At 74.0% G+C, this 115343-nt stretch carries 99 protein-coding genes and 2 tRNA genes (1 of these 101 cut by a window edge); 56 read left to right on the plus strand and 45 right to left on the minus strand.

The window, feature by feature from the left end; translation table 11 throughout:
• From K7G61_RS09205 to K7G61_RS09245, 9 genes are all read right to left on the minus strand, one after another.
• A protein-coding gene (locus K7G61_RS09205) for a type I polyketide synthase (RefSeq protein WP_225846210.1) crosses the window boundary here: on the minus strand, positions 1 to 5196 show its 5' portion. It extends 1188 nt beyond the left edge of the window; 5196 of the gene's 6384 nt are visible here — the first part of the coding sequence; the start codon lies at positions 5194 to 5196; the stop codon falls past the left edge of the window.
• 214 nt (positions 5197 to 5410) lie between these two features.
• Entirely contained in the window at positions 5411 to 6307 is an 897-nt protein-coding gene (fabD, locus tag K7G61_RS09210; protein WP_225846211.1) for an ACP S-malonyltransferase, read from the minus strand.
• On the minus strand, positions 6304 to 7299 hold the full coding sequence (locus K7G61_RS09215) for an aldo/keto reductase (RefSeq protein WP_225846212.1): 996 nt from the start codon (positions 7297 to 7299) through the stop codon (positions 6304 to 6306). Before K7G61_RS09215 ends, fabD begins: the two co-directional genes overlap by 4 nt.
• Before the next feature lie 5 nt (positions 7300 to 7304).
• A complete protein-coding gene (locus K7G61_RS09220) occupies positions 7305 to 8966 on the minus strand; it encodes an FAD-dependent monooxygenase (RefSeq protein ID WP_225846213.1) in 1662 nt (553 codons plus the stop codon).
• Positions 8967 to 9137: 171 nt separating this feature from the next.
• Positions 9138 to 10373 carry a beta-ketoacyl synthase gene (locus K7G61_RS09225; protein WP_225846214.1) on the minus strand — a complete coding sequence of 412 codons (1236 nt, stop codon included), beginning with the start codon at positions 10371 to 10373 and terminating at the stop codon, positions 9138 to 9140.
• Positions 10370 to 10642: an acyl carrier protein gene (locus K7G61_RS09230; protein WP_225846215.1), complete on the minus strand. Its 273-nt coding sequence runs from the start codon at positions 10640 to 10642 to the stop codon at positions 10370 to 10372. The genes K7G61_RS09225 and K7G61_RS09230 overlap by 4 nt, the downstream gene beginning before the upstream one ends.
• A gap of 95 nt (positions 10643 to 10737) precedes the next feature.
• Positions 10738 to 11406 (minus strand): HAD family phosphatase, encoded by a 669-nt coding sequence (locus tag K7G61_RS09235; protein ID WP_225846216.1) that lies wholly within the window; start codon positions 11404 to 11406, stop codon positions 10738 to 10740.
• Positions 11403 to 12437 (minus strand): ScbA/BarX family gamma-butyrolactone biosynthesis protein, encoded by a 1035-nt coding sequence (locus K7G61_RS09240; protein WP_225846217.1) that lies wholly within the window; start codon positions 12435 to 12437, stop codon positions 11403 to 11405. Before K7G61_RS09240 ends, K7G61_RS09235 begins: the two co-directional genes overlap by 4 nt.
• A gap of 536 nt (positions 12438 to 12973) precedes the next feature.
• Complete coding sequence (locus K7G61_RS09245; RefSeq protein ID WP_225846218.1) at positions 12974 to 13504, minus strand: hypothetical protein; 531 nt, start codon at positions 13502 to 13504, stop codon at positions 12974 to 12976.
• A gap of 325 nt (positions 13505 to 13829) precedes the next feature.
• Here K7G61_RS09245 and K7G61_RS09250 point away from each other — a divergent pair, with 325 nt between their 5' ends.
• The gene (locus K7G61_RS09250) at positions 13830 to 13997 is read left to right on the plus strand and encodes a DUF3117 domain-containing protein (protein WP_069464762.1); all 168 of its coding nucleotides are present in this window, start codon (positions 13830 to 13832) and stop codon (positions 13995 to 13997) included.
• Positions 13998 to 14057: 60 nt separating this feature from the next.
• Here K7G61_RS09250 and K7G61_RS09255 read toward each other — a convergent pair whose 3' ends face one another.
• The gene (locus K7G61_RS09255) at positions 14058 to 14726 is read right to left on the minus strand and encodes an O-methyltransferase (RefSeq protein ID WP_225846219.1); all 669 of its coding nucleotides are present in this window, start codon (positions 14724 to 14726) and stop codon (positions 14058 to 14060) included.
• 192 nt (positions 14727 to 14918) lie between these two features.
• Here K7G61_RS09255 and sigE point away from each other — a divergent pair, with 192 nt between their 5' ends.
• The 4 genes from sigE (at position 14919) to K7G61_RS09275 (ending at position 17926) form a co-directional block, all read left to right on the plus strand.
• On the plus strand, positions 14919 to 15704 hold the full coding sequence (sigE, locus tag K7G61_RS09260; RefSeq protein WP_225846220.1) for an RNA polymerase sigma factor SigE: 786 nt from the start codon (positions 14919 to 14921) through the stop codon (positions 15702 to 15704).
• On the plus strand, positions 15701 to 16519 hold the full coding sequence (locus K7G61_RS09265) for an anti-sigma factor (protein WP_225846221.1): 819 nt from the start codon (positions 15701 to 15703) through the stop codon (positions 16517 to 16519). Before sigE ends, K7G61_RS09265 begins: the two co-directional genes overlap by 4 nt.
• A 155-nt stretch (positions 16520 to 16674) precedes the next feature.
• Positions 16675 to 17157 (plus strand): sec-independent translocase, encoded by a 483-nt coding sequence (locus K7G61_RS09270; RefSeq protein ID WP_225846222.1) that lies wholly within the window; start codon positions 16675 to 16677, stop codon positions 17155 to 17157.
• Between the two features lie 154 nt (positions 17158 to 17311).
• Positions 17312 to 17926: a hypothetical protein gene (locus K7G61_RS09275; protein ID WP_225846223.1), complete on the plus strand. Its 615-nt coding sequence runs from the start codon at positions 17312 to 17314 to the stop codon at positions 17924 to 17926.
• Between the two features lie 80 nt (positions 17927 to 18006).
• Here the strand turns inward: K7G61_RS09275 and K7G61_RS09280 are convergent, their stop codons facing one another.
• From K7G61_RS09280 to K7G61_RS09290, 3 genes are read right to left on the minus strand one after another with little or no spacing between them, the layout of a single operon-like run.
• Entirely contained in the window at positions 18007 to 19164 is a 1158-nt protein-coding gene (locus tag K7G61_RS09280) for an Mrp/NBP35 family ATP-binding protein (protein WP_225846224.1), read from the minus strand.
• Between the two features lie 32 nt (positions 19165 to 19196).
• The gene (locus K7G61_RS09285; protein WP_225846225.1) at positions 19197 to 19772 is read right to left on the minus strand and encodes a DUF1003 domain-containing protein; all 576 of its coding nucleotides are present in this window, start codon (positions 19770 to 19772) and stop codon (positions 19197 to 19199) included.
• Positions 19762 to 21105, minus strand: a complete 1344-nt coding sequence (locus tag K7G61_RS09290) for a magnesium transporter MgtE N-terminal domain-containing protein (protein ID WP_225846226.1) — start codon at positions 21103 to 21105, stop codon at positions 19762 to 19764. Before K7G61_RS09290 ends, K7G61_RS09285 begins: the two co-directional genes overlap by 11 nt.
• A 339-nt stretch (positions 21106 to 21444) precedes the next feature.
• Here K7G61_RS09290 and K7G61_RS09295 point away from each other — a divergent pair, with 339 nt between their 5' ends.
• A complete protein-coding gene (locus K7G61_RS09295) occupies positions 21445 to 22167 on the plus strand; it encodes a hypothetical protein (protein WP_225846227.1) in 723 nt (240 codons plus the stop codon).
• A 28-nt stretch (positions 22168 to 22195) separates the two neighbouring features.
• On the opposite strand, the gene K7G61_RS09300 is transcribed toward K7G61_RS09295, so the two are convergent.
• Positions 22196 to 22717, minus strand: coding sequence for a hypothetical protein (locus K7G61_RS09300; protein WP_225846228.1), 522 nt, complete (start codon positions 22715 to 22717; stop codon positions 22196 to 22198).
• 112 nt (positions 22718 to 22829) lie between these two features.
• On the opposite strand from K7G61_RS09300, the gene K7G61_RS09305 reads away from it, so the two are divergent.
• Complete coding sequence (locus tag K7G61_RS09305; RefSeq protein WP_225846229.1) at positions 22830 to 23840, plus strand: DMT family transporter; 1011 nt, start codon at positions 22830 to 22832, stop codon at positions 23838 to 23840.
• Positions 23841 to 23843: 3 nt separating this feature from the next.
• Here the strand turns inward: K7G61_RS09305 and K7G61_RS09310 are convergent, their stop codons facing one another.
• Positions 23844 to 24977, minus strand: a complete 1134-nt coding sequence (locus tag K7G61_RS09310) for a magnesium and cobalt transport protein CorA (protein ID WP_225846230.1) — start codon at positions 24975 to 24977, stop codon at positions 23844 to 23846.
• Between the two features lie 372 nt (positions 24978 to 25349).
• Between K7G61_RS09310 and K7G61_RS09315 the strand changes: the two genes are divergently transcribed.
• Positions 25350 to 25934, plus strand: coding sequence for a suppressor of fused domain protein (locus tag K7G61_RS09315; protein WP_225846231.1), 585 nt, complete (start codon positions 25350 to 25352; stop codon positions 25932 to 25934).
• A 70-nt stretch (positions 25935 to 26004) separates the two neighbouring features.
• On the opposite strand, the gene K7G61_RS09320 is transcribed toward K7G61_RS09315, so the two are convergent.
• The gene (locus K7G61_RS09320) at positions 26005 to 27366 is read right to left on the minus strand and encodes an MFS transporter (protein ID WP_225846232.1); all 1362 of its coding nucleotides are present in this window, start codon (positions 27364 to 27366) and stop codon (positions 26005 to 26007) included.
• Positions 27367 to 27543: 177 nt separating this feature from the next.
• On the opposite strand from K7G61_RS09320, the gene K7G61_RS09325 reads away from it, so the two are divergent.
• The 3 genes from K7G61_RS09325 (at position 27544) to K7G61_RS09335 (ending at position 30101) form a co-directional block, all read left to right on the plus strand.
• A complete protein-coding gene (locus K7G61_RS09325; protein ID WP_225846233.1) occupies positions 27544 to 28200 on the plus strand; it encodes a DUF6758 family protein in 657 nt (218 codons plus the stop codon).
• A gap of 105 nt (positions 28201 to 28305) precedes the next feature.
• A complete protein-coding gene (locus K7G61_RS09330) occupies positions 28306 to 29163 on the plus strand; it encodes a PHP domain-containing protein (protein WP_225846348.1) in 858 nt (285 codons plus the stop codon).
• Between the two features lie 329 nt (positions 29164 to 29492).
• Positions 29493 to 30101: a MarC family protein gene (locus tag K7G61_RS09335; protein ID WP_225846234.1), complete on the plus strand. Its 609-nt coding sequence runs from the start codon at positions 29493 to 29495 to the stop codon at positions 30099 to 30101.
• Between the two features lie 261 nt (positions 30102 to 30362).
• Here the strand turns inward: K7G61_RS09335 and K7G61_RS09340 are convergent, their stop codons facing one another.
• The 3 genes from K7G61_RS09340 to K7G61_RS09350 all read right to left on the minus strand — a co-directional run bounded on the left by K7G61_RS09340 (position 30363) and on the right by K7G61_RS09350 (position 33487).
• A complete protein-coding gene (locus K7G61_RS09340; protein ID WP_225846235.1) occupies positions 30363 to 30503 on the minus strand; it encodes a hypothetical protein in 141 nt (46 codons plus the stop codon).
• Positions 30504 to 30623: 120 nt separating this feature from the next.
• On the minus strand, positions 30624 to 31514 hold the full coding sequence (locus K7G61_RS09345; RefSeq protein ID WP_225846236.1) for an alpha/beta fold hydrolase: 891 nt from the start codon (positions 31512 to 31514) through the stop codon (positions 30624 to 30626).
• A 152-nt stretch (positions 31515 to 31666) separates the two neighbouring features.
• On the minus strand, positions 31667 to 33487 hold the full coding sequence (locus tag K7G61_RS09350) for a DEAD/DEAH box helicase (protein WP_225846237.1): 1821 nt from the start codon (positions 33485 to 33487) through the stop codon (positions 31667 to 31669).
• Positions 33488 to 34141: 654 nt separating this feature from the next.
• On the opposite strand from K7G61_RS09350, the gene K7G61_RS09355 reads away from it, so the two are divergent.
• Positions 34142 to 34912 (plus strand): ferritin-like fold-containing protein, encoded by a 771-nt coding sequence (locus tag K7G61_RS09355; protein WP_225846238.1) that lies wholly within the window; start codon positions 34142 to 34144, stop codon positions 34910 to 34912.
• Positions 34913 to 35020: 108 nt separating this feature from the next.
• Here K7G61_RS09355 and K7G61_RS09360 read toward each other — a convergent pair whose 3' ends face one another.
• From K7G61_RS09360 to K7G61_RS09375, 4 genes are all read right to left on the minus strand, one after another.
• The gene (locus K7G61_RS09360; protein ID WP_225846239.1) at positions 35021 to 35296 is read right to left on the minus strand and encodes a hypothetical protein; all 276 of its coding nucleotides are present in this window, start codon (positions 35294 to 35296) and stop codon (positions 35021 to 35023) included.
• Positions 35297 to 35427: 131 nt separating this feature from the next.
• Positions 35428 to 35658, minus strand: a complete 231-nt coding sequence (locus K7G61_RS09365; protein ID WP_225846240.1) for a DUF3107 domain-containing protein — start codon at positions 35656 to 35658, stop codon at positions 35428 to 35430.
• A 208-nt stretch (positions 35659 to 35866) separates the two neighbouring features.
• Complete coding sequence (locus K7G61_RS09370; RefSeq protein WP_225846241.1) at positions 35867 to 36511, minus strand: TetR/AcrR family transcriptional regulator; 645 nt, start codon at positions 36509 to 36511, stop codon at positions 35867 to 35869.
• Positions 36512 to 36795: 284 nt separating this feature from the next.
• Positions 36796 to 37047 (minus strand): hypothetical protein, encoded by a 252-nt coding sequence (locus K7G61_RS09375; RefSeq protein ID WP_225846242.1) that lies wholly within the window; start codon positions 37045 to 37047, stop codon positions 36796 to 36798.
• A gap of 393 nt (positions 37048 to 37440) precedes the next feature.
• On the opposite strand from K7G61_RS09375, the gene K7G61_RS09380 reads away from it, so the two are divergent.
• From K7G61_RS09380 to moeZ, 10 genes are all read left to right on the plus strand, one after another.
• A complete protein-coding gene (locus K7G61_RS09380; RefSeq protein WP_225846243.1) occupies positions 37441 to 38517 on the plus strand; it encodes an alpha/beta fold hydrolase in 1077 nt (358 codons plus the stop codon).
• Complete coding sequence (locus tag K7G61_RS09385; RefSeq protein ID WP_225846244.1) at positions 38517 to 39938, plus strand: DUF3152 domain-containing protein; 1422 nt, start codon at positions 38517 to 38519, stop codon at positions 39936 to 39938. The genes K7G61_RS09380 and K7G61_RS09385 overlap by 1 nt, the downstream gene beginning before the upstream one ends.
• A 167-nt stretch (positions 39939 to 40105) precedes the next feature.
• Positions 40106 to 40204, plus strand: a complete 99-nt coding sequence (locus tag K7G61_RS37270) for an Ms4533A family Cys-rich leader peptide (protein WP_374204093.1) — start codon at positions 40106 to 40108, stop codon at positions 40202 to 40204.
• Positions 40205 to 40433: 229 nt separating this feature from the next.
• Entirely contained in the window at positions 40434 to 42155 is a 1722-nt protein-coding gene (locus tag K7G61_RS09390) for an ABC transporter substrate-binding protein (RefSeq protein WP_225846245.1), read from the plus strand.
• Positions 42156 to 42159: 4 nt separating this feature from the next.
• Positions 42160 to 43254 carry an ABC transporter permease gene (locus K7G61_RS09395; protein WP_374204094.1) on the plus strand — a complete coding sequence of 365 codons (1095 nt, stop codon included), beginning with the start codon at positions 42160 to 42162 and terminating at the stop codon, positions 43252 to 43254.
• A complete protein-coding gene (locus K7G61_RS09400) occupies positions 43251 to 44240 on the plus strand; it encodes an ABC transporter permease (protein WP_225846246.1) in 990 nt (329 codons plus the stop codon). Before K7G61_RS09395 ends, K7G61_RS09400 begins: the two co-directional genes overlap by 4 nt.
• Positions 44237 to 46111, plus strand: coding sequence for an ABC transporter ATP-binding protein (locus K7G61_RS09405; protein WP_225846247.1), 1875 nt, complete (start codon positions 44237 to 44239; stop codon positions 46109 to 46111). The genes K7G61_RS09400 and K7G61_RS09405 overlap by 4 nt, the downstream gene beginning before the upstream one ends.
• A gap of 883 nt (positions 46112 to 46994) precedes the next feature.
• Positions 46995 to 47912 (plus strand): NAD(P)-dependent oxidoreductase, encoded by a 918-nt coding sequence (locus tag K7G61_RS09410; protein WP_225846248.1) that lies wholly within the window; start codon positions 46995 to 46997, stop codon positions 47910 to 47912.
• 254 nt (positions 47913 to 48166) lie between these two features.
• Positions 48167 to 48859, plus strand: coding sequence for a spherulation-specific family 4 protein (locus tag K7G61_RS09415; protein WP_225846249.1), 693 nt, complete (start codon positions 48167 to 48169; stop codon positions 48857 to 48859).
• A 144-nt stretch (positions 48860 to 49003) separates the two neighbouring features.
• On the plus strand, positions 49004 to 50182 hold the full coding sequence (moeZ, locus tag K7G61_RS09420) for an adenylyltransferase/sulfurtransferase MoeZ (RefSeq protein WP_225846350.1): 1179 nt from the start codon (positions 49004 to 49006) through the stop codon (positions 50180 to 50182).
• Between the two features lie 80 nt (positions 50183 to 50262).
• Here moeZ and K7G61_RS09425 read toward each other — a convergent pair whose 3' ends face one another.
• Complete coding sequence (locus tag K7G61_RS09425; RefSeq protein WP_225846250.1) at positions 50263 to 52863, minus strand: glycosyl hydrolase; 2601 nt, start codon at positions 52861 to 52863, stop codon at positions 50263 to 50265.
• A gap of 395 nt (positions 52864 to 53258) precedes the next feature.
• A complete protein-coding gene (locus tag K7G61_RS09430; RefSeq protein ID WP_374204095.1) occupies positions 53259 to 56276 on the minus strand; it encodes a flippase-like domain-containing protein in 3018 nt (1005 codons plus the stop codon).
• Positions 56277 to 56356: 80 nt separating this feature from the next.
• Between K7G61_RS09430 and K7G61_RS09435 the strand changes: the two genes are divergently transcribed.
• The 6 genes from K7G61_RS09435 to nudC all read left to right on the plus strand — a co-directional run bounded on the left by K7G61_RS09435 (position 56357) and on the right by nudC (position 67305).
• The gene (locus tag K7G61_RS09435) at positions 56357 to 56755 is read left to right on the plus strand and encodes an MGMT family protein (RefSeq protein WP_308190614.1); all 399 of its coding nucleotides are present in this window, start codon (positions 56357 to 56359) and stop codon (positions 56753 to 56755) included.
• 184 nt (positions 56756 to 56939) lie between these two features.
• On the plus strand, positions 56940 to 60260 hold the full coding sequence (locus tag K7G61_RS09440) for an ATP-dependent DNA helicase (protein WP_225846352.1): 3321 nt from the start codon (positions 56940 to 56942) through the stop codon (positions 60258 to 60260).
• Positions 60261 to 60473: 213 nt separating this feature from the next.
• The gene (locus K7G61_RS09445) at positions 60474 to 61232 is read left to right on the plus strand and encodes a hypothetical protein (RefSeq protein WP_225846252.1); all 759 of its coding nucleotides are present in this window, start codon (positions 60474 to 60476) and stop codon (positions 61230 to 61232) included.
• 105 nt (positions 61233 to 61337) lie between these two features.
• Positions 61338 to 64670 (plus strand): ATP-dependent DNA helicase, encoded by a 3333-nt coding sequence (locus tag K7G61_RS09450; RefSeq protein WP_225846253.1) that lies wholly within the window; start codon positions 61338 to 61340, stop codon positions 64668 to 64670.
• Positions 64671 to 64778: 108 nt separating this feature from the next.
• Positions 64779 to 66203, plus strand: coding sequence for a M20/M25/M40 family metallo-hydrolase (locus K7G61_RS09455; protein WP_225846254.1), 1425 nt, complete (start codon positions 64779 to 64781; stop codon positions 66201 to 66203).
• 151 nt (positions 66204 to 66354) lie between these two features.
• On the plus strand, positions 66355 to 67305 hold the full coding sequence (nudC, locus tag K7G61_RS09460; RefSeq protein WP_225846255.1) for an NAD(+) diphosphatase: 951 nt from the start codon (positions 66355 to 66357) through the stop codon (positions 67303 to 67305).
• Between the two features lie 40 nt (positions 67306 to 67345).
• On the opposite strand, the gene K7G61_RS09465 is transcribed toward nudC, so the two are convergent.
• Positions 67346 to 67588 (minus strand): mycoredoxin, encoded by a 243-nt coding sequence (locus K7G61_RS09465; protein WP_225846256.1) that lies wholly within the window; start codon positions 67586 to 67588, stop codon positions 67346 to 67348.
• Between the two features lie 273 nt (positions 67589 to 67861).
• Between K7G61_RS09465 and K7G61_RS09470 the strand changes: the two genes are divergently transcribed.
• From K7G61_RS09470 to K7G61_RS09490, 5 genes are all read left to right on the plus strand, one after another.
• Positions 67862 to 70282, plus strand: coding sequence for an ATP-dependent DNA helicase UvrD2 (locus tag K7G61_RS09470; protein ID WP_225846257.1), 2421 nt, complete (start codon positions 67862 to 67864; stop codon positions 70280 to 70282).
• Between the two features lie 137 nt (positions 70283 to 70419).
• Complete coding sequence (locus tag K7G61_RS09475) at positions 70420 to 70755, plus strand: hypothetical protein (RefSeq protein WP_225846258.1); 336 nt, start codon at positions 70420 to 70422, stop codon at positions 70753 to 70755.
• Between the two features lie 143 nt (positions 70756 to 70898).
• Positions 70899 to 71270, plus strand: a complete 372-nt coding sequence (locus tag K7G61_RS09480; RefSeq protein ID WP_374204096.1) for a WhiB family transcriptional regulator — start codon at positions 70899 to 70901, stop codon at positions 71268 to 71270.
• The gene (locus K7G61_RS09485; RefSeq protein ID WP_225846259.1) at positions 71267 to 71587 is read left to right on the plus strand and encodes a hypothetical protein; all 321 of its coding nucleotides are present in this window, start codon (positions 71267 to 71269) and stop codon (positions 71585 to 71587) included. The genes K7G61_RS09480 and K7G61_RS09485 overlap by 4 nt, the downstream gene beginning before the upstream one ends.
• Positions 71588 to 71720: 133 nt before the next feature.
• Positions 71721 to 71936 (plus strand): hypothetical protein, encoded by a 216-nt coding sequence (locus tag K7G61_RS09490; protein ID WP_225846260.1) that lies wholly within the window; start codon positions 71721 to 71723, stop codon positions 71934 to 71936.
• Positions 71937 to 72018: 82 nt separating this feature from the next.
• Here the strand turns inward: K7G61_RS09490 and K7G61_RS09495 are convergent, their stop codons facing one another.
• Together K7G61_RS09495 and K7G61_RS09500 are read right to left on the minus strand one after the other, a co-directional pair.
• The gene (locus K7G61_RS09495; protein ID WP_225846261.1) at positions 72019 to 73368 is read right to left on the minus strand and encodes an AarF/ABC1/UbiB kinase family protein; all 1350 of its coding nucleotides are present in this window, start codon (positions 73366 to 73368) and stop codon (positions 72019 to 72021) included.
• A gap of 21 nt (positions 73369 to 73389) precedes the next feature.
• On the minus strand, positions 73390 to 74673 hold the full coding sequence (locus tag K7G61_RS09500; RefSeq protein WP_225846262.1) for a TOMM precursor leader peptide-binding protein: 1284 nt from the start codon (positions 74671 to 74673) through the stop codon (positions 73390 to 73392).
• Positions 74674 to 74916: 243 nt separating this feature from the next.
• On the opposite strand from K7G61_RS09500, the gene K7G61_RS09505 reads away from it, so the two are divergent.
• From K7G61_RS09505 to K7G61_RS09520, 4 genes are all read left to right on the plus strand, one after another.
• The gene (locus K7G61_RS09505) at positions 74917 to 75510 is read left to right on the plus strand and encodes a M48 family metallopeptidase (RefSeq protein ID WP_225846263.1); all 594 of its coding nucleotides are present in this window, start codon (positions 74917 to 74919) and stop codon (positions 75508 to 75510) included.
• A gap of 71 nt (positions 75511 to 75581) precedes the next feature.
• Positions 75582 to 77291: a TerD family protein gene (locus K7G61_RS09510; RefSeq protein WP_225846264.1), complete on the plus strand. Its 1710-nt coding sequence runs from the start codon at positions 75582 to 75584 to the stop codon at positions 77289 to 77291.
• A gap of 6 nt (positions 77292 to 77297) precedes the next feature.
• On the plus strand, positions 77298 to 77981 hold the full coding sequence (locus tag K7G61_RS09515) for an AIM24 family protein (protein ID WP_225846265.1): 684 nt from the start codon (positions 77298 to 77300) through the stop codon (positions 77979 to 77981).
• Between the two features lie 16 nt (positions 77982 to 77997).
• On the plus strand, positions 77998 to 78759 hold the full coding sequence (locus K7G61_RS09520) for an AIM24 family protein (RefSeq protein ID WP_225846266.1): 762 nt from the start codon (positions 77998 to 78000) through the stop codon (positions 78757 to 78759).
• Positions 78760 to 78915: 156 nt separating this feature from the next.
• Here the strand turns inward: K7G61_RS09520 and K7G61_RS09525 are convergent, their stop codons facing one another.
• Positions 78916 to 79446 carry an NUDIX hydrolase gene (locus tag K7G61_RS09525; RefSeq protein ID WP_225846267.1) on the minus strand — a complete coding sequence of 177 codons (531 nt, stop codon included), beginning with the start codon at positions 79444 to 79446 and terminating at the stop codon, positions 78916 to 78918.
• Positions 79443 to 80963, minus strand: a complete 1521-nt coding sequence (locus tag K7G61_RS09530; RefSeq protein ID WP_225846268.1) for a zinc-dependent metalloprotease — start codon at positions 80961 to 80963, stop codon at positions 79443 to 79445. Before K7G61_RS09530 ends, K7G61_RS09525 begins: the two co-directional genes overlap by 4 nt.
• A 243-nt stretch (positions 80964 to 81206) precedes the next feature.
• Here K7G61_RS09530 and K7G61_RS09535 point away from each other — a divergent pair, with 243 nt between their 5' ends.
• From K7G61_RS09535 to K7G61_RS09550, 4 genes are all read left to right on the plus strand, one after another.
• A complete protein-coding gene (locus tag K7G61_RS09535; RefSeq protein ID WP_225846269.1) occupies positions 81207 to 82310 on the plus strand; it encodes an NAD-dependent epimerase/dehydratase family protein in 1104 nt (367 codons plus the stop codon).
• Between the two features lie 102 nt (positions 82311 to 82412).
• Entirely contained in the window at positions 82413 to 82859 is a 447-nt protein-coding gene (locus K7G61_RS09540; RefSeq protein WP_374204097.1) for a molybdenum cofactor biosynthesis protein MoaE, read from the plus strand.
• Positions 82860 to 83004: 145 nt separating this feature from the next.
• Positions 83005 to 83229: a hypothetical protein gene (locus K7G61_RS09545; RefSeq protein WP_225846270.1), complete on the plus strand. Its 225-nt coding sequence runs from the start codon at positions 83005 to 83007 to the stop codon at positions 83227 to 83229.
• A 9-nt stretch (positions 83230 to 83238) separates the two neighbouring features.
• Positions 83239 to 84312, plus strand: a complete 1074-nt coding sequence (locus K7G61_RS09550; RefSeq protein ID WP_225846271.1) for a PDZ domain-containing protein — start codon at positions 83239 to 83241, stop codon at positions 84310 to 84312.
• 56 nt (positions 84313 to 84368) lie between these two features.
• Here the strand turns inward: K7G61_RS09550 and K7G61_RS09555 are convergent, their stop codons facing one another.
• Positions 84369 to 84920, minus strand: coding sequence for a PPA1309 family protein (locus K7G61_RS09555; protein ID WP_225846272.1), 552 nt, complete (start codon positions 84918 to 84920; stop codon positions 84369 to 84371).
• 120 nt (positions 84921 to 85040) lie between these two features.
• Here K7G61_RS09555 and K7G61_RS09560 point away from each other — a divergent pair, with 120 nt between their 5' ends.
• From K7G61_RS09560 to K7G61_RS09580, 5 genes are all read left to right on the plus strand, one after another.
• Positions 85041 to 87977, plus strand: a complete 2937-nt coding sequence (locus tag K7G61_RS09560) for a UPF0182 family protein (RefSeq protein WP_225846273.1) — start codon at positions 85041 to 85043, stop codon at positions 87975 to 87977.
• Between the two features lie 60 nt (positions 87978 to 88037).
• A tRNA-Met gene (locus tag K7G61_RS09565) sits at positions 88038 to 88111 on the plus strand.
• A gap of 425 nt (positions 88112 to 88536) precedes the next feature.
• Positions 88537 to 90228 (plus strand): tetratricopeptide repeat protein, encoded by a 1692-nt coding sequence (locus K7G61_RS09570; protein WP_225846355.1) that lies wholly within the window; start codon positions 88537 to 88539, stop codon positions 90226 to 90228.
• Positions 90229 to 90862: 634 nt separating this feature from the next.
• Positions 90863 to 90936 (plus strand) — tRNA-Met (locus K7G61_RS09575).
• A 222-nt stretch (positions 90937 to 91158) separates the two neighbouring features.
• Positions 91159 to 92403 (plus strand): HEAT repeat domain-containing protein, encoded by a 1245-nt coding sequence (locus K7G61_RS09580; RefSeq protein ID WP_225846274.1) that lies wholly within the window; start codon positions 91159 to 91161, stop codon positions 92401 to 92403.
• Positions 92404 to 92466: 63 nt separating this feature from the next.
• On the opposite strand, the gene K7G61_RS09585 is transcribed toward K7G61_RS09580, so the two are convergent.
• The 3 genes from K7G61_RS09585 to hisN all read right to left on the minus strand — a co-directional run bounded on the left by K7G61_RS09585 (position 92467) and on the right by hisN (position 94520).
• Positions 92467 to 92889, minus strand: a complete 423-nt coding sequence (locus K7G61_RS09585) for a Fur family transcriptional regulator (protein ID WP_225846275.1) — start codon at positions 92887 to 92889, stop codon at positions 92467 to 92469.
• A 260-nt stretch (positions 92890 to 93149) separates the two neighbouring features.
• Complete coding sequence (locus K7G61_RS09590; RefSeq protein WP_225846276.1) at positions 93150 to 93542, minus strand: cyclic nucleotide-binding/CBS domain-containing protein; 393 nt, start codon at positions 93540 to 93542, stop codon at positions 93150 to 93152.
• A 180-nt stretch (positions 93543 to 93722) separates the two neighbouring features.
• Positions 93723 to 94520 (minus strand): histidinol-phosphatase, encoded by a 798-nt coding sequence (hisN, locus tag K7G61_RS09595; RefSeq protein ID WP_225846277.1) that lies wholly within the window; start codon positions 94518 to 94520, stop codon positions 93723 to 93725.
• Between the two features lie 201 nt (positions 94521 to 94721).
• Between hisN and K7G61_RS09600 the strand changes: the two genes are divergently transcribed.
• On the plus strand, positions 94722 to 95279 hold the full coding sequence (locus K7G61_RS09600; protein ID WP_225846278.1) for a TetR family transcriptional regulator: 558 nt from the start codon (positions 94722 to 94724) through the stop codon (positions 95277 to 95279).
• Positions 95280 to 95345: 66 nt separating this feature from the next.
• Here K7G61_RS09600 and K7G61_RS09605 read toward each other — a convergent pair whose 3' ends face one another.
• The 4 genes from K7G61_RS09605 to K7G61_RS09620 all read right to left on the minus strand — a co-directional run bounded on the left by K7G61_RS09605 (position 95346) and on the right by K7G61_RS09620 (position 99126).
• Positions 95346 to 95669, minus strand: a complete 324-nt coding sequence (locus tag K7G61_RS09605; RefSeq protein ID WP_225846279.1) for a multidrug efflux SMR transporter — start codon at positions 95667 to 95669, stop codon at positions 95346 to 95348.
• A 158-nt stretch (positions 95670 to 95827) separates the two neighbouring features.
• Positions 95828 to 96829 (minus strand): ribosome small subunit-dependent GTPase A, encoded by a 1002-nt coding sequence (rsgA, locus tag K7G61_RS09610; RefSeq protein WP_225846280.1) that lies wholly within the window; start codon positions 96827 to 96829, stop codon positions 95828 to 95830.
• Between the two features lie 9 nt (positions 96830 to 96838).
• Entirely contained in the window at positions 96839 to 98263 is a 1425-nt protein-coding gene (gene aroA / locus K7G61_RS09615; RefSeq protein WP_225846281.1) for a 3-phosphoshikimate 1-carboxyvinyltransferase, read from the minus strand.
• Between the two features lie 149 nt (positions 98264 to 98412).
• A complete protein-coding gene (locus tag K7G61_RS09620) occupies positions 98413 to 99126 on the minus strand; it encodes a M50 family metallopeptidase (protein WP_225846282.1) in 714 nt (237 codons plus the stop codon).
• Between the two features lie 93 nt (positions 99127 to 99219).
• Here K7G61_RS09620 and K7G61_RS09625 point away from each other — a divergent pair, with 93 nt between their 5' ends.
• Positions 99220 to 100044: an SOS response-associated peptidase gene (locus K7G61_RS09625; RefSeq protein ID WP_225846283.1), complete on the plus strand. Its 825-nt coding sequence runs from the start codon at positions 99220 to 99222 to the stop codon at positions 100042 to 100044.
• 101 nt (positions 100045 to 100145) lie between these two features.
• Positions 100146 to 100769 carry an alpha/beta family hydrolase gene (locus tag K7G61_RS09630; RefSeq protein WP_225846356.1) on the plus strand — a complete coding sequence of 208 codons (624 nt, stop codon included), beginning with the start codon at positions 100146 to 100148 and terminating at the stop codon, positions 100767 to 100769.
• Here K7G61_RS09630 and K7G61_RS09635 read toward each other — a convergent pair.
• Complete coding sequence (locus K7G61_RS09635) at positions 100708 to 101301, minus strand: helix-turn-helix domain-containing protein (RefSeq protein WP_225846284.1); 594 nt, start codon at positions 101299 to 101301, stop codon at positions 100708 to 100710. The genes K7G61_RS09630 and K7G61_RS09635 overlap by 62 nt on opposite strands.
• Positions 101302 to 101769: 468 nt before the next feature.
• Between K7G61_RS09635 and K7G61_RS09640 the strand changes: the two genes are divergently transcribed.
• From K7G61_RS09640 to def, 4 genes are all read left to right on the plus strand, one after another.
• A complete protein-coding gene (locus K7G61_RS09640; protein WP_374204099.1) occupies positions 101770 to 102435 on the plus strand; it encodes a sigma-70 family RNA polymerase sigma factor in 666 nt (221 codons plus the stop codon).
• On the plus strand, positions 102432 to 102740 hold the full coding sequence (gene rsrA / locus K7G61_RS09645) for a mycothiol system anti-sigma-R factor (protein ID WP_225846285.1): 309 nt from the start codon (positions 102432 to 102434) through the stop codon (positions 102738 to 102740). Before K7G61_RS09640 ends, rsrA begins: the two co-directional genes overlap by 4 nt.
• A gap of 330 nt (positions 102741 to 103070) precedes the next feature.
• Entirely contained in the window at positions 103071 to 104078 is a 1008-nt protein-coding gene (locus tag K7G61_RS09650) for a tetratricopeptide repeat protein (RefSeq protein ID WP_225846286.1), read from the plus strand.
• 139 nt (positions 104079 to 104217) lie between these two features.
• Entirely contained in the window at positions 104218 to 104841 is a 624-nt protein-coding gene (def, locus tag K7G61_RS09655) for a peptide deformylase (protein ID WP_225846287.1), read from the plus strand.
• Positions 104842 to 105008: 167 nt separating this feature from the next.
• Here def and K7G61_RS09660 read toward each other — a convergent pair whose 3' ends face one another.
• From K7G61_RS09660 to K7G61_RS09675, 4 genes are all read right to left on the minus strand, one after another.
• A complete protein-coding gene (locus K7G61_RS09660; protein WP_225846288.1) occupies positions 105009 to 106550 on the minus strand; it encodes a glycoside hydrolase family 3 protein in 1542 nt (513 codons plus the stop codon).
• Positions 106547 to 107350, minus strand: coding sequence for a carbohydrate ABC transporter permease (locus tag K7G61_RS09665; protein ID WP_374204100.1), 804 nt, complete (start codon positions 107348 to 107350; stop codon positions 106547 to 106549). Before K7G61_RS09665 ends, K7G61_RS09660 begins: the two co-directional genes overlap by 4 nt.
• Positions 107351 to 107433: 83 nt before the next feature.
• Entirely contained in the window at positions 107434 to 108429 is a 996-nt protein-coding gene (locus K7G61_RS09670) for a carbohydrate ABC transporter permease (protein ID WP_225846289.1), read from the minus strand.
• Between the two features lie 49 nt (positions 108430 to 108478).
• Entirely contained in the window at positions 108479 to 109783 is a 1305-nt protein-coding gene (locus K7G61_RS09675) for an extracellular solute-binding protein (protein WP_225846290.1), read from the minus strand.
• Positions 109784 to 110097: 314 nt separating this feature from the next.
• On the opposite strand from K7G61_RS09675, the gene K7G61_RS09680 reads away from it, so the two are divergent.
• From K7G61_RS09680 to mctP, 3 genes are all read left to right on the plus strand, one after another.
• The gene (locus K7G61_RS09680) at positions 110098 to 110868 is read left to right on the plus strand and encodes a GntR family transcriptional regulator (protein ID WP_225846359.1); all 771 of its coding nucleotides are present in this window, start codon (positions 110098 to 110100) and stop codon (positions 110866 to 110868) included.
• Positions 110869 to 111011: 143 nt separating this feature from the next.
• Positions 111012 to 111311 carry a DUF3311 domain-containing protein gene (locus tag K7G61_RS09685; protein ID WP_225846291.1) on the plus strand — a complete coding sequence of 100 codons (300 nt, stop codon included), beginning with the start codon at positions 111012 to 111014 and terminating at the stop codon, positions 111309 to 111311.
• Positions 111308 to 112960, plus strand: a complete 1653-nt coding sequence (gene mctP / locus K7G61_RS09690) for a monocarboxylate uptake permease MctP (RefSeq protein ID WP_225846292.1) — start codon at positions 111308 to 111310, stop codon at positions 112958 to 112960. Before K7G61_RS09685 ends, mctP begins: the two co-directional genes overlap by 4 nt.
• Before the next feature lie 60 nt (positions 112961 to 113020).
• Here the strand turns inward: mctP and K7G61_RS09695 are convergent, their stop codons facing one another.
• Both K7G61_RS09695 and nagB read right to left on the minus strand, forming a co-directional pair.
• Entirely contained in the window at positions 113021 to 113992 is a 972-nt protein-coding gene (locus tag K7G61_RS09695; RefSeq protein ID WP_225846360.1) for a helix-turn-helix domain-containing protein, read from the minus strand.
• Positions 113993 to 114295: 303 nt separating this feature from the next.
• Positions 114296 to 115081 (minus strand): glucosamine-6-phosphate deaminase, encoded by a 786-nt coding sequence (nagB, locus tag K7G61_RS09700; protein ID WP_225846293.1) that lies wholly within the window; start codon positions 115079 to 115081, stop codon positions 114296 to 114298.
• Positions 115082 to 115343 lie beyond the last annotated feature (262 nt).

Genomic DNA, 115343 nt, shown 5'->3' on the forward strand with positions numbered 1-115343 from the left:
GTGGTCGCCGTGCGACATCGCCCGCAGCGCCTCGGCCGCCTCCGCCACGGGGTACGCGGTGGCCGGCAGCGGAGTGAAGTCGCCGCTGTCCACGTGCCGCCACACGTCGGCCAGCAGCCGGGCGAACCGCTCGGGCCGGCGCACCATGATCGCGATGAGGTCCACCGAGGAGACGCTGATGCCCTTCTTGAAGGCGTCCAGGCCGATCGGGCGGCCCCCGTAGATGTCCTTCTTGCCGACCTCCACGAACCGGCCGCCGTCCGCCAGGACGTCCAGGCCGCGCGAGATGGCCGCGCCGGTCAGCGAGTTGAGGACCACGTCCACGCCCCGGCCGCCGGTGGCGCGCAGCACGTCGTCGGCCCAGTCCAGGCTTCGGGAGCCGAAGACGTCGGTGACGCCGAGACGGGCGAGGTACGCGCGCTTGGCCGGGCTGCCCGCGGTGGCGATCACCCGCGCGCCCACGAGCTGCGCGATCTGCACCGCGGCCAGGCCCAGGCCGCCCGCGGCGGAGTGGATCAGCACCGTCTCACCGGCCTCCAGGCGGGCCAGGTGGACCAGCGCGTGCCAGGCGGTGGCGAGCACCGTCGGCAGCGTGACGGCCTGCTCGTCGGCGAGGTGGGCCGGTATCGTCCGCGCGTGGTCGGCGCGGACCGTCAGGTGCGAGGCGATCGCGGGCATGCCGCACGCCACCACACGGTCGCCGACGGCCAGGCCCGCCACGTCCGGGCCGACGGCGGTGACCGTGCCCGCGCACTCGATGCCGAGCAGGTGGCCACCGTACGGGTCGGGGTAGGTGCCCATCGCCTTCATCACGTCGAGGAAGTTCAGGGCGGTCGCGCCGACCTCCACCTCGATCTCGCCGGCCCCGGGCGCCCGGCGGCGCAGGGCGCGGAAGGCCAGCCCCTCCCACAGGCCGGGCCGGTCGGGGGACAGCCGGTAGGCCCGCTCGGGGCGCCGCCACACCGGCCGCCCGGCGTCGTCGGGCACGGCGTCCGCGGCCGAGTCGGCGACCAGGCGGCCGACCAGGCGGCGGCCGGGCCGCACGGCGACCTGGTCCTCGTCGCCGCCGGCGGCGAGTTCGGCGGCGGCGAGCGCGGCCCAGTCCTCCCCGGACGCGTCACCGTCGGACCTGTCAGCAGCGGACCCGTGACCGGCGGATTCTGCGCCCCCGGCGCCCCCGGCCCCCTCGGCCCGGGCCCCCTCGACCTCCCGCGGCACGTCCAGCAGCAGCGGCCGGAACTCGGGGTGCTCGCGGCGAAGGACGCGGCCGAAGCCCCAGTACAGCGCGGCTCCCGGGTCGGGGACGCCGGTCGCGGTGGCGGCCTGGGCGTCCGTGGTGACCACCGCGATCCGCGGCGCCACCGTCAACGCGGCGCAGGCCCGTACGAGTTCGGCGAGCGCGACCAGACCGGCCCGCTGGGCGGACAGGCCGTCGGCGGCGGTGGGGGCGAGGAAGGCGACCGCGAGCGGCCGGTCGGACGGCGCCTGCGCCGCCCAGGTCCGCAGGGCGGCCGGGCCGGCGAGGGCGCCGGCCTCCGCGCCGGCCGCGGCGAGCGCGGCGGTCAGGCGGTCCGCGCCGGGCGTACGGCCGCCCGCGCCGAGCACCGCCCAGTGGGCGGCCGGGGCCGCGGCGGCGTCCGCCTCGCCGGCCGGCGTCTCCTCGCGCGGCTGCTCGGTGAAGCGCAGCCGGTAGCCGTCGTGGGCCGGGCGCGCCGCGGACCGCTCCGTCAGCGGCTCCAGCACCAGGCCGGCCATGGTGACCAGCGGGCGCCGCTCGGCGTCGTAGAGCAGCACGTCGAAGCGGGTCGCGTCATGGCGCACCGCGTGCGACCACACCCTGGTGACCGGCTCGGCGAGGTCCTGGTGCACCACGATCCGGGCCACCGAGCGCGGCACCACCGTACGGCCCTCGTCGGCCAGCGCCAGCGACACCTGCAAGGCGGCGTCCCACAGCGCCGGGTGCAGCCCCCGGGGACGGGCCCCGGCCAGGCAGCGCTCGGGCAGCTCGATCCCGCCCAGCGCCTCGCCCGCGGTCGTGTCGGTGAACAGGGACGTGACGCCCTGGAACGAGGGCCCGTAGTGCAGGCCGCGCGCGTCGCAGGCCGCGTAGAACTCCGCGCCGGGCAGTGGCTCGCCGGCCGCCAGGGACTCCGGGAACCGCGCTGCCGGCACCGTCCCGCTCACGTGCAGGACGCGGGCGGTGGCGTGGGCCGTCCAGGCCGTGGCGTCGGGCGCCAGCGAGGACAGCGTGAAGCTGCCGCCGCCGGCGATGTCCTCGCGCCAGCGCGTGGACAGCCGGACCGGCTCGTCGGAGAAGGTGAGGTTGGCGCTGAACCGCACGTCGCGCAGCTCGCCCGGCACCGCGCCGGTCCTGGCCACCGCGGTGGCCAGCGCCAGCGACAGCATGCCGGTGCCGGGCAGCACGACCGCCTCGTGCACCTTGTGGTCGCGCAGCCAGGGCGTGTCGTCCGGCCCGAGCTCCTGGACGTCCTCCCACAGGTCCTGCTCGCCGACCGCCGGGGTGAGGGTGACGGCGAGGTCGCCGCGCCGCTCCGAACGGCGCCTGGCCTCCACCCAGTACCGATCGCGCTGCCAGGGGTAGCCGGGCAGCGGCACGACGGCGTCGGGCAGCGTGCCGAACGGTTCGAGGCCGGCCACGTACGCGCGGGCGAAGGAGACCGCGACGTCCCTCGGGGTGGCCTCCTTGCGGCGCAGCGTGGGCAGCACCCGGGGCGGGTCGTCGTGACGCGCCGCCAGCTCCTCCACCGCGGGCACCAGGATCGGGTGCGGGCTGATCTCCACGACGTGGGTGACGCCCTCGTCGAACAGCCGGGAGACGGCGTCGGCGAACATCACCGGGCGGCGCAGGTTCTCCGCCCAGTACTCGGTGTCCATCTCCGGGCCGGCCAGCGTGGCCAGCCGGACCGTGGACATCAGCGGCACCCGGCCCTCGCGCGGCTCCACCGGCGCCAGCGCGGCCAGCAGGTCCTCGCGCAGGTCGTCCATCTGCGGGCTGTGCGAGGCGTAGTCCACGTTCACCAGCCGGCAGAAGGTGCCCTCGGCGTCGAGGAGTTCCTTCAGCACCAGCACCGCGTCCTCGTCGCCGGACAGCACGCACGAGCGCGGCCCGTTGTTGACCGCGAGCGAGACGGAGTCCTCGAAGCCCTCCAGCGCCGTCTTGACCCCGTCCAGGTCGAGGTCGACGGCGAGCATCCGGCCGCGCCCGGAGGCCCGGCGGACGATCTGGCTGCGCCGGGCCACCGTCAGGGCGGCGTCCTCGTACGACAGGATCCCGGCGACCGTCGCGGCGCTGACCTCGCCCTGGCTGTGGCCGACCACCACGTCCGGCTCGATCCCGGCCGCCCGCCACATCTCGGCGAGGGCCACGGTCACCGCCCACAGCGTGGGCTGCACCATGTCCACCCGCTCCAGCCAGCCGTCCCCGGCCGCGCCGGTGACGACGTCGACGAGGTCCCAGTCGGTGTACGGGGCCAGGGCGGCGGCGCAGCGGTCGACGACGCCGGCGAAGACCGGGTCGGCCGCGTACAGGTCACGGCCCATCAGGGCCCACTGCGAGCCCTGGCCGGGGAAGACGAAGGCGGTCCTGCCGGCCGGGCGGGCGCGGCCCGTGATCAGGCCGGGCAGTTCGCGGCCGGGGTCGGCGGCGAACGCGGCCAGCGCCTCGGCGGCGCCCGCCGGGTCGGCGGCGGCCAGCGCGACCCGGCTCGCGAAGTGGTCGCGGCGCCGGCCGAGGGCGCCGGCCAGCTCCGCGAGCGGGGCCGGCGGCTCGGCCAGTACGCCGGCGAGGGCCGCGGCCCGGCGGGACAGGGCCGCCTCGCTCTGCGCGGACAGCGCGAGCACGACCGGCCCGCCCTCGGCGGACGGCGGCGCGGCGGGCGCCCCGGCCGCGGGCCGGGGCGGGCTCATCACCACGACGTGCGCGTTGGTGCCGCCCCAGCCGAAGGAGTTGACGCCCATGTAGAGCGGCTCGTCACCGGGCAGCTCCAGCGGCTCGCGCACCACCCGCAGCCGCAGCTCGTCGAAGGGGATCTCCGGGTTGAGCTCCTCGGAGTGCAGCGACGGCGGCACCACGCGGTGGCGCAGCGCGAGCAGCACCTTGAACAGGCCGGCGAGTCCGGCGGCCGGCTCCAGGTGCCCGATGTTGGTCTTGACCGAGCCGATCGGCAGCGGCCCGAGCCCGGGGGAGCGCAGCGACGCCACGGCCGCGCCGATCGCGCCGGCCTCGATCGGGTCGCCGCGCCCGGTGCCGGTGCCGTGCGCCTCGACGTACGCGAGCTTGTCCACGGGTACGGCCGGGCCGCCGTACACCTGCCGCAGCAGGTCGAGCTGGCCGTCGGGGTTGGGGGTGACGAGGGACTCGCCGCCGCCGTCGTTGTTGACGGCGGTGTCCACGACCACGCCGTGGATCCGGTCGCCGTCGGCCAGGGCCCGGTCGAGCCGTTTGAGGTAGACCACGGCGACGCCCTCGCCGCGGACGAAGCCGTCGGCGGAGGCGGAGAAGGCGTGGCAGCGCCCGGTCGGGGACAGCCCGCCGAAGTGGGTCAGGCCGATCGACATGTCGGGCGCCATGATCAGGTTGACACCCCCGACCACCGCGCCGGAGATCTCCCCGGCCCGCAGCGCCCGCCCGGCCAGGTGCAGCGCGACCAGCGAGGACGAGCAGCCGGTCTCGACCGTCAGGCTGGGGCCGGTCAGGCCGAGGAAGTACGAGACGCGGGCGGCGATCACGTCCACCGCGTTGCCGAACGCGGTGTGCTGCGTGTGGCCGGCGCCGCGCTCCTTGCGCAGCGTCTCGTAGTCGTGCCAGGAGGTGCCGACGTAGACGCCGGTACGGGTGCCGCGCAGGTCGGACGCGCGGACCCCGGCGTCCTCCAGGGCCCGCCAGGTGCCCTCCAGCATCAGCCGCTGCTGCGGGTCCATGGCCTGCGCCTCGCGCGGCGAGATGCCGAAGAAGGTCGCGTCGAAGTCCTGGACGCCGTCGAGGAAGCCGCCCACCGCCTGGACCGTGAACTCGGGGTCGAGCTGCGCGGTGGCGTCCCAGCGGTCCGGCGGCACGGGGCCGATGGCGTCCGCCCTGTCCATCAGCAGGCGCCAGAACTGTTCGGTGTCGGGGGCCGAGGGGAAGCGTCCTGCCATCCCCACGATGGCGATGAGCTGGGCGGGATCGTGCGTCACGTAGGTCTCCCCAGAAGAGGTGCGGATGCGCGGGGCAGGGTGTGCCCGGGGCAGGGTCGTGGGCGGGGCCAGGTGATGAGCGGGGCCGGGCGGTACGTGGGGCCGGGCGGGGCGGTGCGCGGTGCGGTGCGCAGGGTCCGCGGCGGCGGCGGGGCCGAGGCACCGGCGTGCCCCCGGTCCTCACCGGCCGCCGCCGCGGGCCGGGCGTGCGGTGTCAGGCGCTGAGCGCCGGGGGCCTGGCGCGGCGGATCCGGTCGACCATGCCGGTGAGGGTCCTGCCGGGGCCGAGCTCGACGAACTCCGCCTCGCGGCCCGCCGCCTCGGCCTCGTCCAGCAGCAGGCCCACGGTGTCCTCCCACAGCACCGTCCGCTGGATCTGGTCGACCAGGGCGTCGGGGATGCGGCCGGGCTCGTGCGGGCGCGCGGTGACGTTGGCGATCACCGGCAGGCTGGGCGGCGCCAGGTCGAACAGCGGCAGGAAGCGGCTGAACCGGTCGGCGGCCCGGCGCATGTAGCGGGAGTGGAACGGCCCGCTGACGTTGAGCCGGACACAGCGGATCCCCTCGTCGAAGGCCGCCTCCACGAGCCGGTCGAGCGCGTCGGCCGGCCCGGCGACCGCGACCTGCCCGGGCGCGTTGCGCAGCGCGATGTCGAGCTCGGTCAGCTCCAGCCGGTCCAGCAACTGCCGTACCTGCTCCAGGTCCAGGCCCAGCAGCGCGGCCATCGAACCGGACGGGCCGCGGGCCATCACCCGGCCCCGCCGCTGGACCAGCCGCAGTCCCGTGGCGAAGTCGAAGACGCCCGCGGCGAACAGCGCCGGGTACTCGCCGAGGCTGTGCCCCGCGACCCGGTCCGGCTCGGGGCCGCCGTCGTCGCGGTAGGCCAGCAGCGACAGCGCCTCCACGACGTACAGCGCCGGTTGCGCGTACTCGGTGCGCAGCAGGATGTTGCCGGGGTTGTCGCGGCACACCTCGGCGACCGGCCAGCCGAGGACGTCGTCGGCCTCGGCGACAAGGGCGGGGTAGCGGTCGAACAGCTCCGCGCCCATCCCGGTGGCCTGCGCGCCCTGGCCGGGGAAGAGGAGGACGCGCAGGGGGGCCGGCGCGGTCACTTCTCCACCGCGTTCAGCATCGGCGCGTGGAAGCGCGGCCCCTCGAAGGCGCCCTCGGGCGCGACGGCGTCCACCGCGGCGAGCACGTCCGGGCTCAGCGCGAGCCGGGCCGCGCCGACGTTCTCCTCCAGCTGGGCGCGGTTCATGGCGCCCTGGATCGGCACGGCCCCCTTGGCCATGGTCCAGGCCAGGGCGAGCTGCGACAGCGAGCAGCCGGCGCCGTCCGCGACCTCGGCCAGCTTGTCGACCAGCGCCACGTTGGACTCCAGCACCTCGCCGGAGAAGCGCGGCAGGATGCTGCGCACGTCGTCGGAGCCGAAGTCGGCCTCGCGGACGGTGCCGGTGAGCAGCCCGCGGCTGAGCGGCCCCCAGGCGACGAAGCCGATGCCCAGCTCCTCGCAGACCGGCAGCAGCTTGTGCTCCGGCTCGCGGGTGGCCAGTGAGAACTCCGACTGCAGCGCGGTCATGGGATGGGTGGCGTGCGCCCTGCGCAGCGTGCCCTCGGCGGCCTCCGAGATGCCCAGGTACCGCACCTTGCCCGCGGCGACCAGCTCCGACATCGCGCCGATGGACTCCTCGACCGGCACGTCGGGGTCCACCCGGTGCAGGTAGTACAGGTCCACGTGGTCGGTGCCGAGCCGGGTCAGGCTCTCGTCGATGGCGTGCCGGATGTGCGCGGGGCTGCCGTCGATGCGGACGTTGTCGGGCGTGCGGATCAGACCGCACTTGGTGGCCAGCGTCACCGCGTCGCGGTCCGTCCCGGCCAGCGCCTTGCCGACGATCCGCTCGCTGCGCCCGCCGCCGTACATGTAGGCGGTGTCGATGAAGTCGATGCCCAGCTCCAGGGCCCGGTGGATGGTCGCCACCGACTCCTCCTCGTCGGAGGGGCCGTAGAACTCGGCCATGCCCATGGTGCCCAGGCCCAGCACCGGCACCTGGAGGTCCTTGCCGAGCCACACCCGGGGCGGGGCGGTGGTGTTGGTGTCCGTCATCGTGGTCAGGCCTCCAGTGCCGGGGTGGGTACGGGAGCGGGGACGGCCGCGGGCGCCGGTACGCGGGGCAGGGCGGGCGCGGTCAGGGCGGCCAGGCGGGAGCGCAGCCGGGAGGCGGCGACCGCGTCGGCCGGTTCCGCGGCGGCGGCGATGATCCCGTCCGGGCGGATCAGCACCAGGGCCCGCGGCGGGGCGCCCAGCGCCTTGCGCAGGTGGCCGGTGATGTCGTCCACCACGCCGCCGGAGGTGTCCGGGCGGGCCGGGCCGGTCGCGATCAGGACGGTCTCCAGCCGGGACAGCCCCTCGCCGAGGTCCAGGGCGGCCAGCTCGGCGCGCGGGTCGGGGCCGCTGACCAGCAGCACGTGGTGCCCGGCGCGGAACAGGTCGTGCAGGTGCCGGTCCCGGTCCAGCGGCACGTCGGGGATGCGCAGGCCGGGCCGCAGCCCGCGCGCGGACGGACCGGCGGCGGGCAGCGCCGTCCCGGCCCAGCGGGAGACGCCGGCCGACGGCCCCTCGACCGGGAGCACCAGGTCGAGCTGGGACAGCCGGCGCGGCAGGAAGCGCTCGATCAGGCCGCTGCGCAGCCCCAGGTCGATGGCCACGTCCCGGACCTGGCGCTGCCAGCCCTTGAGCATCCACACCTGCGTCTGCATGTCGGTCTCGGCGATCACGTGCTTGGCCACGAACAGCCGCTCCGCCTCCCAGTCGTCCAGCTCCGACTCGGGCAGGGTGCCCTGCAGCACCCCGGCCAGCCGCCAGGCCAGCGAATGGGCGTCCTCCACACCGGTGTTGAGGCCGAGGCCGCCGGCCGGGCTGTGGATGTGGGCGGCGTCGCCGGCCAGCAGCAGGCGGCCGGAGCGCATCCGCTGGGCCATCCGGCGGTGGATCTGGAAGGTGCCGCTGCCCGTGGCGCGGACCTGTTCCAGCTTGAGCGGCGAGTGCTCGGCGACGATCTTCCGCACGGTCGCCTCGACGTCGTCCACCGGCTGCCCCGGCGGCACGCTGCAGAACACCCGGTACAGCCCGTCGGGCAGGCCCAGGACGACGATGACGCCGGTGGGGCCCATCAGGTAGTACGACTCGTCGTGCTTGTAGTCGGTGTCGTACTCGCCGTCGACCAGGATGAACGTCTGCGGGTACGTGGCCCCTTCGAAGGGGACGCCGCTCTGCGCCCGCACCGTGCTGTGGGCGCCGTCCGCGCCGACCACGTAGGAGGCGCGGACCGCCTTGCCGTTGTCGAGGGTGGCGAGCACCCCGTCCTCGTCCTGCTCCAGCGTGGCGAGCCTGCTGCCGAACTCGATGCGGCCGCCGCGGCTCTCCACCGCCTCCCGCAGCAGCCTCTCGGTGGAGGTCTGCGGCAGCGAGACGGCGACCGGGAAGCGGGTGCCGGACAGCGGCCGCATGGCGAGCCGGCCCAGGAACTGGCCGCCGGTGTAGTAGCTGGAGGCCATCACCTTGACCCCGAGGTCGTACATCTTCTCGCCCACCCCGAGGGCGGCGAGCGCCTCCAGGGCCCGCGGCCACAGGATGACCGCCTTGGAGTGCGGGTTGGCCCGCTCGGCCTGGTCGATCACCCGGACCCGGACGCCCCGCTGAAGCAGTCCGGCGGCCAGGGTCAGCCCGGTCGGCCCGGCGCCGACGACCAGGACTTCTGCTTCGTCTGCCACAACTCACCTCATGGTTTCGTCTCGTCCCGTGCGCGTACGGCGGCGCCGTCCGCGCACGGCCTCGGTACGTGCCGCGCGTGCTGTGCTGTGCTGTGCGCGTTGTGCTGTGTGCGTGCTGCCGTGCTGTGCGGTCCGGCCGTGCCGGTCGTGCTGTCGCGTTCGGTACGCCGGTCAGGGGCGGGCGAAGGCGACCACCGCGTTCTGGCCGCCGAAGCCGAAGGAGTGGGTCATCACGGCGTCCAGCGGGACCTTGCGCGCCTCCCCGGTCACCACGTCGATGTCCAGTTCCGGGTCGAGGCGTTCGAGGTTGGCGGTCGGCGGCACCAGGCCCTCCTCCAGGGCGAGGACGGAGTACACCGCCTCCAGCGCCCCGGCCGCGCCCAGCGCGTGCCCGACCACGCCCTTGGTGGAGGTCACCACCGGGGTGCCGTAGATCCGGCTGATCGTCCTGCCCTCGGTGAGGTCGTTGAGCGGGGTGGACGAGCCGTGGGCGTTGACGTGGCCGATGTCGGACGGGCGCAGGTCGGCGTCGTCCAGCGCCATCGTGACGGCCCGTTCGATGCCCGTGCCGTCCGGGTCGGGGGCGGACAGGTGGTAGCCGTCGGCCGAGGCGCCGTAGCCGGCGACCAGGGCCCGGGCCCGCGCGCCGCGCGCCCTGCAGTCCGCGGCCCGCTCCAGGACCAGCACGGCGGCGCCCTCGGCGGGCACCATGCCGTCGCGGTCCGCGTCGAAGGGGCGGCTGGCGCCGGCCGGGTCGTGCAGCCGGGTGGACATCGCGCCCATCTGGTACAGGCTGCCGAGCGACATCTTGGTCAGCGGCGCCTCGGAGCCGCCGGCCAGCACCACGTCGCACAGCCCCGAGCGCAGGAGCTGGCGGCCGGTGCCGATGGCGGTGGGGCCGGCCGCGCAGGCCGTGGTGACCACCATGTTGGGCCCGTAGGCCCCCAGCACGATCGACAGGTACCCGGCGAGCAGGCCCATCGGCGCGGTGATGCCGAACAGCGGCGAGATCCACTCCGGGCCGTCCTCGGCGTACCGGAAGTACTCCGCCTCGTAGGAGGTGGCGCCGCCCGAGGAGGTGCCCATCACGATGCCCACCCGGGCGCCGTCCCACGCCGCCGGGTCGAGCCCGGCGTCGGCGACGGCCTCACGGGCCGCGACCACCGCGAGCTGCGTGGTCCGGTCGGTGCGCCGCACCTCGGGGGCGCCCAGCACGGCCACCGGGTCGAAGTCCGGGACCCGGCAGGACAGCGGCGCCGGCAGGTCCGGCATGCGCGGGTCGACGGCCGAGGTGGGCACCCCGGAGCAGACCCGCTCCCAGTTCACCGCGACACCCGAGCCGGCCGCCGAGATCGCGCCGATGCCGCTGACGACGACGTCGTCGCGTTCGTGGTGGTGGCGGATCACGCGTCCTGGCCTTCCGCCTCGGCCAGCTTCTTCTCGGTCAGGGCGGCGATGTCGGCGACGGTGAAGTCCACCCGCACCTCGCCGGCCACGAAGGCCACCCCGTACTTCTTCTTGATGGCCAGGCTCAGCTCGACGCCGCCGAGCGAGTCGATGCCCAGGGTCTTCAGGTCCACCGCCGGGGACAGGTCCTCGGCGGGCACGTGGAAGCGGGTGCGCAGGGTGTCGATGACGAACTGCTCCAGGTCGGTGGTGCCCTGGCCGTCGCTCATGGTCGGTCCTCTCGGTCGGATTCGCGGGGTCGTCGGGGTGGTGCGGTCGTGCGGTCGTCCGGTGGTGCGGTCGTTCGGTGGCGCGGGCCGGGGGATCAGACCCCCAGCGGGTCGAGGTCCAGCAGGGCGGCGACCTCGGCGATGGCCTGGGCGGGGTCGGTGAAGCGGACCGCGCGCCAGCCGGCCGCCACGGCCCCCTCGCAGTTGACCGGCATGTCGTCCACGAGCAGGCACTCCCCGGGCGTGGCACCGGCGGCTTCGGCGGCGATCTCGAAGATCCGGCGCATCGGCTTGCGGGCGCCGGCCCGGTGGGAGACGACCACCTGCTCGAACAGCCCCTCGGGCGGCACCATCCGCCGCCAGTACGGGTCCCAGCCCGGCGGCATGTTGGACAGCATCCCGACGAACAGGCCGTGCGCCTTGAGCCGGCGCAGCCAGTCCAGCCACTCCTGGACGACGGGCCGGTCGGCGAACCAGACGGCGCCGAAGTCGCGGAGGTCCGCGGTCACGCCGAAGTCCTCGGCGAGCACCCGCTCGACCTGCGCGGCCCACTCCTTCTCGGTGACCAGCGGGGTGTCCAGCGGCTCCATGGCGTCCTCGGTGCCGTAGCGGGCGGTCACCTTCATGACGGCCTTCCGCAGCATCTCGGGGGCGACCTGGACGTGCGCGCAGAACGCCCTGGTGGACTCGTCCCCCGAGGGGGTCAGCACACCGCCGAAGTCCGTCCACACCGCCCGCACCGGGCGCGGCTCGGCGGCGCTCACCGGGTCACCGCCGTGGCGGTGGCGGCGGCCGGTTCCTCGACCCGCAGCGCGAACCGGGCCACCGTCTCGCCGCCCTGGGTGAGCGTCACCTCGACACCGCGGGCCCCGCCGGAGCCGCCGGGCGCGTCCCGCCCGTCCGGGTTCGCGGTGATCTCGACGGGGGAGTCGAGTTCGGCGAACCGCGTGAACTCGGCGGTCATCCCCGTCACCGCGGCCGCCGGCGTACGGTCCGGCCGCCCCGCCCCGTCCGCCCCGTCCGCCCCGGCCGCCACCGCCAGCTTGGCGGCCTGAGCGGCGGCCTCGATCAGCGCCATGCCGGGGAAGTGGTCCAGGGGATGGTCGAAGATGGTGGGGTGCGTGCCGGCGACGCCGAGCCGGGCCGCGATGCCCTCGGGGGTGCGCCGGGCGTCGGTGAGCAGCACGTTGCGCGGATCGGTGCGGCCGACCATGGCGGGCGGGACCGGCAGGCCGCGCACCGGGCCGAGCCCTGAGGACAGCGGCACCGCGTCCGTACGGCCGCCCAGGCGCAGGAACTCGTACTCCTCGGCGGTCAGGTAGCGGCCCTCGCCGGTGATCCGCCCGATCGGCTCGCCGTTCAGCGTGAGGTCCAGCACGGCCCGCAGGGTGCGCAGTTCGCCGCCGCGCCGGTCGGCCTCGGTGCGGGCCAGCATGGTCAGCTCGCCCGGCCGGTCGCCGACCCGCGGCGCCCCCGGCCCGTCCAGCCGCGCGGACATCGACGCCATGAGGAACTTCCATTCGGCGGGCACGCCGTACCTGACGTGCGCCACGTACGTACTCGCCTGCCGGGCGCATTCGGTGAGCAGCGTCAGGTCGTACCCGGCGGCCCTGCCGGCGTCGCCGGGGAATTCGGGGACATCGAGGAAGTACGCGTGGGAGATCGGCAACTGGGCGGCGATCAAGTGCGTCTCCGCGTCCACGGCGGCCAGATCCGTGATGAATACCTCGCTCACCGCGTACCGGTGGACGAGGGAGCGGTCCACCGTGCGCCTGAAACCCAAGTCGGTCGTCATCGGATCCTCGGTTGTGTTTCCGGGATGTTTCCGGATCGCCTTCACCAGAAGCCGCTTCCGGACCCCCTCTCGGCGGGGAGCGTCCCGACGTTAACCGGGGGGCAGTCACAGTCGCGTCCTCCGAACGTCACACCGGCGTCAAAAGCGGAATCCGCCCGCCGAATCCCCGGTATTCCCGGCGGAAAACGACCGGGGGCCGCACCCGGAAAACCCGGGTGCGGCCCCCGTGAAGAGCCGGCGGAACGGTTGCGAATCCGCCGGCGGAAGGGCTGGTGAAGGGATGATGACGGGTCGGCGAAAGGCCCGGCGAGAGGGTCGGTGAAAGGATTGGCGAGAGGTTCGCGAGAGGTTCGCGAGAGGTTCGCGAGAGGATTGACGAAAGGGTCCGTGAAAGAGTCGGTGAGAGGGCCGGTGAAAGGGCCGGCGAAAGCCTTACGGGCGGCCGGTGCGCGAGCCGGCGGACCCGTGGGGAAGCGGCTTTCCCGGCGGCTTCGGCGTCCCCAGCGGCCACCGAAGCCGCCGGGGACGGCGGTGAGTCAGCCGCAGAGCCTGATGGTGACCGAGTCCTCGGTGGCCGTGGTCTTCGTGTTGGAGACCGTGCCGGTCTTTCCGGCGTAGCCGCCGCTGGTGCCGATGCCGGTGATGGTGGTCGTCCGGCCGGCGTTGGCGGCGACGGTGTCGATGACGCCGACCGACTCGACGTTCCCGCCGGGCAGGGCGAAGGTGGCGTCGTACGTGGCCATCAGGTGGCCGGTGGACGGGTCGGTGTACGCGATGTACGCCGACCCGTCGCGGGTGCCGATCACGTTGCCGGCCGCGTCCAGGATGTTGTCGTGGAACTTCGCGGAGTCGCCGACGCTGGGCCCGGCCGGAGCCGCGTCCGAGTAGTCGAAGACGAGCTGGACCGAGGTGACGGTCAGGCTGTCGCAGGCGTGCGTGGTGGTGGCCGTCGCGGCGCCGGCCGGGGCGGCCGTCCCTATGCCGACGGCCGCCAGGGCCGCCACGGCGACCCCTCCGACCAGGGCTTTCTTCCCCCGTCGGTCCAGCTGAACGGTGTTCTTGCGCATCACATGTCCTCCGAGTTCCCCCGCGGCTCTTCCTGGCGCGGTGCGTGCTCCGCATCCTGTGCGAGCCGCCTAGCGGCGCCCTAAGCGATCCCTTGCCGAGCCGCCGGACGGCCGGTGGGAAGCGCGGGAAGCCCCCCGTCCTCGCCCGCGGCTGTCCGGATTGTCCCCCGTCGGCGGGCGGGACTGATGACAGTGGATGCCGTCGTCATCGCCGCAGGTCAGAACATTGCGTTGGACGATGTTGGTCATCGGGTCGTGGGATGCGGGATAATGGCCGAGAACCAATGTGTTCGAGTCCGAGCTGGTTTCAGGAAGGGGAACGAGCATGGCGGCCATGAAGCCGCGGACGGGTGACGGCCCGCTCGAGGTGACCAAGGAGGGGCGGAGCATCATCATGCGCGTTCCGCTGGAGGGCGGCGGGCGGCTTGTCGTCGAGCTGACCCCTGACGAGGCGGATGCCCTCGGGGATGCGTTGAAGAAGGCCATCGCCTGAGACCAGCACCCACGGAATTCGTCGCGGCCACGTACTCGTGTACGTGGCCGCGCCTCGTTGTCAGCGCCCGCGCACCGCGCACAGCAGGCCGTCGTCCGTGGGCAGCAGGACGGGGGCGAGGTCCGGGCTGTCGCGCACCGCTCGCATGAGGTCGCGCAGGGCGAGGGCCTCGGCGTCCTGGTGGGCCGCGTTCAGCGCGCGGCCCTGGGCGAAGGCCCCCTCGAAGCAGACGACTCCGCCGGGCCGCAGCAGCCGCAGCGACTCCTGGAGGTAGTCCAGGTACTCCAGCCGGTCGGCGTCGCAGAAGACGAGGTCGTAGCCGCCGTCGGTGAGGCGGGGCAGCACGTCCAGGGCGCGGCCGCAGATGAAACGGGACCGGTTCGCGGCGAACCCGGCCTCCCGGTAGCCCTCCCGGGCGAGCTGCTGGCGGTCCGGCTCGGTGTCCACCGTGGTGAGCACCCCGTCCTGGCGCATCCCGTGCAGCAGGTGGATGCCCGACACCCCCGTACCGGTGCCGATCTCGACCACCGACTTCGCGTCCCCCGCGGCGGCGAGCAGCCGCAGCGCCGCCCCCGTACCCGGTGACACGGGGCGCAGACCGTGCGCGTGCGAGCGGTCGCGGGCACGTATGAGGGCGTCGTCCTCGGCGACGAAAGCGTCGGCGAACGCCCAGCCCGCCTGCCGGTTGCCGGTAATGGCCCTCTCCGCCCTCTCACGATCCGCCGTCACGGTCCGCGGCACTGGTCCGCGGCGGGCGCCCCACGACGGTGGCCCCCCGCCGGGCGACTGTATCCGCTGGGGCCGGGAACCCGCGGACGGGACCGCGCGTTGAGCTGGTGCAAGGAAAAAGGGGAGCGCGGGCCGTGGCCCCCTCCCGGATGGCAACAGCGCACTTATCCGGAGCTAACGGGCGAGGTGGATATGGTAGGGGCTCTACTGGAGACCACCAGAGCCGACAGGGGAGGTGCGGCTGCGGCCGGTGACCGGAAGGCGTTCCCTCGCTTTCGCAGGTCGGCCGGACAGCCGAAATCCGTGACCAACACCGCTGACGATTCCCTCCGCGCCGACGACTCCGCCGACGGGCACGCCGTGACCGGGACGGCCGGTTTCGCCGTCGGCGGAGACCCCCAGACGTGGACCCCTCCCTCCTGGGAGGAGATCGTCAGCACGCACAGTGCCCGGGTCTACCGGCTGGCGTACCGCCTGACCGGCAACCAGCACGACGCGGAGGACCTCACCCAGGAGGTCTTCGTGCGGGTCTTCCGTTCCCTGTCCACCTACACGCCCGGCACCTTCGAGGGCTGGCTGCACCGCATCACCACCAACCTCTTCCTGGACATGGTGCGGCGCCGCCAGCGCATCCGGTTCGACGCCCTCGGCGAGGACGCGGCGGAGCGGCTGCCCAGCCGCGAGCCGTCCCCCGCGCAGCACTTCAACGACACGCACTTCGACGCGGACGTCCAGCAGGCGCTGGACACCCTCGCCCCGGAATTCCGGGCCGCCGTGGTGCTGTGCGACATCGAAGGGCTGTCGTACGAGGAGATCGCCGCGACCCTGGGCGTCAAGCTGGGCACGGTGCGCAGCCGCATCCACCGCGGCCGCTCGCACCTGCGCAAGGCTCTGGAGCACCGGGCGCCCGGCGTCCGGCCGGCCCCCGCGCTCGCTGCCACCGCACCGGAACCTGGCCTGGAGGGCGGGAGAACGTGAGCAGCAGCGGCACAGGCGAGGACCGTTCCGCACCTGCCGAGCAGCACCTCGGCGACCGGCTGGCCGCCTTCGTCGACGGTGAGCTGACCGGCGACAGCAGGGACCGGGTCCTCGCCCACCTGGCGACATGTCCGCAGTGCAAGGCGGCCGCCGCGGAGCAGCGGCGGCTGAAGAGCGTGGTCGCGGCCTCGGAGCTGCCCGCCATATCGGCCGGGCTGCTGGCGAGGCTGCAAGGGCTGCCCGGCATGGACGGCGGCGACGGCTCGCCGCCGCGCGCCGGGCACGGACCCGACCGGCTCCCGGACCGGGTGACCGGCCGCGGCGGCGAGGACCGGCCCGCCCGGCGGCGCGGCCCGTTCGAACTGCTCGGCTCCGCCCCGGGCGCCGACGCGGGCCCCGGGCTCCTCGGCGCCGGCCGGCGCGGCGGCTTCTCGTACCTCACCCCGGCCCACGACCTGCTCGCCGACGCCGACTCCCCGGCCCGCGGCTTCCGGGTGCACGAGCCCTCGCGCGGGCGGCGGTTCGCCTTCGCGGCGGCCGGCGCCTTCTCCATGGCCGCGATCGCCCTGGGCAGCGCCCTCCCGATGGAGGCCGCGGTCGACGGCAGCGCCCGCCCGGACGACGGCCCGGCGGTGAGCCCGGTCAGCGCGAACTCGGTGTCCGACACGCGCGGCGTGGTCCCGCGCGGCGTGCTGGAGTCGACCCGGCGCCCGGCGGTGTCCACCCCGGCGACGGCTCCCCCGCCGGTGGTCTTCGCCGCCGCGGCGGCGGCCATCACGGTGCCGGTCCCCGGCAGTACGCACGTGCGGCACTGAGCGGAGCACGACGGCGGCCGGCCCGGCGGGACGGTGGCGGCCGAGGGCCCCGCGGCGGTGTGACGCGCGGTGCTCCCCGTGCCCTCGGGTACTCCCGGGGTTGAGCCGGGCGAGGTACCGTAACGTGAGCTGTGGACGTCCCAAGGAGCTGCAAGGTGTTCTTCGACATAGGCCCGCTTGAGCTGGTCGCGATCGTGGTCCTTGCCGTGCTCGTCTTCGGCCCGGACAAGCTGCCCAAGCTCATCCAGGACGTGATGGGCTTCATCCGCAAGGTGCGGGAGTTCTCCGACAGCGCGAAAGAGGACATCCGCCGTGAGCTCGGCCCGGAGTTCAAGGACTTCGAGTTCGAGGACCTGAACCCCAAGACGTTCATCCGCAAGAACCTGATGAGCGGCGAGGACGACGAGTACGGCCTGAAGGAGCTCAAGGAGATCGGCAGCACCTTCGACCTGCGCAAGGACATGGCCGAGGTCACCGACGCGGTGAACGGCGTGAAGCCCGCCACCGCCGCCGCCGGGACAGCGGCCGCCGGTGCCGCGAGCGCCTCCGGCGGCTCCTCCGCGACCCCCGACCGGCTGCGCAAGCCGGACCCGGCGGACCCCGGCGAGACACCGCCGTTCGACTCCGACGCCACCTGAGCACGCGCGTCAAGAGGTTCGTACTTTTTCACCCCATTGGGTGCGCTTTTTCCGTGTGTTCGACGTCACCCCACGCCGTTTCGGCCCACCAACCCAGCCGGGGTCGGGCAAGATGGCAAGTCGCCCAGGAGGGCATGGAGGAGGCGTGACCCAGATGGAGACGAAGACCGGCATGGCACAGGGCGCGGTCGACGGTTACTTGATGGCCGACTTCCCCTGGTACGGGCTCGACGAGGCGTTCACCGGGCGCCGCTGGCTCACCACGGTGGGGACGAACGCGAACGGCACCGTGGAGTACGGCTCGACCGGGCACGGCGACGAACCCACCCTCAAGGCCGACCCCGCCGACCCCGAGGCGCTGCGGTTCGCCGTCGTGGTGACGGTGGCCCACCGCCCGCTGCGGCAGAGCGCCGACGGCACCGGCGTCCTGGAGGCCACCTCGGTCTCCTCGGCGGCCTGGCTGGCCGGTTCCGGGCTGCTGTCGGCCACCTGGCCCACCCACATGGACCGCTCGCTGCGGCAGGACTGGATGGACCAGCAGACCGCCGCCGCCTGGGAGCTCGCGGACGACCTCGGCGGCCCCGGCTGGTCCACCCTCACCCTTCCGGTGGACGGCACGCCGACGCCCTTCCACTACCGGGAGTCGGAGTACGGCTGGGTGATGGCCGGTTCGGCGAACGGCGTGCACCTGGGGGCGTACGGGCGCGGCATGAGCGCCTACGGCCTCGCGCTCGCCGTGATCAAGGACATCACCGCGTACGCGGACTGAGACCGGGGCGGCGGGCGCGCGGCCCACCGCTCCGGCCGGGCCGCGCGCCCGCCGCCTCCCCCGTACGGCCCAGGGCGGGCTCAGAACTTGTTGCGCGGGGTGATGCCCAGCGACATCCCCGCGAGCCCGCGGGCGCGCCCGCCGAGCTTGCCCGCGATCGACCGCAGGGCGGCGCCGGCCGGCGACTCGGGGTCGGTCAGCGCCACGGGACGGCCCTCGTCGCCGCCCTCGCGCAGCCGCACGTCGATCGGGATGCGGCCGAGCACCGGCACGGTGGTGCCCGTCGTGCGCGACAGGCCCTCGGCGACCCGGTCGCCGCCGCCGGTGCCGAAGACGTCGACCAGCTCGCCGCAGTGCGGGCACGGCATGCCCGACATGTTCTCGACCACGCCGACGATCTTCTGGTGCGTCTGCACGGCGATCGACCCCGCCCGCTCGGCGACCTCGGCCGCCGCCTGCTGCGGGGTGGTCACGACCAGGATCTCGGCATTGGGCACGAGCTGCGCCACCGAGATCGCGATGTCGCCGGTGCCGGGCGGCAGGTCCATCAGCAGGACGTCCAGGTCGCCCCAGTACACGTCGGCGAGGAACTGCTGGAGCGCGCGGTGCAGCATCGGCCCGCGCCACACCACCGGGGCGTTGCCCGGGGTGAACATGCCGATGGAGATCACCTTCACGCCGTTCGCCGACGGCGGCATGATCATGTTCTCCACCTGGGTGGGCCGCCCGTCGGCGCCGAGCATGCGGGGCACGCTGTGCCCGTAGATGTCCGCGTCGACCACGCCGACCTTCAGGCCGTCCGCCGCCATGGCCGCGGCCAGGTTCACCGTCACCGACGACTTGCCGACGCCGCCCTTGCCGGAGGCGATCGCGTACACCCGGGTCAGCGAGCCCGGCCTGGCGAACGGGATCTCCCGCTCGGCCTGTCCGCCGCGCAGCGACGCGGCCAGCTCCCGGCGCTGCTCGTCGCTCATCACGTCCAGCTCGACCCGCACGGAGGTGACGCCCTCGACGCCGCTCACGGCCTCGGTGACCCGCGCGGTGATCGTGTCGCGCAGCGGGCAGCCGGAGACCGTCAGGTAGACGGCCACGGCGACCGCGCCGTCGTCGGCGATGTCCACGGACTTCACCATGCCCAGCTCGGTGATCGGCCGGTGGATCTCCGGGTCGTCGACCGTCGCGAGCGCGGAGCGCACGGCTTCCTCGGTCGGCGTCGGGCGGTACGTAGCGGTAGCCATACGACGATGGTACGGCGGCGCGACGGGCGCCTTCAGCGACCCCGCCCGTCGGGTTCGTCACGGCGCGCGGCCGGCCGGCCCGTGTACACCCGCCCGTCGATGTCCTTGAGCAGGTCCTGCAGCTCGGAGCGGATCCAGTCGCGGGTGGCGACCTCGCCCAGGTTGACCCGCAGCGCCGCGATCTCCCGGGTCAGGTACTCGGTGTCGGCGATGCTGCGCTCGTTCTGCTTGCGGTCCTGTTCGAGGTTGACCCGGTCCCGGTCGTCCTGCCGGTTCTGCGCCAGCAGGATCAGCGGCGCCGCGTACGACGCCTGCAGCGACAGCACCAGGGTCAGGAAGATGAACGGGTACGGGTCCCAGCGCAGGTCCGGCGGCGCGAAGATGTTCCACAGCAGCCACACCACGATGACGACCGTCATCCAGACGATGAACCGCCCGGTGCCCAGGAACCGCGCGAACCGCTCGGAGAACCGGCCGAAGGCCTCCGGGTCGTAGGCGGGCAGCAGCCGCGGGCGCGGTGCCCGCGGCTGGTCCAGCCGGGTCCGCGGCCGGGGCGCCGCGCCCGCCCCGGGCTGGCGGATCGCGCGCTCGCGCTCCTCACCGGCCATCGGCCGCCTCCGTCATCCGCGTCTGCCGCTCGCCCGCCGGGCCGCTCAGGTCGTTCTCCCGCCAGTCCTCGGGCAGCAGGTGGTCCAGCACGTCGTCCACGGTGACCGCGCCCAGCAGGGAGCCGCTCGCGTCCACCACGGGCGCGGAGATCATGTTGTACGCCGCCAGGAAGCTCGTCACGGCGGGAAGAGGGGTCTGGGGGTCCAGGGGTTGCAGGTCGGTGTCCACGATCGCGCCCAGCAGCGTGAACGGCGGGTCGCGCAGCAGCCGCTGGAAGTGCACCAGGCCCAGGTACTTGCCGGTCGGCGTCTCCTCCGGCGCCCGGCACACGTACACCTGCGCGGCCAGCGCGGGGGACAGGTCGGGGTTGCGGATCCGGGCGAGCGCGTCGGCGACGGTGGCGTCCGGCCGCAGGATGATCGGCTCGGTGGTCATCAGCCCGCCCGCCGTCCGCTCCTCGTACGACAGCAGCCGCCGCACGCCCGCGGCCTCCTGCGGCTGCATCAGCGTCAGCAGCCGCTCCTGCTCCTCGGCCGGCAGTTCGGCCAGCAGGTCGGCGGCGTCGTCGGGATCCATCGCCTCCAGCACGTCGGCGGCCCGCTCCTCCTTGAGCTTGCCGAGGATCTCCACCTGGTCGTCGTCCGGGAGCTCCTCCAGCACGTCGGCCAGCCGGTCGTCGTCCAGCACCGCGGCCACCTCGCCGCGCCGCTTCGGTGACAGGTGGTGCAGGACGTTCGCCAGGTCCGCGGGCCGCAGCTGCTCGAAGGTCGCCACCAGGCTGGCCGCGCCCTGGCTCTCCTCGGGCAGCCGGAAACCGGTCACCGCCGACCAGTCCACGGTCAGCGTCTCCCCCTTGCGGCGCAGCTTGCCGCCCCTGCCGCGCCGGACGAAGACCTTGTCGATCTCCCAGTCCCTGCGGGCCGGGAGCTGGACCATCGACACGTCGAGCACCGTGACCGGCTCGCCCTGCTCCTCCGCGCCGCCGCCCTCGCCCACGGCCTCCTCCGGCTCCCGCCGCACCAGCCGCACCCGGCGGTCCAGCAGTTCGGCCAGCACCAGCGTCTCGGTCGGGCGCTGCTCGAAGCGGCGCATGTTCAGCACACCCGTGGTGATCACCTGGCCGGACTCGACGCCGGTCACCCGCGTCATCGGCAGGAAGATGCGGCGCCGGCTCACCACCTCGACGACCAGCCCCAGGACACGCGGCGGGCGGCCGCCCACCCGCAGCATCACCACGACGTCGCGGACCCGGCCCACCTGGTCGCCGTTCGGGTCGAAGACGGCGATGCCCGACAGGTGGGAGACGAAGACCCGGGGGGCGCCAGCGACCATTCGGGCCTCCTGCTTCCAGCGGGTTCAGCGGCGTTCAGCGGCGTTCGGCGGGGTCGAGCGGGTCCGTCCCGGGGGAGGGGCTCGGCTCCCTCGGCTTCTCCTGCCCGGCATGCACCTGGCCCGCGCCTGGCTCCTGCCCGGCGTCCGCCCGGCTCCGGCAAGGGCGTGCCGTCCCCACCCGGTCCTTGCGCTCACCCTACCTCCGGCGGATCTTGTCCGCCCTCCGCCGGGGGTGGCAGGCTCGGGGACCGCCGCCCCCTCGGGGTCCTCCCGGCGGGCCGCGGCGCCGGCGGTACCGTAGCCTCGCCCGCCGTACCGCCACTTCCGCAGGAGGCGCCTGTGCGTTTCGCCGGCCGTTCGTCCGCCGCGACAGCGGGGGTGCTCGCCGCCGTGGGCCTGCTGAGCGGGTGCCTCGGGTTCGGGGGCGACCCCGACGCCGGTACGAACGGGGTGGGCAAACTGCCGCCCACGACCATCGAGGCGAGGGCGGTCGCCGCGGCGCGGACGGCCACCGCGGTCCACCTGGCCGGGACGGTGGTCAGCAACGGCCGCACGTACCGCCTGGACATGCGGCTGCGGGCCAACGGCGGGGTCGGCGAAGTGACCAGCCAGAGCTCGACGTTCCAGCTGCTGCGCGTCGACTCGGCGCTGTACCTGAAGGCGAACGCCGACTTCTACGCCTCCTCCGGCTCCAAGGACGCCTCCGCGGCCGCCGCCGAGCTCAGCGGGAAGTACGTGAAGGTCCCCCAGGGGGACCCGGCGTACGCCCAGTTCAGCGGTTTCACGGACAAGAAGGTCCTGCTGTCCGGCCTGTTCGTGCTCGACGGGGCGCCGAAGCTCGGCCCGCACCGCAAGGTGGACGGCGCCCGCACGGTCGCCGTCGACGGCGAGAAGGGCGGCTCGCTCGACATCGCCCTGAAGGGCACCCCTTACCCGCTGCGCTACCAGCGCGCGGGCGGCTCCGGCACGCTCATGCTGTCGGACTGGAACGACGACTTCTCGCTGGCCGCCCCCGGCCGCTCCGCCGTCGTCGACTACGGCAAGTCCCTCGGCCGCTCCTGACCGCCCGCCCGGCCTCCCGCCGGCCCGGTCATCCCCGCGAACCCCGGGGTTCCTTGGACGTACGGGAGCGGCGGGCGAGCAGGCGCGGCAGGGCCGCCGGGACCGGGTGCCGGGTCGTCACGGGCGTGGGCACGGGAGCGGCCGCGCCGGAGCCGCCGGGCATCGCGCCCGGGTACTCGGTGGGGGAGCCCTCGGGGGTGAGCCGGTACAGGGCGCAGTCGCGGGCCCACCGCTCGGTCATCCGCTCGGCGTCCGGCGCGTTGAGCCGCCTGCCCTTGAGCTCGGCCGCCGCCGCCTCCCACTCGGGGGAGTGCGGCGCGAGCAGCCGCACCCGGCCGACCCAGGTCACCAGCCGGCCGCCCTTGTCCTTGGACCGTACGGTCACGCTCGCCGTGCCGCCGTCGGACAGCCCCGGCAGCGGCTGTTCCCCCGGCCCGCCCAGCACGCACATCGCGCCGTCCACCCAGGCGTGCCACACGGCCCGCCCGTCGATCCACACCAGGCCGGACTTCTTGGTGGCCTCCTCGACCAGGGCGCCGTGCGTCGTCATGCCTTCACCCTAGTGCGGCGACAGGTGCCCGGCCGCGCCGTGCGCCGTTCGGAGCTCCTACGCTGAGGAGCCGGCCGGCGGACCCGCCGGCGACCCCGTGACGAGGAGTACCGTGACCGCGCCCCAGCCCGCCGCCGACGGCCGTGCGGCCCCTGGCCGTGCCTCCGTGCCGGCGGCGCCGACGGCGGCGGGTGCTCCGACGGGGCCCGGCCGGTCGCTGGACCTCGCCCTGCTGGGCGTGGCCGTCGCGGGCGTGTCCATGTCCGCGCCGCTGATCGCCGCGACCGCCGCGCCCGCCCTCGCCATCGCCTTTTGGCGCAACGCCCTCGCCGTCGGCGTACTCGCCCCCCTCGCGCTGTGGCGCCACCGCGCCGGGCTGCGGGGGATGGGCCGCCGGGCGGTGGGCCTGTCCGTCCTGTCCGGGGTCCTGCTGGCGCTGCACTTCGGGCTGTGGCTGCCGAGCCTGGGCATGACCTCGGTCGCGGCGTCCACCGCGCTCGTGACGACCACCCCCGTCTGGACCACCCTGATCCTTCGGGTACGCGGCCACCGCCCGCCGGGCGCGGTGTGGGCGGGCACGGCCCTGGCGTTCCTCGGCGTACTGCTGCTCACCGGCGTCGACCTGTCGACCGGCGCCCGCGCCCTGGCCGGCGACGCCCTCGCGCTGGGCGCCGGACTGGCCGCGGCCTGCTACGTCCTGCTCGGCGCGGAAGTACGCGCGGCGGCGAGCACCACCGCGTACACGTTCGTCTGCTACGGCACCACGGCCGTCGTCCTGCTGGCCGTCTGCCTGGTGGGCGGCTCGCCGCTCGGCGGCTGGCCGGGAGGGACCTGGCTGAAGATCGCCGCCCTGACGGCGGCCGCCCAGCTCCTCGGGCACTCGCTGCTCAACCGGGTGGTACGCGGCCTGGGTCCGTCCGTCACCTCGACGGCGACGCTGCTGGAGTCACCGGGCGCGGCCCTGGTCGCCGCCCTGTGGCTGGGCCAGACCCCGCCGGCCGCCGCGTACCCGGCGCTCGCGGTCGTCCTGGCCGGCCTGGCCCTGGTGGTCCTGGCCGGCCGCCGCGGGGAGCGGGCTGGGGCGCAGGCGCCGGCCGCGGCGCCCGGGGCCCGGCGCCCGTAGCGCCTACAACCAGCCGTTGCGGCGGAAGCCGCGGTGGATGGCGTAGCAGATGGCCAGGATGCCGACCAGGGTGGCCGGGTAGCCGTAGGTCCAGTGCAGTTCGGGCATGTGCTGGAAGTTCATCCCGTACACCCCGGTGATCATCGTCGGCACGGCCAGGATGGCCGCCCAGGCGGTGATCTTGCGCATGTCCTCGTTCTGCACGACGGTGGCCTGGGCGAGGTTGGCCTGCAGGATCGAGTTGAGCAGGTCGTCGAAGCCGGTGACCTGCTCGTGCACGCGGGCCACGTGGTCCGCGACGTCCCTGAAGTACTTCTGGATCTCCGGGTCGATCAGCCGCATCGGCCGCTCGCCGAGCGTCTGCATGGGCCGCAGCAGCGGTGACACCGCCCGCTTGAACTCCAGCACCTCGCGCTTGAGCTGGTAGATCCGGCCCGCGTCGCCGCCGCGCGAGGCCTTGCCGTCCTGCGCGGAGAAGACGTCGATCTCGACCTCCTCGATGTCGTCCTGCACGGCCTCGGTGACGGCCAGGTAGTCGTCCACCACCTGGTCGGCGATGGCGTGCAGGACCGCCGAAGGGCCCTTGGCCAGCAGTTCCGGGTCGTCCTCCAGCCGGTGCCGCAGGGCGCGCAGCGAGCCGTGGCCGCCGTGCCGGACGGTGATCACGAAGTACCGGCCGGTGAAGACCATCACCTCGCCGCTCTCCACCACCTCGCTGGTGGAGGTGAGTTCGGCGTGCTCGACGTACCTGATGGTCTTGAAGACGGTGAACAGCGAGTCGTCGTACCGCTCCAGCTTCGGCCGCTGGTGGGCGTGCACCGCGTCCTCCACGGCCAGCGGGTGCAGGCCGAACTCCTCGGCGATGCCCGCGAACTCCTGCTCGGTCGGCTCGTGCAGCCCGATCCACACGAAGCCCTCGCTGCCGTCGCACGCCTCGGGGGTCCGGCCCGCGCGCACGGACGCCAGCGCCTCGCGCACGTCGAGGGTGTCGGAGCAGCGCACGCCGTCGCGGTACACGGCGCAGTCCACGATCGCGCTCGCGGCGCCGGCGGCGGGAGTCGGGCCGTAGTCGTAGGACACGGTGTTCTTGCGCAGCGCGGGACGGACGACAGCGCGCAGATCACGGATCATCGACATGGCAAGCTCCTTCACGGACTGGCCGACGGCATGGCGCCGCACTGAATTGCTGAGCTGGGATCACGTGCACGGCAGACAGGTGCACGACAGGCAGTTCAGGGCGCTCTTCCGGGCGGCGGTGGTCCGCGGACAAGCCGTCGCATCCCGCGTTTCACGGCCCGCAGGCCGGGTATTCAGGGCGGGGGCTCAGCTCGCGGGGTGGCGCGCGGAAGAGCTGTTGGTACTGCACGGTCGACTCGGATCCATGTCAGTCCCCACCTCCTCCGGCCGATCCCCGCTGGGGGATGTGTCGCGTGAACGCCCCACTGTAACAAGTGCCCGGGGCTCCCAGGCCGCGCTTTGCGTGTTCGATACGGGTTCTATGCTCCCCGTATGGCAGATGTTCTGGCCCGGGTCGAGACGCACCTGCGTGCCGCCCTCGGTGCGCCCGACGCGCGCGCCGCCGTCACCTTCCTCGGCGCGGAACGCATCGAGGTCCTCCGCTTCACCACCTCCGGCCTGCGGCGATACGTCACCCTCGGGATGTCCGCGCGGCCCATGACCGACCCGCTGGCCACGGTCTCCGACCCCGTACGCGGCCCCCGCGCCGAACTCGTGCTGTCGGTGCGGGCCGGCGGCGCCGACACCGACCAGGTGCTGCGCCCGCTCACCGTCCTGGCCGCGTCCCCGCAGGTGGAGGGCGTGGTCGTGGCCCCCGGCAACTCCCTCGACGTCGGCGAGCCGCTGTGGCCCGGCGCGCCCTTCGCCGCCGTTCTCGTCGCGGAGGGCGGCGGCCTCGTCCCCGACCTCGCGCTGGACGAGCCGATGGACCCGGTGCGGTTCCTGCCCCTCCTGCCGATGACGCCGAACGAGGCCGCCTGGAAGCGGGTGCACGGCGCCGCCGCCCTGCAGGAGCGGTGGCTGACGCAGGGCGTCGACCTGCGCGATCCCCTGCGGGGCGGGGTCGCGCTGACGTAGCCGCTCCGGGGACGGGCCGGCGGCGGTCCCGCACGGTCCCGGACCGGTCCCGGCCCGCCCGCGCGGGCGCTCACGCCCGCCCGTCCACCACGTCCTCGGCGTGCACGACCACCAGGTGCCGGCGGCGGACCGCGACGACCCCCGCGGCGGCCACCGCGGCGCCGGCCGCGGCCAGGAACGGCACGTGGACGTTCAGGTGCTCGGCCAGCTTCGGCGCCAGGTACGGCGCGGCGGCCGCGGCGAACCAGCGGACGAAGTTGTAGCCCGCGCTGGCCACCGGGCGCGGCGCGTCCGAGACGCCGAGCGCGATCTCCGTGTAGACCGTGTTGCTGAGCCCGATGAGCGCGCCGGAGGCGATCGTGGCCGCGACGGCCGCGCGGTGGTCGCCGTACCCCAGGACCAGCAGGTCGGTGGCGAGGAGGACGAGGGAGCCGCCGAGGACCCTCAGGGAGCCGAGCCGGGTCTGCAGGCGCGGGGCGACCAGGACGGAGAAGACGGCCAGCAGCCCACCCCAGGCGAAGAACACCGCGCCCGAGCGGTAGGGCGACATGTCCAGCACGAACGGCGTGAAGGCCAGCACCGTGAAGAAGGCGTAGTTGTAGAAGAACGCCGAGGCCGCGGCCGACGCCAGCCCGCCGTGGCCGAGTGCCCTGAGCGGGTCGAGCAGGCCGGTGCGCCGGGCGGGCCGCGGCTGCTCCTTGAGGAAGAGGGAGATCGCCACGAAGCCGATCGCCATGAGGGCCGCCGTGCCGAAGAACGGGTAGCGCCACTTCATGGCGCCGAGCACCGCGCCGAGCAGCGGGCCGCAGGCCATGCCGAGGCCGAGCGCGGACTCGTAGAGCAGGATCGCCGAGGCCGCGCCGCCGCTGGCCGCGCCCACGATGACGGCGAGCGAGGTGGAGACGAACAGGGCGTTGCCCAGCCCCCATCCGGCGCGGAAGCCGACGAGTTCGCCGACAGAGCCGGACGTGCCGGCCAGTCCGGCGAAGACCACCACCAGGGCGAGTCCGGCCAGCAGCGTCGCGCGGCCGCCGATCCGGCTGGAGACGAAGCCGGTGATCAGCATCGCCACAGCGGTGATCAGGAAGTAGCTGGTGAACAGCAGCGAGACCTGGCCGGGCGTGGCGTCGAGGCCCTTGGCGATCGACGGCAGGATCGGGTCGACCAGGCCGATGCCCATGAAGGCCACCACGGCGGCCCCCGCGGTCGCCCAGACGGCGGTCGGCTGCCGCGGCAGCCCGGCCTGCCGCTCGCGACCGGCGCCCTCGGGGAGGCGGCGCGGGCCGCGGGGGGCGGGCGCGGTGGGTGGGGTGTTGCCAGTGTTTCCGGTGCTTTCCGCGCGCGCGGTGCTTGCGGTGTCCACCCCCGCGTCCGTGTCGGTGTCCACCCCCGCGTCCGTGTCCGTCGCCGTTCTCGTCCCGGTGTGCAGCATGCCCCTGTCCCTTCGTGCCGGACGGTCCCGGCCGGCCGATGTAGTTGCGTTATACACATAATAGGTTGGCAAGTGCAACTAGTGCAAGATGCAACGACCCGGGCGGGGCAACGGCCCCGGGTCCGGACGGGTGATCGTCCTTGACGCGGGCACGGCCCTGGAGGACCGTGGGGCCTTATGAGGGGCGAACCCAGTTGCCCGAAGTGCGGTGGCCGGGTCAGAGCGCCCGGCCTCTTCTCAGACTCCTGGCAGTGCGATCTGCACGGGACCGTCCACCCGCTGCAGCCGGTGGTGCCGCCCAGCGTGGAGGCCCTCGGCGTCGTGGTCCACCGTGCGAAGGTGCCGGTGTGGATGCCGTGGCCGCTGCCGGTGGGCTGGCTGTTCTCCGGTGTCGCCGCCGCCGGGGACGATCGCAGCGGCGGGCGCGCGACCGCGGTCGCCTGCTCGGGACCGGGTCCGCTCGGCGGCCCCGGCGAGCTGATGCTGATCGCCGAGGAGCTGGGTGTCGGACTCGGCGCCCGCTTCGCCGGGATCGCCGGGCCGGACCCGGGGCCGTACATGAGCGTGGACAAGCCGCCGCAGGCCAAGGTGCTCGCGGCCGGCCGGCCGACCCCGCTGTGGCACGTCGACGGCGCCCCCGAGGACCGCGTGGTCTTCGCCGGGGAGGCCCTGGGGATGTGGCTGTGGGCCGTGGTCTGGCCGCAGGAGACCGGGCTGCTGATGTACGACGAACTGGTGCTCACCGACCTGCGCGACGCGGGCGCCGAGGTGGAACTGCTGCCGTGCGGGGCGCTGTCGCCAAGGTTGCTCTCCCGTAGGACCTGGGAATCGTAGGTCCGGCAGGGCGGTATCCTTTTCTTCGTACGGCCCCGCGCCCGCCGGACCCGCCGTACCCCCGCAGTCCGCCCCAGAGCCCGTCGCCTTGAGGAGTCCGTGTCCGTGCGCGTCGACCTGCACACCCACTCCACGGCTTCCGACGGTACGGACACCCCCGCCGAGCTGGTACGGAACGCTGCCGCCGCCGGGCTCGACGTCGTCGCCCTGACCGACCACGACACCGTCGGCGGGTACGCGGAGGCGACCGCCGCCCTGCGCGGCCTGGACGCCCCGCTCGTCCTGGTGCCCGGCGCCGAGCTGTCCTGCCGGGTGAACGGCATCAGCATGCACATGCTGGCCTACCTCTTCGACCCCGCCGAACCCGAGCTGTACCGGGAACGCGAACTCGTGCGCGACGACCGGGTGCCCAGGGCGCGCGCGATGATCGCCAAGCTCCAGGAACTCGGCGTACCCGTCACCTGGGAGCAGGTGCGGCGGATCGCGGGCGACGGGTCGGTGGGGCGGCCGCACATCGCCACGGCCATGGTGGAGCTCGGGGTCGTCGGCAGCGTCTCCGACGCCTTCACCTCCGCATGGCTGGCCAACGACGGCCGGGCCTACGCCCCCAAGCACGAACTCGACCCCTTCGACGCCGTCCGCCTGGTCAAAGCGGCCGGCGGGGTCACCGTCTTCGCCCACCCCGGCGCCCACAAGCGCGGCGAGACCGTCCCCGAACCGGTGATCGCCGAACTCGCCGCCGCCGGGCTCGACGGCCTCGAAGTCGACCACACCGACCACGACGGTCCCACCCGCACGCGCCTGCGCGGCCTCGCCTCGGAGCTGGGCCTGCTGGCCACCGGCTCCTCGGACTACCACGGCTCCCGCAAGGACGTAGACCTCGGGGCCTGTACGACCGACCCCGAGGTCTACGCGGAGATCGCCAGGCGCGCGAGCGGGGCGCAGCCCATCAGCCAGGTCTAGCGGGAGTCGGGGGCGGGGGCGGGGGCGGAAAGCGACCTCGCCGGGCCCCGCCTCGGGAAGCGCGCGGGCACTCCGCCGCCCCGGCCCCGCACCCGCCGTACGGGCTCCGGCCCCCGGGCAACGCGCGGCCCGGGTCGGCCCGCCCCCGCCCGACCGTACGGGAGCCGACGGCCCCCGTCCGCCCGCCCCGTAAGCCCCGTACCCCCCGCGCGACCGGCGGCGCCCGAGCCGCACGCCGGCGACGTCCGGTCATCGCGCCCCAGCTCACCCCACCCCCACCACCCACCCCAACCCACCTCACCTCACCTCACCTCAGGGAAAGCACGGCCATGTTCGACCTCACCCTCTTCGGGTCCGTCTTCTTCACGCTGTTCGTGATCATGGACCCGCCCGGGATCACGCCGATATTCCTCGCGCTGACGTCCGGGCGCGCGACCAAGGTGCAGCGGCGGATGGCGTGGCAGGCGGCCGGGGTGGCGTTCGGGGTGATCACGGTGTTCGGGATCTGCGGGCAGCAGATCCTCGACTACCTGCACGTGTCGGTGCCCGCGCTGCGGGTGGCCGGGGGCCTGCTGTTGCTGCTGATCGCGCTGGACCTGCTGACCGGCAAGGCGGACGAGCCGACGCAGACCAAGGACGTCAACGTGGCGCTGGTGCCGCTGGGGATGCCGCTGCTGGCCGGACCCGGGGCGATCGTGACGGTGATCCTGGCCGTGCAGCACGCCGACGGCTTCGGGGCGCAGGCGTCGGTCTGGCTGGCGATCGTCGCGATGCACGCGGTGCTGTGGCTGACCATGCGGTACTCGCTGGCGATCATCAGGGTGATCAAGGACGGCGGGGTGGTCCTGGTGACCCGGCTGTCGGGCATGCTGCTGTCGGCCATCGCCGTGCAGTCGGTGGCGAACGGCGTGATCGGCTTCGTGCACGGGCAGGGCTGAGCCCCGCCCCGGCTGCCCCCGGCTGCACCGGCTGCACCGGCCGCGCCGGCTCCCCCGGCTGCCCCCGGCCGCCCGGTCCCGGGAACGCGAAAGCGCCCCGTACCTTCGTGGTGTACGGGGCGCTGCGTACGTCCGCGGGTGACCGCGTCGGCCGGACCGGGTCGGTCGCCTCGGCGGATCGGCTGCGTCGGTGGGCTGTGTCTGTCGGCGGTCTGTCGGCGGTCGGTCGGCCGGGTGTGTCGGCCGGGTGTGTCTGTCGGGTCAGTCGGCGGGGCGGATGTAGATCCGCTGGCCGACGGCCGCGGCCTGCTGGACGATCTTGTTGACGGCGGATGCGTCCACGACGGTGCTCTCCACGGCAGTGCCGTTCTTGTCGTCGAGCCGCATGATCTCGAAGCGCACTGGGCTTCTCCCTTCGTCGCGTGTTACATGTGTCGTCAACGAACACCCCCTTCTAACTATTCCGTACCCTAAAGAAAATTTTGCGCGCGCATTTACTCGCCGGTAAGTCGTCCGGGCGGGCTACGCCGTCCCCGCCCAGAAGGCGAGGAGCGCGGCGGCCGTCTCCGCCGGCCGTTCCGCGTTGGGGGAGTGCTCGGCTCCCTTGATCACCACGCGCCGCGCGCCCAGCCGCTCGGCCATCTCGTCCAGCCACGGCACCGGCCAGGCGTAGTCCACCTCACCGGACAGTACGAGCTTAGGCAGCGGAACGGCGGCCAGTTCGGCCACTCGGTCGGGTTCGGTCATCAACTGCGTCGCGGTGGCGATCAGTTGCTCCGGGACCGTGCGCACCCAGCGGCGGTGGAGGAACTCCGTCAGCCAGGCCGGGGTGCCGGCGTCCGGCGCGTCCACGTCCTCCGGCTCCGCGTCCATGGACCGCATCACCCGCCACGCCGTCTCCATGTCGGTCGTCGGCAGGAAGTCCACCAGGGCCTGGGTGCGGCGCTGCTGCTCCTCGCTGATCGCCGCGGGCCCCGAACTCATCAGGGTGAGCGAGGCGTACGGCGCCGGGCCGTCGGCCAGCACCGCGGACCGCACCAGCAGGCCGCCCAGGGAGTGGCCCAGCACGTGCAGCGGGACGCCGCCGTACGCGGCCGACACCGCCTTCGCCTGCGCGGTCACGTCGGCGGCCAACTCCGCCCGCGTGTACGCGGCCTCCGACCGCGGACCGTCCGACTCGTACTGGCCGCGGCCGTCCACGGCGACCACCCGGAACCCGGCCGCCGTCAACGGCCCCAGCAGGTCCAGGAAGTCCTCCTTGCTCCCGGTGAACCCCGGGATCAGCAAGGCGGTTCCCCGCGGCGGCGCTTTCGGGTCCGGCGCGGCGTCCAGCACCGCGAACCCTCCGCGGGACGTCTCCAGCCGGCGGGCTGTCACGTTGTCGGCCAGATCCAGGGAAGTCGGTCGGCTCATGACGTGAGACTACGCGCCCCATATGTCGAGCAGGTTGCTCCCCGGGCTTTCGGCCCGCGTCGGACGCACCGTCACACCAATGATTCGGCGGGCCGGGAAAGGGAGCGACCCCTTTCCCGGCCCGCCGGGTCGGCCGGCCCGTAGGCCGGCGGTCAGGCGTCGGCCGCCTCCGTGGTGGGCGCCTGGGCCGCCGCCTTGCGGGTGCGGCGGCGGGGCGTCCTGGGCGCGGCGGTCCCGGCTTCCGCCGGGGCCTCGGCCGGGGTCGCGGGCGCGGGGACCTCTGCCACGAGGGCCTCGGCCACGGCCTTGCGGGTGCGGCGGCGCGGGGTCTTGGGCGCGGCCGTTTCGGCGTCGGCGGGGGCCTCGGCCGGGGTCGCGGGCGCGGGGACCTCGGCCACGGGGACCTCGGCCACGGCCTTACGGGTGCGGGTGCGGGTCCTGCGCGGTGCCGCCGGGGCCTCCTCGGCGAGTGCCGGGGCCGCAGGAGCTGCCGGGGCCGCGGACTGAGCCGGGACCTCCGCCAGAACCTGCGCCGGGCCGTCGGCCGGCGCGGTCGCCGGGGCGCCGGAGCGGATGCGGCGACGGCGGCGAGGAGTGCGTACCGCCTCGGTGTCCTCGTGCTCGGCCGTTCCCGTCCCGGCAGCGGCCGGCGAGTCCTGCGGGCTCACGGCCTCGCCGGCCCGGGTACGGCGGCGCTTGCGCGGCGTGCGGGCCGGGCGCTCGGCGCGCTCCGCACGCTCCGGACGGGCCTCCTGGCCGCGCCCGCGGCGGCCGCGGCCACCGGTCTCGCCGAGGTCCTCGACCTCCTCCGCGTCGAGCCCAGCGCGGGTGCGCTCGGCACGCGGCAGGACGCCCTTGGTGCCCGCGGGGATCTTCAGCAGCTCGTACAGGTGCGCGGACGTGGAGTACGTCTCCTCCGGGTCGCCGAAGGACAGGTCGAGCGCCTTGTTGATGAGCTGCCAGCGCGGCACGTCGTCCCAGTCGACGAGGGTGATCGCCGTACCCGAGGCGCCGGCCCGGCCGGTGCGGCCGATCCGGTGCAGGTAGGTCTTCTCGTCCTCGGGCGACTGGTAGTTGATCACGTGGGTGACGCCTTCGACGTCGATCCCGCGGGCCGCGACGTCCGTGCAGACCAGGACGTCCACCTTGCCGTTGCGGAACGCGCGCAGCGCCTGCTCGCGGGCGCCCTGCCCGAGGTCGCCGTGCACCGCGCCGGAGGCGAACCCGCGCTTCTCCAGCTGCTCGGCGACGTCCGCCGCCGTCCGCTTGGTGCGGCAGAAGATCATCGCCAGGCCGCGGCCCTCGGCCTGCAGGATGCGGGCCACCATCTCGGGCTTGTCCAGCGAGTGGGCGCGGAAGACGAACTGGGTGGTGTTGGCCACCGTCGCGCCCTCGTCGTCCGGCGCGGTGGCGCGGATGTGGGTGGGCTGCGACATGTAGCGCCGGGCCAGGCTGATGACCGCGCCCGGCATCGTCGCGGAGAACAGCATGGTCTGCCGCTTCACCGGCAGCATGCCCATGATCTTCTCGACGTCGGGCAGGAAGCCCAGGTCGAGCATCTCGTCGGCCTCGTCCAGGACGAGGGTGCGCACGGCCTTGAGGCTCAGCTTGCGCTGCCCGGCCAGGTCGAGCAGCCGCCCCGGGGTGCCGACGACCACGTCGACGCCCTTCTTCAGCGCCTCGACCTGCGGCTCGTAGGCCCGGCCGCCGTAGATCGCGGCGACGCGGACGTTGCGCACCTTGCCGGCGGTCAGCAGGTCGTTGGTGACCTGCTGGCACAGCTCGCGGGTGGGGACGACGACCAGCGCCTGCGGAGCGTCGGTGAGCTGCTCGGGCGTGGCCCGGCCGGCCTCGACGTCGGCCGCGACCGTGACCCGGTCCAGCAGCGGCAGCCCGAATCCCAGGGTCTTGCCGGTGCCGGTCTTGGCCTGGCCGATGACGTCGTTGCCCGCGAGGGCCACCGGAAGCGTCATCTCCTGGATGGGGAAGGGAGTGGTGATGCCGACGGCCTCGAGGGCCTCGGCGGTCTCGGGGAGGATCCCGAGGCTGCGGAAAGTCGTGGTGGTCAGGATGTTGCCTCTTCTTGTGTGAGACGCGGCACTGTACGGCGAGGGGGGTCGGGCGGCCGGGACGCCGGCGGGCGCCGGTCGCTGACCGCGCAGGTGTCGTGACAGCCGACGTGGCTGTGGCGCGCGGGACCACTGCCCTCGCTCATGCCGCGAGTGGGCCCTTCCCGATGTCGGGAAGGCGGTCGGTTCGGAGCCGATCGGGCCACCGACCGGGCATCCAGGTGCTGCACACGTCGCCCGCCGCGTGACCGGCGTGACACACTGCCACCGACTGACGACGGGTGCATTACCACCATACCCCGGAAACACGGAACTGCACCCGTGCAAATGTTTCGTTCGGGACTTCATCCTGTCACGGGAGGGCCCGCGGGGGCGGGAGCGACGGCGGAAACGGCCCGCCGCGGGGCGCGTCGGCGTCCGTCACCGGTCCTCCGCGGCCGTCGGTGGGGCCGCCCGGTGCGGCCGCCGCCACGGGCCGGGCACACGGGCGGCGTGCTCGTTCCGGCACAGGGCGCCCGCGGGCTTCCCGGCGCTCGCGACTTGGCTATTGTGCGCAGCATGGACACGCCTGAGACGCCTGACCCGAAGCCCGAACCGGAAGGCGCCGCCCCCGCGCCCGAGTCGTCCCCCGCCACCGGGATCGCCGCGCGCGACTGGGCCGCGGCCTCGGCCGACCCGCAGTACCGGGCGGCCGTCGTGGACCTGCTCGGCGCGCTCGCGTACGGCGAGCTGGTCGCGTTCGAGCGGCTCGCCGAGGACGCCAAGCTGGCGCCGACGCTGGAGGACAAGGCGGAGCTGGCCGCCATGGCGGCGGCCGAGTTCCACCACTTCGAGCAGCTGCGGGACCGGCTGTCGGAGATCGGGGAGGCGCCGAACAAGGCGATGCTGCCCTTCGGCGCGGCCCTGGACGAGTTCCACCGCCAGACCGCCCCGTCCGACTGGCTGGAGGGCCTGGTCAAGGCGTACGTCGGCGACTCGATCGCCTCCGACTTCTACCGCGAGGTGGCCGTCCGCCTCGACTCCGACACCCGCACCCTCGTACTGGCCGTGCTCGACGACACCGGGCACGCCACCTTCGCCGTGGAGAAGGTACGGGCCGCCATCGCCGCCGAGCCCCGCGTCGGGGGCCGGCTGGCGCTGTGGGCGCGGCGCCTCATGGGGGAGGCGCTCTCCCAGGCCCAGCGCGTGGTCGCGGACCGCGACGCCCTGTCCACCATGCTGGTCGGCGGGGTCGCGGACGGCTTCGACCTCGCCGAGGTCGGCCGGATGTTCTCCCGCATCACGGAGGCGCACACCAAGCGGATGGCGGCGCTGGGGCTGGCCGCGTAGAGCGGGCCGGCGGGCGCGGTGCCGGTGCCGGTTCCGGTTCTGGTCCGGTGCCGGTTTCCGGTGCCGGTTCCGGTCCCTGTTCAGGTGCCGGAGGCCGGGGGGCAGCGCTCAGGCCGAGCGGACCCTCGCGTGGCGGCCCTTCTTCGGGGGGCGGGCCAGGATGCTGGTCAGGGCCGCCGCCGTGGCGAGAGCGGTGGGCAGGACGGCGGCGGGGTGCCTGCCGCCGAGAATGGTGTACATCACCAGGCCGCCGGTCAGGCCCGCGCCGGTGCCGGTGAGGACGAGCAGCGGGGTCAGGGAGAAGCGCAGGGGGAACAGGCGGGCGGCCGCGCACGCGGCGAGCAGGCCGAGGGCGGCGGAAGCGACGGCTTCCCACAGCAGCATCGTGATCCCTCCTGAACGTCAGGGATGGCACGGACCCGGTACGGCAGGGTCCTACCCGCCCGGCGCCCGGGAGAAAACGGAAGGGCGGCAACCGGCTTCCGGTTGCCGCCCTTCCGGGGCACTGGCGGTGCTCAGAGCGCGGCGCCGAACCCGACGCGGCGGGCGGCCGGTTCGCCGATCTCGACGTAGGCGAGGCGCTCCGCCGGCACCAGGATCTTGCGGCCGTGCTCGTCCTCCAGGCTCAGCAGCTTGGCCTCACCGGAGAGCGCCTCGGCGACGGCCTTCTCCACCTCGGCCGCCGTCTGGCCGCTCTCCAGAGTGATCTCGCGCGGCGCGTGCTGGACGCCGATCTTGACCTCCACGGCTTTGGATACCTCCGATGGTCTGCGGGGTGCGCGGGTCGAGACGAATCGCGCCGTACGCAGCACAGCGTAGCCCGGCCGGTCGGCGGCCATCCGTTGATCGTGAACGCCGTGAGCGAACAGCGTCGCGCACCGCCCCCCCGTGAGCGAACAGCGCCGCGCGCCGGTGGGCGCGCCCGCACAGGTGCCGGGCCGCGGCGGGCGTCCCTCAGTGGTGGGCGGCGTCCGCGCCGTGCAGCGGGAAGCCGGCGATGCCGCGCCAGGCCAGCGAGGTCAGGAGCTGGACCGCCGTGTCTCGGGGCACCTGGCTCCCGCTGGCCAGCCAGTGGCGGGCCACGATCTGGGACAGCCCGCCCAGGCCCACCGCCAGCAGCATCGACTGGTCCCGGGGCAGCCCGGTGTCCTCCGCGATGACCTCGCCGATCGCCTCCGCGCACTGCATGGACACCTTGTCGACGCGCTCGCGGACGGCCGGCTCGTTGGTGAGGTCGGACTCGAAGACCAGCCGGAAGGCCGCGCCCTCGTCCTCCACGTACGCGAAGTAGGCGTCCATGGTCGCCTCGACGCGCTTCTTGTTGTCCGTCGTGGACGCCAGGGCGCCGCGCACGGACTGCAGCAGCGACTCGCAGTGCTGGTCGAGCAGCGCGAGGTAGAGCTCCAGCTTGCCGGGGAAGTGCTGGTAGAGGACCGGCTTGCTGACGCCGGCCCGCTCGGCGATGTCGTCCATCGCGGCGGAGTGGTAGCCCTGCGCGACGAAGACCTCCTGGGCCGCGCCGAGCAGCTGCTCGCGCCGGGCCCGGCGGGGCAGGCGCGTGCCGCGCGGCCGTGCCTGGGTCTGCTCGATGGCTGTCACGCCGCCTCCCAAATCCTGTGGCGGACCACTGTCCGCACACCTCCGGACATTGTCGGGGACACCGTCCGGAACAACACCGATGGCGGTAGTCACCGCATCGCGGTGGCCATCGTACTTTTCGGTAACGACACTGTGGGCCGTCCGAACGGACATTCTCACTACCTGGGACCCCTCGGCGATGGTCCTGCCCGTATTCGTCCCGGTACGGGACCGGGGACCGGACCGCCGGGGGACCTCCCGGGAGGCCGTGCGCGGCCGCCCGCCGCCCGCCCCGAGGGGGCGGTTCAGCGGTAGTCGTCCTCGTCCAGGTCCACCACGCGGCGCTGCTCGGCGGCGTCGGCCGGGTTCGCCTCCTCCCCGCCCGCGGGCCGCCTGGTGATCGGCTCGTCGCGGTGCTGGAGCAGTTCGACGCTCTGCTCGGCGGCGTCCGCCTCGGGAGCCTCCAGATCCAGGTCGGTGTCGGTGTCCTCCGTGTTCTGGGCGGCGTCGTCGAACTCGTCCGCCTCCCGCTCGAAGCTCGCGATGTCGTCGGACATGGCGCCTCCTTCTCACCCGAGCCCGCCCGAGCCCTCGCCCGGGAGATCACAGCGCGGTGTCCGGCCGGCCCTGCCGCGCGACGCGCCCGCGCTCTCCACGATCCTCCTTCTGCCCCTTCTCCGCCCCTTCTGACCCTTCCGGGCCTTTTCGGATTCGTTCGGATCCCGTCCGGATCCCGTCCGGATCCCGCGGATCGTCCCGAGGTCCCTGCCGCCGCTTCCGAAACTTCCCTCCGACCCCCTGCCGGCCCCCTCCGAGCCGCCCCGCAGCCCGCTGACGAGCAGGTTTCGCCCCGCACCCGGACCGTTCTCGCCCCGCTTCCCGGCCGTGTCCGGCCCGCCTGTGGCCGCGAACGCAGGAAAGCGCGTGTGATCGTCTCGTAACATCGGTGCATGCGCTCCACCGAGACTCCTCAGGCAGCGGTCGCCCCGGCGACCGTGCCCCCGGCGGGACCGGTGCTCGCGCCCGGGGAAACCGTGCGCACCGTGCGGATGCCGGGGTTGTCGCTGGTCGTCCGGTCCTACGAGGCGCGGGGCGGCTCGGAGCCCGCGCTCTACCTGCACGGGCTGGGCGGTTCCTCGCAGAACTGGTCCCTGCTGATGGCCGAGTTGGCGGAGGCGGTCGCCGGCGAGGCGCCCGACCTGCCGGGCTTCGGGCATTCGCCGCCGCCGGACGACGGCAACTACTCGCTGGCCGGGCACGCCCGTGCGGTGGTGCGGCTGCTGGACCGCGCCCGCCGCGGCCCGGTCCACCTGTTCGGCAACTCGATGGGCGGCGCGGTCGCCGTCAAGGTCGCCGCCGCCCGCCCCGACCTGGTACGCACCCTCACCCTCGTCTCGCCCGCGCTGCCCGAGGTGCCGCCGCAGCGCACCGCCTGGCCGACCGCGCTGGCCTCCGTCCCCGGACTGCCCCGGCTCTACCTGCGGGCGACCCGGGACTGGCCGATCGAGCGGCGGGCCGCCGCCCTGTTCGCCCTGTGCTACGGCGACCCCGCGCGGGTCGGCGAGCGGGCCAGGGCCGACGCGGCGGCGGAGTACCAGCGGCGGATGGACCTGCCGTACTCCTGGGACGCGCTGATCCGCTCGACACGCGGCATCGTGAACGCCTACACGCTCGGCGGCCAGCACGCCCTGTGGCGCCAGGCCGAGCGGGTCATGGCGCCCACGCTGCTGGTGTACGGGGGCCGGGACAAGCTGGTCTCGGTACGCAGGGCCCGCCGCGCCGCCCGCGCCTTCCGCGACTCCCGCCTGCTCATCATCCCGGACAGCGGCCACGTCGCGATGATGGAGCACCCGGAACTGGTGGCCCGCGCCTTCCGCGACCTCCTGCACGAGGTGGCCGGGCGCGAGGTGGCCGCCGGCCGCGTGGCGCGGGTCGTCGCGGCCACGGACGACGAAACAGGCACAGACACAGGTACGGATACGGATACGGGTACGGGTCCGACGACCGCCGCTGCGACCGGGAGCTGATGCACAGCGTGGGCAAGCACAGCGCGAAAGACGGCCAGGACGGTCGTGACGACGGCATGGGCGTCCCCCCGCCCGAGACGGGAGGGGCGTTCGCCGTACCGGGACGGCGCCCACCGTTCCCGGCCGGGGGACACCCGGGGCCGATCACCGTTCCCGGCGGCCACGGGACACCGTCCGGCACCGCCATGTCGGCGCCCGGTACCGGCCGCAGGCGCCGCGACCCCTTCGGCGACACCGGCGGGTTCGCCACCGTACGCCCGCCCGGCGGGCCGCCGCAGACGCACCCCGAGCACCGCGAGCACACGGCGTGGGGCGCGCGCGGCGGCTGGGTCCCGGCGGGCGCGGGCGGGCTGCGGCTGCGGGAGCCCGCGCTCGACCCCGTGGAGTCCTGGGCCGAGGACTGGGCGCCTTACGACACGGCCGCCGTCCGCGGATCGGCGCCGCAGAACGGGCGGACCGTGCCCCGGCCCCGGCAGGAGTTCCTGGACGCCTTCGACGCGCCGCCCGCACCTTCCCCCGCCCCGGCCCCCGTCCCCGCCCCCGATGCGGAGCCGGACGCCGCAAAGGACGCGAAGCGCGGCAAGGAGCCGGAACCGCGTCCGGAGCGCGGCGGCAAGGGGCGCGCCCTCGGCGGTGTCGCGGCCGCCGCGGTCGTCACCGTGCTCGCCGCGGTCGCCACCGGCCAGCTCACCCACAGTGAGAAAAAGCACACCGGTTCCGACGCCAAGGGCCGCTCGCCCCGGTCCACCCCCGAGGGGACCGCGGGGACGACGCCGCCCGCCGCCCCCGCGGGCCCCACCGCGACCGCGAGCCCGGCCGCCCCCACGGACGAGGAACTGCTCGCCCGGCAGTACCCGCTCGACCCCCGACTGGCCCTGTCCGGGGCCTTCACGACGGTGCCCGGGCACCAGGCCGCGCCCGGCCGCGGGACCGTGATGAAGGTGCGGGTCGACGTGGAGAAGGGGCTGCCGCTGGACGCCGGCCTGTTCGCCCGGACGGTCTACAACACGCTCAACGACCCGCGCAGTTGGGGACACGGCGGCACGATGACGTTCGAGCGGGTGTCGACGGGCCCCGCGGACATCGTGATCACTCTCGCCAGCCCCGGCACCACCGCGAAGTGGTGCGCGAAGTCCGGTCTGGACACCTTGGCGGAGAACGTGTCGTGTGACGCCGCGTCGACTCCCCGGACGATGATCAACGCCTTCCGGTGGGCCCAGGGCGCGGCCACGTTCGGTCCCGCGCGCATGCTCCAGTACCGGCAGATGCTGATCAACCACGAGGTCGGGCACCGGCTCGGGCACGGCCATGTCGGCTGCCCGAAGCAGGGCGCCCTCGCGCCGGTGATGATGCAGCAGACCAAGTTCCTGTCCCTCGACGGCGGCCCGACCTGCCGCCCCAACCCCTGGCCGTTCCCCTAGGCGGTGTGGCCGACCGTATGGCCGGCGGTGTGGCCGACCGTATGGCCGGCGGTGTGGCGTCCACCCGCCGGCCATAGCACATCCGGCGGCGTATTCCATAAGCGACGCTATGGGGATCCCATCTAACCGCTTTGACATCGGGGCCCTGTTCGCCGCACCCTTGCTCCATGCCGCAGCGCCCGACGCCTTCGACGACCTGCGCCAGCATCGAGCTGGCGCTCATCGGCGTGGCCGCGCACAGCGTCGCCGACGTCCACTGTCGCTGACGCCCTCCTCCCGGCGGACGACCGCCGGCTGACCGGCGGATCCCGCCCTCTTCCCGGTGGACCCCTCGCACCCCGTGCCCTCGCGGCGACGCGTGCCGGCTCCCGCCGCCCCTCCCCGCTCACCCCGTTCCACCCCCTCGCACCCGCCCACCCCTCGTTCACGGGTCCCGGCGGGCGCGGCGGCCGCGCGCCGCCCAAGGGGACACCCATGCCTGCGAAAGGTCGCACAATGCGTCAACTGCCCTTCAGCGCCCACACTTTGGGCGCGCTGGCCCTCGGTCTGGCCCTCGCCGGAGGGGCCGTCGCGTGCGGCCCCGGGAGCGGCGGCGGCGCCGCGGCGGGCGGCGCCGACACCACCCCGCACAAGGGCGGCACCCTCTACGTCCTGAACAACCAGGCGCAGGAGGACTTCGACCCCGCCCGCCTCTACACCTCCGGCGGCGGCAACGTGCCCTCGCTGGTGTACCGCACCCTCACCACCCGCAACCGCGCCAATGGCGCCGCCGGCACCAAGGTCGTCCCCGACCTGGCGACCGACACCGGCGAGCCCGCCAAGGACGCGACCGTGTGGACGTACCACCTCAAGGACGGCCTGAAGTACGAGGACGGCTCGCCCATCACCACCGCCGACATCAAGTACGACATCGAGCGGTCCTTCGCCCCCGAACTGTCCGGCGGCGCGCCCTACCTGCGGGACTGGCTGGTCGGCGCGGCGGACTACCAGGGCCCGTACAAGGACCCCGAGGGCCTCGCGTCCATCGAGACGCCCGACGCGAAGACCATCGTGTTCCACCTGCGCAAGCCCGAGGGCGAGTTCCCGCTGCTGGCCACGCAGACGTCCTTCGCGCCCGTGCCCAAGGCGAAGGACACCGGCACCAAGTACGCCGAGCACCCGGTGTCCTCGGGGCCGTACAAGGTCATCAGCAACCAGAACAACGGCGAGCACATCGTCCTCACCCGCAACCCGTACTGGTCGCCGGCCACCGACAATCAGCGCAAGGCGTACCCCGACACCATCGACGTGCAGTCCGGCCTCGACCAGTCGGTGATCAACCAGCGGCTGGCGGAGGGCGTCGGCAAGGACGCGGACGCCGTCACCACCGACACCAACCTCGGCCCGTCGGAGCTGGCCAGGATCAACGGCGACAGGAACCTGGCCTCCCGGGTCGGCACCGGCCACTTCGGCTACACCGACTACATCGCCTTCAACCCCAAGGTGAAGCCGTTCGACGACATCAGGGTGCGCGAGGCCATCGCGTACGCGGTCGACCGCACCACCGTCGTCAACGCGCAGGGCGGCTCCTCGCTCAACGAGGCGGCCACCACCTTCCTGCCCCCGACGGCGTCCTTCGGGTACACGCCCTACGACCCGTTCCCCGCCGGTCCCGCCGGCAACCCGGCCAAGGCCAAGGAGCTGCTGAAGCAGGCCGGCTACCCGGCCGGGCTGACCGTCACCCTCACCCACGACGCCACCAAGGGCGACGAACAGGGCCCCGAGGTCGCCACCGCCGTCCAGGAGGCGCTGAAGCCCGCCGGGATCACCGTCAGGCTCGACGGCGAGGAGCACAACGCCTTCAGCGACAAGATCCACGACGTGCGGACCGAGCCCGGCTTCTTCCTGGCCGGCTGGGGCGCGGACTGGCCGTCCGGCGGCCCCTTCCTCGGCCCGATCTTCGACGGCCGGCAGATCGTCGCGGGCGGCGCCAACTTCAACAACGCCCAGCTGAACGACCCTTCCGTGAACAACGAGATCGACGCCATCAACAAGATCACCGACCTGAGGGCCGCCGCCGTCCGCTGGGGCGCCCTCGACAAGAGGATCGGCGAGCGGGCGCTGACCGTGCCGCTCTACCACCCGGTCTACAAGCGGCTGTACGGCAAGGACGTCCGCGGCATCGTGATCAGCGACTGGACCGGCGTGCTGGACGTCTCCCAGGTCGCGGTGAAGTGACGCCGTGACCGTCGAAGCGATCGAAGCGATCTCGGCCGCGGAGGGCGGAACCGGCGCTGTGGCGCCGGCCCCGCCCTCCGGGGCCCGGCAGACATGGCGGCGGCTGCGCGGCAGCCCCGCCGCACTGGCCGGCGCGTCCGTCGTCGTCCTGCTCGTGCTCGTCGCCCTGGGCGCTCCCCTGCTCGCGGCGGCCGAGGGCCAGGACACCACCACGTACCATCCCGACCTGCTCGACTCGGCGGCCGGCGCCGTGCCGCGCGGCGCCTTCGGCGGGGTCGGCGCCCACCACTGGCTCGGCGTCGAACCCACCACGGGACGCGACGTGTTCGCCCGGCTCGTCTACGGCGCCCGGGTGTCGCTGGGCATCGCCTTCGGCGCCACGGTGCTCCAAGTGGTCATCGGCGTGTCCTTCGGGCTGGCCGCCGGGCTAGGCAGGCGCTGGGTCGACGGTCTGGTCAGCCGCACCACCGACGTCTTCGTGGTGATGCCCGCGCTCGTCACGGCGGTCGCGCTGCTCGCCGTCGTGCCCGGCGGCTTCCCCCGGCCGGTGCTGATCACGCTCGTGATCGGCCTGATCTCCTGGGGCGGCTTCGCCAAGATCGTCCGCGCCCAGGTGCTCACCCTCAAGTCGCTGGACTACGTGGCCGCCTCCCGCCTGGCCGGCTCCTCGCCGTGGCGGACCGCGCGCCGCGAGATGCTGCCCGCCCTGGTCGCGCCCGTCCTGACGTACGCGGCCATCGCGCTGCCCACCAACATCACCTCCGAGGCCGGCCTGTCCTTCCTCGGCATCGGTGTCCTGCCGCCCACGCCGTCGTGGGGGCAGATGCTGTCGTCGGCCACCACCTGGTACGCCACCGACTCGGCGTACGTGCTGCTGCCCGCCGCGCTGCTGTTCGTGACCGTGCTCGCCTTCACGCTCCTGGCGGAGGGCATCAGGACCGCGCTCGACCCGCGCGCGGCGGGGCGGCTGCGGGTCGGCACGCGGTCCGGGCGGCGGCCCGGCGGCCGGCGCCCCGCGGAGGGCGGCCGCGGGCCGGAGGCCGACGGCCGGGACGCCGACAGCCCGGACGCCCGGGTTTCCGGGGGAGGTTGGGCATGACCCGCTTCCTGCTGCGCCGGCTGATCCAGGCCGCGCTCGTGCTGCTGGTGGTGGCCGCCGTGCTCTACGCGGCGTTCTACCTCGCGCCCGGCGACGCGGCCCGGCTCGCCTGCGGCCCCAAGTGCTCCACCGCGCAGGTCGACCAGATCCGTGTCCACATGGGGCTGAACGACCCGGTGTACGCGCAGTTCTGGCACTTCCTGCGGGGCGTCGTGGCCGGTCACACGTACAGCACCGGCACCGGCACACTGCGCTGCCCGGCGCCGTGCCTGGGCCAGTCGTACCGCACCGGCGAACTGGTCGGCCACATCGTGGGTGAGGAACTGCCCGCCACCGCCTCGCTCGCGGTGGGCGCCATGGTGCTGTGGCTGATCCTCGGCGTCGGCACGGGACTGGTCTCGGCGCTGCGCCGCGGCGGGATCACCGAGCGGCTGCTGACCGCCTTCACGCTGGCGGGCGTCGCCACCCCGGTGTTCATCACCGGCATCCTGCTGCTGCTCGTCTTCTGCTCCTGGCTGCGCTGGCTGCCGTACCCGCAGTACGTGCCGCTCACCGCCGATCCGCAGCAATGGATGTGGAACATGCTGCTGCCCTGGTTCGCCCTCGCCCTCGTCGAGGCCGCCAAGTACGCCCGCCTGACGCGTTCCGCGCTGCTGGAGACGCTCGCCGAGGACCACATCAGGACGTTCCGGGCGTACGGCGTGCGCGAGCGCGTCCTCGTCCGCAGGCACGCGCTGCGCGGCGCGCTCGCCCCCGTGATCGCCCTGACCGCGCTCGACCTGGGCACGGTCTTCGGCGGCGCCCTGCTCACCGAGACCCTGTTCGGCATCCCGGGACTCGGCCGGCAACTCGTGCAGTCCGTGCAACTGAAGGACGTTCCCGTGGTGGTGGGGATCATGATGGTGACCGGGTTCGCGGTGGTCGTCGCCAACGCGCTGGCCGACGTGCTGTACGCGCTGGCCGACCGCAGGGTGGTGCCGGCATGAGTACGCCCGCCACGCCCCGGGCCGCGGCCGAGCGCGCCGCCGCCCCCGCGCCCGCCGCCCTCGTCGAGGTCACGGACCTGCGGATCGACTTCCCCACCGAGAACGGCCTCGTCCGGGCCGTCGACGGGCTGAGCTTCACGCTGCCCGCCGGCGGCGCGCTCGGGCTGGTCGGCGAGTCGGGCTCGGGCAAGAGCGCGACCGCCTACGCCCTGCTCGACCTGCACCGGGGGACCGGGGCGCGGGTGAGCGGTTCCGTACGGGTCGCCGGGACCGAGGTGCTCACCGCCTCCGACGCCGAACTGCGGCGGCTGCGCGGCGCGGTGGCCGCCATGGTCTTCCAGGACCCGCTGTCGTCCCTGGACCCGTACCACGCGGTCGGCGACCAGATCGCCGAGGTCCACCGGGTGCACCACCGCGTCTCCCGGGCCGCGGCCCGGGCCCGCGCCGTGGAGGTGCTGGACCGCGTCGGCATCCCCGACGCGGCCCGGCGCGCCCGGTCCCGCCCGCACGAGTTCAGCGGCGGCATGCGCCAGCGCGCCCTCATCGCCATGGCGCTGGCCTGCGAACCCCGCCTGCTCGTCGCCGACGAGCCGACCACCGCCCTGGACGTCACCGTCCAGGCCCAGATCCTCGACCTCCTCCACGACCTGCGGGCCGAGACGGGCATGGGGCTGCTCCTGGTCACCCACGACCTGGGCGTGGTGGCGGGCAGTGTCGACGACGTCCTGGTGCTGTCCAGGGGTTCGGCGGTGGAACGCGGCGCGGTCGCCGACGTCCTGCGGACGCCCGGGCAGCCGTACACGCGCGCGCTGCTGGCGGCCGTGCCGAGGCTGCGGCCCGCGGGCCCGCCGCCGGAAGCCGCGGGATCGGCGCGGGGGCCGGCGGCGGACGCGCGGGAGCGGGCGGCGGAGAAGGCGCCGGCGGAGGCGAACGCGCCGGCGGCTTCGGCGCCCGCGGCGGGCAAGGGCCGCGGGGACACCGGGGACACCGGGGCCACCGGGGAGCCGCTGCTGACGGCGACCGGCCTGCGCCGGGAGTTCGGCACGGGACGCGGCCGCTTCGCCGCCGTCGACGGCGTCTCGCTCACCCTGCGGGAAGGGGAGACGCTGGGCGTCGTCGGCGAGAGCGGCAGCGGGAAGACGACACTCGGCCGGATGCTCGTACGGCTGCTGGACCCCACCGCCGGGACGCTCACCTACCGCGGCCGGGACATCGGGCGGCTGGGGGACAGGGCGCTGCGGCCGCTGCGCAGGGAACTGCAGATGGTCTTCCAGGACCCGGTGTCCTCGCTCAACCCGCGCCGCGGCATCGGGGAGTCGATCGCCGACCCGCTGCGGGCGGCCGGACGGCTCTCGGACCGCGAGATCGTCGCGCGGGTCAGGGAGCTGCTGGAGCGGGTGGGGCTGGATCCCGACTGGTACGACCGGTACCCGCACGAGTTCAGCGGCGGCCAGCGCCAGCGCGTGGGCATCGCGCGGGCGCTCGCCCCCGAGCCGAAGGTGATCGTCTGCGACGAGCCGGTGTCGGCGCTCGACGTCACCACGCAGGCGCAAGTGGTGGGGCTGCTGAACGAGTTGCGGCGGGACCTCGGCCTCGCGCTGGTCTTCGTCGCCCACGACCTGGCCGTGGTGCGCCAGGTCAGCGACCGGGTGATGGTGATGCGCGGCGGCCGGGTCGTGGAAGAGGGGAGCGCGGACGAGGTGTACGACGCGCCGCGCGACCCCTACACCCAGGGGCTGCTGGCCGCCGTGCCGGTGCTGGACCCGGAGGAGTCCGCGGCCCGGCGCGAGGCCCGCAGGGCGCTGCGCGCGGCACCCGAGGGCCCACTTCGGCCGGAACTCCGCCCGGCGTCAGCCACCACAACGCGGTGATCTGAGGAAAGTTACGGCGCTTCACCCCTTTTGGTGGCGCGGTGGACAACCGTCCGCCGCGCCACCGCCGTACGGGCATACGGTCGACGCGTTCCACCGCGACCGGGCGGGGCACGGACTGGCGAGGGGAGGCGGACACGTGCGTGTCACGCTGCTCACGGAAGGTGGCTTTCCGTATGCGCAAAGTGATTGCCGTGCCGGCGTGCCCGGGCGGTGCGCGGCCCGGCCCACCGCGACTCGGAGGTGTGCGCGCCGAGCCGGGCCGGGGCCGCCGGTCGAACGGTTCCGCGGCGCCCCTCTCGCCGGCACCGGTTACGCCCGTGCCGGCGGCACTCCGGACGGGCCGCGTCCATGAGAACCGTTCCACGGGCGCTGGCGAATCGATTTGGCAGGGTGACCCGTCGGCGGCCGGGGCCGGCAAGGCCCGTCCCGCGCGCCGCCCCCGAGCGGCCGGGGCCCGCACGCACCCTCGCCGCCGCGGGGCCCGCCCGGGCGGTGACGACCGGCCGGCCCGGTGCGCGCGGTGACGCCCCACCTTCCCGCGGCCCGCCCGCGTTCGGCCGTTCCCGCGAGCGTGCCCGCTGAAGCCGGCGTGCAGGGCGCCGCCGAACCGGCCCCCGTCCGCCGGGCGTTCCGCACCCTTCCCCGGGCTTCCCCGCACCGCCCCCCACGTCCCCGTTCCCGACCCTCACGATCCATGACCAGGAGTTCCTCCCATGACCACGCACACATCCCGGGCCGGCCGGAGCCGTTCCCCTCTCGCGGCCGGGCGTTCGCCGCAGCCGGGCACGGGCGGCGGCGCCCGCGGACGGCGCCGCCCACGGACCGGCCACGAGCCGCCACCGCGCCGGGGCGCGGCCGTGTCCGCCGCGGGGGGTGGGCGATGAGGGTGCTGCTGATGGGCGCCGACGGGTTCCTGGGGCGGCACGTCGCCGAGCGGCTGCTGGCCGATCCGGCGGTGCAGCTCACCGCGCTCGGCCGCGGCGACGACGCCGACGTGCGCTTCGACCTGGCGGGCGGCGCCCCCGGGGTGCTGGCCCGCTTCCTGGACGCCGTCCACCCGGGCGTCGTCATCAACTGCGCCGGGAGCACGCGGGGCAACGCGCGCGACCTGACCCGGCAGAACACGGTGGCCGTGGCGACCGTGTGCGAGGCGATGCGCCGCAGTTCGGTGGGCGCGCGGCTGGTGCAGATCGGCTGCGGCTCGGAGTACGGCCCCTCGCCGACCGGAGCGTCGACGGGGGAAGACGCGGTGCCGCGCCCCGGCGGCCCGTACGGGGTGAGCAAGCTCGCCGCGACCGAGATGGTGCTGGGGTCCGGGCTGGACGCCGTGGTGCTGCGGGTGTTCAGCCCGGTCGGCCCCGGTACCCCGATCGGCGCCCCGCTCGGCCGGATCGCCGAGGCCCTGCGCCGGTCGATGCAGAACGGCGACCCCGAGCTGAGGCTCGGCGGGCTCGTCGTGCAGCGGGACTTCGTCGACGTGCGCGACGTGGCGCGGGCGGTGCACGCCGCCTCGCTGTCGGCCGCGCAGGGCGTCGTCAACATCGGCAGCGGGCGGGCCGTGCGGATGCGGGACCTGGCCGCCGGCCTCGCGCACATCGCAGGCTACGAGGGCGCCGTGCACGAACTGGACGAACCGCCGGCCGGCGCCCCCGGTTCCTTCCCGCCGTACCCCGACGGCTGCGGGCTGTGGCAGCAGGCCGACATCCGCACCGCCCGCGACCGGCTCGGCTGGCGGCCCAGGATCGCGCTGGAGGAGTCCCTGGCCGACGTGTGGATGGAGGCGGCATGCCGCGTCTGACGCCTCCTCCGCACCGCCGCGGGCCCGGACCGGCCGCTCTCCCCGGCGGCCGCGCGGCCCGTCCCGCCCCGGCGGCCGGCGGCCCTCGCCCCGCCGGGACCGACCCCCGTACCGAAGCGCGCCGCGAGCCCCGCGGGGAACCGCGCAGGCGGACGGGCGCCGAGGCCCGCGGCGTACGGGGGCCGGGAGCCGGTACGGACCCGCGGCCGCGGTCACGCGGCGGCCCGCCGCCAGGACCCCGTACCGGTATCGGCGTGCCCGCCTTCGCGCACCCGCTCGTCGCGCCCGCCGAGTGGGCCGAACTCGCCCGCCCCGGCCCCCCGCTGGACTGGACCGTCCTCGACGTGGCCCGCGGCCCGGGCGGCCGTCCCGACCCGCTGTACGGCGAGGCACTGGCCCGCGTCCGTGAGAACGCCGTCCCAGTCCTCGGACTGCTGGACGCCGCCGACGGTGCCCGCCCCTTCGCCGATCTGGTGACGGACGCCTCACGCCACCTGGACTGGTACCGGGTGGACGGCTTCTACCTGCACCGCGCCCCCACCGGGCCGGAGCACGCGGCCGCGTGCGGGCGCCTGGTGCTGACGCTGCGGGCGCTGCTGGACGGCCGCGGTCCGGTCGTGCTCGCGCCCGGCACCCACCCCGACCCGCGGTACGCCGGGATCGGCGACCAGCTCGTCACCTTCGCCGGTCCGTGGACGGCCTACCGCTGGTCGGAGGCGCCCCAGTGGACGGCGGGGCATCCGCCGTCCCGCTTCGCGCACTTGGTGCACGGCGTACCCGCCCCGCACCTGGACACCGCCCTGCGGATCGCCCGCTGGCAGGGCGCGGGCACCGTCTTCCTCACCGACCGGGACGACCGCGACGGCGCCGACCCCTGGGCGGGCCTGCCCCGCTACTGGCGCGAAATGGTGCGAAAGGTGCTTATGGAACCGCCGCCCAGCATGTGACCCAAAAGTGTCTCGTTCCTCGGAACGGAAGTCTTGGAATGAAGACGCGCATGGCAGTGTTGACGAAACAGCGTGTGCGGGGCGTACCGCGCGTACTGCTGCACGTACCGTCTGATGGCCACCAACCGTATTGCTGAGGTCCCCGTGTCGCTGCCACCCCTGGTCGAGCCGGCCGCCGAGCTCACCGTCGACGAGGTCCGCAGGTATTCGCGCCACCTGATCATCCCCGATGTCGGGATGGACGGGCAGAAGCGGCTGAAGAACGCCAAGGTGCTGTGCGTCGGCGCCGGCGGCCTCGGCTCCCCGGCCCTGATGTACCTGGCCGCGGCGGGCGTCGGCACGCTCGGCATCGTCGAGTTCGACGAGGTCGACGAGTCGAACCTGCAGCGCCAGATCATCCACAGCCAGGAGGACATCGGCCGCTCCAAGGCCGAGTCCGCCCGGGACACCGTCAAGGGCATCAACCCCTACGTGAACGTGATCCTCCACGAGGAGCGGCTCGAAGCCGACAACGTGATGGAGATCTTCGCGCAGTACGACCTGATCGTGGACGGCACCGACAACTTCGCCACCCGCTACCTGGTCAACGACGCCTGCGTGCTGCTCAACAAGCCCTACATCTGGGGCTCGATCTACCGCTTCGACGGTCAGGCCTCGGTCTTCTGGTCGGAGTACGGCCCCTGCTACCGCTGCCTGTACCCCGAGCCCCCGCCGCCGGGCATGGTCCCGTCCTGCGCCGAGGGCGGCGTCCTCGGCGTGCTGTGCGGGTCCATCGGCGCCACCCAGGTCACCGAGGCGATCAAGGTCCTCACCGGCGTCGGTGAGCCGCTGGTCGGCCGCCTGATGATCTACGACGCCCTGGAGCAGACCACCCGCACGGTCAAGGTCCGCAAGGACCCCGACTGCGCGGTGTGCGGCGCGAACCCCACGGTCACCGAGCTGATCGACTACGAGGCGTTCTGCGGCGTGGTCTCCGAGGAGGCCCAGGAGGCGGCGGCCGGCTCCACGATCACTCCCAAGCAGCTCAAGGAATGGATCGACGACGGCGAGAACATCGAGATCATCGACGTCCGCGAGCCGAACGAGTACGAGATCGTCAGCATCCCCGGCGCCAAGCTGATCCCGAAGAACGAGTTCCTGATGGGCGGCGCCCTGGAGCACATGCCGCAGGACAAGCGGATCGTGCTGCACTGCAAGACCGGCGTGCGCAGCGCAGAGGTGCTGGCGGTGCTGAAGTCCGCGGGCTTCTCCGACGCCGTCCACGTCGGCGGCGGCGTCATCGGCTGGGTCAACACGATCGAGCCGCACAAGCCGGTGTACTGATCCGCGACAATCCGCAGCAGTAAGGGGCGGCACCCATGGGTGCCGCCCCTTACGCGTACCGTCCGTCGCTGTCGCGGCGGTTACCTCAGGCGGATCGAGTAGATGCCGCGGCCGTGCGTGGCGGCGTACACCTGTCCGTCGGGGCCGAGCTTGAGCTGGAGGACGGCGACGGCCGGGAGCCGGCCGACCCGCTCCCAGGCGGTGTGGTGCGCCGGCCGGTAGACCACGCCGAGGTCGGTGGCCAGGGCGAGGCCGCCGCCGGGCAGCACGAGCAGCGAGTCGGTGGGCACGTCCGGCAGGTTCGCCGAGATGTCCTTCCAGGTGGCGCCGGCGTCGGTGGACTCGAAGACGTGGCCGAAGCCCGCGCCCGGTCCCTCGGTCCAGTGCCGTGAGAAGCCGTTGACCGCCAGGTAGACGTGCGAGGAGTTCGCCGGGTCGACGGCGAGTCCGGCCAGGTAGCGGTTGGGCACGGTGCCCTGCGCGCCGGTGGCCGGCAGGTCGAGCTGGTGCCAGCCGGTGCCGTCCTCGTTGCCGACCGCGATGCCGCGGGTGAAGCCCTGGTTGTTGCAGGGCCCGCACCAGGCCGCGTACACCTTGCCGCCCTGAGCGGCCACCGCGGTGGCGGTGTGGCCCTGACCGAGGTCGAAGGCGTCGGTCCACTCCTTGGAGTCGCGGATGGCGTAGCCGTGGGTCTGCACCCACACGTGGCGGCCGCCCGCGATCCAGACGCCGCCGTTGTCGGTGTCAGCGGTCAGCGGGGCGATGAAGCGGGCCTCGTTGGTGGCGTTGTCCGGCGGGGCGACGCTGTAGGAGGTGACCTTGGTCGGGTCGTTCACCCAGGCGCCGTCGTTGACCGCGCAGTTCTGGGTGACGTTGACCGCCAGGTACACGTACTCCTGGGCGATGTTGCAGCCGTTGGCGGGGTCGGTCAGCGTGTCGCCGCCGTCACCGCCGAAGTTGGAGCCCATCACCTTGTCGCCGGGGCGCAGGATGGACTGGCCGTTGTCCTGCAGGCCGCCGTTGACCGCCAGGCCGTGGCCGGACGGGTCCCGGCCGACGCCCACCGAGTAGTACTCCAGGGTGTCGATGGTGCCGTCGTTGGTCGACACCCAGTCGGTGCCGTGGCCGTCCGCGTCCTGACTGCCGTTCAGCGGGCGCTTGTAGACGCCGCCGTCGTCGCCGACGTACACGTACGGCTTGCCGTGGTAGCTGCCGACCGCGACCGCGTGCTGGTCGGCGTGCACGGTCTGGTGGCAGTCACCGGTCTGCTTGCTCGGGTCGATGCTCCAGCAGGGGAACCCGAAGTTCCAGTACGGGCCCACGGCCGACCAGGTCGAGCCGGTGTCCTTGGTCTCGAAGACCTCTTCGAGGCCCGCGTACACGTGGTCCGCGTTCGCCGGGTCCACCTGGAGGAACTCGTTGTACCAGGCCTGCACGCCCGGCTCGTAGCCCGCCGAGGTCAGCGCGGTGCCGGACTTCAGCAGCGCGTCCTTGTCGGCGATCTTGTCCCACGAACCGAAGGGGTCGCCGTCGCGCGAGACGTATATGCCGTCGAGGTTGGAGTCCGGGTCGGTGGCCAGCAGCTCCGGCGACTGGACGATGGCGTAGTAGCGCGAGCCGTCCTTGGCGCGGGCGAACGTCACGTTGCCGACCGTGTCGGCGTCCGTGGGCAGCGCGCCCAGCGAGGTGACGCGGGTCCAGGCGCCGTTCACCTTGCGGTAGAAGCCGTTGTAGTCGTCGCCGCTGCGCCAGCCGACCGCGAGCATGACGTCCGACGGGTTCTTCGGGTCGATCGCCACGTCGTTCGCGATGTTCTTGTACGGCGCCGAGGGGTCGTCGGCCAGCGCGCCGCCGGGCAGGTACGCGGGGTTGGGCGCGTACTCCAGCTTCCACGGGCCGCGCAGGTCGGTCGAGGAGTGGCTCCACACGCCGTGCGTGGTGGACGCCCAGACCTTGCCGCCGCCGAACCGCAGGGTGTGGATCGACGTCGAGTCCAGCTCCGCGCCGCCGACCCGGTCGTACTTGGTGAACACGCCCGAGTGCGGGTGCGCCAGGACGTAGACACCACTGCCGAGATAGGCGTCCGCGTTGGTGGTCGCCTCGCCCGTGCCCAGCCACAGCCGGCCGCGGCCGTCCAGTGCGAGGGCGCCGGTGGCCTGCGAGGGGAGCCGGTCGCTGATGGGCTGCCAGTGGCCGCCGCCGCGCGACGAACGCCACACGCCGCCGCCCGCGCTGCCCTCGTACACATAGCCGTCGTCGTCGGCGGCCAGGGCCGAGGTGCGCCCGGTGACCAGGCCCGCCCCGCCCGAGGAGTTGGAGTCGTAGTCGCGGTAGCGCGGGTCGTCGGAGTTGTACGGCAGCCCGGTCACGTGCTTCCACTGGCCGCTCGTGGCCGGCAGGGCGTTCAGCGCGTCCCAGGCGGCCGAGAAGGCACCCGGGGCGATCGTGCCGGGGGAGGTGCGGGCCTCCGCGAACTGGTCGGCGCCCTCGGCGATCTCGTCCGACTCCTCACCGCCGTCGCCGTCCCCGCCGCTGTCCGAGGCGGTGGCCATCGCGGTGAACGACCGCGGATGGGTCGCGTGGCGGCCGGGTGCGGCTCCCGCGGGCAGCGCTGTCAGCGCGGCCAGCGCGGTGACGGCTGAGATCGTCAGCCAGCGTCTTTTGCGGGTTGGTGCGTTCAATGGTCCTCCCCGGACATGCGTTCGCCGTATTCGGCGTTAGAGCTCCGAACAGAATGGCCGCCCTGCTCGCGACGCCTGGCACCGCACCTCGCTGTGTTGCCGGTTCGTCCGAGTACGCCCAGTACGAGGACGAACCGGCGCCTTGCGATGCGCCCCCTGCCTGCGGCGGGAGGTACCCCCGGCACCAGACGCCGCGAGCTGACCGGACGCCCATTCTGTTCGGAGCTCTCAGAGCGAACCCGATCAAGGGGTGCGGATGCAAGGGGTACGCGCCCGTGCGTCATGGCGGGACACCGCCAAGACGCACGGGCGCGTTGCCCCGTGGGACCGGCTGGGCCGGGTCGAACGGGTCGAACGGGTCGAACGGTTGGAGGCTCCGGGCGGACCCGCGCGGGCTACAGGGCGCCCTTGCGGGTGAGGTGGGTGAAGAACAGCCAGCCGGGCAGGACCGGGAGCCAGAACGTGAGCAGGCGGAAGAAGAGCACCGCCGGGGTCGCGACCTCCTTGGGCAGGCCCGCGGCGATCAGCCCACCGGTCAGGGCGAGTTCGACCGCGCCGACACCGCCGGGGGTGGGCGCCGCCGAGCCGAGGGCGTTGCCGGCGAGGAAGACCACGGCGACGGCCGCGTAGCTCAGGTGGCCGCCGAAGGCGCGGACGCAGCCGTCGAGGCAGATCACGAAGGTGACCGTCAGCATCAAGGTGCCGCCGATACCGGTCACCAGCTTCGCCGGCCGCTGCAGCACGTCCAGCATGCGCGGCACCACGCCCGCGAACAGCGCCCGCAGCCGGGTCGAGACGAACTTGCGCAGGGCCGGCACGGCGGTGACCACCAGCACCAGCACACCCACCGTCAAGAGCCCGGCCATCACGGTGCGGGACGGCGACAGCGACGGCGTCTTCTCGGTCCCGGTGATGTAGCCGAAGGTCATCAGCAGCGTCACGTGCGCGCCCAGACCCACCAGTTGGGAGGCGCCGACGCTGGCCACCGCGAGGCCCGGGCGCACCCCCGCCTTCTGCAGGTAGCGGGTGTTGAGCGCGACCCCGCCGACCGCCGCGGGGGCCACCAGCTTCACGAACGACCCGGCGACCTGCGCCTGCACGGTCCGCCGCAGCGAGAGGCGCTCGGGTACGAAGCCGGACAGCGCGCACGCGGCCGCCACGTAACTGGCCGCCGAGCCGAGCACCGCGACCACCGCCCACCGCCAGTCGGCGTTCGCGATCGCGTGGCCGATGGGCACCGAGCTGAGCTGGGACAGCAGGAAGTACGCGGCGAAGGCGCCGGCGATGACGGTGACCAGGGTGCGCATCCTGATCCGCTCCAGCCGCACCGGCTCCACCGGCGCCTGCGGGCGGACCAGCAGCACCTGCTGCCGGATGCGGGCCAGCAGGTCGTCCTCGCGCGCCTCCTCCAGGGCGTCCTCTATGGCCCGCTTCTCGGCCTTGCCCTCGGCCTTGCGCTCGGCCTTGGACATGCCGGGCGGGCCGGCCTTGGCGGAGACCCTGCGGGCGGAACCGTCCTCGGCCGCGACGGACGCGGCGCCGGCGGCCGTCTCCCCGGCGGGAACGCCCGACGCGGCGCCGTCCGCCGCGTCCTGGCCGGCGGACTGCGCGTGCAGCCGCGCCTCCTCGGCGCGCTTGCGCTCCCTGGCCTCCTTCTCGGCGTCGGACGCGGCCAGCACCGCCTCCCGTTCGCGCTGCGCCCTGGCCCGGGCGAGCTGCTTGAGCCGCCCCCGGGTCGCCCGGCTGAGTGCCATCGGCTGCAGCAGCGGCAGCGCGTCGGCGACCGCGTCGGGACCCAGCACCGCCACCGCCGCGGCCACCGACCGCTCAGGACCGACCCGCAGCGCGAGTGTCGTCAGCAGCTGCGCCACGTCCATGCGCAGCACGATGTCGCCGGCCGCGATCTCGCCGCCGCGCAGATCGGTCAGGAAGACCCGGCCGCCGCGGTCCACCAGCAGCGACTGGGCCACCAGGCGCCGGTGCGCGATCCGCCGCGACTGCAGCGCGCGCACCTGCGTCCACGCCTGGCGCATGAGTTCGTCGGTGATCTCCTCGTCGGCCAGCGCGTCCAGCCGGCGCCCGCCGATGTGCTCGTAGACCAGCATCACCGCGTCCGGGCCCAGCTCGGAGGTCGCGATCAGCTTCGGCGCGTTGGCGCCGGCGGCGATGGCCGCGTACGCCAGCAGCGCCTCCTGCTCCAGCGCCTGGCGCAGCGAGAGCAGGCTGCGCCGCTGGGTGATCCCGCCGACCATCGCCAGCCGCCGCCAGGCGCGGTAGAAGAACCCCTGGGCCTGCTGCTCGCGGTCCACCACCGTGACGTCGAGCGGCGGACCGTCCTCCAGTGTGACCAGGTACGCCCGGCCGCGGTCGAAGTCGGCGCCGCCCGGCGCCTCCTCCTCCACCCGGCGGGCGGTCATCGGCGCGAAGCCCACCCGGCGCAGGCCCGTGAGGAGCTGCCGGCCGGTCGGCCGCACGTTGGGCGAGCCGACCGCGTACACCGTCCCGTACGCCACCGTCCAGCCGATCAGCACCGTCAGCGCGATCGAGAACGGCGTGGTGTAGCCCCCGACGAGCACCGCGAAGCCGTCCAGCAGCAGGACGAACCACAGGGCGACCCGCCAGCGCGGGCGGTGGGCCATGCCGACGGCCGTGACGTAGGCGATGACCGGGGCCAGGTAGCCGTGGACCGGGTCCGTCATGCCCCTGCCGGAGGGCACGTGGTGGCTGAGCGCGTCGCGCAGCGGGGCGGGCGCGGAGTCGCTCACCCACAGGTCGGTGGCCAGGGCGGTGCCGTGCGCGAGTACGGCCGCCAGCACGCCGTCGGCGATGCGCAGCCCGTCCCGCTTGGCCAGCCGCTCCACGGCGAACGCGACGGGCACGATGAGCACGGCGATGCTCGCGGTCAGCCCGGCGAAGTCGGCCAGGGTGTTGGGCGCGTGGTTGGCGCCCTTGGTGATGTCCGTCTCCAGGCCGGTGGTCGTCGCGTGCGCGAAGCCGGCCACCGCCAGCACGACCCCGATGCCCAGCAGGCCGAGCAGGAAGCGCACCAGGTCGGCGGGGCGGTGCGCGCGGGCGGCCAGCAGCGGTTCGTCGACCGCGACGGCCGGGCGCGCCGCGGCCGGGTCGGGCTCCGCCCCGTCGCCGCCCGAGCCGGGGCCGGGACGCGCCCCGGAGCCCGAGCCGCCCCCCGATCCCGGACGGGAGCCGCTTCCGGAATTCCCGCCGGGACCCGGCCCGTCCCCCGGTCCGGGGTCGGGGTGCTGGTGCGGGCCCTCGCGGCGGTCAGGCCCGGCCACGGCGTCCGCCCGGTGGCCGGCCGCGGTGCGCGCGGGCAGCGCTTCGGGGGCGCCGGCGGCCGCCTCGGCCTCCGCAGCGCCCGTCCCGTCGCCTGTCGTCTCTTGATCGCGTATCACCAGTCACCGCCCGCACGATGGTGGCACGAGCGGTCCGCGGCCGGGGTCGGAACCCCCCGTTGTCGGCGGTCTGCGGCAGGATGGGCCGGATGAGCGAGGAGAGCGGCGGGAGCGGGCGGTACGGCCCTGGCGCGCCGGACGAGTACACCGAGCGGGTGCTGGACACGGTCGACCTCATCCCGCCGGGGCGGGTCATGACGTACGGCGACGTCGCCGAGTGGTTGGGCGAGGGAGGCCCGCGCCAGGTCGGCCGGGTGCTGTCGCGGTACGGGGGCGGTGTGGCGTGGTGGCGGGTGGTCCGCGCGGACGGCGTGCTGCTGCCCGGCCACGAGCCGCGCGCACTGGCCGCGTACCGTGCCGAGGGCACCCCGCTGCGGCAGGCGGGACCGGCCGCGGAGGGCCACGTCCCGCGCCTGGACATGCGCAGGGCCAGGTGGGACGGGAACACCGCGGGAGGTGACGGCGACAGCGCCGGCTGACGGCCGGTAGGTCATGTCATCCAGCTTCCGCCATGCGCGGGCCCGCCATGCCGACGGCAGCCCGTACGGAGTAAAACGCCCGACTCCTGAGAAACCGGCCGATCACGTGATTCCTTCCCCTTCCCCTACGGCTTTCCCGGCGGCGGACGCCACCACCGGCACACCGGGCGGCCCCGGGTACCGCCTGGTGCGGACACCGGTCGAGCCCGCCCCGCCCCCTGTGCTGGACGCGGCACAGCGCGCGGTGGTTGAGCACCGGGAGGGACCGCTGCTCGTGCTGGCCGGGCCGGGCACGGGAAAGACGACCACCCTGGTCGAGGCGGTGCTGGCCCGGCTGGCGGCCGGCACCCCGGCCGAGCGGGTCCTCGTGCTGACCTACGGCCGCCGGGCCGCGCTCGCCCTGCGCGACCGGATGGCCGCGCGTACCGGCGGCGCCCTCCTCGTACCGCGGGCCACCACCTTCCACTCCTTCGCGTACGGGCTGCTACGCGCCGGGCAGCCGGCCGAGCGGTACGCCGAGCCCGTGCGGCTGCTGTCCGGGCCCGAGCAGGACCTGATGGTGCGCGAGCTGCTGGACGGGCAGCGGACGGCGGCCCGCGACGGGCGCGCGCACGCGCGCTGGCCGGACGACCTGCGCGCCGCGCTCACCACCAGGGGGTTCGCCGACGAGGTGCGCTCGGTGCTCGCCCGCACCAGGGAGCTGGGCCTGGGCCCGGCGGCCCTGCGGAACTTCGCCGCCCGCGCCGGGCGGCCGGACTGGACGGCCGCCGCGGACTTCCTCGGCGAGTACCTGGACGTCGCCGACCTGCGGGGCGTCATCGACTACGCGGAGCTGATCCAGCGGGCGGTCCGGCCGGCCGAGGAGGCGGCGGCGCGCTACGACGCGGTGTACGTCGACGAGTACCAGGACGCCGACCCCGGCCAGGCCCGGCTGCTGCGGGCCCTGGCGGGCGGCGGCCGCGCCCTCACCGTCTTCGGCGACCCCGACCAGGCGATCTACGCCTTCCGGGGCGCGGACGTCAACGGCATCCTCGACTTCCCCGACCGGTTCCGCCGCCTCGACGGCGCCCCCGCCCCGGTCCGGGTCCTCGGTGCCTCCCGCCGCGCGGGCGCCGGGCTCCTCGCCGTGTCCCAGCGGCTCACCGCGCGGATGCCGCTGCCGCGCCTGCCGGCCGCCGCGGTCCGCGCCCACCGCGCCCCGGCCCCCGTACGCGGCGGGGGGACGGTCGCCGTCCGCACCTGCGCGACCCCGGGCACCGAGGTCGACACGGTCGCCGACACCTTGCGCCGCGCCCACCTGGAGGAGGGGTTCGCCTGGTCCGAGATGGCCGTCCTGGTCCGGGCGAACGCCGCCCTCGCGCCGCTGCGCCGCGCCCTGACAGCCGCCGGCGTCCCCGTGGAACTCCCGCCGGGCGACGTCCCGCTGCACGCCGAGCCCGCGGTGGCCCCGCTGCTGCTCGCGCTGCGGCTGACGGCGGAATCGCTGCTGGAACGGGCACCCGAGGACGGCCCCGGTGACGGCCGGGGCGACGGCCTCGAAGACCGCCTCGGGGACGATCCCGGGGACGTAACGGGCGCCGGTGCGGAGGCCGGCGAAGGGCCGGCCTCGCGCGCACCCTCCTCCCCACCGTCCTTCACCGTGGCCGTCGACGACGCCCTCACGCTGCTCGGGTCGCCGCTCGGCGGCATGGACGCCACGGACCTCAGGCGGCTGGGGCGGGCGCTGCGGGAGGAGGAGCGGGCCGCCGGACACGCCGTACCGCGCCCGTCCGACGTCCTGATCGCCGAGGCCCTCGCCGAACCCGAGCGGCTGGCCACGCACGACCCCTCGTACGCCCGCGGGGCGCAGCGGCTCGGGCGGCTGCTGCGGGCGGCGCGGCGGACCCTCGCCGAGGGCGGTACCGCCGAGGACGCCCTGTGGACGCTCTGGTCCGGCTCGCCGTGGTCCGCCCGGCTGGAACGCGCCGCCGCCCGCGGGGGAGCGGCCGGCCGCGGCGCCGACCGCGACCTGGACGCGGTGTGCGCGCTGTTCGAGACCGCGGCACGCGCCGAGGAGCGCACCGGGGGCCGCGGCGCCCTCAACCTCATCGAGGAGCTGTACGGCTTCGACATCGCCGCCGACCTGCCCGGCGGCCGGGCCGCCGTCCGGCCGGACGCCGTCCGGCTGACGACCGCCCACCGCGCCAAGGGACTGGAGTGGCGGCTGGTGGTCGTGGCCGGCGTAAAGGAGGGGGTGTGGCCCGACCTGCGCCGCCGCGGCTCCCTGCTGGAGGCCGACCGGATCGGCCGGGACGGGCTGGCCCCGCCGCTGACCCCCGCCGCCCTGCTCGCCGAGGAGCGCAGGCTGTTCTACGTGGCGGTGACCCGCGCCCGCGAGCGCCTGCTGGTCACCGCCGTGAAGTCCGCCGCCGACGACGGCGACCAGCCCTCGCGCTTCCTCGCCGAGCTCGGCGTCGCGCCGCAGGACGTCACCCACCGGCCGCGCCGCCCGCTGGCGGTGTCCGCGCTCGTGGCGGAGCTGCGCGCCACCACCGTCGACCCGGCCGCCTCCCCGGAGCTGCGCGAGGCCGCGGCGCGGCGGCTGGCCCGGCTGGCCGCGCTCACCGACGACGGCCACGCCCTGGTTCCGGCCGCCCACCCCGACCGCTGGTGGGGGCTGTACGAGCCGACCCGCTCCCATGTGCCGCTGCGCGATCGCGACCGCCCGGTGACGCTGTCCGGCAGCGCACTGGACCAGCTCGCCAACACCTGCGCCCTGCAGTGGTTCCTGGGCCGGGAGGTCAAGGCCGAACCGCCGGCCACCGCGGCGCAGGGCTTCGGCAACGTCGTCCACGTACTGGCCGACGAGGTCGCGTCCGGCCGCGCCCCCGCCGACCTGGACGTCCTCATGGAGCGGCTGGACACCGTGTGGGACTCCCTGGCCTTCGACGCCCCCTGGAAGTCCCGGCAGGAGAAGGACAACGCGCGCGCCGCCCTGGAGCGCTTCCTGCGGTGGCACGTCATGGAACGCGGCCGCACCCCCGTCGGCACCGAGCACGACTTCGACGTCACGCTGGCGGCGGGCGAGGTCCAGGTGCGCGTGCGCGGCAGCATGGACCGGGTCGAGACGGACGCCGCGGGTCAGGCGTACGTCGTGGACTTCAAGACCGGCCGCGGCAAGCCGACGTCCGGGGAGGTCGCCCGCCACCCGCAGCTCGCCGTCTACCAGCTCGCGGTCCGCGAGGGCGCCGTCGACCCGCTGTTCGGCGGGCAGCGCCCGCCGGCCGGCGGCGCCGAACTCGTCCACCTGCGCCTGGGCGCGACCCGGCGCGAGGGCGGCGACGCCCTGCCCGCCGTCCAGCGCCAGGAGCCGCTCGGCGGGGAATGGGCCGAGGACCTGCTCGCCGAGGCGGCCGGACGCGTACTGGACGAACGCTTCACCCCCGCCTCCGGCCAGCACTGCGCGCACTGCGCCTTCCGGTCCTCGTGCACGGCGCTGCCCGAGGGGCGGCACGTGGTGGAATGACGTGCCGTGCGACCATCGGAGCCCGCGAAGTGCGGGGATACGCACCGGGGTTGGGCGGCGACAAGGGGGGCGGCCGTGGGGGCCGGCAGGAACATAGCGGCGATACGCGGCATTTCGGGCGTCCGGAGGGTCGTCGGGGAGAGGGCCGTCAGGGGGAGGTCCGCTCTTCGCAAGGCCGCGGTACGCAAGGCCGCGGCGGCGGGGCTCGCCGCCGTGAGCGCCGGGGCCGCGCTGGCCGGCTGCGGGGGCCACGACTCGGCGGCCGACGCGCCCCTGGTCCGCCCGCTGTCCGGCGCGGTGTCGGACGAGGGGCCCTTCGCGAACCTCACCGGCCTTCAGGTCCTGGAACGCGCCAACGCCGCGATGGGGGCGGCGACCGCCCTGACCTTCCGCGAGGACGGCACCAGGGCCGGGCACACCGTGCACGCCCGGTCGGTGATGGCCGACGGCGGCCGGTGCGCGGCCACGATGAGCGACGACACGGGGAAGCAACTGCGCGTCATCGGCACCGGCTCGGCGTACTACCTCAAGGGCAGCTCGCAGTTCTGGAAGGCCTCCGACCTTCCGGGCAGCGCGATCAAGACGCTCGACGGCAAGTGGCTGCGGCTGCCGGCAGCCGCGATCAGGAGCGGCGGAAGCATCGCCTTCATGTGCGACAAGGACCAGTTCGTGAAGAGGATGGGCTCCCAGTCGGACGTCGGCACCATCACCAAACGCCGGCCGACCACCCTCAGCGGCGCCCGCGTGATGCCCCTGCTCCACGTCAAGCCCGAGGTGACCACGACCGTGTACGTGGCGATGAGCGGCCGACCGTACATTCTCGCGATCCAGGGCGTGCGGCAGGGGGCCGCCGGCGGCCGGATCACCGAGACGTTCGGCGGCTTCGACCGGATACCCCGCATCTCCGCGCCGCCCGCCGACCGGACCGTCGGCCCCGGCGCCCTGGGCGGGTCCAAGGACTTCACGGTCTGAGCCCGGGGTCCCGGGCCCGCGGTTCGGGCCCGGGACCCGCGCCCGCGGCCGGACGCAACCTGGCCCCGCCGACGGGTGTCGGCGGGGCCGGATAGCCTCCATGGGGTGCAAACCCGCATCACCCGGCCCGGGCAGCTCGCCGACCTGCTCGGGATCCCGTTCACCCCCGAGCAACTGGCGTGCGCCACCGCGCCGCTCGCGCCGGGCGTGATCGTGGCGGGCGCGGGTTCCGGCAAGACGACGGTGATGGCCGCGCGCGTGGTGTGGCTGGTCGGCACCGGGCAGGTCGAGCCGGACCAGGTGCTCGGGCTGACCTTCACCAACAAGGCGGCCGCCGAACTGGCCGAGCGGGTACGCAAGGCGCTGGCGCAGGCCGGCATCGCGGACCGCTCCGACCCGGCGGGCCCGGCCGGCCCGCCCGACGGCGAGCAGCCGCCCGGGGACCCGCGCATCTCCACGTACCACGCCTTCGCCGGGCAGCTGCTGGCCGACCACGGGATACGGATCGGCCTGGAGCCCACCGCCCGCCTGCTCGCCGACGCCACCCGCTACCAGCTCGCCGCCAAGGTCCTGCGGTCCGCGCCCGGCCCGTACCCGGCCCTGACCAAGGGGCTGCCCACCCTCGTCGGCGACCTCCTCGCGCTGGCCGGGGAACTGGCCGAGCACCTGGTGCCGGCCGAGCGGCTGCGCGCGTACGACACCCGCCTGGACGCCGAACTGGCCGGCCTCGACCCGGCGCGGCGCGGCTACGCCTGGGTCAAGGACGTGCGGGCGGCCGTCGCCGCCCGCCGCGAACTCGCCGACCTCGCCGCGCGCTACCGCGACGAGAAGCGCCGCCGCGACCTGCTCGACTTCGGCGACCAGATCGCCCTGTCGGCCGCCCTCGCCCAGGAGCGCCCGGAGGTCGGCGCGATCCTGCGCGACCAGTACCGGGTGGTGCTGCTGGACGAGTACCAGGACACCTCGGTCGCCCAGCGGCTGCTGCTCGCCGGGCTGTTCGGCGGCGGCACCGGGCACCCCGTGACCGCCGTCGGCGACCCCTGCCAGGCCATCTACGGCTGGCGCGGCGCGTCCGTGGCCAACCTCGACGACTTCCCGCGCCACTTCGCGCACGCCGACGGCCGCCCGGCCGCCCGCTACTCCCTCAGCGAGAACCGCCGCTCCGGCGGACGCCTGCTGGAGCTCGCCAACACCCTGGCCGCGGAGCTGCGCGAGCGCCACGAAGGCGTCGAGGCGCTGCGCCCCGCCCCCGGCGCCGAGCACGACGGACTGGTGCGGGCCGCCCTGCTGCCCACCCAGCGGGCGGAGACCGACTGGCTCGCCGACTCCCTCGCCCACCTGGTCCGCACCGGCACCGAGCCCGGCCGGATCGCCGTGCTGTGCCGCACGGCCGGCAGGTTCGCCGACATCCATGCCGCGCTGGTCGCCCGGGACGTGCCGGTCGAGGTCGTCGGCCTGTCCGGGCTGCTGCACCTGCCCGAGGTGGCCGACCTGGTCGCGACCTGCGAAGTGCTGCACGACCCCACCGCCAACGCCGCCCTGGTCCGGCTGCTCACCGGCCCGCGCTGGCGGATCGGCCCCCGCGACCTGGCCCTGCTCGGCCGCCGCGCCCGCGGCCTGGTCCGCCGCCACCGGCGCGGCGACGCCGACGGCGACGACGGGGACGGCGGTCCGGATCCGCTGGCCGCCGCCGTCGAAGGCGTCGACCCGGCCGAGGTGATCTCCCTGGCCGACGCGCTGGAGACCTTCCTGGACGCCGAACCCGGCGACGACCTGCCGTTCTCGCCCGAGGCGCGGGTCCGCTTCGCCCGCTTCGCGGCCGAGATCCGCGACCTGCGGCGCTCCCTCGCCGACCCGCTGATGGACGTCCTGCACCGGGTGCTCGCCGTCACCGGCCTCGACGTCGAACTGGCCGCGTCCCCGCACGCCCTGGCCGCCCGCCGCCGCGAGACCCTGCGCACCTTCCTCGACACGGCCGCCGGGTTCGCCGCCCTCGACGGCGAGGCGACGCTGCTGGCGTTCCTCGGCTTCCTGCGCACCGCCGCCCAGTACGAGAAGGGCCTGGACAGCTCGCTGCCCGGCGGCGAGAACACCGTCAAGGTGCTCACCGCCCACAAGTCCAAGGGGCTGGAGTGGGACGTGGTGGCCGTACCGGGGCTGGTCGACAAGGGCTTCCCCAGCACCCGCGGGCGCGAGCTGTGGCCGGTCAACGCCAAGGTGCTGCCGCACGGGCTGCGCGGTGACACCGGCACCCTGCCCGACGTGCCCGAATGGACCAGGGCCGGCCTGGACGGCTTCCGCGACGCCATGCGCGAGCACCAGCGGGTGGAGGAACTCCGGCTCGGCTACGTCACCTTCACCCGCCCGCGCTCCCTCCTCCTGGGCTCCGGCTACTGGTGGGGGCCCACCCAGAAATCCCCGTTCGGGCCGTCGGCGTTCCTCGACGCGCTGCGCGAACACTGCGAGGCCGGGCACGGCGAGATCGAGGTCTGGGCCGAACCGCCCGCCGAGGACGCCGTCAACCCCTCCCTGGAGTCCACCGCCGACCACCCCTGGCCGCTGCCCCTCGACCCGGCGGCCCTGCGGCGGCGGCGCGAGGCGGCGGCGAGGGTCCGGGCCTACGTGGACCAGGAGGCGGGCGGCGCCCCCGGCGCCGTCGTACCCGGCGCCGTACCCGCGCCCCGCTCCGTACCTGACGAGGGGCCCGACGGCGGCCCTGACGGCGCCCCTGACGGCGGACCCGGGTTCGCGCCGGAGGAGGCGCGGCTGGTCGCGTCCTGGGACCGGGACCTGGAGGCGCTGGCGGGGGAGTTGCGGCGGGCACGGGCCGCGGGGCGGGACGTGCCGCTGCCCGCGGTGCTCAGCACGAGCCAGTTCGTACGGCTGGTGGCCGATCCCGAGGCGCTGGCCAGGGAGCTGGCGCGCCCGCTGCCGGGCCCGCCCGCGCGCGCGGCCCGGCGCGGCACCCGCTTCCACGCCTGGGTGGAGTCCCGGCTCGACGCCCGCCCGCTGTTCGCCCCCGAGGAACTGCCCGGCATCGAACCCGACGACACGATCGCGGACGAGGCCGACCTGACCGCGCTCAAGGACGCCTTCCTGCGCACGCCGTACGCCGACCGGGCCCCGTACCGCGTCGAGGCCCCCTTCCACCTCGCCCTGGCCGGACGGATCGTGCGCGGCCGGATCGACGCGGTGTACCGGGACGGCGACACGTACGAGATCGTCGACTGGAAGACCGGCCACGACCCCGCCGGCGCCGACCCGCTGCAACTGGCCGTCTACCGCGTGGCCTGGGCGGAGCAGGCGGGCGTGCCGCCGGACCGGGTCACCGCCGCGTTCGTGCACGTGCGCACCGGCACCGTCGTACACCCGCGGCCGCTGCCGGACCGGGCGGAGCTGGAGCGGCTGATGAGGGGGGAGCCGCGGCGGGACGGGTGACCGCCGGGCCGCGCCGGACGCGTGCCCGCCGGCGCTCGCGGAGTGTCGCCGCTCACGCCTGCCGGGTGGCGGCACCCCGCGGGAAACCGCCGGGTTAGGCTGCTCGGCATGGGCACCACCCCGGACGACGACGTCCTCGCGTACATCGCGCAGCACCGTTCCGCGTTCCTTGCCGCGCTCGGCGACTGGCTGCGGATCCCCTCCGTCTCCGCGGACCCGGACCGCGCCCCCGACCTGCTGCGCAGCGCGCAATGGCTGGTGGCCGAGCTGCGGAGGACCGGGTTCCCGGTCGCCGAGGTGTGGCCGACGGCCGGCGCCCCGGCCGTCTACGCGGAGTGGCCCAGCGGCGAGCCCGACGCCCCCACGGTGCTGGTCTACGGGCACCACGACGTGCAGCCCGCGGCGAAGGGCGACGGGTGGGCGACCGAACCGTTCGAGCCCGTCGAGAAGGACGGCCGGCTCTACGGCCGCGGCGCCGCCGACGACAAGGGCCAGGTGCTGCTGCACACCTTGGGGCTGCGCGCCCACCTGGCCGCGACCGGCAGGACCGCTCCCGCCGTGAACCTGAAGCTGCTGGTCGAGGGCGAGGAGGAGTCCGGTTCGCCCCACTTCGCCGACCTCGTGCGCGCGCACGCGGACCGGCTGGCCTGCGACACCGTGATCGTCTCGGACACCGGCATGTGGGACGAGGACACCCCGACCGTCTGCACCGGCATGCGCGGCCTGGTCGACGGCCAGATCGACCTGTACGGGCCGGCGCAGGACATCCACTCCGGCTCGTTCGGCGGCGCGGTACCCAACCCGGCGGTCGAGGCCGCCCGGCTGGCCGCCGCCCTGCACGACGACGACCGCCGGGTCGCCGTCCCCGGTTTCTACGACGGCGTCGTGGAACTCACCGAACGCGAGCGGGTCCTGTTCGCCGAGCTGCCCTTCGACGAGCCGGCCTGGCTGCGCACCGCCAGGTCCACCGCGGCCCTCGGCGAGCGCGGCCACTCCACCCTGGAGCGGGTCTGGGCCCGGCCGACCGCCGAGATCAACGGCATCCACAGCGGCTACGAGGGCCCCGGCGGCAAGACCATCGTGCCGTCCACCGCCACGCTGAAGTTCTCCTTCCGCCTGGTCGCCGGCCAGGAACCCGCCAGGATCCGGCACCTGGTCACCGACTGGGTCGCCGACCGCCTGCCGGCCGGCATCCGCCACGAGATCCGCTTCTGGGGCGGCGGCACCCGGCCCTGCCTGACCCCGCTGGACCACCCGGCGCTGCGGTCGCTGGTACGCGCCATGGGCCGCGCGTTCGGCCAGGAGATCCGCTACACCCGCGAGGGCGGCTCGGGACCGGCCGCGGACCTGCAGGACGTACTCGGCGTTCCCGTCCTGTTCCTGGGAATTTCCGTGCCGTCCGACGGTTGGCACTCGGTGAACGAGAAAGTGGAGCTCGGGCTGCTCTTCAAAGGCGTGCGGACCGCGGCCCACCTGTGGGAGGAGATGGCCGCGGACTGGCGGGCCGAGCCGTGGCCGGCGAAGACGGGGTGAACCGCACGCCGACGATCCGTACGGCGAGCTTCCGCAAGGCGGGCTTCCGTACAACGACCATCCGTACGGCGACCATCCGTACGGCGACCATCCGCACGACGACCATCCGCACGACGACGATCCCTACGACGACGGGGAGCAGGAAACAGTCTTGACCGAACCCGACACGACAGCGAAGCCGCTGGCCCTCACCGTCGAAGGGGTGGACCGGGCCGCGCACCACCGCATGGACGAGGCATGGCTGGCCGCCGCCTGGAGCCACCCGACCACCCGGGTGTTCGTGGTCTCCGGCGGGCAGGTGCTGGTCGAGGACACGCCGGACGGCGGGACCGAACTGGTCATGACGCCGTCGTTCGAGGCGCCCGAGACCGAGACCCACCGCTACTTCCTGGGCATCGACCCGGACGGTGTGCGCTACTTCGCACTGCAGAAGGACTCGCTGCCCGGGCGGATGGACGACGCGGCGAGGCCGGCCGGGCTGCGCGAGGTCGGAGGGCTGCTGTCCCCGCTGGAGGCGGGGCTGATGGTGCACGCCGTGGCGCTGGAGAACTGGCAGCGCATGCACCGTTTCTGCTCGCGCTGCGGCGAGCGGACGGTCATCGCGGCCGCCGGCCACATCCGCCGCTGCCCGGCCTGCGGCGCCGAGCACTACCCGCGCACCGACCCCGCGGTGATCATGCTGGTCACCGACGACAAGGACCGGGCGCTGCTCGGCCGCCAGGTGCACTGGCCGGAGGGCCGCTTCTCCACACTGGCGGGCTTCGTCGAGCCGGGCGAGTCGATCGAGCAGTCGGTACGGCGCGAGGTCCAGGAGGAGGTGGGGGTGACGATCGGCGAGGTCCAGTACATCGCCAGCCAGCCCTGGCCGTTCCCGTCCAGCCTGATGCTGGGCTTCCACGCCCGCGCGACGTCCTCGCGGATCACGGTGGACGGCGAGGAGATCCACGAGGCCCGCTGGTTCTCCCGCGACGACCTGCGCGCCGCCTTCGCCTCCGGCGAGGTCCTCCCGCCCTACGGCATCTCCATCGCGGCCCGCCTCGTCGAACTGTGGTACGGCGAGCCGCTGCCCAGACAGGGCGCGACCCCGCGGCCGGCGCGGTAACCCCGGCCGCGGGGGGCAGGGCCAGCCGGGCGCCGGGCGGTCAGGCGGCGAGCTTCTGCTTGACCTGCTGCACCGACGGGTTGGTCAGCGTCGAGCCGTCGGCGAAGAGTACGGTCGGAACCGTCTGGTTGCCGCCGTTGGCCTGCTCGACGAACTTCGCGGACGCCGGGTCGCGCTCGATGTCGATCTCGGTGTACGCGATGCCCTCCCGGTCCAGCTGGGACTTCAGGCGGCGGCAGTAGCCGCACCAAGTGGTGCTGTACATCGTCACGGAACCCGACATCGGTGTTCGCTCCTCACGGCTCGGTCCCCGCCGACATTAGGGGGGAAGACGGCATCTGGTGAACGCGGGACGCCCGGTCCGCATTCCGGTCTCCGGCCGGTGTGGCGGCGCACACGCGCGATGTGGCGGCGCACACGCGCGGTGTGGCGGCGCGCACGCGTGGTGCCGCGGCGCGCGCGGCCCGCGGCGCGGTGACCCGTGGTGGGGCCGCCGGCCGGGCGGCCTGTGGACAACTTTCCCGGGGTGTCGGCCGGACCTGGCAGAGTGGGCGGGGTGACAGCGACATTCCCTGACTCGCTCTTCCCCGCGGTGCCCGACTCCGCGGACGCGGTGCTCGACGGCCTCGACCCCGAGCAGCGCGCGGTCGCCACGGCCCTGCACGGCCCGGTGTGCGTGCTCGCCGGGGCCGGCACCGGCAAGACCCGCGCGATCACCCACCGGATCGCCTACGGGGTGCGGGCGGGGATACTGCAGCCCGGCAGCGTGCTCGCGGTCACCTTCACCGCGCGGGCGGCCGGGGAGATGCGGGGGCGGCTGCGGCAGCTCGGCGCGGGCGGTGTGCAGGCGCGCACCTTCCACTCGGCGGCGCTGCGGCAGCTCCAGTACTTCTGGCCGCGGGCCGTCGGCGGCGAGATGCCGCGGCTGCTGGAGCGCAAGGTGCAGTTGGTCGCCGAGGCGGGCGCGCGCTGCCGTATCCGGCTGGACCGCAGCGAACTGCGGGACCTGACCGGCGAGATCGAGTGGTGCAAGGTGACCCAGACGGTTCCGGAGGACTACGCGGTGGCGGCCGCCAAGACCGGCCGCGACACGCCGCGCGATCCGGCCGAGGTGGCCCGCGTCTACACCACGTACGAGCAGCTCAAGCGCGACCGCGGGCTGATCGACTTCGAGGACGTGCTGCTGCTGACCGTGGGGGTGCTGCAGGACCGGCCGGACGTCGCCGACACCGTGCGCTCGCAGTACCAGCACTTCGTGGTCGACGAGTACCAGGACGTCAGCCCGCTGCAGCAGCGGCTGCTGGAACTGTGGCTCGGCGGCCGGGACAGCTTGTGCGTGGTCGGGGACGCCTCGCAGACCATCTACTCCTTCACCGGCGCCACCCCCGACTTCCTGCTCGGCTTCCGAGCCAGGCACCCGGGGGCGACCGTGGTCAAGCTGGTCCGGGACTACCGGTCCACCCCGCAGGTCGTCGCGTTGGCCAACGGTCTGCTTGGGCAGGCACGCGGCCAGGCCGCCGCCCACCGCCTCGAACTTGTCTCCCAGCGCGATCCGGGCCCCGACCCCGTCTTCACCGAGTACCCGGACGAGCCGGCGGAGGCCGAGGGCACCGCCCGCCGGATCAGGGACCTGATCGCCTCCGGGGTGCGGCCGAGCGAGATCGCGGTGCTCTACCGCGTCAACGCCCAGTCGGAGGTGTACGAGCAGGCGCTGGCCGACGCCGGGGTCCCTTACCAGTTGCGCGGCGCGGAGCGGTTCTTCGAACGGCCCGAGGTGCGTGAGGCGGGGCTGCTGCTGCGCGGCGCGGCGCGGGCGGGCGGCTCGTCGGACGCGCCGGACGGGGCGGCGCCGACGGTCCCCGAGCAGGTGCGGGCGGTGCTCAGCTCCCGCGGCTGGGCCTCGGAGCCGCCGGCCGGCTCGGGCGCGGTGCGCGACCGCTGGGAGTCGCTGGCGGCGCTGGTGCGGCTGGCGGAGGACTTCGCGGCGGCCCGGCCGGAGGCGACCCTGGGCGATTTCGTCGCCGAGCTGGACGAGCGGGCCAACGCCCAGCACGCCCCGGCCGTGGAGGGCGTCACCCTGGCCTCGCTGCACGCCGCCAAGGGCCTGGAGTGGGACGCGGTGTTCCTGGTCGGCCTGACCGAGGGCACGCTGCCGATCACCTACGCCAAGACCGACGAGCAGGTCGAGGAGGAGCGCCGGCTGCTGTACGTGGGGGTGACCCGCGCCCGGTTCCACCTCGGACTGTCGTGGGCGCTGTCGCGCTCCCCGGGCGGGCGCGGCGGGCGGCGGCCCTCACGCTTCCTGGACGGCCTGCGGCCGGGCTCTGCCGCCCGGGGCACGCGGGGCGGCTCGGCGGGCGGCGGCGCCGTGGAGCGCGGCTCGGGCGGGCGCAGGCGGCGCGGCCCGGTGCTGTGCCGGGTGTGCGGGCGCACCCTGTCCGACCCGGGCGAGATCAAGCTGATGCGGTGCGAGGACTGCCCCTCCGATCTGGACGAGGGGCTCTACGAGCGGCTGCGCGCCTGGCGCAGCGAGCAGGCCAAGGCGCTGGGCCAGCCCGCGTACTGCGTGTTCACCGACAAGACGCTGCTGGCCATCGCGGAGGTCAGGCCCGAGGGCGAGGCGGAGCTGGCCTCCATCGCCGGGGTGGGCGCCCGCAAGCTCGACAGGTTCGGCGCGGACGTGCTCGCGCTGGTCGCCGGGCTGGAACCGGGGGCGGAGGCGGAGACCGAAGCAGAGGCCGAAGGGGAGGCGGAGCCCGAAGCGGAGACCGAGACGGAGGCGGAGGCCGAGGCGGACGCCGAGCGCGGGCGGGAGCCGGTGGCCGAGGGGGAGGGGCCCCAGGGGGAGGGGCCCGAGGGGGACGCGGAAGGGGCCGCCGCGGCCGTTCCGGGAGCGGAACCAAATACTCCGGATTTCACCGCCGAACAGGCCGCTGAGCTGGGCGGAAAATCTTCTGAAGAAGAAGCCGAAAAATAGTTTGCGCCGTCCCGCGAAGTCCCCATAGCCTTCCTGAGCACGGACGGGGACAGCTCTTCCAAAGCACCACCCGGACGTGATGTACTAGGCAAGTCCGGTCCACTGCCCTTACGAGACGCCGAGAGGAGGCGAGCCCTGTGATCAGCCTGCTGAACACCAAACTGACCGATCGTTCGGTGGTCGCCGCCTGCCAGCTCGCCGTCTCCCTGCGTGGCACCGGTCTGTCCACCGCTTCCGTTCCGGCCATGCCGGACCGGGGGCGGACCGAGCGACCGATTCAGGCGCCCGCGGTAGCGGCCGCGGCCATGGCGGGGACCGCCTATGGCTTCGCGGCGGCCAACGGCGCCGGCGCTGGTACCGCCACGATCGCTTTCCCCGCCGGCGGCTTCGCCAATGGCAATGGACAGCAGAAGACGACGCAGCACGGCAAGTGGGCCTTCCGCGGGCTCGAACCCTGGAGTGATCCAGCCTGATACGGCATCAGGTCGGCACCTTCAGGGCCGCGGAATCCCAGACCGGGATCCGCGGCCCTTCTGTTTCTCCAGCAGATGACGCAACCGAAGACCGGACGGACCAACCACTCCGCCGGACCGACCAGACGAGGAACGAACTCACCGTGCACACCGCCCAGCACGCAACGTCCGGATCCCAGCCCGACCTGATCCGCCCGCCCGCCCGTATCGACCAGCCCCCTTCGGAGACCACCTTGCTGCCCCTCACCGAACTCGACGACGAGATCGAGCGACTCGGCGTGGCCGTTCCCTGCCGGACCTACGACCCCGAGGTCTTCTTCGCCGAGTCCCCCGCGGACGTCGAGTACGCCAAGGCCCTGTGCCAGACCTGCCCGGTGCGCGAGGCCTGCCTGGCCGGCGCCAAGGACCGCCGCGAGCCCTGGGGTGTCTGGGGCGGCGAGCTGTTCATCCAGGGGGTCGTCGTACCCCGCAAGCGGCCCCGTGGCCGCCCGCGCAAGAACGCTGTCGTGGCATGAACGTCAAAAGGACCACGGCGCCCGGAACCATCGACCGCCCACTCACGCACGATCCCAAGAATCAGGCCCCGATGACCCCCTCCATCGACGAACTTCCCGCCCGTACCTCCGACGCCCTGGCGTCGCACCAGAACAGGAACCTTGAGATGCAACTCATGCCAGAAGCCCTGGCGCGTGCTCATATGCAACAGCGCCTGGCAGAAGCGGAGAACGAACGAAGGTCGCTCCGCCTGCTCGCCGCCCGGCGGCTGCAGCGGCGCGCCGAGCGGGCCTCGATGCGGGCCCGCCGGGCCCTGGCCATGGCCGTGATGCAGTAATCCCGGTCCGGTCCGCGGCCCTGCCGCCACGGCGGCGACGACCAGCGACAATTCCAGCGGGACCGGCCCACCGGGGCCGGTCCCGCGGTGCGTTGCGGCGCGGAACCCCGGGCGGCGGAGGTATCGTCTCCCGGTGGATCAGAAGACCTTCCAGAGCACGGCCGACCCCACGGCCGATCCCACGGCTCGGACCAGGACCACCTGCGCCCGCTGCGGAACCACCCGGGCCGGCCTGCCGCTGACATGGACCTGTTCCGTGGAGAACGGCCGGCGCGTCTACTTCTGCGACTCCTGCGCCCGCGAGCATCTGCGCAGCATCGAGGGGCGCCTGGACTCCGCCTGGTGGTAGCCGGGCGTCCGGCCACCGGCCACTGGCCACCCGGCGCCCGGCTACCGGCCCCGTTCCTCCGGGCCGGCCGCCCCGCCGCCGGTCACGCGGACTCCGGCGCCCCCGGCACGTCGAAACCGGGCAGCCACTCCAGCAGCTCCTCGCGCAGCCGTACGGTGGCACCGAGCTGGCACAGCACCCCGACTGTGCTCAATGTCACACGGTGGATCAGCAGGTACGCCGGGGGCAGGTTGAGCTGCTTGCCGAGCTGGTGGGCCGGCGAACGCGGGTCCGCGATCCGGGCCGCCTGCGTCCGCATCCACGCCCGGTCGAACGCGAACTCCTCCCGCCCGGCCGGCTCGATGATCGGCCGCAGGTAGTCCAGCACGGCCTCCGCGTCGAGCTGGATCGTCGGCTTGACGAAGCCCTCCTCGCGCAGCATCGCGTAGACCTGCTCGGCCTCGTCGGCCAGCGCCAGCCGCAGCGCGGTGCCGATCGGCAGCGGCAGCCCCTCGGGCAGCCGGTCGACGGTGCCGAAGTCCAGCACGCCCAGCCGCCAGCCCTCCACCGGGCCGTCGTCGACCAGCAGCCGGAAGTTGCCCGGGTGCGGGTCGGCGTGCAGCAGCCCGGTGCGGGCCGGACCGGCGAACAGGAAGTGGGACAGCAGCTGTCCCGCCCGGTCCCGCATCTCCTGACTGCCCCCGGAGATCACCTCCGACAGCGGCACCCCGTCCAGCCACTCGGTGACCAGCACCTGGTCCGCCTGGTGGACGACGTCGGGCACCACCACGTCGGGGTCGCCGGCGAACTCCGCCGCGTGCCTGTGCTGCGCCTTCGCCTCCAGCGAGTAGTCCAGCTCCTCCGCGACCCGCTCCCGCAGCTCCGCCAGGAGCGGCTTGACGTCCATCCCCGGGATGAGCGGCCCGAACAGACGTGCCACCCGTCCGAGTTGGGACAGGTCGGACAGCAGCGCGTCCCCCGCCCCCGGGTACTGGACCTTGACCGCGACCAGCCGCCCGTCGCTCCACACCGCCCGGTGCACCTGCCCGATCGAGGCGGCCGCGGCCGGGGTGTCCTCGAAGCTCGTGAACAGCGACCGCCAGTCGCGGCCCAGCCGCTCGGCCAGCACCCGGTGGACGGTGCGGGCCGGCATCGGCGGGGCGGCCTCCTGGAGCTTGGTCAGCGCCGCCCGGTAGGGGCTCGCGATGTCCTCGGGGAGAGCCGACTCGAAGACCGACAGGGCCTGCCCGAACTTCATGGCGCCGCCCTTGAGCTCGCCCAGCACCTTGAAGAGCTGCTCGGCCGTGCGCTCCTGCAGTTCGACGGCGACCTCGTCGGCGGGCCTGCCGCCCAGGCGCTTGCCGAGCCCCAGCGTGGCCCGCCCGGCGAAGCCCAGCGGCAGCGCGGCGAGCTTGGCGGTGCGGGTCACAGCCTTGCGCGGAAGATCAGACATGCGCCCCTCATTTCCCCTCGGTCACATGGCCATTGTGCCCCTCCCCACCGACGCCCCGGCGAAGAGAGCATCACTTGCCGCCCGGCTCCGTGCTTTGTCCTCATCTGCGCCATCAGCGGATTCGCCCGGCCAGGGCCCTCCCGGCCAGGGCCCTCCCGCCCAGGGCCCTCCCGGCCAGGGCGCGGCGCCCGCCGCGCCGCAGCCGCAGCGGGGGTCGGCCGGCAGCGCCCGCGTCCGGGTGGCCAGCCGGGCCAGCGACAGCTCCACCCGGGCCCCGAGGCCGGGCGCCGGCCGCCCGTCCAAGTGGGCCAGCACATGGGCCGCCGCCAGCCCGGCCACCGCTGTGGCCTGCGCCACGTCGCACGCGGGCACAGCGGGCTGCCGCCCCGACCTGAGCTGGGCCAGCATCCGGGGCCAGTGCGGGTCGCCGTCGGCCAGCTTCAGGGCCAGGCACTCCCCGCACGCCGTCCGCCCCGGCACCACCAGCGGGCCGACCACGCCGAGGCCCTCCACCACCCCCGTATACAGGTGCGGCACGCCCGACGCCACCAGCCGCCGCGCCTCGGCCGGCTCCGGCGCGTACGCGGCCAGCCCGTCCCTGGGGGCCAGCACCGCCACCACGGGCCCCGGCCCTGCGCCGCGCCCACCCCCTGCGCCGCCCCGCTCCGCCGACGGACCCGAGCGGTCCGCCGCGGCGCCCACTCCCTTGAGGTCGGGGGCCGCCCGGCGGACCGCTCCCCGCCCCGCGGCGTCGCGGCGATCGCCGACGTGCTCGGCCGGGATGCCGCCCGGAGCGGTGTCCCACGGTTCGACCCGGCCGCCGTCGAGCAGGTCCACGGCGCCCACCCCGGCCGCCGACAGCAGCGCGGCGACCTGCGCCCCGACCCGTCCCGCCCCGTGCACCCGCACCCGGGCCGCGCGCCGGTGCCGTATCCGCGCCGCCGCCGCGCCCGGGGCCGGATGCAGCAGGGACAGGGCGGCCAGGTCGGGACGCAGCCGGTCCAGCGCGGCCGTCCGGTGCCGCACCGCCGCGGACAGGGGAGCGTGCGCCGCCGCGTCGTCCAGCACCCCGCCGCGGGCGAGCACACCCAGCAGCCGCCGCACCCGGTCCGGCCCCAGACCCAGCGCCGCCGCGTCCCGCAGCAGGGTCTCGCCGCCGCGCGTGCCGTCCAGCAGGTCGAGGAAGCCCGCCTCGGCCCCGTCCACCGGCTCCAGCACCACCGCACGCTCCGGGTCCACCCCGAACTGCACGCACGCCCGCCCCCGCCAGCTCCGCCGCAGCGCGGCCTTCAGCATCGGACGCATGACTCCCGCCTCCCCGTTTCCGCGCGCCTCGCGCGCCGGCCCGTGCCGCCCCGCCTTCCGGCGCGACGGCCATCACTCCGCGTGAGTGATGCTTGCAGCGTGCCGGTTTCCCGCGACCGCCCCGCGGAGTTATCCACAGGCTGTGGGGAATAGTCGTTCAATATGCGTACGGATCGCGGTGATTCCGCTGGCAACCGCCCGGCGGGCGGACGTCCCACAGGGACAGCGGGTAACGTCGTGGCCGTGTCCGCCGATCCCGCGCATCATCCGGCCGCCCGTCCCACCCCCGACGTGACGACGGGCGCGAAGGGCGGGACGGGCGGGGTGGAAGTGCGCCGCAGCGCCCGCCGGCGACGGACCGTGTCCGCCTACCGCGAGGGCGACCGCACCATCGTCCTCATCCCGGCCCGGATGTCCGCCGCGGAGGAGCAGCGCTGGGTGGGCGTGATGCTCGACAAGCTCGCCGCGCAGGAGAGCCGCAGGACGCCCGGTGACAGCGAATTGGCGGAGCGGGCCGCGCAGCTCTCGCAGCAGTACCTGCGCGGCCGGGCCGTACCTGACACGGTGCGGTGGGTCACCAACCAGAACTCCCGGTGGGGGTCGTGCACGCCCGCCGAGGGCAGCATCCGGCTCTCGCACCGGCTGCGGGGCATGCCCGAGTACGTGATCGACTACGTGCTGCTGCACGAGCTGGCGCACCTGCTCGTGCCGGGCCACGGCCCCAGCTTCTGGAAGCTGCTGGAGGGCTATCCGCGCACCGAGCGGGCGCGCGGATTCCTCGAAGGCGTCGTGGCGGCCGGCCGCCTGCCCCGTCCGTCCGAGGCGGACGGGGAATAGCCGCTGCCGGTGCGACCGGTTAGCCTGTCGCAACGCACCACGCACTCAGGGGATGGGGGAACGGTCGCACCATGGCCAGGGAATTCCAGCGCGGCCACAAGGCCAGGATCAGCGATCTGACCGCGGGCACGGATCTGTACATCGGTGTGCAGATCGCGGCGCCGGGACTGACGTTCGACATCAGTTGCTTCGGACTGGACGCGGCCGAGCAGCTCTCGGACGATCGCTACTTCGTCTTCTTCAACCAGCCCAAGTCCCCGGAGGAAGCCATCCAGTTGCTCGGCCCGCAGGCCGGCGACACCGAGTCCTTCCGCGTCACGCTCGACAGCGTCCCCCAGTCGGTGCGCAAGCTCTCGTTCACCGCGACCATCGACGGCGACGGCCGCATGTCGCAGATCGGCCCCGGTTGGATCCGGCTCGTCGCGGGCGGCGAGGAGGTCGCCCGGTACTCGTTCACCGGCGCCGAGTTCAGCACCGAGCGGGCCGTGATGCTCGCGGACATCTACTACAAGGACGTGTGGCGGTTCGCCGCTGTCGGGCAGGGCTTCGACGGCGGGCTCGCCGCCCTGCTGCGGAACTTCGGCGGTGAGGTCGCGGAGGAGGAGCCCGCACCCCAGGCCGCGCCGGCCGCCGCCCCGGGATTCGCGCCCCCGCCCGGCCCGGCCTCGGTGCCCGTACCCGGATTCGCGCCCCCGCCCGGCCCCTCCGCCGCGCCGTCCGCACCCACTCCGCCGCCCGCACCCATGGCGCCGACCCCGCCGCCCGCGCCCGCCTTCGGAGCCCCCGCCCCCGCCGGCGCGGGCTTCACCCCGCCGCCCGCCCCCGGCAACCCCGACATCCACCAGGCGCCCACCATGATCGCGCCCATGACCGCGCCCCCGGGGCAGACACCGCCCTCGCCCCCGCCCTTCGGCCAGGTCCCGCCGCCCCAGCCGGCCCCCGCCCCCGGCCAGTTCGCCGCCCCACCCGGCTACCAGCAGCCGCCACCCGGGTACGGGCAGCCCGCTCCCGCCCCGCCCGGCTACCAGCAGCCGCCTGGTTACGGGCAGCCGCCTGGTTACGCGCAGCCAGGCGGCGGATACGGGCAGCCGGGCGGTCAGGGCCCGCAGGCCGCCGCACCCGGCCTCGGCGTCGCCATGCAGAAGTACCGCGAGGCCCCCACCGGCCGCCGCTGGACCCAGCAGAACGCCAAGATGATGCGGGCCGACCTCGCCCAGGAGGGCGGCCAGCCGGTCCTGGCCCGGCAGGGCAGCATGGTCCTGTACCAGGGCAAGGTCGACTTCGGCTACAAGGGCGCGGGCTTCGTCGGCCGCATCGTCGGCAACGCCACCGGCCAGGAGATGCAGCTCATGCGCTGCACGGGCGGCGGGCAGGTCTTCTTCGCCGAGAACGGCGCCTATCTGCACCCCGTCGAGCTGCAGAACGACGCCATCTGCGTCTCCGCGGAGAACGTCCTGGCGTTCGACGAATCGCTGCAGCACGAGGTGCGCAGGATCGAGGGCCACGGCATCCCGGGCGGCGCCCTGTTCACCATGCAGTTCCAGGGCACCGGCACCCTGATCGTCAAGACCCACGGCACCCCTGTGGTCCTGCCGGTCACCACGACCACGTACGCCGACAGCAACGCCGTCGTCGCCTGGTCGGCGGGCGCCCAGGTGATCGTCTCCAGCCAGGTGAGGCTGCGCAGGAGCGCGTACCCCGGCCACAGCGGCGAGACCGTGAACCTCCAGTTCCGCGGCGCGCCGGGCAACTTCATCGTCGTCCAGCCCTACGAGGTGTGACCCGCCATGGACCAGCAGATGATCGCGGGCTTCGCACCGACGCCGGTCGCCGCCCGAATGGAGAACCACGGCTCGGCGATCCTCAAGGTCGCCATGCAGACCGGCCACGACCTGTTCGCCCGCACCGGCTCGATGATCGCCTACGAGGGGTTCATCCAGTACGAGCCCAACCCGCCCGCCGTGCGCCAGATGGCCTCCGCCTGGCTGACGGGTGAGAGCACCCCGCTGATGAAGTGCAGCGGCGACGGCCTGCTCTACCTGGCCGACTACGGCGCCGACGTGGTCTGCCTCAACCTCGACAACGAGTCGGTGTCCGTCAACGGCACCAACCTGCTCGCCTTCGACGCCCACCTCACCTGGGGCGTCGAGCGGGTCAAGGGCCTGGCGAAGTTCGCCGGGCAGGGCCTGTTCAACGTCGGCGTCTCCGGCCAGGGCTGGGTCGCCATCACCTCGCGCGGCACCCCCGTCGTCGTCGACTGCGGCGCGGGCGCGGACGAGACGTACGTCGACCCGGACGCCCTCGTCGCCTGGTCGTCGGGGCTGAAGATGCGGGCCAAGCGCAGCTTCAAGGCGTCCTCGCTGATCGGGCGGGGCAGCGGCGAGGCGTTCCAGATCGGCTTCTCGGGCCAGGGCTTCGTGGTCGTCCAGCCCAGCGAGGACAGCACTGACCGGCTCCGGTTCCGGGGCTGAGGGGGAGCGACACACCATGCAGAGCCCGCTTTTCGCCCACACCGAGGTCCAGAACCAGGACCACTACAGCCTGCAGAACTCCTACCTGCTGCGGGTCCGCCTCGACGGTGCCGCCGGCCCCGACTGCCTGGCCCGCAAGGGGTCGATGGTCGCGTACCAGGGCATGATCGAGTTCGACGGGGAGTACCAGTCGTCCGGCCGGCGCAGCGGCCGGCGGCAGACCGGCGAGGGCCTGGACCTGATGCGCTGCTCCGGCCAGGGCACGGTCTACCTGGCCAACCTGGCGCAGCAGATCCACATCCTCGACGTCGACCACGAGGGCCTGACCGTCGACAGCGCCTATGTGCTCGCGCTCGACTCCGGGCTGCACTGGGACGTGATCGCGGTCGACAGCCAGTACGGCCTGTCCGGGACCGGCCAGTACAACCTGGCGATCGCCGGCAGCGGCAAGGTCGCGGTCATGACGTCGGGCAAGCCGCTGATGATGCCGGTGACACCCGACAAGTACGTGTCGTGCGACGCCGACGCGGTGGTGGCCTGGTCGACCGGGCTGCGCGTCCAGATGCAGGCGCAGACCTCGTCCTCCTCGGTCTTCCGCAGGCGCGGCAGCACCGGGGAGGGCTGGGAGCTCAACTTCGTCGGCCAGGGCTACGTGCTGGTCCAGCCCAGCGAGCAGATGCCGCCGCAGAACGCCGTGATCGGCCAGGGCCTGAGGGCGCAGTACGGCCTCGGCGCGCAGGGGGCGCGGGGCGCGAACCAGGGCAACGCCTGGTCATAGGCGGAGCCGGGCCGACGCTCGGTCACGGCCCGGGTGCGGGGCGCTCGTGGCGGCGCCCGCACCCAGCGCCGCCGCACCCCGCCGAACCCAGCGCCCCCGCACCCCGCCGCACCCGCGCCACGTACCCGCCACCCGCCACCCCCGCGGCGAGCGGCGCTACAGCACCGCCAGCGTCCGGTCCAGCAGCGCCGCGACCGAGCCGTCGGCGACCTGCGGGACATGGTCGTAGGAGAACCAGCGCAGCTCCAGCGACTCGTCGCTGATGGCCTCCGTGGCCCCTGCGGGGGCCACGGCCGCGTACTGGACGTCGAGGTGCCAGGCGCATGGGGTGAGGTGCCGGTCAAGGTTCACCGGGGCGGGCACGAGCAGGCGCAGCCCCTCGATGCCGGACTCCTCGGTGGCCTCGCGCAGGGCGGCGGCGGCCAGGGAGGAGTCGTCCGGTTCGCAGTGCCCGCCCATCTGCAGCCACATCCGCAGCTTCGCGTGCAGGGTGAGCAGGACGCGCTCCCGTGAGGGGTCGACGACCAGGGCGCTGGCGGTCAGGTGCCCGGCCTTGCACGGCTTCCACATGCCGTCCGGATGCGTGGCCAGGTGCGCCAGATACCCGCGGCGCAGCTCGTCCTGGGCCGGATCGGGCGCACTCCACCCCTCCAGGACGCCCACCGCGTCCTCGTACAGCCCGCTCACCTGCCGGATTCGCCCTTGCCGTCGGTGTCCTCCGGCCCGTCCGTGCCCTTCGCGTCCTGGGCGCCGGTGCCGTCCGCGTCCTGGGCGTCGGTGCCGCCCGCGTCCTGGGTGCCGCCCGACGCCTGGCCGCGCTTGCGCTCGATCTCCTCGCTCGCCGCGTCCCCCAGCATCTTGTCCAGCTCGGAGAAGTCGAAGGACTCGCGGTGCACGAAGCCGTCCGGGTCGTCCAGGTCGGCGGCGGTCGGCAGCATGTCCGGGTGCGCCCACAGGCCGTCGCGCCCCTCCATGCCGCGCGCGTCGGTGAGCGAGGCCCACAGCCGGGAGGCGTCCCGCAGCCTGCGCGGCCGCAGCTCCAGGCCGACCAGGGTGGCGAAGGTCTGCTCGGCCGGCCCGCCGCCGGCCCGGCGCCGCCGCAGCGTCTCACGAAGCGCGCCCGCCGACGGCAGGTGCGGGGCGGCCGCAGCGTGCACCACCGCGTCGACCCAGCCCTCGACCAGGGCTAGGGCGGTCTCCAGGCGGGCCAGGGCGGCCTTCTGCTCCGGGGTGTCCTCGGGCTGGAACATGCCCTGCTGCAGCGCCTCCTGGAGCTGCTCGGGCTGCGACGGGTCGAGCTGCCCGACGGCCTCCTCCAGACGCGCGGTGTCCACCTTGATGCCCCGCGCGTAGCCCTCCACGGCCCCGTACAAGTGCGCGCGCAGCCACGGCACATGGGCGAACAGCCGCTGGTGGGCGGCCTCGCGCAGCGCCAGGTACAGCCGCACCTCCTCCGGCGGGATGCCCAGGCCCTCGCCGAAGGCGGCGATGTTCGCCGGCAGCAGCGCGGCCTTGCCGGACGGGCCGAGCGGCAGGCCGACGTCGCTCGAACCGATCACCTCGCCGGCCAGGTTGCCCAGCGCCTGCCCGATCTGGGAGCCGAACATGGCGCCGCCCATGGAGCGCATCATGCCCAGCAGCGGGCCGGTCATGGCCTGCATCTCCTCGGGCAGCACGTCACCCATGGCGCCGGCCACCCGCTCGGCGACCGGGTCGACCAGCTCCTGCCAGGCCGGCAGGGTGGCCTCGACCCACTCCGCGCGGCTCCAGGCCACGGCCGTGCCCGACCCCGAAGGCAGCGAGGTGACGCCGTCCAGCCACAGGTCGGCGAGCCGGATGGCCTCCTCCACCCACGAGCGGTCGGCGCGGCTCACGCTCGCGTCCTTGACGCCGTCCGCGGTGCCCTGGGCGACCGTCTGGCGGGCGATGTCCTTGGCCATGTCCCAGTTCACCGGCCCGCCCTCGTACGAGAGCATCTGGCCGAGCTGCTGGAAGGCGGCGCCCAGGTCGCTGGGGTTGAGGGAGCCGAACATGGCCGCGAACGGGTTGTCCCCGCCGCCGGGCCCGAAGGGCGCGCCGCCACCGAAGCCGAACGGATTCGGCCGGCCGCCGCCTTGTCCGCCGCCCTCTTCGCGCTTCTTGCCGTCGTCCCCGTCCTCGGGCTCCTCGGGAGGGACGCCGAATCCGAATGGGATGTCACTCACGGGATTCCTCGGCTCTGTCTCGTAGTGGGCTGTGGTGGTGGGATGGACGCGGGGGTGGTGCGGTGGTGCCGATGGGGCCCGCGGCCGGCCGTGGGGGCCGGCCACGGGGGACGCCGTCGTAACGGCTGTCGTAACGCTCTACGTATTGTGGTGGGCTTTTGTGTACGGGCTGTACCTCCAGCCTAGACACCTGTCCGGCAGGATGGCTGCGTACGTATCTGAGACAACCGTGGGAGACACCCGGTGAGTTCCCCAGAAGCACACGTTCGCCCAGAGCGGACCGAGGGCCGGCCGGGCACGGGGCCGGTGGTCGCGGTCACCGGCGCGGCCTCCGGCGTGGGGCACGCGCTGGCCCTGCGGCTGGCCGCGTCCGACCAGGTCAGGAAGGTCGTGGCGATCGACGAGCGGCGCGCGGAGGTGCCCGGGGCGGCCTGGCGGGTGCTGGACGTACGCGATCCCGCCATCGCCGACAAGCTGCGCGGCACGGACGTCGTGGTGCACCTCGCGCTCGACCTCGACCTGGACTCCGACGCCAAAGCGCGTTCGGCCTTCAACGTGCGCGGCACCCAGACCGTCCTCACCGCGGCGGCCGCCGCGGGGGTGCGCAGGGTGGTGCTGTGCACCTCGGCGATGGTCTACGGCGCCCAGGCCGACAACGACGTGCCGCTCGCCGAGGACGCGCCGCTGCGCGCCACCTCGGAGGCGAGCTTCGTCGACGACCTGCTGGAGATCGAGCGGCTCGGCCGCCGCGCCCCGCGCGCCCACCCCGGCCTCAACGTGACGATCCTGCGCCCGGCCGTGCTGGTCGGCGGCACGGACACCGCGTTCACCCGGTACTTCGAGTCGCCGCGGCTCCTGGTGGTGGCCGGCAGCCGGCCCTGCTGGCAGTTCTGCCACGTCGAGGACCTGGTCGCGGCGCTGGAGTTCGCCGCGCTGGAGAAGGTGGACGGCGAGATGGCGGTGGGGTGCGACGGCTGGCTGGAGCAGGAGGAGGTCGAGGAGCTGAGCGGGATCCGGCGCATGGAGCTGCCGCCGGCGATCGCGTTCGGCGCCGCTTCCCGGCTGCACCGGCTGGGCCTGACGCCGTCGCCCGCGGGCGACCTCGCGTACACCATGCACCCGTGGGTGGTCAGCGGGAACCGGCTGCACGAGGCGGGGTGGCGGCCGACGTGGACCAACGAGGAAGTGCTCGCCGAACTCCTGGAGGAGGTCGCGGGCCGCAACTCCGTGGCCGGCCGCAGGCTCGGCCGCAAGGACGCGACCGCCTTGGGCGCGGCCGGGGCGACGGTCGCCCTTGTCGGCGCGGCGGCCGCGGTGCGGCGGGCCCGCAGGCGCAGGGGCATCTGACGCCGGACGCACGGCGGCGCGGCCCCCGGACGTGTGGACCTCGCGGGCGCGGGGTACGGGGCGCGGGGACCGGGCTGTCCGTATCGCGGGGGATGAGGCAGCATGACCGGCATGACGTCCTCGCGTGATCCCCTCAGGCTGCTCGCCGTCCGTGATACCCCGCTGTCCGTGGACGAGGTGTTCGCCGCGGTCGGAGACGATGCCGCGGGCGGTACCACGCTGTTCGTCGGTACGGTGCGGGACCACGACGGCCGGCCCGGCACGGCGGTGACCGGGCTGACCTATTCCGCCCACCCTTCCGCCGAGGCCGAGTTGCGCCGCGTCGCGGAGAAGGTCGCCGCGGACTTCCCGGTACGGGCGCTCGCGGCGGTGCACCGCGTGGGGGAGCTGGCGGTCGGGGACATCGCCGTCATCGTGGCGGTGTCCTGCGCGCACCGCGGCGAGGCCTTCGCGGCGAGCCGCCGCCTGATCGACGATCTGAAGTCGCAGGTGCCCATCTGGAAGCACCAGGTGTTCGACGACGGTTCGCAGGAGTGGGTCGGCGTCTGACCGCTGAGGCGACCCCCTTCGCGCTCACCCTCCGTTAGGGGGAAGCCCGGTTGCGTCATCCCGGGGAGCGGAGGAGCGTGGAACCGGTGGGTGGTTAATCTGCCCATTCGTCCACTTCTGCGTGTTACGGGGTCGGGAGTTCGCCGTGGGAGCACTCGCTTGGCTGGTCATTCCGCTGCTGGGGATCTGCGCGGCGGCTGTGTGGGCCCGCTGGGCGGCGCACGGCAAGGCGTCCGGTGACGGGGCCTCGCTGGCCGGCTACGAGCGGTTCCGGCAGGCGATGCAGCGACCGCCGTCCGGGAGGCGAACACCGCCCGCGGACGAGGACGAGGACTCACCCGAGGGGCCGGTCGCCGGCTCGGTCCCGTAGATTCGTCCTATGCCACGCCGCACCGCGACGCTGCTCGCCTCGTCCCTGACCCTCATAGCGCTGCTGTGCGTGGCGCTGCTGGCGCCCACCCCGTACTCGGAGATGTCGCCCGGGCCGACGGTGAACACGCTGGGGGACTACGCCGGTGACACGGTCATCCAGATTTCGGGCCACAGGACGTACCCGGCGACCGGGCACCTGAACATGACCACCGTCCGCGTCACGGGCGCCGACTACCACATGAACCTGGTCGAGGCGTTCGTGGGCTGGCTGCGTCACGACGACAAGGTGGTCGAGCACGACACCCTCTACCCGAAGGGGCAGACGGCCCAGCAGGCGGACCAGCAGAACGCCGAGGAGTTCAGCCAGTCCCAGGACAGCGCCAAGGTCGCCGCCCTCAAGGAGCTGCACATCGCGGTGCCGTCGCGGGTGATCGTGGCAGCCGTTGTCAAAGGCGGCGCCTCGCAGGGGCGGCTGCACGCCGGCGACGTGATCAAGGCGGTGGACGGGCACCCGGTGCAGCAAGCAGAGGACGTCGCGCCGCTGGTCACCAAGCACAAGCCCGGCCAGCCGGTCACCTTCACCGTGATCCGGGCGGCGGACGCCAAGAAGAAGTCGCCGCTCCCTCAGTCGGTGACGATCACCACACGCACCTCGCACGACCAGGGGCCCACCCGGGCGGTCGTCGGCATCCAGGCGGGCGTCGAGCACATCTTCCCGTTCAGCATCGACATCAAGCTCGCCGACGTGGGCGGACCCAGCGCCGGCATGATGTTCGCGCTGGGCATCGTCGACAAGCTCACCCCCGGCAGCCTCACCGGCGGCCAGTTCGTCGCGGGCACCGGAACCATAGACGACAAGGGCGACGTCGGCCCGATCGGCGGCATCAGCCTGAAGACGATCGGCGCCCGCGACAAGGGTGCGAAGTACTTCCTGACCCCGGCCGACAACTGCGGGGAGGCCGCGAAGGACATCCCCAAGGGCCTCACCCTGGTCAAGGTCAAGACGCTGGACGACGCCATGGCCGCGCTCACCGACATCCGCACCGGCAAGACCTCCGCGCTGCCCAGCTGCAAGAGCTGAGCCCGGGACTGCGTCCAGGCGGCGGCCCGCGGCCCGTGAGGCCGCCGCCGGGGCGCCTACGCGAACGTCGCGGACAGCGCCTCCGCCAGCCCCGGCACCAGGTCGGACCCGGTGAGCACCTCGGACGGCGTGTCCTTCGCCCGCAGCCTCAGCGCCGACTCCCGCTCGCCGCCGCGCAGCACGGCGACCGTCATCCGCACCTCCTGGCGCTCGGGGTGGGCCGCCACCCAGGCGCTCAGCGCGGCCTCGTCCAGGTCCTCGGGCATGGCCGACTCGGCGGACGGCGGCAGCATCAGCCGCTCCACGGTGAGCGCGCAGCCGGCGATCACATCCGGCCAGGCGATCGTCGCCAGGAACTCGTCCAGCGGCTGTCCGGACGGCAGCTCCTCCTGCTCGATCGGGGTCAGACCGCCCGGGGCGTCGTCGCCGAGGCCGAGCCGGTCGGCCAGGCCCGGCTCGCTCGCCCGCAGCCGGGCGGTGTCGACAAGGGCGAAAAGGCGGGCGGGCTGGTCCCAGCCCAGAGCCGACGCATAGGCGTCGATCTCCAGGACGGCACGGGTCAGCGGGGTGGCGGCGAGCGGGGCACCTTCGGCGGTGGTCTCAGGCATGGTCACTATCCTGCCTCTTCCCCGGCCGGAATCGGGAACCGGCCAAAGCGTGAGTAAGTTGCACCTGTGGGGTCCGAGCCGGGGCACCCGTGAAACCCTGCGAAACCATGACATTTCGAGGTGCGCACGTTGGTATTCCAGATGCCGGACCGTGACGGAGGGCCGTCGGGGCCGCGGATCACGATGGGCCGTCCGTCCCGGCGGGCGCGGACCCTCCTCATCACGGTCGGCATCCTGATGGTGCTGATGATCACCTTCGTGATGTTCGCGGGCTTCTGGACCGACTGGCTCTGGTACCGCTCGGTGCGCTACTCCTCGGTGTTCACCACCATGCTGTGGACGAAGATCGGCCTGTTCTGCGTCTTCGGCCTGCTCATGGCCTCGATCGTCGGTGTGAACATCTTCCTCGCCTACCGGCTCCGGCCGCCGCTGAGCGCCATGTCCCTTGAGCAGCAGAGCCTGGACCGCTACCGGATGGGGCTCGCGCCGTACCGGGGGTGGGTGCTCGCGGGAGTCTGCGCCGTGGTCGGGCTCATCGCCGGCGGCTCGGCGGCCACCCAGTGGCGGCTGTGGCTCATGACGAGCAACGCCACGCCGTTCCACGTCAAGGACCCGCAGTTCCACAAGGACGTCTCGTTCTACGTCTTCGACCTGCCCTGGTACCGCTTCCTGCTGAGCTTCGGCTTCGCGGCCGTGATCCTCTCCCTGGTCGCCGCCGCCCTGGTGCACTACCTGTACGGGGGGCTGCGCCTGACCTCGCCCGGCGGCGGCAGGGCCACCGCGGCGGCCACCGGCCACCTGTCGGTGCTGCTGGGGGTGTTCGTCTCGCTCAAGGCCGTCGCCTACTGGCTGGACCGCTACGGCCTCGCGATCAAGCACAGCGGCTTCAAGGCCACCGACAACTGGACCGGCCTGCGCTACGTGGACGCCAACGCCTACCTGCCGGCCAAGACCATCCTGTTCTGCATCGCGGTGATCTGCGCGCTGCTGTTCTTCGCCACCTTGTGGCGGCGCACCTGGTCGCTGCCCATGATCGGCTTCGGGCTGATGGTGCTGTCCGCCATCCTGGTCGGCGGCCTCTACCCGGCGCTGGTGCAGAAGTTCCAGGTGCAGCCCAACGAGGCGGCCAAGGAAGCGCCCTACATCCAGAAGAACATCTCCGCGACCCGTGCCGCGTACCGGATCGCCGACAGCCAGGTGTCGGACTACGCGGGGACGAGTTCGGCGACCGACGCCCGGTTGCGGGCCGACGTGGACACCTCGGCGTCGATCCGCGTGCTGGATCCCAACGTGGTCTCGCCCACCTTCCAGCAGATGCAGCAGTCGCGCAGCTACTACTCGTTCCCCTCCACGCTGGACGTCGACCGCTACACCGAGAACGGCAGGACGCAGGACACCGTCGTGGGCCTGCGCGAGCTGGACATCAACGGCATCTCCGAGAAGAACTGGATAAACGAGCACTTCAAGTACACTCACGGCTTCGGCATCGTCGCGGCCAAGGGCACCGAGGTGACCGGCGGCGGCGCGAACGGCGGCGAGAACGGCAGCGACCCCACCGGCCAGCCCGTCTACACCGAGCAGGACCTTCCGACGACCGGCGGCATGGGCCCGTACCAGCAGCGCGTCTACTTCGGCGAGCAGACCACCCAGTACTCGATCGTGGGCGGCCCGACCAAGGAGCTCGACTACGCCTCCGACAAGTCCGGCGAGCAGTCGTTCTCGTACGACGGCAAGGGCGGCGTCAGCCTCGACAACCCGGTGACGCGCGCGGCCTATGCGGTGGCCTTCGGGGAGCCCAAGATCCTCTACTCCGGCGCCATAGGACACGGATCGAGGATCCTCTACCACCGCACGCCCAAGGAGCGGGTGGAGGCGGTCGCCCCCTGGCTGACCATCGACGGCGATCCGTACCCCGCGGTGGTCAAGGGGCACATCGTGTGGATCGTGGACGCCTACACCACCACCGACAGCTATCCGTACGCCTCCAGGACCACGCTCGGCGACACCACGGCGGACTCGCTGACCAGCGACCAGCGTTCGGTCGTCGCCCGGCAGAACCAGGTCAACTACATCCGCAACTCGGTCAAGGCGACCGTCGACGCCTATACGGGGGCGGTCACCCTCTACCAGTGGGACACCGAGGACCCGGTCCTCAAGACGTGGATGAAGGCGTTCCCGCACACGGTCGAGCCGAAGAGCGCCATCCCGCCGGACCTGCTGGCGCACCTGCGCTACCCGCAGGATCTGTTCAAGGTGCAGCGGCAACTGCTGGCGAAGTACCACGTCACCAACGCCGCCCAGTTCTACAGCGGCAGCGAGGTGTGGCAGGTGCCCGACGACCCCGCCTCGAAGTCGGGCAAGGCGGTGCCGCCGTACTACCTGAGCCTGAAGATGCCCGGGCGCGACAGCCAGGCGTTCTCGCTCACCTCGACCTTCACCCCCAAGAACCGCCCCAACCTCGCCGCCTTCGTCGCGGTCGACTCCGACGCGACCAGCCCGGACTACGGCAAGCTGCGGATCCTGAAACTGCCCAGCGACGCCCCCGTCGACGGCCCGCAGCTCGTGCAGAGCAAGTTCAACTCCGACTACGCCCAGTCGATCACCCTGCTGCGCGGCAAGGACTCCACGATCGAGTACGGCAACCTGCTGACGCTTCCCCTGGACAACGGCCTGCTGTACGTCGAACCGGTCTACGTGCGCGGCGCGAACACCGACTACCCGCTGATGAAGAAGGTGTTCGTCAACTTCAACGGGCAGACCGCGCTGGAGGACACCCTCGCCAAGGCGCTGGACTCCGTCTTCGGCGCGAACACCGGCGCCCAGCCGCCGGCCGGCTCCACGGGTACGTCGGGCCCGCCGCCGACGGCGAGCGGGCCCGGCACGGGCGACTCGTCGCTCGCGGACGCCCTCGACCGCGCCCAGCAGGCGTACGAGGACGGGCAGAAGGCGCTCAAGCAGGGCGACTTCCAGAAGTACGGCGAGGCGCAGAAGCGGCTGGAGGCGGCGCTGAAGGACGCTCAGGCGCTGGAGAAGGGCGCCGCCGCCAAGAAGGGCTGAGCCCGCCCCGGGGCGACCGCGGAGGCGGCCCCACGTCGTGGTACGGTTGAGACACAACGACGCGGGGTGGAGCAGCTCGGTAGCTCGCTGGGCTCATAACCCAGAGGTCGCAGGTTCAAATCCTGTCCCCGCTACGGTACGGAGAGGCCCGAAGTCAATCGACTTCGGGCCTTTTCACTTGAACCGGGGACATGGTCGTGTGCGTGTTTGACAGTGGGCGATGTCGGGAAGTCGGGAAGTCGACATAACGCTGAAGTGACCAAGCCGGTTGCGGTATACCAGGTGTACGCCGGGAGCGGTTGGTGCGAGCATGGGGCTTATGGGGGATGGTGCGAAGCTTCTGAACACTCGTCAGAGCCATGGCAGGCATGGGTCCGCGGGTCGCCCGGCCGCGCCCGCGGAGGAGGGGGCCGGGCCCGCGGTCGCGCGGCTGCTGCCCGCGCCGCGCGTCGAGGAGGCGCCCGTGCGGGCGCCCGAGGAGGGGGCCGGCCCGGAGCGCGGCGCCCAGGGCGGCGAGCCCGTGCTGCTCAGCGAGCTGCCCGACGAGGAGACCCTCGCCATGCGCGAGGAGGCCGAGATCGAGGCGCGCCACCGCAAGGCGGCCGAGCAGGGCGACCCGGGGGCGATGAGCGCCCTGGGCACCCTGCTGCTGCGGCGCGGCGACCTGGACGGCGCGGAGCCTTACCTGCGGGCCGCCGTCCAGCACGGCGACCGGGCCGCCGCGAACAACCTGGCCCTGCTGCTGCACCAGCGCGGGTACGCCGACGAGGCGGCCGGCTGGTGGCGGATCGCCGCCGTCGCGGGCTCCGCGCCCGCCGCGCACGCGCTCGGCCGGCACCACCGCGAGCGGGGCGACGAGCCCGCCGCCGAGTACTGGCTGCGGCAGGCCGCCGACTCCGGCCACACCCTGGGCGCGTACGCCCTGGCGGAACTGCTCGACCACCGCGGGGACGTCGGCGCCGAGCGCTGGTACCGGGTCGCGGCCGAGCACGGGCACCGCGAGGCCGCGTACCGGCTGGCCAGGATCTGCGCGGGGCGCGGCCACGACCGCGAGGCCGAGCAGTGGTACCGGCAGGCCGCCGCGCGCCGCCACCGGCGGGCCGCGCTGCGCCTGGGCACCCTCCTGGAGGAGCGCGGCGAGGTCAAGGAGGCCGGGCACTGGTACCTGACGGCCGCGCGGGACGGCGAGGCACGGGCGGCCTGCGCGCTGGGCTTCCTGCTGCGCGACGCGGGCGACCTCGACCAGGCCGCGACCTGGTGGCGGCGCGCCGCGCAGGCGGGCGACGGCAACGCGGCGAACGCCCTCGGCGCGCTGCACGCCGAGGAGGGCGAGACGCAGACCGCCGAGCGCTGGTACCGCACGGCCATGGCGGCCGGCGACATCAACGGCGCCTACAACCTCGGGCTGCTGTGCGCCGCCCAGGAGCGCTCCGGCCAGGCCGAGCAGTGGTACCGCCAGGCGGCCTACGCCGGACACCGCGAGGCGGCCAACGCGCTCGCCGTGCTGCTGCTGCAGCGCGGGGACGCCGCCGGCGCCGAGCCCTGGTTCTCCAAGGCGGCCGAGGCCGGATCCGTCGACGCGGCCTTCAACCTCGGCATCCTCTTCGCCGGCCGGGGCGACCACGACACCGCCCGCCGCTGGTACGAGCGGGCGGCCGCCGCCGGGCACGCGGAAGCCGCCCTCCAGGTCGCGATCGCGCTCCAGCGGGAGGGCGACCACCACGCGGCCGAGCGGCACCTGCGGTGCGCGGCGGGCGGGGGCAGCCCCGAGGCGGCGTACCGGCTCGGCGCGCTGCTCAGCCGGCGCGAGCGCGAGGAGGACGCGGCCGCCCGTGAGGACGACGCGGTCGCCCGCGGCGAGGCCGAGGAGTGGTACGAGCGGGCCGCCCGCCAGGGCCACGCCCGCGCCCAGGTGCGGCTCGGCATGTTCGCGGCCAAGCGCGGCGACGTCGTGGGCGCCGCCCACTGGTACCGGCGTGCCGCGGAGTCCGGCTCGCGAAACGGCGCCTTCAACCTCGGCCTGCTCCTGGCCCGCGAGGGCTCGGAGCCCGAGGCGGCCCTGTGGTGGACCCGCGCCGCCGACGCCGGCCACGGCCGCGCCGCGCTGCGCATGGCCCTGCTGTCCGCCCGCCACGGCGACCTGTCCGCCGCCCAGTCCTGGTGCGCCCGCGCCATGGCCTGCGGCCCCCCGGAGGTCGCCGAGCGCGCCGCACGGCTGACCAACGCCGTGGCCCACGAACTGACCGCCTGAGCGCCACCCCCGCGGTCCCGCTGACGCGCCCTCTCCGGACGGCCACCGTTCACCTGGCCCCCGGGGGGGGCGCACTCGGTCCCCGGGGACCGTTCCCGCCGCGGTGGCTCCCGCCTCCGGGGCTGCCGTTCCTCCCGTGCCGGGGGCTCCCGCCTTCGGGCTGCCGTTCCTCCGTGCCGGGGGCTCCCGCCTCCGGGGCTGCCGTTCCTCCCGTGCCGGGGGCTCCCGCCTCCGGGGCTGCCGTTCCTCCCGCCTTCGGGCTGCCGTTCCTCCCGCCCCGGGGGCTCCCGCCTCCGGGGCTGCCGTTCCTCCCGTCCCGGGGGCTCCCGCCTCCGGGGCTGCCGTTCCTCCCGTGCCGGGGGCTCCCGCCTCCGGGGCCGCACCTGTGGGTGGCGGTTCGCGCCGGCGTGGTCGGCAGCCGTCAGGCGGTGGTTCGGGCACGGGGACGACTGCCCCGGCGCGCCCCGGCGCGCGGTGGGATCGCGCGCCGGGGGCGCCCTTTCGGGAGGGCCCGCGGTCCTGAGCGCTCCCGGCGGAGCCCACCCGCGGCCCGCACGCCCCGCCCGGCCGGGCGGACCGGACGGGAATGGATTTGGTGGCGTCACCGTGCGTGCCGTAAGATTGAGTCATCCGACGCGGGGTGGAGCAGCTCGGTAGCTCGCTGGGCTCATAACCCAGAGGTCGCAGGTTCAAATCCTGTCCCCGCTACGAAGAGGTGGAGAAGGCCCGGAGGCGCGAGCCCCCGGGCCTTCTTCTTGTTCCGGCAAAGTCCGGCGCACCGGGTTGGTGCCGGGCGCGCCCGCGGGAGATCCTGGAGCCGGAGGGCCCGCGGCGGCGCACGCGCACGGGAGGAGCGGGCCGACCGGAGATCCCAGGCGAAGCGTGGAGGCGGGATTGCTGCGCAGACGGCGACGCCGGTCCGCGGTCACCGTGGACACAGGACGCTGGACCGTGTGGTGCGCCCGGGCGCTGAGCGGCCGCCGCGCGGACGTCGTCCCGCTGCTGGCCGGGTTGCGGGAGGCGGCCGACGACGGGCCCGCGTACGACAGGGCCGCCGCGCTGGACGCCCTCGGCCACGCCCCCGTCACGCTGCTGCTGCACCTGGACCGGCACGCGCGGCCGGGCGGCCTCACGAAGCGGCCGGACGACCCGGGCCCCGCCGACCTGCTGCGCCTCGTGACCGGCTCCTTCGACGCGGACGGCCGGCTGCGCGAGGCCGCCGTCGAGGGACTCGCGGGCAGCGGCGGGCCCCTGCCCGCGGCCGCGCTCACCCTCCGTACCGTCGACTGGGTGCCCGCGATACGCCGGAAGGCCGCCGCGGCCGTGCTGGCCCGCGGCGCCCCCGACGAGGTGGCCGCCGTGGTCCGCCTGCTGCTGAGGCTGGAGGGACGCCGCCGGGCCGGCGGGCTGCTGGCGGCGTACCGAGAGGTCCTCAGCGGGCCCGCGCACCGCCGTGCGGTACGCGCCCTGGCCGCCGACTCCGATCCCCCGGCCCGCAGGTTCGGCGTGGAACTCGCCCTCGACCTCGGCGACTACGTCCACGGCGACCTGCTGCGCACCGCCCTCCACGACCACGACCAGGTCTGCCGCAGGCTGTGCGCCCAGCGGCTGCTCGACCTCGACCCCGGCCAGGCCGGCCGGCTGCTGCGGGCAGGGGGCGCGGGCGTGCGGGAACTGGCGGTGGCCGCGCTGCCGGCCGACGTGCCCGCGGCCCGCCTCGTCCCCCTGCTCGCCGACCGCGCCCGGATGGTGCGGGCCCAGGCCCGCTGGCAGCTCTACCAGCGCGGCGAACCGCCCGCCGACGTCTACCGCCGGCAGCTCGTGAAGGCGCTGCGCGTCCAGGCGCCGCCGTCCGCCCTGCTGGCCGGGCTCGCCACGGGCCTCGGCGAGTGCGGGGACGCCGCCGACACCGAACTGCTCGCCCGCCTGCTCGGCCGGGAGCCCGCCGTCGTCCGCCGCGCCGCAGCCCGGGCGGTCGGCCGCCTGGCCAAACCCGACGAGCTCATCGGCCTGCTCGCCCCGCTGGCCAACGACTCCGACCCCGGCGTGGCCCGCGAGGTGTTCGAGGCGCTTGCCCGCGTCCCGGACGGCATACCCGCCGAGACCGCCTGGATAGGCCGCGTCCGCCGCGAACCCGCCGTACGCCGCGCCGCCGAGCGCGTCCGGCGCCGCTAGCCGCCGGCTGTATCGATCTGGCCGCCGTACGCCCGCCGGCCCCCCGACCGCGGCTGCCCGACGTCAGGCGCCGGCCCGCGTGCAGCGCGGGCACAGTCCCCGGTAGGTCACCTCGGCCGTCGAGACGGTGAAACCGAAGCGCTCGCTCGACGGGAGGGCGGCCAGCGGGTCACCCTGCGGGCGCACGTCGCGGATCGTGCCGCAAAGGGAGCAGACCAGGTGCTGGTGCGGGCGGTGCGCGTTGGGGTCGTACCGCTTGGCGCGCCCGTCGGTGGAGACCTCGGTGACCTCACCGATGCCCACGAGCTCGCCGAGCGTGTTGTAGACGGTCGCGCGCGAGATCTCCGGCAGCCGCTCGATGGCACGCGCGTGCACCTCGTCGGCGGTCAGATGGACGTGGTCGCCGTCGAGGACCTCGGCCACGACACGGCGCTGGGCGGTCAGCCGCCAGCCCCGCTCGCGCAGGCGTTCCAGCAGGTCACTCATGCTTCCAGCGTAACAGCGGGGTTCCGGAAGCAGAATCCTTCCGTAAGTAAGCCTCTTCTTGACTTGGATGAAGTCCAAGGTAGGATCGATTATCGGTGGGGAGATCTCGGCAGGCGGCCGGGAGGCGCGCTCCAGGCCCTGCGCGCCGCATCGCCGCCTGACCGGGCGGGGGCGCGAGGCGCCCCCGCGCGACGAAGGGACCGGACGCCATGGGGCTCCGGTCCCTTCCGTCGCTCCGGCCGTTCCTCACGCCGGGACGGTCACGCCGGGACGGCCGCCTGGGAGGGGGCCCAGCAGCGAACGATGTCGCGCATCGAGACGACGCCGACCGGATCCTGGCCGTCGAGGACGATGAGGTGGCGGAAGTTGCCGCGGAGCATGGCGCCCGCCGCCTCGGCGAGCGTCCACCCGGGGGTGGCGAAGACGACGTCGGTCGTGGTGTGGGAGTGGGCGTGTTCCTGGTCGGGGTCGAGACCCGCGCCGACCGCGTTGAGTACGTCGCGCTCGGTCAGTATCCCGAGCCCGTAGGTGTCGGGGTCGAGGACGATGGCCGCGCCGACCCGGCGGGCGGACATGAGCTGGGCTGCCTGGCGGAGGGTATGGGCGGGGCCGATGGTGAGGACCACCGTGCTCATCGCGTCGCGGACCAGCATGAAGGGGGACACCTCCTAGGGAGACGGCCGCGTGAACCCATTCACAAGTTCACAAGCGGGCGTGCTCTCATGGTCACACGGCCCCCGGTGCCCCACAAGGGGGCGCGCACGGCAGCCGGCGGTCGGCCAAGTGCCCCGCGCGCGGCCCCGTTCGGCGGTTGCCGACCGCCTGACGCGGTGTTACGACCGGCCCAGATAGCCCAGCAGCGCCTCGTGCAGCAGCCCGTTGGAGGCGGCCGCGTCGCCGCCGAACGGCCCCGGCGCGCCGTCGAGGGAGGTGAACCTGCCGCCCGCCTCCCGCACGATGACGTCGTTGGCGGCCATGTCCCACAGGCTCAGCTCGGGCTCCGCGCAGATGTCCACCGAGCCCTCGGCGACCATCATGTACGGCCAGAAGTCCCCGTATCCGCGGGTCCGCCAGCACGCGCGGGTCAGGTCGAGGAAGCCGCCCAGCCGGCCCCGCTCCTCCCAGCCGCTCAGCGAGGAGTACGCGAAGGAGGCGTCCGCGACCTGTGCCACCCGCGACACGCTCAGCCGGGTCGCCGACGACAGGCTGCGGCCGGTGTACGCCCCGCCGCCCTTGCTCGCCCACCAGCGGCGCCCCAGTGCCGGGGCCGACACCACACCGACCACCACCTCGTCGCCCCCCTCGCCGCGGACCACGAGGGCGATCAGCGTGGCCCACACCGGCACACCGCGCACGTAGTTCTTCGTGCCGTCGATCGGGTCGACGACCCAGCGGCGCGGGCCGCCGCCCTCGCCGCCGTACTCCTCGCCGAGCACCGCGTCGCGCGGCCTGGCGCGGGCGAGCTGACCGCGGATCAGCTCCTCGGCCGCCTTGTCGGCCTCGCTGACCGGGGTGAGGTCCGGCTTGGTCTCGACCTTGAGGTCGAGCGCTTTGAAGCGGGCCATGGTCGCGGCGTCGGCGGCGTCGGCGAGCACGTGGGCCAGCCGCAGGTCGTCGTTGTAGTCGGGCATGAGCCGAACAGTAGCGATCCCACCTGGTGACGGTCATGCACGCGCGGCCCGGGGCGGCCGGGGCGTGGCATCGCGGCGGGCACCGCCGAGCGCCGCCGGGTGCCGCGCGGAGCCTTGACAGCGCGTCCAGCCGCGTCAATATTTTCGGCACGGTCGCGGACCGCGGGAGATGTGTGGGCATGCGGCGGTTTGGAGGCGATGATGCCGACCGCGCGGGAATCACTCCTTGATGCGGCATTCGCCGCGCTCGGCGAACGCCCCTGGCAGGCCGTGCGGATGGGCGAGGTGGCCGCCGCGGCCGGGGTGTCGCGCCAGACCCTCTACAACGAGTTCGCCAGCAAGGAGGGGCTGGCCCGCGCCCTGGTGCGGCGCGAGACCGACGCGTATCTGGCGGGCGTGGAACGGGCGTTGGCGCTCGCCGGGCTCGACGGGGGCGACGCGGGGGAGTGCTTCGCGGCCGCCGCCGGCTGGACGCTGCGCACCGCCCGCCGCAGTCCGCTGGTCCGCGCGGCCCTCACCGGAAGCCGCGTGCCCGGCCGCCTCCCGCTCCCCGACCTCGTGACGGCCCTGCACACCCGCGCGGTCCGCGCCCTCACGGCCGGCTTCCCCGAACTGCGCCCCGAATCCGTCGTATGGGCCTGCGAGGCGGCGATCCGCCTCACCCTCTCGTACGTGATCGCGCCCGCCGCGACCGAGGAGGACGCCTGCCTGCGGGTCGCCCACCTGGTCCGCAGCCTCCTGTCCCGGCCGCCCGGCTGAGCTCCCCGTACCCGCGGACCTCCCCGCCTGCCTGCGGCGGCCTCCCCTGATCGGGGGCCGGGGCCGTCAGTGGGCGGAGCCGGAGATCTGCAGGCCGATCACGCCGACGATCACCAGCGAGATGGACACCAGCTTCAGGGCCGAGACGATGTCACCCAGGAAGGCCATGCCGTAGATCGCCGTCCCGGCCGCCCCGATGCCCGTCCACACGGCGTACGCGGGCCCGACGTCCAGCTTCTTCAGCGACAGGGTGAGCAGGCCGAACGACCCGAGCGCGAACAGGCAGAAGGCCACGGTGGGCCACAAGCGAGTGAACCCGTGCGAAAGCTTCAGGCAGACGGCGAACCCGGTCTCGAAGAATCCCGCGACCACCACCAGGAGCCACGCCATCGGGTAGCCCTCCGTTTCCGTCCCGCCGTTGCGCTGTGCGCGTGCCGTGTGCCGTGTGCCGTGTGCCGTGTGCTGAGTGTGCGGTGTCGATCATCACACAAGGGGGTGCCGGGTGGGGGGTACGGGCGGATAACGAAGTGCCGGGGTGCGCGACGGGCTCAGTCGCCCTCGCGGCGCTCGCGGGTGGACAGCAGGCGGCGGAGGGAGTCGAGGCGGGCGGGTTCCGCGTGGCCCTCGGCGACCCAGGCGTCGAGGGCGCAGTCGGGTTCGTCGTGGGAGCAGGCGCGGGGGCAGCCTGCGGTGCCCGGTTCGAGGTCGGGGAAGGCGTGGATGACCCGCGAGGGGTCGATGTGGGCCAGGCCGAAGGAGCGGACGCCGGGCGTGTCGATGACCCACCCCGCGTCGCCGGGCAGCGGCAGGGCCAGCGCGGACACGGTGGTGTGGCGCCCCCGCCCGGTCACCGCGTTGACCACACCCGTCAGCCGCTGACGCTCCACCAGGGCGTTGACCAGCGTGGTCTTCCCGACCCCGCTGTGGCCCACGAACGCGGTCGTCCGCCCGGCCAGCCGCTCGCGCACCGCCTCGACCTCGCCGGCCAGCAGGTCCTCCTTCTTGGTGACGACATGCGCCACGTCCAGCGCCCCGTACGTCTCCAGCAGCGGTTCGGCCGGCGCCAGGTCGGACTTGGTGAGCACCAGGAGGGGGTCGAGCCCGGCGTCGAACGCCGCCACCAGGCAGCGGTCGATCAGCCGCGGCCGCGGCTCGGGATCGGCCAGCGCGGCCACGATCGCGAGCTGGTCGGCGTTGGCGACGACCACTCGTTCGTACGGGTCGGTGTCGTCCGCCGTCCGGCGCAGCACCGACGAGCGCTCCTCCACCCGCACGATCCTGGCCAGCGTGTCCTTCGCCCCTGACAGGTCGCCGACGACCGCCACCCGGTCGCCGACCACCGCCGACTTGCGGCCCAGTTCGCGCGCCTTCATCGCGGTGATCTCGCGGTCGTCGACGAGTACGGTGAGCCGCCCGCGGTCCACGGTCAGCACCATGCCCTCGGCCGCGTCCTCGTGCTTGGGCCGGATGCTGGTGCGCGGCCGGTTGCCCTTGGGGTTGGGGCGGACGCGCACGTCGTCCTCGTCCGGGTTCTTGCCGTAGCGGCGCATGGCGTCCCGTCAGCCCCGCCCGGCCCGGGAGCCGTCCGCCGGGCTGCCGGAGCCGTACGCCGGGCCGGCCGGGTCGTGCGCCGCTTCGGTCGGGCCGTCGGAGCCGCCGGGGCCGTCCGCCGGACCCGCCAGCATCCGCGTCCACAGCTCGGGGAAGTCCGGCAGCGTCTTCGCGGTCGTCGCCACGTTCTCCACCTCGACGCCCTCGACCACCAGGCCGATGACGGCCGCGGCGGTCGCCAGCCGGTGGTCCTCGTACGTGCGGAACAGCCCGCCGTGCAGCCGCTGCGGCCGGATCAGCAGTCCGTCGTCGGTCTCGGTGACGTCGCCGCCCAGACCGCCGAGCTCCTTGGCGAGCGCGGCCAGCCGGTCGGTCTCGTGCATCCGCAGGTGGGCGATGCCGGACAGCGTGCTCTCCCCGTCGGCGAGCGCGGCGACGGCGGCGACGACCGGGGCCAGCTCGCCCACGTCGTGCAGGTCGGCGGTGATGCCGTGGACCGTGCCGGTGCCGGTGAAGGTCAGGCCCCTGTCGGTCAGCTCGTACGAGCCGCCCATCTCGGTGAACAGCGTCCGCAGCGCGTCGCCGGCCTGGGTCGTGCGGCGCGGCCAGCCGGGGATGGTCACCCGGCCGCCGGTGAGCAGCGCGGCGGCCAGGAAGGGGGCCGCGTTGGACAGGTCGGGCTCCACCGTCAGGTCCCGGCCGAGCAGGGCGCTGGGCGCCACCCGCCACACGTCGCGGACGCCGCCGTCCTGCGGGGTGTCCACCTTGGCGCCCGCGGTGCGCAGCATGTTCACGGTCATCCGGATGTGCGGCAGCGACGGCAGGGTGCGGCCGGTGTGGCGCAGCTCCAGTCCCTTGTTGAAGCGCGGCGCGGACAGCAGCAGGGCGCTGATGAACTGGGACGACTTCGAGGCGTCCACCTCCACGCCGCCGCCCGCCAGCGAGCCCGCGCCGTGCACGGTCATCGGCAGCGAGCCGCGGCCCTCGTCCTCGATCCGGGCGCCCAGCGTGCGCAGCGCGTCGATCACCCCGCCCAGCGGCCGCTCGTAGGCCCGCGTGTCGCCCACGAACCGCACCGGGCCGTCGGCGAGCGCGGCCACCGGCGGCAGGAAGCGCATCACCGTGCCCGCGTTGCCCACGTCCACGGTGGCCGGGCCGTGCAGGCCCGCCGGGATGATCCGCCAGGCCTCGCCGCCGTCGGGGTTGACCGTCTCGTCGATCTGCACTCCCATGGCCCGCAGCGCGTCGGCCATCAGGGATGTGTCGCGGCTGCGCAGGGGCCTGCGGACCCAGCCGGGTTCCGTGGAGTGCGCGGCCAGCACCAGAGCGCGGTTGGTCACCGACTTGGAGCCGGGCACCGTGACGGTAGCGTTCACGGCGCCGGTCGCGGTCGGCGCCGGCCACAGGTCGTTCTGCGGCGTGCTGTCGGTCATGGGCGCAAGCGTAGTGGCTGGAGTACCGGGAGATAAGTCGGCGAATGCGGCGAAACCCACTGGAAACAGGAAGGGGGGCTTCCGGTCGCGTCGCCGCGGTCCGTTCCGGCCCCGCGGGTACGCCGCCGGCCTGTCCCGTACGGGGCCCCTCACCTGGGCAGGAGCCAGCGCGCGCCCGCCACCAGGGAGCAGAGGGCGACGGCGTAGAACAGCAGGAGCCACAGGCCGGCCGGGGTGTGGGTGAGGCGGCCGAGCTGGTCGGCGTCGGAGCCGCCGCCGCGGTCGCGCCGGCGGCTGCGCTGCAGCTCGGCGACCGGACGGGCGCCGCCCAGCAGCAGGAACCACACCACCAGGTAGGCGAACGCGGCCTGCACCTGGGCCTTGGTCAGCCAGGACACCGCGAGGAACAGCGCGCAGGTGAGCACCACGGTCAGCGCCCCGTAGGCGTTGCGGATCATGACCAGCATGACCAGCAGCAGCGCCGTCGCCCCCCACAGCAGCGCGGTGATGTGGCCGGCCGCCAGGAGCCCGGCGCCCGCCAGGCCCAGCAGCGGGGGGGCGGTGTAGCCGGCCGCGGCCGTCAGCACCATGCCCAGGCCGTGCGGCTTGCCGCGGGAGACGGTCAGGCCCGAGGTGTCGGAGTGCAGTCGTATGCCGTCCAGGCGGCGGCCGGTCAGCAGGGCCAGCAGGCCGTGGCCGCCCTCGTGCGCGATGGTCACCGCGTTGCGGACTATCCGCCACACGCCGTGCGTCGCCACCGAGGCCAGCGCGAGCAGGGCGGTCACCCCCACCAGCCAGCGCGACGGGTCGGGTTGGGTGCCGGTGAGCCGGTCCCACATCTGTGTGATGCTCGCGACGTTCATTTCGCTGTGCGGTCCTTGCCTTTCGGGGCCTCTCGGGGCCGATCGGGGCCGATCCCGGCCGATCGGGCGCGCGGTCATGGCAGTCTGGCAGCCATGTGCGGTCGATATGCGGCGAGCCGGAAACCCGAGGATCTCGCGGGCCTGTTCGAGGTGGAGAAGTGGGACCCCACCGAGACGCTCGCGGCGGACTGGAACGTGGCTCCGACGAAAGACGTCCATGCGGTACTCGACCGTCCGGTACGGGACTCCGGTTCCCCGGACCCGGTGCGGCAGCTACGGGTGCTGCGCTGGGGACTGGTCCCGTCGTGGGCCAAGACGCCCGACGGCGCGGCCAGGATGATCAACGCGAGGTCCGAGACCGCCCTGGAGAAGCCGTCGTTCCGCCGCGCCATGGCCGCCCGGCGCTGCCTGATACCCGCCGACGGCTATTACGAGTGGATGACCGGGGTCGAGGAGCTCGAACTGGAGCAGCAGGGCAAGCGCAAGCGGCCGCGCAAGCAGCCGTACTTCATCACTCCCGCCGACGGCTCGGTGTTCGCGATGGCCGGGCTGTACGAGTTCTGGCGCGACCGCACCCTGCCCGACGACCATCCGCGGGCCTGGTGGGCGACCTGCTCGGTGCTGACCACCGCCGCCGAGACCACCGACCTGGCCGGGTACGCGGACGGTCCCGGCGGCGGCCCGCGCTCGCTGGCCGACATCCACCCGCGGATGCCGCTGATGATGACGCCCGACCGCTGGGACGCCTGGCTGGACCCGGCCACCACCGACCCCGACGAGCTGCGCGACCTGATGGCCGCCCCGCCGCCGGGCCTGCTGCGGGCGTATCCGGTCGGCACCGACGTCAGCAACGTCCGCAACAACGGCCCCCAGCTCGTCGAGGAGCTTCCGGCGCCCGAGGAAGCCACACTGTTCTAGTGGGCGAGCAGCAGACGCGAGGGCGGACCGAGGAGTCGTCGGGCCGGCGGCCGGGGCAGCCGCGCCAGGAGTACGCCGACACGCCCGCGGGTCCCGCCCGGATCACCTGGCACCCGGCGGCCCGGCCGCGCAGCGTCCTCGCCCTCGGGCACGGCGCGGGCGGCGGCATCGAGGCGCGCGACCTGGTGGCGCTCGCGCGGGCCCTGCCCGGACGCGGGGTGAGCGTGGCGCTGGTCGAGCAGCCGTGGCGGGTGGCGGGCAAGAAGCTGGCGCCCGCGCCCAAGACGCTCGACGCCGGGTGGACGGCCCTGTGGCCGGCTCTCGCCGCGCCGGGGCTGCCGGTGGTCGCCGGCGGGCGCAGCGCCGGGGCGCGGGTGGCGTGCCGTACCGCGAAGGAGACGGGCGCGGCCGCGGTCCTCGCGCTGGCCTTCCCGCTGCACCCGCCGGGCCGGCCCGAGCGGTCACGGGCCGGGGAACTGGTCGCGGGGGGCCTGGCGTGCCCGCTGCTGGTGGTGCAGGGCGGCAACGACCCCTTCGGGCGGCCGGCGGAGTTCCCCGAAGGCCACAAGCCGGTCGAGGTGCCGCACGGCGACCACGGCTTCAAGGTGCCGGCCCGGGCCGAGCCGGGCCAGGAGGAAGCGCTGGACCTGCTGACCGGGGCGGTCAGCGACTGGCTGGCCGGGCTCGGACATGCATCCGCTCGCCCTGCCGGCCGAAAAGGCTGAGCACCTCCACCGGTTGCGGCCCGGCCGGCCCGAACCAGTGCGGCAGCCGGGTGTCGAACTCCGCCGCCTCCCCGGCCCGCAGCTCCAGGTCGCGCTCCGCGAGCAGCAGCCGCAGCCGGCCGGACAGCACGTACAGCCACTCGTAGCCCTCGTGGGTGCGCTGCTCGGCCGGCGGCCCGGGGTCGATGACCAGCTTGTACGCCTGCAGGGCCCCGGGCTGCCGGGTCAGCGGCAGGACGGTCATCCGGTCGGTCCTGCGCGGCGTCGCGCGCACCCGCGGGTCGCCCACCTCGGGCGCGCCGACGAGTTCGTCCAGCGGCACCTGGTGGGCGCGGGCCAGCGGCAGCAGCAGCTCAAGGGTGGCCCGGCGGCGGCCCGACTCCAGCCGGGACAGCGTGCTCACCGAGATCCCGGTGGCCGCCGAGAGCGCCGCCAGGGTCACGCCGCGCTCCATCCGCGCCGCCCGCAGCCGCGTCCCCACCCCGGCCAGCGTCCGCTCCACCTCGTCGTCCTGGGCGTTATCGTCGCTCACACCCCCAGTGTCCCGCGTGTCTTGCGGATCCGGCAAAAGGGTTTGCCACGCGAGAGGGGCGCGGCAGGGCGCGGGCGCGGCCGGGGCACGCCCCTCCCACCGGCATTCGCCGTCCTCGGCACCTTCTCGGCACCCGCTCTGCACCCCCTCGGCACCCGCTCTGCACCCCCTCGCCAACCCCCGCGAACCCCCGGGAATGACGACAGCACTGTCGGCGTTGTCAGTGCCGCAAGCATGAGAGCGGTACAGCAGTGACGAAGCACGGTGAGAGAGGCAGACCGCATGGTTCCAGCCGCATGCCGGCCGTCCGGCCAGGCCATGGCGCACGAGGCAGCCGCGCCCTATCTCGACTGGGCCCAGTGGGCCGGCAAGCGGGATGCCAAGGGTGAGTCCGGCGCGGCCGTCCCAAGTGCAATATCCTCCCAGACGAGCGTGTCCGCACATGGGCTCGCACGCGTCACCGAGGAGGTGGGTCCGGTCACCGGCACCGACGACAGCACGGCGAACACCACGGGTGTGTCCGGCCGGGAAGCACAGGAGAGCGACCGGGAGCGCACCGCGCGCTTCGAGCGCGACGCCATGGGCTACCTCGACCAGATGTACTCGGCCGCGCTGCGGATGACCCGCAATTCGGCCGACGCCGAAGACCTGGTCCAGGAGACGTACGCCAAGGCGTACGCGTCCTTCCACCAGTTCCGCGAGGGCACCAACCTGAAGGCGTGGCTGTACCGCATCCTCACCAACAGCTTCATCAACTCCTACCGCAAGAAGCAGCGCGAGCCGCTGCGCAGCGGCTCCGAGGAGATCGAGGACTGGCAGCTCGCCCGCGCCGAGTCGCACATGTCGACCGGCCTGCGGTCCGCGGAGGCCCAGGCCCTCGACCACCTGCCCGACTCCGACGTCAAGGAGGCGCTGCAGGCGATCCCCGAGGAGTTCCGCATCGCGGTCTACCTCGCCGATGTCGAGGGCTTTGCCTACAAGGAGATCGCGGACATCATGGGTACACCCATCGGCACGGTGATGTCCCGGCTGCACCGGGGACGTCGCCAGTTGCGCGAGCTGCTGGAGGACTACGCCCGGGAGCGCGGGCTGGTCCCGGCGGGCGCGGGAGACGAGAAGGGCGCGGAACAATGAGTTGCGGCCACCCGCATGAGACCGACTGCTCCGAGGTGCTCGAACACCTCTACGAGTATCTCGACGACGAGATGTCCGACGACGCCTGCGCCAAGTTCCGCGAGCACTTCGACGAGTGCCACCCCTGCCTGGAGAAGTACGGGCTGGAGGCGGCCGTGAAGAAGCTGGTCAAGCGGTGCTGCGGCTCCGACGACGTGCCGACCGACCTCCGGTCGAAGGTCATGATGCGGATCGAGCTCATCCGGGCCGGGGAATCGGCGCCGGACACCGTGCCGGGCGCGGAGGCTTCTCACCCGATCGGGTGAGCTGACGGTGAGGGTGCGGTGAGTCGCCCCACCCGGTGACACGGCAGCGGCGGGCGCGGCCCTTCCTCACGGACCCGAGGGTCCGGCGGGGCGGGGCCGCGCCCGCCGCTCGTTTCGCCGGGTGCCGGTACGCGCCCCACCAGGGCATGGTTGGATGCCCGTCGGGACGGCAAGGAGGTCCGTGGTGGCCGGCCCCTTGCCGGGGGCCGCATTTCGGGCTGAGACGGCAGACAGAATGTGCAAGGTTGGTGTCGTACGGGGGGCGTGAACGCGGTGCGGGAAGGCGACGTCCTGGCAGGAAACGGCTGATCGGGCAGGCGGGTAACGACGTTGAAGATCTTCGGCAGAGTGCGGCACCGGCCGTCGCCGACCTGGCGGCAGGCCACCGACCGGGCGTTCTCACTGATCGACGACGGCCGTTACGAGGACGCGGGCGCGCTGCTCACCCGGGCCGCCGACCTCGAACCGTGGCTGTCGGAGTCCTGGTACAACCTGGCCCTGCTGCACAAGTTCCGGCACGACTGGGCGCAGGCCAGGATCGCCGGGCTGCGCGCGGTCGCGCTGCTCGACCGCCCGGTCGGCGCGCCCGACTGGTGGAACCTGGGCATCGCCGCGACCGCCCTGCAGGACTGGCCGCTGGCCCGCCGCGCCTGGCAGGCGTACGGCCTGCGGATGCCGTCCGGCACCGCGGAGCGCATCGGCGAGGAGTCGGTCCGGATGCCGCTGGGCAGCGCCGCCGTGCGGCTGTCCCCCGAGGGCGAGGCCGAGGTGGTCTGGGGCCGCCGGCTCGACCCGGCGCGCATAGAGGTGCTCTCGATCCCGCTGCCGTCCTCCGGCCGCCGCTGGGGCGAGGTCGTCCTGCACGACGGGGTCCCGCACGGCGAGCGGGCCACGTCGGACGCGCTGGGCGGCCCGGCCGTCTACCCGGTCTTCGACGAGATCGAACTGTGGGCGCCGTCCCCCGTGCCGACCTGGCTGGTGCTGCTGGAGGCCGCCACCGAGGCCGACCGCGACGCCCTTGAACGGCTGGCCGCCGAAGCCGGGTACGCCGCCGAGGACTGGTCGTCCTCGGTCCGGCTGCTGTGCCGTACGTGCTCCGAGAGCCGGATGCCCACCGACGACGGCTCCGCCGCCACCCGCGACCCCCACGACCAGGGCGAACCCGGCCACCCCGGCCATCTGAGCCACCTCAGCCACGGCAGCGAGGGCCCGCAGTGGTCGCAGGAGCGCGAGTGCGGCATCGCGGCTCCCGCCGGCCTGGTCCGCGGCCTGCTCGACGGCTGGGTCGCCGACAGCCCGGACAGCCGCGCCTGGCGCGACCTCGAAGAGGTGTGCTGATTTTTTCCGGGCTCGGTTCGCCTCCGGGTGCTTGAACCCGGTGTCGGGGGCCGGGCCGGTCGGGGCGTGGAGGCACTCTTGCCCGGGCCCGTACGATTGGGAGGATCACTTTCGGGTTCCGGGAAGGCGTACGGCTCAGATGTCCCAGCAGCAGATCGAGCAGGACCAGGCGTTCATCGACGATGTGGCGGACGCCGAGGCGCGCGAGCAGGCGTACCGCGAGCGCGGCACGGCCCGCCCGATCACCGTGGTCGGCAACCCGGTGCTGCACCGCGAGTGCAAGGACGTCACGTCCTTCGACGACGACCTCGCCGCCCTGATCGACGACATGTTCGCCAGTCAGCGCGCAGCCGAGGGCGTGGGCCTGGCCGCCAACCAGATCGGCGTCGACCTGAAGGTGTTCGTGTACGACTGCCCGGACGACAACAACGTCCGGCACGTGGGCGCGGTCTGCAACCCGGTGCTGGAGGAGCTGCCCGCCGAGCGGCGCCGGCTGGACGACTCCAACGAGGGCTGCCTGTCCGTACCCGGCGCCTACAAGGAGCTGGCCCGCCCCGACTACGCCGTGGTCCGCGGCCAGGACGCCCAGGGCAACCCGATCCGCGTCCAGGGGACCGGCTACTTCGCCCGCTGCCTGCAGCACGAGACGGACCACCTGTACGGCCGCCTCTACATCGACCGGCTGTCCAAGCGCGAGCGCAAGGACGTGCTGCGGCAGATGGCCGAGGCCACCCCGAGGTTCGAGACGGTCCCGAACGACTGAGGCGGCCCCGGCCGCGGGCTCACCGGACGCGCGGGCCGGGCGCAGTGGACGCGGGGAGTTCAGGCGGGGCTCGCCGACCGGCATCGAACCGGGCCTGCCGACCCGATGCCCTGCCGATGCCCTGTTGCCTCGCGACGCCGAGGCCTTGGCGCCGCGAGGCCTTCGCACTATCGCGCCGAGACGATCGCCTCCGCCGCCGCCTCCCCGCAGACCCTGGCGGCGCCGTGGGTCGCGACGTGCAGGGCGCCCGCGGGCGGGGCCTGGGGTACACCCATCTCGACCACGACCGTGTCCGGGCGGGCGGCCAGCAGGGCGGCCACGGCGGAGGCCATCCACGGGTGCCGGTGCATGTCGCGGACCACGGCCACGACCGGCCGCGGGCCGGCCGCGGCGAGCAGGCCGGTGACGTCCTGCGAGCGGTAGGTGCCGGTCTCGGTGCCGGGCAGGAGGCGTTCGAGTTCGGCGGCCACTCCCCACGGCGTCACGTCGCCGACGGCGATGTTGGCGACCGGGGTGAACGCCGCGACATAGGGCGGCGAGGACAGCGGGGTGAAGCCGGGGCCGCGGGTGACGCGCACGGCACGCCGGGCCGCCTCCAGGCCGACGCCGGGGTCGGGCGCGAGTTCTTCCGCCGCCCCCGAGCGTTCGGCGGCCCACGCGGCCAGCGCCCGTACCCGGGCCGCCGCGTCGGCGAGACGTTCGGCCGGCAGGGAGCCGTCCCGTACGGCCGCGACAATGGCGTCGCGCAGCGCCAGGACGGTGTCCTCGTCCGACAGGCCGCCGCCCACGCAGATGGCGTCGGCGCCCGCGGCGAGCGCCATGACGGTGCCGCGCCGGATCCCGTAGGTGTCGGAGATCGCCCGCATCTCGATGCCGTCGGTGACGATCAGGCCGTCGAAGCCGAGGCCGCCGGCCGGGGCGGGGGCGCGCAGCAGGCCGGTCAGCGCGGCGCGGGACAAGGTGGCGGGCAGGTCCGGGTCGAGGGCGGGCACCAGGATGTGCGCGCTCATCACGACCTTGGCGCCGGCCTCCAGCGCGGCCCGGAAGGGCACGAGTTCGCGGGAGCGCAGGGTGTCCAGGTCCACGTCGACGCGGGGCAGCGCGAGATGGGAGTCGGTCGCGGTGTCGCCGTGGCCGGGGAAGTGCTTGACACTGGCGGCGACCCCGGCGGACTGCAGGCCCGCCACGTAGGCGGCGGTGTTGCGGGCCACGAGTGCGGGGTCGGCGCCGAAGGACCGTACCCCGATGACCGGGTTGCCGGGGTCGGAGTTGACGTCCGCGGAGGGCGCCCAGTCGAGGTTGACCCCGCACCCGGCCAGCCGGCGGCCCAGTTCGGCGGCCACCGCCCGGGTCAGCTCCACGTCGTCCACGGCGCCCAGCGCCAGGTTGCCGGGGAAGGACGAGCCGCCGCGCGACTCGATACGGGTGACGTCGCCGCCCTCCTCGTCGGCTGCGACCAGGACGTCGGGGCGCACTTGCCGCAGCCGGGCGGTCAGCGCGGCCACCTGCTCGGGCGTCTCGATGTTGCGGGAGAACAGGGCGACCGAGCCCAGCCCCTCCTCCAGGCGGCGCAGCACCCAGTCCGGGGCGGTGGTGCCGGTGAAGCCGGGCTGGAGGACGGCGAGCGCGTCGCGGGCCAGGGAGCCGGAGGTGTCGCCGGCGGGGGCGACGGGCGCGGCCCCGGACGAGTGGGCGGAAATGGCGGTCATCCCTTCACCGCGCCGGCGGTCAGGCCGGCGGCCATCTTGCGCTGGACAAGGAGGAACAGCACCACGATGGGGATGCCCATCATGGTCGATCCGGCCATCATCGGAGCGTATTCGGTGCCGTGCTGGGTGGTGAAGCCGCTCAGCCACACCGTCGCCGTCTGGTGCTCCTGGCTCATCACCAGCAGGGCGTAGAGGAACTCGTTCCACGCCTGGATGAAGCCGTAGATCGAGGTGGCGACCAGGCCGGGGGCCAGCAGCGGGAAGACCACGCGCAGGAAGGCCCCGGTGCGGCCGCACCCGTCCACCATCGCGGCCTCCTCCAGCTCCTTGGGGATGTTGACGAGGAAGCCGCGCAGCGTCCACACGGTGAAGGGCAGGATGAAGGTCAGGTAGGTCAGTACGAGGCCGGACAGCTTGTCGATCTGGTGGATCCGGTTGAGCAGCAGGAACACCGGGATGATCATGGCCACCAGCGGCACCATCTGGACGGTCAGGATGCCGACGACGACGATCTTGCGGCCGCGGAAGGCGAACCGCGAGATGGCCAGGGCCGCCAGCAGCCCGATGACCGCGCCGATCACCACGGTGGCCGCGCTCACGACGAGGCTGCGCTCGACCGGCCCCCAGAAGTCGCTGATGTCCAGCGCCCGCCGGAAGTTCTCCAGCGACACGGGGTACGGGAAGAAGTGCGGGGTCGGGTCGATGGCGTCCTTGGCCGGTTTGAAGGCCGTGTTGAGCATCCAGTACACCGGGAAGGCGCTGACGGCGAACACGATCAGGCCCAGGACGTCGTACGTGATCCTGCCGCGGCGCCTGCGGGCGGCGAGTGCGGCGGCCCTGGCGGACGGCGTCACCCGGTCCGCGGGCGTCGTGGTCGGTGCGCTCACTCCACCTCTCCGATCTTCAGCATCTGCCGCATGTACACGGCGACCACACCCATCAGCAGCACCACGGTGATCAGCGCGATCGCCGAGCCCGTGGCGTAGTCGTTCACGCCGAACGCCTTGTCGTACGAGTACGTCGTCAGGAGCTGGAACCCCGGCTCGGGATGGCCGCCGCGCATCAGCCACACCTGCGGGAAGACGCCCATGTCCCAGATCACCGACAGGGTGGTCATCATGACCACCAGCGGCTTGATGATCGGGAAGGTCACGTAGCGGAAGACGCCGAGGGCGCCCGCGCCGTCGAGGCGCGCGGCCTCCTCCAGTTCCTTGGGCACCTGGGTGAGGCCGGCGCCCAGGGTGACGGCGACGAACGGGATCGCGCCCCACACCACCAGCAGCATGATGACGGTCAGGCCCTCGGGGCCCGAGGCGAACCAGTTGTGCCCGTCGTAGTCCACCCCGGGCAGCCTGCTCAGCACCCAGTTGACGACGCCGTAGTCGGTGTCGAACATCCACTTGAAGACGGTGACGGCGACCACGACCGGCATCGCCCAGCTCGCCACCAGGGCGATGTTGATCAGCGCCTTCACCCACGGCGAGACCCGCTGCAGCAGCAAGGCGACGAGCATCCCCGCGACCATGGTGACGAGGACGGCGACGCCGGCGAAGACGACGGTGCGGACGACGACGTGCCAGAACTCGCCGTCGCTCAGGATCGCCCGGTAGTTGTCGAAGCCGACCCAGGTGGCGGGCTTGAAGCCCCACAACTGCGGCTTCTTGTAGTCCTGGAAGGACAAGGTGGCCAGGCGCACGAGCGGATAGCCCAGCACCAGGCCCAGCACCAGCAGGCAGGGCGCCAGCAGCAGCCATGGCGCCGCCCAGCGGACGAGGCGGCCGCCGCCGCGCGGCCGGCGCGGGATCCCCCGCCGCGGCGGGGGAGGTGACGAGTGCCGCGGTGGCGGCACCTTTGCGGTGGTTGTCTCGGCGGCACTCATCACGCGCTCCTCGGCATCCGGTGTCTGCTGCTGGGCGGATCGGGTCAGGTCAGTTCTTGACGTTGATGACCTTGTCGATCGCGGAGTCCGCGTCCTTCGCCGCCTGCTGCACCGACTTCTTGCCGGTGGCGATGGCCTGCAGCATGTCCTGCAGGGTCTTCTGCTTCTCGACGGTGCCCCAGCCGGGAGCGGTGGGCACGAACCAACTGCTCCTGGCCGCCTCGGCGGTGACCGCGGAGGCCGGGTCCGACTGCAGGGCGGCGAGCTGGGTGGTGTTGTTGGGCAGGTTGCCCTTGCCCATCAGGCCCTGCTGGCCCTTGGTGTTCGTGAAGTCCTCGATCCACTCGGCGGCCAGGTCCTGCGCCTTGGACTTCGTCGGCACGGCCAGGTCCGAGCCGCCGAGGAAGACCGGGAGCTGCTTGCCGGACGGGCCGGGCATCACGAAGTTGACGAGGTTGTCCTTCAGCTTGCCGCCGGTCTTGTCGAACTTCGGGTCGGCGGCCGAGGGCGCCTCCCAGCCGGGCGCGTAGATCATGGCGGCCTTGCCCTGGCCGTAGACGATGTACCGGTCGGACTCGTCCTTCGTCAGGTCGCCGTGCATGTACCTGGCCTCGGCGTTCTTCCAGGCGGTCAGGCCCTGGACCGCGGCGGGGTCCTCCAGCGTGCCCTTCCACTGGCCGCCGTCCTGCTTGGCTATGGCGCCGCCGGCGTCGTAGACGAAGGACATCGCGGCGTACCAGTCGCGGGTGGGCTGGTACCAGGCGCTGAACTTCGAGCCCTCCTTGGCCTGGATCCTGTCCAGGTCGGCGGTCAGTTCGGTCCAGCTCTTGGGGGTGCCGGAGACGCCGGCGGCGGACGCGACGTCCTTGCGCCAGGTCGCGATGCGGGCGGCGGCGTAGTACGGGACGCCGTAGGTGTGGCCGTCGTAGGTGACGGACTGCTTCAGGCCGTCCAGCCACGTGCCGGAGTTGTCGAACTTCGACGGGTCGAGCTGCGCGAAGGCGCCCTCGGCCATGTACGGCACCATCTCGGTGTTGCCCATCTCGACCACGTCGGGGGCCTTGTCGGTGGCGAGCACCGCGTCGAGCTTGGCGTTCTTGTCCGGCCAGGCGTAGTACTCGTGGTCGACCTTCAGGCCCGGGTGCTTGGCGACCAGCGCGTCGTCGGCGGCCTTGACCAGTTCCGGCCAGTTGTGCTGCGCGTCGACGGTGAGCCAGACCGTGATCGACTTGGGCGCCGACGAGCCGCTGCCGCCGGCCTTGCCGCCGTTGTCGTCCTTCTTGCCGGACCCGCAGGCCGCGACACCGGCGATCATGGTCGCGACGCCGATCGCCGCGATGAGCTTGCGCTTCACGCCACCCTCCTCAGGGATGCCCGAAACTCCCCCCATCACCCGAAATGCCGGTCTCCGCGGGGCATGCGGGAGCCGCGTGGCGCTCGTGGGTCTGGGATCGGCCTTATTGGTGTAGACCAGTAATCGGAGCTTGGCCTAGACCTTTAGGGGTGTCAAGGGTGTATAAGAGCACAGGTCGGCTCCGTTACCGGACCGACACCTCGGCACCGGGCTTCCGGACCGCCTCCCTCCTGCGGGGCGGCCCGTGCCACCATGTGAGCCGCGATCAACGGAGGAAGCCGGTGCGGGAACGACAGCAGTCGGGAGTGGACGTCATGGGCAGCGACGCGGGCACGGCGGCGGAGGCCACGGGGAACGGGGCCGCGGGCCGCACCGCCCGCGTGCCCAAGTACTACCGGCTGAAGCGGCATCTGCTGGACATCACCCGGACCATGCCGCCCGGCACCCCCGTACCGCCCGAGCGCACCCTGGCCACCGACTTCGACACCTCCCGTACCACCGTGCGCCAGGCCCTGCAGGAACTGGTCGTCGAGGGCCGCTTGGAGCGCATCCAGGGCAAGGGCACCTTCGTCGCCAAGCCCAAGGTCTCCCAGGCCCTGCAACTGACCTCGTACACCGAGGACATGCGCGCCCAGGGCCTGGAGCCGGCCTCCCAGCTGCTCGACATCGGCTACATCACCGCCGACGACCGCCTCGCCGAACTCCTCGACATGAAGGCCGGCGGCCGGGTGCTGCGCATCGAACGCCTGCGGCTGGCCAACGGCGAACCCATGGCCATCGAGACCACCCACCTGTCGGCCAAGCGCTTCCCGGCGCTGCGCCGCAGCCTGGCCAAGCACACCTCGCTCTACACCGCCCTCGCCGAGGTCTACGACGTCCACCTCGCCGAGGCCGAGGAGACCATCGAGACCTCCCTGGCCACCCCGCGCGAGGCCGGCCTGCTCGGTACGGACGTGGGGCTGCCGATGCTGATGCTCTCCCGGCACTCCATCGACACCACAGGTGAACCGGTCGAGTGGGTGCGGTCCGTCTACCGCGGCGACCGCTACAAGTTCGTGGCCAGGCTCAGCCGCCCGGCCGACTGAGCCGGTCCCGCCCGCCGGCCGGCCCGGGACCCGTCACCGATCGTGTCCGCACCGTTGTACGCGCAGGTAGTGACGGGTGTCGGTACCTTCCCTTAGATTGCCGCGCGAGTCAGACCGCAGCTCTAGGGGACGGGAGCACTGCTTTGTCCGAAGATCAGCCGGTCCGGTCGGGAGAACCGGTCCAGTCGGTGCGGGGGGTGCGGCCGCCGGTCGTCACCCCCCGGCGCGTGGTGGCCGGAATCTGCATCGTCATTCCGTTCGTCGCCATGCTGTGGGTGAACTCCTACTCACGGACGACGCCCCAGTTCATCGGCATCCCCTTCTTCTACTGGTACCAGATCGCCTGGGTCCCGGTCACGGCCGCGCTGACCTACGCCGCCTACGCCCTGGTGCGGGCCGAGGAGCGGGCGCAGCGGGCACACGGGGAAGGAGCGGGCCGGTGAAGAACGACGTCAACGGCGTCGCCCTCGGCGTCTGCCTCTTCCTCTTCCTCGTCGTCACCGTGATGGGCTTCATGGCCGCCCGCTGGCGCCGCGCGCAGGACGCCCTCCACCTCGACGAGTGGGGTCTGGGCGGGCGCAGCTTCGGCACCTGGATCACCTGGTTCCTGCTCGGCGGCGACCTCTACACCGCGTACACCTTCGTCGCGGTGCCCGCCGCCATCTACTCCGCGGGCGCGGCCGGCTTCTTCGCGGTCCCGTACACGATCGTCGCCTACCCGCTGGTCTTCCTGTTCCTGCCCCGGCTGTGGTCGGTGTCGCACCGGCACGGGTACGTGACCCCGTCCGACTTCGTCCGCGGCCGCTACGGCTCCAAGACCCTGTCGGTGGCCGTGGCGATCACCGGCATCGTGGCCACCATGCCGTACATCGCGCTTCAGCTCGTCGGCATCCAGGCGGTGCTGAACGTGATGGGCATCGGCGGCACCGGCAACTGGTTCGTCAAGGACCTGCCGCTGTTCATCGCCTTCGGTGTGCTCGCCGCCTACACCTACTCCTCCGGCCTGCGGGCGCCGGCGCTGATCGCCTTCGTCAAGGACGCGCTGATCTACATCGTCATCGCCGTGGCGGTCATCTACATCCCGTACAAGCTGGGCGGCTTCGACGACATCTTCCACCACGCCAAGGACGCCTACGCCGTCAAGAACCCGGTGACCGGCAAGCCCAAGGGCTCCCTGGTGACCGCGCCCAAGGCGCAGTGGACGTACGCCACCCTCGCCATGGGCTCGGCGATGGCCCTGTTCATGTACCCGCACTCGGTGACCGGCGTGCTGGCGAGCAAGAGCCGCAACACCATCCGCCGCAACACCACCATCCTGCCGCTGTACTCGCTGATGCTCGGCCTGCTGGCCATGCTCGGCTTCATGGCGCTGGCCGACGGCGTCGGCAAGGGCGTCAAGGGCTACAACGCGCAGCTCGCCATCCCGCAACTGTTCGAGAACGTGTTCCCCTCGTGGTTCGCGGGCGTGGCCTTCGCCGCCATCGCCATCGGCGCCCTCGTACCGGCGGCCATCATGTCCATCGCGTCCGCCAACCTCTTCACCCGCAACATCTACAAGGACCTGTTCCGGCCCGACGCCACCCCCGCGGAGGAGACCCGGGTCTCGAAGCTGGTCTCCCTGGTGGTGAAGATCGGCGCACTCGTCTTCGTCCTCGCCATGGACAAGACCGTGGCCATCAACTTCCAGCTGCTCGGCGGCATCTGGATACTGCAGACCTTCCCGGCCATCGTCGGCGGCCTGTTCACCCGCTGGTTCCACCGCTGGGCGCTGCTGGCCGGCTGGGCCGCGGGCATGGCCTACGGCACCTGGAAGGCGTACGACCAGGCCAGCCCGGCCCAGCATCACTTCGGCGGCAACGCCGACACCATTCCGGGTATCGGCGAGAAGGGATACATCGGCCTCACCGCGTTCGCCCTCAACGTCGGCGTGGTGATCGTGCTCACCCTCGTCCTGAACCTCCTGAAGGTCCCGGCCGGCGCCGACGAGACGGCTCCCGCCGACTACCTCGCAGAGGCCGAGGAGACGCCGCAGGCCAAGCCGGACGAGCCTGGCGTGGCGCCGGGACTGCCCGAGCCCAGCCCCGCGGGGTAGGCCACGAGGGGCGCGGGGAGGGTTCCCCGCGCCCCTCCTCCTTTACGGCGGACGGGAGCTTTACGCGCTCAGCTCGCGCCCGGGGTCGCGGAAGGCGCGGCGGTACGCCTGCGGGGTCGTGCCCACCCACCGGGCGAAGTGGTGGCGGAAGGTCGCCGCGTTGCCGAACCCCGCGCGCACCGCGATGGAGTCGATCGTCCCGTCCGTCGCCTCCAGCAGTTCGCGGGCGAGCAGCACCCGCTGGCCCAGGAGCCACCGGTAGGGCGTCGTGCCCGTCTCCTGCTGGAAGCGCCGGGCGAAGGTGCGCGGCGACATGTGGGCCCTGGCGGCGAGTTCCTCGACGGTCACCTCGCGGTCGAGGTGGCGTTCCATCCACGACAGGACGCCGGCCACGGTGTCGCTCTTGGCGCGGGGCAGCGGCCGGTCCACGTACTGCGCCTGCCCGCCCTCGCGGTGCGGCGGCACCACCATGCGGCGGGCGATCCCGTTGGCCACGGCGCTGCCCTGCTCCTTGCGCACCAGGTGGAGGCAGGCGTCGATGCCGGACGCCGTACCGGCCGAGGTGATCACCCCGCTGTCGTCCACGTAGAGGACGTCGGGCTCGACCCGGGCTTCGGGGTAGCGGCGGGACAGCGCCTCGGTGTGCCGCCAGTGCGCGGTGCAGCGGCGCCCGTCCAGCAGCCCCGCGGCGCCGAGGACGAAGACGCCCGAGCAGACCGACAGCACCGTGGCCCCCCGGTCCACCGCGCGGCGCAGCGCGGCGAGCAGCTCGGGCGGGTAGTCCCGCTCCACGTAGGTGTCACCGGCGGGGACCGCGATCATGTCCGCGTCCTCCAGCCTGTCCAGGTCCGGGTCGACGAGCACGCGGAAACCGGCGTGCGTGGTCAGCTCGCGCCCCTCCGCCGAGACCACCGCGAAGTCGTACACCGGCAGGCCCTCGTCCCCGCGGTCCAGCCCGAAGATCTCGCACACCACCCCGAGCTCGAACGGATGCACGCCGTTCAGCAGCACGGTCACCACGTTCCTCAGCATGGCGTCCACGATGCCACGTGGCAGGATGTTGCGGTAGTACGGCAGTGCTGCCACTGGGCGGCGGTCAGCACCAAGAGCAGGCTTGACCCATGACAGTTCTCCTCGACATCGCCGCCCTGGGGGCCCTCGTACTGGCCCTCACCTTCGTCCCGGCGCTGGGCCACCGGGCCGACCGCAGGATCACCAAGCAGCTCGAACGGGCCGAGGCGGGCCGGGACCGGCCACCGGCGCCGCGGCCGGCCCCTCCGGCCCGCCCCGCGCGCGCGGCGCGTGAGGGGGCCGGGCGGAGCCGGGGTCCGCGGCTCACAAACCCTGCCAGTCCGGCTTCGCCGCGTACGTCGCCCTGAAGTACGCCGCCAGCTTCAGCTTCGAGGCGGCCGCCTCGTCCACCACCACCGTCGCGTGCGGGTGGAGCTGGAGCGCCGAGGCGGGGACGACCGCGGCCACCGGCCCCTCGACGGCCTGGGCGACAGCCTCCGCCTTGCCCTCGCCCGTGGCCAGCAGCACCAGGTGCCGCGCCTCCAGGATCGTGCCGATGCCCTGCGTGATCACATGGCGCGGCACCTGGTCGATGTCCCCGCCGAAGAAGCGGGCGTTGTCGATCCGGGTCCGCTCGGTGAGCGTCTTGATCCGGGTCCGGGAGGCCAGCGACGAGCAGGGCTCGTTGAAGCCGATGTGCCCGTCCGTGCCGATGCCGAGCAGCTGCAGGTCGACGCCGCCGGCCGCCGCGAGGGCCGCGTCGTAGGCCGCGCAGGCCGCGACTATGTCGTCGGCGGCGCCGTCGGGGCCGATGAAGGAGTCGGGGGAGACGCCGAGCGGCTCGACCACCTCGCGCAGGACGACGGAGCGGTACGACTCGGGGTGCCCGGCGGGCAGGCCCACGTACTCGTCGAGCTGGGCGACCCGGGCCCGGCTCGCGTCGGCCTCCCCGGAGCGCACCTTCCGCGCCAGCGCCTCGTAGACCGGCAGCGGGGTGGAACCCGTGGCCACGCCGAGCAGGGCGTCGGGTTTGCGGCGCAGGAGGGCGGCCATGGCCTCCGCGACGAGTTCGCCGCCCGCGGCGGCGTCCGGGACGATGACAACTTCCACGCTGGGCCTGCCGTTCTGGAGAGGGAGGGTGCGGGCGCTATGTGGTATAGACCAATCTAGCAGACGGGCGACCCGCTCCGGGGGTGGCCGGCCGGCGCGTCCGGCTTCTCGGCGGAACTCTCGACGGGAATCCCGGCCGGCGTCCGGCCGGGGTCGCGGGCCGGCCTCCCGGCGGGTGTCCTGCGCCGGCTTTCGGCGGGCCGCGGGGCCGGGGCGCCGCTTCGGCCGCGGCCGGGCCGCGGAACGGTGGGGCGGTGGACCG

Source organism: Streptomyces sp. HPF1205 (assembly GCF_020400825.1).
In the GTDB taxonomy this organism is placed as follows: domain Bacteria; phylum Actinomycetota; class Actinomycetes; order Streptomycetales; family Streptomycetaceae; genus Actinacidiphila.

Coding starts and splice junctions, on each gene's coding strand:
- K7G61_RS09215 (WP_225846212.1), bottom strand. CDS start 7,299: ATGACGGACACCAACACCACCGCCCCGCCCCGGGTGTGGCTCGGCAAG.
- K7G61_RS09230 (WP_225846215.1), bottom strand. CDS start 10,642: ATGAGCGACGGCCAGGGCACCACCGACCTGGAGCAGTTCGTCATCGAC.
- K7G61_RS09240 (WP_225846217.1), bottom strand. CDS start 12,437: ATGACGACCGACTTGGGTTTCAGGCGCACGGTGGACCGCTCCCTCGTC.
- K7G61_RS09245 (WP_225846218.1), bottom strand. CDS start 13,504: ATGCGCAAGAACACCGTTCAGCTGGACCGACGGGGGAAGAAAGCCCTG.
- K7G61_RS09250 (WP_069464762.1), top strand. CDS start 13,830: ATGGCGGCCATGAAGCCGCGGACGGGTGACGGCCCGCTCGAGGTGACC.
- sigE (WP_225846220.1), top strand. CDS start 14,919: ATGGTAGGGGCTCTACTGGAGACCACCAGAGCCGACAGGGGAGGTGCG.
- K7G61_RS09275 (WP_225846223.1), top strand. CDS start 17,312: ATGGAGACGAAGACCGGCATGGCACAGGGCGCGGTCGACGGTTACTTG.
- K7G61_RS09280 (WP_225846224.1), bottom strand. CDS start 19,164: ATGGCTACCGCTACGTACCGCCCGACGCCGACCGAGGAAGCCGTGCGC.
- K7G61_RS09285 (WP_225846225.1), bottom strand. CDS start 19,772: ATGGCCGGTGAGGAGCGCGAGCGCGCGATCCGCCAGCCCGGGGCGGGC.
- K7G61_RS09290 (WP_225846226.1), bottom strand. CDS start 21,105: ATGGTCGCTGGCGCCCCCCGGGTCTTCGTCTCCCACCTGTCGGGCATC.
- K7G61_RS09300 (WP_225846228.1), bottom strand. CDS start 22,717: ATGACGACGCACGGCGCCCTGGTCGAGGAGGCCACCAAGAAGTCCGGC.
- K7G61_RS09310 (WP_225846230.1), bottom strand. CDS start 24,977: ATGTCGATGATCCGTGATCTGCGCGCTGTCGTCCGTCCCGCGCTGCGC.
- K7G61_RS09315 (WP_225846231.1), top strand. CDS start 25,350: ATGGCAGATGTTCTGGCCCGGGTCGAGACGCACCTGCGTGCCGCCCTC.
- K7G61_RS09320 (WP_225846232.1), bottom strand. CDS start 27,366: ATGCTGCACACCGGGACGAGAACGGCGACGGACACGGACGCGGGGGTG.
- K7G61_RS09325 (WP_225846233.1), top strand. CDS start 27,544: ATGAGGGGCGAACCCAGTTGCCCGAAGTGCGGTGGCCGGGTCAGAGCG.
- K7G61_RS09335 (WP_225846234.1), top strand. CDS start 29,493: ATGTTCGACCTCACCCTCTTCGGGTCCGTCTTCTTCACGCTGTTCGTG.
- K7G61_RS09345 (WP_225846236.1), bottom strand. CDS start 31,514: ATGAGCCGACCGACTTCCCTGGATCTGGCCGACAACGTGACAGCCCGC.
- K7G61_RS09350 (WP_225846237.1), bottom strand. CDS start 33,487: ATGACGCTTCCGGTGGCCCTCGCGGGCAACGACGTCATCGGCCAGGCC.
- K7G61_RS09355 (WP_225846238.1), top strand. CDS start 34,142: ATGGACACGCCTGAGACGCCTGACCCGAAGCCCGAACCGGAAGGCGCC.
- K7G61_RS09360 (WP_225846239.1), bottom strand. CDS start 35,296: ATGCTGCTGTGGGAAGCCGTCGCTTCCGCCGCCCTCGGCCTGCTCGCC.
- K7G61_RS09375 (WP_225846242.1), bottom strand. CDS start 37,047: ATGTCCGACGACATCGCGAGCTTCGAGCGGGAGGCGGACGAGTTCGAC.
- K7G61_RS09380 (WP_225846243.1), top strand. CDS start 37,441: ATGCGCTCCACCGAGACTCCTCAGGCAGCGGTCGCCCCGGCGACCGTG.
- K7G61_RS09385 (WP_225846244.1), top strand. CDS start 38,517: ATGCACAGCGTGGGCAAGCACAGCGCGAAAGACGGCCAGGACGGTCGT.
- K7G61_RS37270 (WP_374204093.1), top strand. CDS start 40,106: ATGCCGCAGCGCCCGACGCCTTCGACGACCTGCGCCAGCATCGAGCTG.
- K7G61_RS09390 (WP_225846245.1), top strand. CDS start 40,434: ATGCGTCAACTGCCCTTCAGCGCCCACACTTTGGGCGCGCTGGCCCTC.
- K7G61_RS09400 (WP_225846246.1), top strand. CDS start 43,251: ATGACCCGCTTCCTGCTGCGCCGGCTGATCCAGGCCGCGCTCGTGCTG.
- K7G61_RS09405 (WP_225846247.1), top strand. CDS start 44,237: ATGAGTACGCCCGCCACGCCCCGGGCCGCGGCCGAGCGCGCCGCCGCC.
- K7G61_RS09410 (WP_225846248.1), top strand. CDS start 46,995: ATGAGGGTGCTGCTGATGGGCGCCGACGGGTTCCTGGGGCGGCACGTC.
- K7G61_RS09435 (WP_308190614.1), top strand. CDS start 56,357: ATGGGCCGGATGAGCGAGGAGAGCGGCGGGAGCGGGCGGTACGGCCCT.
- K7G61_RS09455 (WP_225846254.1), top strand. CDS start 64,779: ATGGGCACCACCCCGGACGACGACGTCCTCGCGTACATCGCGCAGCAC.
- K7G61_RS09465 (WP_225846256.1), bottom strand. CDS start 67,588: ATGTCGGGTTCCGTGACGATGTACAGCACCACTTGGTGCGGCTACTGC.
- K7G61_RS09485 (WP_225846259.1), top strand. CDS start 71,267: ATGAACGTCAAAAGGACCACGGCGCCCGGAACCATCGACCGCCCACTC.
- K7G61_RS09495 (WP_225846261.1), bottom strand. CDS start 73,368: ATGTCTGATCTTCCGCGCAAGGCTGTGACCCGCACCGCCAAGCTCGCC.
- K7G61_RS09500 (WP_225846262.1), bottom strand. CDS start 74,673: ATGCGTCCGATGCTGAAGGCCGCGCTGCGGCGGAGCTGGCGGGGGCGG.
- K7G61_RS09510 (WP_225846264.1), top strand. CDS start 75,582: ATGGCCAGGGAATTCCAGCGCGGCCACAAGGCCAGGATCAGCGATCTG.
- K7G61_RS09515 (WP_225846265.1), top strand. CDS start 77,298: ATGGACCAGCAGATGATCGCGGGCTTCGCACCGACGCCGGTCGCCGCC.
- K7G61_RS09520 (WP_225846266.1), top strand. CDS start 77,998: ATGCAGAGCCCGCTTTTCGCCCACACCGAGGTCCAGAACCAGGACCAC.
- K7G61_RS09540 (WP_374204097.1), top strand. CDS start 82,413: ATGACCGGCATGACGTCCTCGCGTGATCCCCTCAGGCTGCTCGCCGTC.
- K7G61_RS09550 (WP_225846271.1), top strand. CDS start 83,239: ATGCCACGCCGCACCGCGACGCTGCTCGCCTCGTCCCTGACCCTCATA.
- K7G61_RS09555 (WP_225846272.1), bottom strand. CDS start 84,920: ATGCCTGAGACCACCGCCGAAGGTGCCCCGCTCGCCGCCACCCCGCTG.
- K7G61_RS09570 (WP_225846355.1), top strand. CDS start 88,537: ATGCGCGAGGAGGCCGAGATCGAGGCGCGCCACCGCAAGGCGGCCGAG.
- K7G61_RS09585 (WP_225846275.1), bottom strand. CDS start 92,889: ATGAGTGACCTGCTGGAACGCCTGCGCGAGCGGGGCTGGCGGCTGACC.
- K7G61_RS09590 (WP_225846276.1), bottom strand. CDS start 93,542: ATGCTGGTCCGCGACGCGATGAGCACGGTGGTCCTCACCATCGGCCCC.
- hisN (WP_225846277.1), bottom strand. CDS start 94,520: ATGCCCGACTACAACGACGACCTGCGGCTGGCCCACGTGCTCGCCGAC.
- K7G61_RS09600 (WP_225846278.1), top strand. CDS start 94,722: ATGCCGACCGCGCGGGAATCACTCCTTGATGCGGCATTCGCCGCGCTC.
- K7G61_RS09605 (WP_225846279.1), bottom strand. CDS start 95,669: ATGGCGTGGCTCCTGGTGGTGGTCGCGGGATTCTTCGAGACCGGGTTC.
- rsgA (WP_225846280.1), bottom strand. CDS start 96,829: ATGCGCCGCTACGGCAAGAACCCGGACGAGGACGACGTGCGCGTCCGC.
- aroA (WP_225846281.1), bottom strand. CDS start 98,263: ATGACCGACAGCACGCCGCAGAACGACCTGTGGCCGGCGCCGACCGCG.
- K7G61_RS09620 (WP_225846282.1), bottom strand. CDS start 99,126: ATGAACGTCGCGAGCATCACACAGATGTGGGACCGGCTCACCGGCACC.
- K7G61_RS09625 (WP_225846283.1), top strand. CDS start 99,220: ATGTGCGGTCGATATGCGGCGAGCCGGAAACCCGAGGATCTCGCGGGC.
- rsrA (WP_225846285.1), top strand. CDS start 102,432: ATGAGTTGCGGCCACCCGCATGAGACCGACTGCTCCGAGGTGCTCGAA.
- def (WP_225846287.1), top strand. CDS start 104,218: ATGTCCCAGCAGCAGATCGAGCAGGACCAGGCGTTCATCGACGATGTG.
- K7G61_RS09660 (WP_225846288.1), bottom strand. CDS start 106,550: ATGACCGCCATTTCCGCCCACTCGTCCGGGGCCGCGCCCGTCGCCCCC.
- K7G61_RS09670 (WP_225846289.1), bottom strand. CDS start 108,429: ATGAGTGCCGCCGAGACAACCACCGCAAAGGTGCCGCCACCGCGGCAC.
- K7G61_RS09680 (WP_225846359.1), top strand. CDS start 110,098: ATGGGCAGCGACGCGGGCACGGCGGCGGAGGCCACGGGGAACGGGGCC.
- K7G61_RS09695 (WP_225846360.1), bottom strand. CDS start 113,992: ATGCTGAGGAACGTGGTGACCGTGCTGCTGAACGGCGTGCATCCGTTC.